This window comes from bacterium, assembly GCA_021372535.1.
Taxonomy (GTDB): Bacteria; Latescibacterota; Latescibacteria; order Latescibacterales; family Latescibacteraceae; genus JAFGMP01.
The window spans coordinates 1-111,037 of the sequence record JAJFUH010000234.1; the positions used below are offsets into that span (position 1 = coordinate 1).

Sequence of the window (111,037 nt, forward strand, 5' to 3'; positions counted from 1 at the left end):
AATACAAAAAGCGCTGGAACAATTATTTGTGAAAATACCGTGAATACAATTTATGTTATCAACATTTCAACACTTTCAACAAAGAAAAAAGTAACAAAAAAGAAACTACAACTACTGTAAACATTTTTTAGGACTTGACAGAATTCCTCGCAGCTTGCTGCGGGGTAAAAAGCCCCCTTCCGTCACTTCGTGACACCTTCCCCCGTATCGGGGGCAGGTAACTACCATAGTCGTATCGGTTTCCCTTGCCCCCTTATAGGGGGACACGAAGCGAAGCGAAGAGCCGCGAAGCGCAAGGGATTAAGGGTTAGGGGGCCTGATCTGATACCTCGCAGTTTACTACGGGGTAATTCATTAGAACGCGGATTTGTTTTTAATATGGTTTATTGTCAATAAATACAGTATTAATAATCCAGTATGTCTCTTTGTGACTTTGTGGTTAAATATTTCCATGTATATTTCGGGATAATTTAAAAATATCGCATTGCCGCAAAGGATTATACCATCGGGGTACTATGAAACATATCGTGACAGCTTTTCTGGTATTCATGAGCCTGACCCTGACGGGCGCATATGCGGCCGATTGGCCGCAGTACCGCGCCGATGCAGGCCGAAGCGGGTATTCGCCCGGAACGCTCCCCGCAAACCTCTCGCTCCGCTGGGTTTACCGGTCACCGCATGCTCCCATGCCTGCATGGAAGGGCAAAGACACCCGCATGCCTTTCGATTTCGCCTTCGAGACGGTCATTGCCGGGGGCATGCTCTATTTCGGCAGTTCCGCCGACTGCAAACTGTATGCGCTCGATGCGGCAACCGGAAAAGTACGGTGGACGTATTTTACCGACGCCCCGGTTCGGTTTGCCCCGGCGGTATGGAAGGATCGTCTGTTCGCGGCGAGCGATGATGGCTTTCTGTACTGTCTCTCGGCAAAAACCGGCAAACTCCTCTGGAAAAAACGCGGCGGCCCTGATGACAGCAAGATTCTCGGTAACGACCGCATGATTTCGCGACGGCCTGCCCGGGGCGGAGTGGTCATTGCCGATGATACCGTGTATTTCGGCGCGGGAATATGGCCTTCCGAAGGGATATACCTTTATGCGCTCGATGCGGCGACGGGGGATGTGCTCTGGGTCAACGACACTTCCGGCGGCATGGAGATGGACAAGCCCCATCCGGGCGCCCGCGCCAGAAGCGGCATATCGGCGCAGGGATACCTCGCTGTCGATGGCGACAGGCTCTTTGTGCCGACCGGGCGGGGTGTTCCCGCCGCGTTCGACCGCGCAACCGGGAAATTCCTCTATTTCCACCACCAGCAGTACCGTGCGGACGGCGGTTCACAGATCATGGCGTTCGGGGGAATCCTGTTCGCCGACAGCGGAAACGACCGTCAGACAGCGGAAAATGCGGGCACCGCAAAAACGCTCTTCAACGCATCTGACGGGGAAATCCTCACCGGTGATGTACTCCCCTCCACCGCGGTGGCGTCATACCCCGGACACATTGTCTACGCCGACAGAGACGCTGTGCACGCGCTCAGCCTTGCCAGCCCGGTCGTTGCGCGCGAAGTCCGCGACAGCCAGGGGAAAACGGGCATCGTCAAAAACCTCTCGCCGCTGTCCTGGTCGATTGACACGCCCGCAAATCCCGGCGGTGCGGGGCTTATCGCTGCCGGAACCATGATCGTATCGGGAACGATTGACGACAAAGTCGCCGTTCTTGACGCTGTATCGAAGACCGTGGTTTGGTCCTCGTCGGTGGAAGGTTCACCGTACGGGCTCGCGGCTGCGGACGGCCGTCTGTATGTCAGCACCGACAGCGGCGTTATCTGCTGTTTCGATGCCTCGGGAACACAAAAACCGGTAATGTATGAACCATCGCCCGACAATTCCCCCTACGGCGCAAATGAACCGTACGGAGCCGCCGCCGGAGAGATTATCCGTCAGACCGGGATAACCGACGGGTACTGTCTCGACCTCGACTGTGGTGACGGGCGTCTGGCGTACGAGCTCGCGAAGCGCACGAACCTGATGATTTATGCTGTCGATCCCGACCCGGGAAATGTGGCAGCCGCTCGGGCGAAACTCGATGCAGCAGGCCTCTACGGCGTCCGCGTGACCGTCCTGCAGGCCGATCCCGCGCGGACGGAGCTGCCGGATTACTATGCAAATCTTGTCGTATCGGGGCGTTCGGTGACCGAAGGCCCGGAGAGCGTGCCGGAGCACGAATTGCGCCGTATCCAGCGGCCAGACGGCGGTGTTGCATGCATCGGAGCGCCGGGCGCACTCAGGAAAACCGTCCGCGGCGCGCTCGACGGCGCCGGAAGCTGGACACACCAGTACCATGACCCGGCGAATACCATTACCTCCGAGGATACGCTCGTACGGGGAAATCTCGGGATGCTGTGGTTCCGTGACGACGATTTCGATGTTCCGTCGCGGCACGGGCGCGGTGTGGCGCCGCTCTACGCCAGCGGTCGTCTCTTTGTCGAGGGTCTCGATGCGGTCCGGGCTGTTGACGCCTACAACGGGCACACGATATGGGAAGTGCCGTTCAGGGATATCCAGCGGGCGTATGACCAGGATCACCTTGTCGGAGTGGCGGTCACCCAGAGCAACATCTGCATCGAGGGTGACAGGCTCTATGTCCGCACAGGCGGCGTTACGGCGGATGGCGACTATGCCGGACGGAGCTGTCTCGTACTCGATACGGCGACCGGAAAGAAAATTGCGGAATACCGAATCCCTCCCGGTCCCGACGGCAGCACGAACATGTACTGGGGGTATATCGCGGTCGAAAACGGCATTCTCTACGGCTCCATAGTCGATACCGCGCATGTGGTCAATTATGCATACCGTGAATCTGACATGAACAGGCTGTTCTCGGAGTCGATTTACTTCTTCGCATTGGATGCGAATACGGGAAAGATGCTGTGGAATTACACCCCCGTGCACTCGATCCGTCACAACGCCATCGCCATAGGGAATGGCCGCGTGTATCTCATCGACCGTCCCCAGGCTGAAACCGACCGTCAGAGGAATCCCCACAAACGTGAGAATCCCGGTATCGAACAGCCGCCCGGCGCGCTCGTGGCGCTCGATTCGAAGACCGGCAGGGTGCTGTGGAAAAACGACCGTGACATTTACGGTACGCTCCTTGCCCTCAGCACGGAGAACGATGTACTCCTCATGACATACCAGTTTACCCGCTTCAGGCAGTTTTCGGAGCTTGGCGGACGGATGACCGCGTTCAGGGCTTCGGACGGCGCGGTGATGTGGGATGATGCAACCGGCGTCGACCCGAGCCAGCAGTACCCGTACAGTTCGCGCCCGATCGTCAACGGCGGCATGGTGTATCTCGAACCCGGGGCATGGGATATCATGACCGGCGCAAAAACCGATTTCAGCCTCACCCGCAGCTATGCGTGCGGGATAATCGCGAGCGCGAAAAACATGATGGTGTTCCGTTCGGCAACGCTCGGTTATGTGGACCTGACGGGCAGTCGTACGACCGAGAACTTCGGCGGCTTCAGGCCCGGCTGCTGGATAAACGCCATACCGGCGGGAGGACTTGTGCTCGTGCCGGACGCCACCGACCGGTGCAACTGCAGCTACCTGAACAAGGCAACTGTTGCGCTGCGGCCGTACTGAAACCGGGGCTTTTATAGAAAGAATTTCTCGCAGCGTACCGGGGGTAAAAAAGCCCCCTTCCGTCACTTCGTGACACCTTCCCCCGTACCGGGAGCGGGTAATTACAGGAGTCACGGTTACTTCCCTTACTTCCTTCGGGAGGACACGAAGCGAAGCGAAGAGCCGCGAAACGGAAGGAATTGAGGGTCAAGAGGCTGTAGTAAAAACCAAATGGTTATCCCGATATAATTTTGACCTCATTTTGAAAATATTGTGCAACTCCAGGTCTCCGTAAACATATAATCATTTACAGAGAAGTATTTAACACGTTCTATTTTCGGAAATGGATACATGCCGTGAAACGGTATATAACGCCTGCTTTTATCGCTCTCGCTCTCGTTCTCGGTTCGTGCGACATCATATCGAGGCATCCATCATTCAAAGGAGGGGACTGGCCCCAGTACCGTGCCAATGCTGGACGGACAGGATATGCTCCCTTCGATCTGCCCGAAAACCTCTCGCTCAGGTGGAAATATGTCCAGTCTGTGCCCGTACCGGCATGGAAAGCGGTTCACACCCGCATGACGTTCGACCATGCTTACGAGCCGGTTATTGCCGGGAACACCCTGTTTTTCGGCAGCTCTGCCGATGGTAAAATCTATGCCATCGATACACTCACCGGCGCGGAAAAGTGGACATTTTATACCGGCGGCCCCGTCCGTTTCGCCCCGGCAGTGTGGAAAAAACGGGTCTACGCGATCAGCGATGACGGGTATATCTACTGCCTTTCGGAGGAGAACGGCTCGCTTGACTGGAAGAAACGCGGCGGCAGCAGCGACGATATGATCCTCGGTAATGACCGCATGATTTCGCGGTGGCCTGCACGGGGTGGTGTTGTCATCAGGGATAATGTTCTCTATTTTGGCGCCGGAATCTGGCCCTCGGAAGGTGTTTTCATCTATGCGCTCAACCCTGATAACGGCAAGGTACTCTGGGTGAACAATGATTCGGGCGGACTTGAAACGGATCAGCCGAACAGTGCGGTGCAGGCGAAAAGCGGCATTTCGGCGCAGGGATATCTTACCATTGCGGGAAGCACCCTTTTCGTCCCCACAGGGCGCGCGGTTCCCGCGGCGTGCGACCTGAAAACGGGGAAGCTGAAGTGCTTTCATATCCGGAAATACCGGAATTACGGCGGCTCGCGAATTATGGCGGACGATCCGTATCTCTTCATTACCGGCGGTAACGCCCGTGATTTCAGAGAGATAACCGGCACCCGGAACGCGCTGTTCAACATGGGGGACGGCGAGCTTGCCACGACGGACGAATTCAATTCCAACGCGATGGTGGTTTCACCCAAATATGTGTTTTACATCGACTCACGTGATGGTGAGCTCAAGGCTATAGAGCGCGGGAAGCTCCTCGTAAGACGTGAACTGTCCGGCGGGAGCGACGAGACGGTCAGCCGGGCTTACCTCAATGAACCGGCATGGTCGCTTAAAATCCACGAACCTGAAGCCGTATCCCTCATCGCCGCGGGCGATAAAATCGTCGCCGGAACGATCAACAACAGGGTGACGGTCATCAATACCGGATCGAAAACAGTGGTGTGGTCAGCCGATGTCGATGGCATTCCCTACGGGCTCGCGGTTGCCCACGGACGGCTCTATGTGAGCACCGACAGGGGTACGATCTACTGTTTCGACGGCAACGCAACGGCAGCACCGTCTGTTGTGCAGCATATCCCGGTAAACTACCCGTATGGCACTGATAAAAAGGTTGCCGCCGCCGCCCGTGAGATAATCGAAAAAACCGGCATAACCGACGGATACTGCCTCGATGTCGGATGCGGTGACGGAAAATTAACATACGAGCTTGCACGGCGGACAAACCTCCGCATCATAGCTGTCGATCAGGATCAGGGTAAAGTCGATGAAGCCCGCACACTGCTCGACAAGGCGGGTCTGTACGGTCCGCGGGTGACCGTGCTCAAATACGATCTTTCCGCTTTACCGCTGCCGGGCTATTTCGCGAACCTGATCGTTTCCGGCAACTCGGTTTCGCATGGAGCCGATGCGGTGAAAATCACCAATGTGTTCCGTATGCTTCATCCTTACGGCGGGAAGGCATGTTTCGGAAAACCGGGATCGATGGAGGTTTCCGAGCGCGAAAGACTCGATGGCGCCGGAGAATGGACCCACCGGTATCACGATCCCGCCAACTCGCTCACTTCGGAAGACGATCTCGTCCAGGGTAACCTCGATGTGCTGTGGTTCAGAGACCCCGACTTCGGGATGCCCTCCCGTCACGGGCGCGGAATCGGGCCGCTTTTCAGCGACGGCCGGCTGTTCGTACAGGGAGTTGACGGCATCAGGGCATACGACGCCTATAACGGCGCCGTGCTCTGGGAACTGTATATCGAGGATATCGGAGAATCCTATGGTAGTGAGAACATGACGGGCGCGGCGCTTGCAAACGGGAACTGGTGTATCGGGGACAAGAGACTCTATGTGCGAACAGGCAATCAGCAGGGAAACCCGTCTGGACGGTCATGTCTCGTTATAGACACCGCCACCGGGAATCCGATAACGACCTGCCCTGCGCCGTCGATCCCCGATACCGGAACTCGTGGGCACTGGGGATACATAGCGTATGCGGGCGGGACAATTTTCGGCTCCATCGCCAATGACGAGCATATCGCAGACTCGGGATACGGCAATCCCGATTCAAGCACCATCAGCGGCGAATCGGCGGCCCTGTTTGCCATGGATGCCGAAACCGGACGGGTAAAATGGACGTACAAGGCGCAGAACTCTGTCAGAAACAACAGCATCGCCATCGGCAACGGTTATGTGTACCTTATCGACCGTCCCCTGGCGCTCATTGACCGTGCAGGATTCCGGCCGGAAAAGGGGAAAATGCCTCCTCAGACAGCGGGAACGCTCGTTGCCCTCGACGCCGAAACCGGCCAGGTCGTCTACAGGAAACGTAATGTCGCCTATGGCACCCTGCTCGCCCTCAGCGTGGAGCACGATATTCTCGTCATGACCGGTGAGTCCACGAGGTCTGGCCTGCCCTCCGGAACCGGCGTCCGTATGTCGGCGTTCCGTGCAGCGGACGGGGCGCTTCTCTGGGAAGTTAAAACCGGCAGCGACGACACCCGGGCATACCCGTACAGCTCCCGCCCGATTATCAACGATACTACGATTTATCTCGAACCGGGCGCATGGGACCTCCTGACCGGCGAGCGGCTCGATTTCGGCGTCAACCGGTCATATGCCTGCGGGATTCTCGCCGGATTGAAAAACATGATGGTGTTCCGTTCGGCAACGCTTGGATATTTCGATTTGACCGAGCAGGAAAATGGGACGCAGAATTACGGTGATATCAGGCCGGGCTGCTGGATAAACGCCATTCCGGCGGGAGGGCTCGTGCTCATGCCCGACATTGCGGCGCGGTGTGAATGCAGCTATTTCATCAAGGCCGATATAGCGTTTATTCCCCGAAAGAATCCTTCTGTGCAGTGACAACGGCTGTGCAAAATAAATCCGACGTATCCGGCCACGTAACGTTCGATCAGGCAACATGTTCAATCGAGCGGCATCGGATTGCAGAGATTGTGTTCGCAGTCGGCGACCCTGCCGCAGTTGAAGCAAATGAACAGAGGGTTTTTGGTGAGTTTTTTTATCTCATCGAACCGCTCCATGCTCGCCAGCACGCACAGATGACCTTTATGATCCCCTTTACAGACTTTTTCACCCATGGCTGTTTTCTCCTTTCGCTGCTGTTTTCTTTCTCTTACAGTATTTGCCGGTAAAACTTACGTTATCATTTTTATAGCTCATTCAGACACAATCCTGCCGGGAAACCGCTCCTCGATCTGTCTGAAGTACATGAGCAGGCTCAGCAGCCGGTACATGTTCTTCAAACCATATCCCTGCCCGATGAAACGGTCGATCCGGTCTCTGCCGATCCAGTTCTTTGCCGGGCCGAGGCTTTGGTAAATCTCCAGAGCACGCGCCGCCGCCTCACGGAAAGCAGGGGTGTTCCGCTCACGGCCTCTCATCCGGAAATAGAGGCTGTTCGTGAGCCGGTTGCCCAGTACGATGTTCCTGAGATGGTATTTTACGCCTGCCTTGAGGTCGAGGAGCCTGAGACCGAAACCGGATTCGAGGTTCACCCGGTCGCGGTGAAGGGCCGCCCGGAGAGCCTTCGGATCGATTGTCCCCATGAATGCGGTGTAAAAGGCAAAATGGGCGTAATCGAGCGGAACCTCGTTCATCTCGTATGCATAAAGGTCTTTTCCCCAGAGCGGCTGGACAGTCCAGAAAAGCCGTCTCGTCCGGTCTTCTCCGGCGTTCACGAGGATGCTGTAGTACTCGTAGTAGAGGTGTTTGAGCTTTCCGGCGATCGTTCGTTCGGTATAACTCCGGAAATACTCTGCGCACTGGTCGACAAAGGTTTCGCCGGAAATCCCGGCGAGAAAACCCGCCCAGTGAGCGTTCATTGGTGCCTTGAGTAAATTCGCCCTCAGCATGGATTCGAGCGAGCGGTGTCCCCATGCCTCGTGGAAGGGGTGACGGATGAATTCGCCGCCGAAACCCATGAAACTGGCCGTTTTTCCCTCGACCATCCGCCGTTTTTCGAACGAATCCCTCCAGCTCGTCTGCGCCGTCCAGCCGTTGACCATGCAGTCGGTCGCGTACACGATCCGCTCCATGTCGTCATAATCGGGGGTATGCGAAGCCGAAACGACACGGACGGGTTTCCCGTACAGCTCTCCGAGCCTGAGCGCGACATGGCTCTCGTCACCGGATACGAGACGGTGGGTGAAATAGGTCACATCGGCGTCGAGCTTTTCGAGGCCCGCCATGACCGTGCGCGTATCGAACCCCCCGCTCACATCGGCGATGCACGAGTACCCGAGCTCACGGCACCGCTCATAGCGGTTTACGAGGGATTCCATGAAAAGTCCGCTCAGGCGTTCGATACACTCGTCTTTTAAAGGAGGGTTTCCGGTCTCGTCGAAGTTGACCGGAAGCAGCGGGGTGTTCGATACCGTAATCTCGTCCTCCGGCAGGGGCCCGGTCACATTCGCCCGAATAAGCCCCGAGGCGGGAAACCGCCGCACACCCCGGAACATCGTCGTGTCGCCGAGGGTATACTCGAACATGAGAAACTGGGCGAGACCGAGACGGTCGATGGCGATTTCGGGGAGACAGTGGAGGAGAACCTTGATTTCACGGGAGACCGCAAGCATACCCGGCCGCTCGTGGCAGAACGAGTGAAGCCGTCCCAGACGGTCGTTGAACACGAGAAGCGACTGCGCTCGTTTCGCATATACGGCGCACAGGAAATCGCCATCCGACCCATCGACAAATCGGCGCACATCGTCTTCGGCGCCGCCGCCATCGGAGAGGATTCGGGCGATTGCCAGGAGCATATCCCCGGTTTCACGGACGGGACGGTTATACACGATACCCTCGAACAGAATGACGGCGGTTTCATCCTCATGAAACCACCGGGGATAGCCGTCGCCGCCCGAAAACACAAGCGTGCAGTTGCCATCCCTGAACATGACCTCTGCCGAGGGCGAGTACTCCGACTTCAGGTCGGCAAGAACGCTGTCACGCAGCCGGTCATCGATATGAGAGCCGAACAGCACACTGATTCCGGGCATAAAATTCCTCTATACAACACCGTATTCACCGCTACCGGGTATACCAGTACCATTATACCAAGTTTCAATCATTGATATAAGATTGGGATTTTTATTGTGTTATGGTATAGACCCTGAAACAAGTTCAGGGTGACGTTTATGCGATCACGTCGTCATGCTGAACCTGTTTCAGCATCTATCATCAATGATCCAAGATATTTACTTTTATAACCGCAGCATAGTATCACCCGCCAGAGCACGCTCTTCACTTCGTGTTCTTCCCCACAAAATCTTTGAGTGCGGCAAGATCGGCGGTTTTATCCGCAGGGTAGTCATAGGGGAACAGCCACCAGTCCTCGGTAAAAGATGCGCTCTGGCCGGGTTTCAGAAATTCGGTCGGCCCGATGGGCTCAAGCTCGCACATTTCCTCTTTATTGTACCAGAGCGAAATGGTATATGCGGCAACCTCGCCGTACGCCCGCTCGGGGTATACGGGGAATTTTTTAACAAACAGGAGATTGCTCCGGGTGATATACCCCAGCCAGCCTTCGTACGAATCGACACCGAATTTAGGCTGCGGCGGCGTGCCGAGCAGTTCGAGAAAGCCATCACGGACCCTGACATTCGGGTGCTCGTCGTGACGGTAGTTGAGCACCGGTCCGGGGCCGTAGATGATGTACCCGAGGGGGAACCTGCTCCGGGTGCCGAGCGGAACGAGACAGATGCCGCCGCCCTCGGCGAAGGTGCGGCTCCAGTGGTTGTATTCCTTTGGAGAATTGCTGATGTTTTTGATGGTCTGGGTGAAACTGAGATGGCACGAGCCTTTTTCGAGCCTGAATTCCCTGACAAGCTGAACGCCCGAAGAGCTGTCCTCGACGCTTGTCATGCGCGCTGCGCGGGGGCCGGTGATCTCGGCTTTCCATGGGCCTGACCAGATCGCCCGGTGTGAAGGCGCTTTCATTTCGGGTCCGAAATCGCAGCGCCCGCCGGTGGGATCGAAGTTCTTTCCGCCCGGAGTCGGTACCCAGCCATCCTGCACGGGATCGACATGAAGAGCGTTTTTCCCGTTGAGGGAATATTCGAGCACCCTTCCGCCGCAGTTCGGTTCGAGGACGACCCTGACCGTGCCGTTCGTAAGCTCCACACACCCGGAATAGCCATGACTGGTAACCCATGCGGTACCCTCGGGGGTTTTTTGTCCGGCAGCCAAATTGCATGTCAGTATTGCCAGTCCCGTAATAAGCCCGGCAGCGATTGTTTTTTTCATATACTCGTCCCTTTCTTTTGATTCGATGTCGCGGTATACAGAAAATGTCTGACCACAAAGACACAAATAGCCATAACAAATTGTATATACTATCATGAGTCCTTATTGATCGTTCACGTCAATAAAAAGTATAATAAAAACAAATCCGCGTATATCCGCACAATCCGCGAAAATCCGTGTTCTATTAATTTTTTATGAACAGGTCGGATTTACAGTTCCAGCTCGAAATGCTGCCCGAAATCGGGGATGACAACATCCCACCCGAACGCTGCCCGTATCTTTTCAGCCAGCGCAGTGCGGGCTTCCGGCTCTCCATGGACGATGAACGTCTTCTCGGGCGGCCTGTTGAAACCCATGAGCCATGCGAGTATCTCGTTGTAGTCACCATGGCCGGAAAACCCTGAGATATTTTCGACCTTTGCCCGCACGGGAACCTGTTCGCCGTGGATTTTGACCTCGGTTTCTCCTTCGAGGATAGACCTGCCGCGTGTGCCTTCGGCCTGATAACCGATAAACAGGAGGGTATTGTCCGGATTCGGCAGCCGCTGTTTCAGATGGTGGAGAATACGGCCTCCCGTGGCCATGCCGCTCGACGAGACGATGATCGCCCGGTCTCGTATGGTGTTGATGGCTTTCGATTCGTTTTTCGACGGACACTCGATGAGCCGCTTCGGATGAAATATGTGTTTACCACGGAGAGTCAGGACTCTGCTGGTCAGGTCCATGTCGGGGATACGGTTCTCGAAAATGGCAGTCGCATGAATGGACATGGGCGAATCGAGGTAGATCGGCAGATCGGGGATTATTCCCTGTTCTTCGAGCTCGCGGATGATATAGAGCAGCGTCTGCGTGCGGCCGACAGCAAACGAGGGAATGATGAGAACTCCGCCGCGTTCGAGGCTCTCGTTGATGATCCGTGCAAGCTCCTCGGCCGGAGGACGGGTGTCGTGGAGACGGTCGCCGTAGGTGGATTCGAGGACGAGATAGTCGACATTGTAAACCTGGACGGGGTCGCTCAGGACCGGCTGCCCGGGCCGTCCATAATCGCCGCTGAACAGGATTTTCCGCGTTTTCCCGCTTACGTTCGTCTTGATGTCGATGAACGCGGAGCCGAGGATATGCCCGGCATCCTTCAGTTTTACCCTGGTTGCGCCGGTCATGGGAAAATCCTCACCGTAATGAAGCGGGGAAAACAGGGCGAGCGCCTTTTCGGCGTCCTTCACGGTGTAGAGGGGCATCGCAGGCGAATGCTTGGAGAATCCCTTCCTGTTGGCCAGCGCGGCGTCTTCTTCCTGGAGGTGCGCGCTGTCACGGAGGAGGATTTCACACAGGTCATGTGTCGTATGGGTACAGTGGATGGAGCCGGAGAAACCATCACGGCAGAAACGGGGAAGATATCCCGTATGATCGATATGGGCATGGGTCACGAACACCGTGTCGATTTCTGAGGGCGAAACGGGAAACGGGTCCCAGTTGCGCAGGCGGTTTTCCTTGGTTCCCTGAAACAGCCCGCAGTCGACGAGCATTTTTTTACCGTCAAGCTCCAGAAGGAACCGTGACCCGGTCACCGTGCCGGTCGCGCCGAAAAATGTAAGTGTCGCCAAAAACACTCTCCTCGTTATATGGTTCGTCGGTTGAACAATAAGTGCGGGCAACCCGCGGTCAGTCGCCGTAATCTTCCCTGATCCAGACGCGCTGCTCTTCGATGTTTTTATGGAGCCGGTATTTCACGATGTGTTTCGTATAATCCGGGCCGAGAATCTTCATCTTCGATATATCGTCGTTGCCCATGCCCGCCGCCGCGCACCACTGGAGATATTTGACCTCCCTGTAATCGATGCCCATGAGCTCGACTCCGAGACGGTCGGCGGCTACAAAATCGGTGCTTGCCACCGCAACGCCGTGCTCGATAGGATCGCCGCTCACCGGGCCGCTACCCTCCATCCCCACCACGCCATCCAGAACGGAGAGATCGGGATGCACACCGTACGTGGCAAGCGTGTACATGTTGTAGCTCAGCCCGCGGTTTCCGCCCGAATGCATTTTGGGCTTTTCGTTTCTCCCCTCGCGCTGCTGCTGTTTGTAGCGGTTGATGGGAGATCCCATGGCGATATTTTTGAGCGAGAGCGTGGCGAAGACATTATCGTGCGTTTTAAAGCGGGTCGGAGAGATGAGAAATACATCGGGATCGAGAAAAGTGTCGACGATGCTGATTGCCAGGGGATGGAACTGTTCCCCGAGGATAAATTTCGTGACTGTCGGACGGTCGTTGAGATCGACGAATTCGACGTTGTATTCCTTGAGGAGCGGCATGTACCCGTAGTTTTCGAATCCGACAAGGGTGCTTACCGCTCCGGCGGCGGTCGCTTCGCCGAGGGTGATTTTTTTAGGGTATATCGGTTTGAGGAAATCGAGAATGCCGCGGACAAAATTGACATCGGTCGCGTTAAGCTGCCACTTTTTGACTACCTGCCCCATGTTGACTTTTATGACAACCCTCTTATCCCCGATGGATTTGACTATCTCGTCTTCGAGGGGCTTCAGGGCATTGTAGGATGCTTCCCGCTGATCCCTGCTCGTCACGAACGATACGGTGCCGGTTCCGGGAACGGCGGATTTTGCGGAAGCTTTCCCCGTCAAGCCGAGTGTACCGAGCGTCAGACCCGCCGCACCGGCCGACATCTGTTTCAAAAAAAGCCTTCGACAGGCTTTTTCCTGTTTTTCGTTCATGGAGAATACTCCTTGCATATAATCATATTCGGTCAGCAATCACTTTTTCACTTTTGACGTGTCGACCGGTTTTGTTCCATATTCGTTCAGAGTTTTAAGGCACAGATCGAGGTTGTCGGTGAGGATATAGTCCGCACCGGCCCCGATAAGCGTTCTCAGCGGTTCAGCTTCACTCGCGCAGCAGTAATTTGCTTTAACGTCATACCGGTGAAGAATACTGACGGACTTTTCAACGACATCTTTGGGAATCGGGGTCACCCAGTAGACAAGCTGAATAATATCGATATGTCCGTTGATTTCCTTCCCGGGATTCAATTTCCGGTACTTTTCCAATACGTCCTTGTCGATACCGGTTATTTTCTCCGTAACAGGTTCTTTGTCGATTACGAAGCCCGTGCAGAGCTTGATACCCGGAACCGAGGCTCTCGCCGCCGCCATGGCTTCCTGTGCTTCCGAACCGCCGATGCTTATAAAACAGTGGTCGAGGCGACCCAGGTCAGAGACGAGCCGTGCGACCGGAACCGTGGTTTCCGAGCCGCCTTTGACATGGATGTTGCACAGTATTTCATGGGGAATCGCTTCGAGGGCTTCCCGCAGTTCGGGAATCTTCGTTCCCTTGAATTCGGGTTTGTACCAGCTTCCAGCATCGAGCGTTCTGAGTTTCTCGAAGGTCAAATCGGAAACTTTCCCCGTGCCGTCGGTCGTACGGTCAACCGTACCATCGTGCATGAGAACGAGTTTACCGTCCAGAGATAATTGCGCATCGATCTCGATCTGGTGTGCCCCTTTACGGACAGCCGACACTATTGCCGGCAGAGTGTTTTCGGGGGCGCTCATCGTGTCACCCCGATGAGCGCACGCACCCGTACAGAACGCTGATGGCGCCGAAATAACAGAAGCGAGCAAAAAGGCGATACTGGCCATTATGCGCATATTTTTATTCCCTTCGAATTGCCGGATCGCGATGAAAAAACCGGTGCTGACCATAAAAGGATGACAAGAGTATCACGGTATATCCCGTCCGTCATTCCTTCTTTTCGTAATCTTCAACGAGCCATTTCCGCTGATCTTCAATATTCTGGTTGAGCTGGTATTTGACGATGTGTTTACGGTAGTCAGGGCCGTTGATTTTTATCGCGGACAGATCGTCCCGCCCCATACCGGCAGCGGCGCACCACTGAAGGTATTTCACCTCGCTGTAATCCATCCCCATGAGCTCGACGCCGAGACGGTCGGCGGCAACCCAGTCGGTGCTTGCAAGAGCCACGCCCTGTTCCACCGGAGTTCCGTTCACCGGGCCGTTACCCTCCATTCCCACGACGCCGTCCAGAACGGCGAGATCGGGCTGGACTCCCATGGTCGCCAGGAGATACAGGTTATAGCTCAGTCCCCTGTTGCCGCCCGAGTGCATTTTCGGCTTTTCATTGCGTCCCTCGCGCTCCCGCTGCTTGTAGTGATTGATGGGGGAACCCATGACGATGTTCTTGAGCGACAGTGTCGCGATTACGCAGTTATGGGATTTGAGCCGTGTCGCCGAGATAACGTAGACGTTCGGATCGAGATAGGAATCGATGATATTGATATCGAGCGGATGGTGTTTGTCGCTCAGGATGAATTTCTGGACAGTCGGGCGGTCGTTGAGATCGACAAATTCGACGTTGTATTCCTTGAGAATCGGCATGTACCCGTAGTTCTCGAAACCGGTCATGGTACTCTCCGCTCCGGCGGCGGTTGATTCGGCGACGATCACTTTGCGGTCGCTGATCGGCTTGAGAAAGTCGAGAATGCCGCGGACCTGGTTCGGATCGGAAGCATTGAGCCACCATTCCTTCTTGACCTGACCCATGTTGACCTTGATGACAACCTGCTTGCCCTGTATGGCTTTTCCAATTTCTTTTTCGAGGGGCTTCAGGGACTGATAGGTCGCCTCGCGGGTGTCCTTTCCCGGCACGAAATACACCGTGCTCTCTTTCGGTCCCTCCGGCCGTGCCGATACCTCCGGAACCCGGGTGAGCGAACCTGCCGCAACCGCTGCGGCTCCGGCTGCTACCTGCCGGAAAAATCCCCGCCTGCTGCCGGTAAACGAATCTGTGAAAACGGTATTACTCATTGAATCCGACTCCTTTTTTTATGAATATTTGATATATGAGATCAGATATACGATAGTTTCCCCGGATTATTCATAAACGCCGGAAAGAGCAGCGGTAACTATGATATAATATCAATAATAACAGAATGCTATAATGTTATTTATGCTTCACATGATCCCCTTCGGCTTCGCCGTTTCCCCCTTATAAAAAAAAGGGGGAGCCAGCCCATCTCCCCTCTTAAAAAGGGGGGATGCCGCAAGGCAGGGGGGATCTCTTATAAGAAAAAAACAAATTTATGAATAATCCGGGTTACATGACAAACTACTAATATAAAAAACAAAATCCCGCTTCGCCACTCTAGAGATGCGGGAAATCGTTATTGGTTCCCGTTCACCGGCGCTGCGCGCGTGGTTACCGCGCTCCTATCCTTTCACCTGCATGCGTATCGAGTACAGCGCTTTTTTAGTCGTGATAAAAAGGGTCTGACGGTCTTTGCCGCCGAAACAGATATTGGTCGGCTGGCCGGGTACCTTGATGGTCTCGATTTTTACCCCCGTCGGGTCGTACACCGACACATTATTGGAATCGGTGATATACACGTTACCCAGAACATCCACCGTCATCCCGTCAATGCCCTCGTCGGCAAACAACTGCCTGTCCGAAAGGGTGCCATCCCCGTTTATGGTATACACATAGGTCTTCTGCGGTTTTGTATCCGTCACATAGAGCAGTTTCCCGTCGGGCGACCCGACCACCCCGTTCGGCATTTCGATATCTTTGGTAACTCCCATGACCTTCGCACGGTCAGGGGTTATATAAAACACATACTGGGCGTCCTGTTCGACATCGCGAAACCGTCCGAAATCGGGGTCGGAGAAGTAGATGCCGCCTTTCGGATCGACCCAGACGTCGTTGGGGCCGTTGAGCTTTTTATTGTCGTATCTTTCGGCTAAAATGACCTTCGATCCGCTGCTGTCGATTTCGACCATTCGTCGGCTGAACGACTCGCAGACAACGAGCTTCCCGTCGCGGTTAAAAAACATGCCGTTGGGTCCGCCGGGGTCTTCAAGGAAAAGCGAAATCGTACCGTCCGGGCGGCGAACAAGTATTTTATTGTCGAAAGGTTCCGTGAAATACAGATTCCCTTCGGGGTCGCACGCCGGTCCCTCGGCAAAAGGGATTTTCTCGGCGCACGGTTCGAGTTTCGCTCCCGGCGCAACAACATGAGCGTCTTCGGGCCAGTAATCCTTCGGGAAATAGACCCGTACATCGGGATGCATGGTGTAGAGACGGTACCGGAAGCCGTCCGAAACGAGGATTCCGCTCGACTTGTCGCCCGTCACAACCGGGTTGCCGGGATACTTTTTCCACGTGATCAGATCGGTCGACATTGCCACACAGGTTGTCCAGTCGCGCCAGGGCCGCTCCGCGCACGCATGGTAGTAGCCGTAATACCTGTCGTTATAACGGATCACCTGGTTGAGCGCCACTGCTTCACGGTCGTACGGTTCGGGGCCCATGGCTATGACCGGTTCGTCGCGCACATTGGTCCAGACTTTACGGTCGGTCGATGTGGCGAGCCATATGCCCTCGTCTTTCCGTTCGTAGAAGAGGTACCATGTCGCGCCCTCGATTATAGCCGAGGGGGTGCCGTACGGCCCGGGGCTGAGCCGCTGACCCGTAGTAAGCCGTATATCGAGGCTGCCCTGATCCTCCCAGTGAATCCGGTCGGTCGATGTGAGCATGTGCGCGATGTCGTCACGGCCTTCCGCGAACATGTAGTATGTATCGCCGTCTTTCACCACCTGCATGTCCTCGACCCATGAGCCGGTGAAAATCGGGTTGCCGGGCCAGCGCGTCCAGGTGAAACCGTCCGGCGATGTCGCATAACCGAGGTACTTCGTGTCCGAACTGCCGTCGTTGTAGCCGGTATACCAGAGATGGTACATGTCTCCCTCATGGAGTATGTATCCCCGTTCACGTATCATGAGGTCCCATGTATCCGCTCCGGTTCCGGTGAAGACGGGATTGCCGCGGTAGGGAACGAAATCGACGATTTCACGGGGGAACTCGCCGGACCCTGCTTTCTGACCGGGCGCCTTCTCCTGAGTGTAGCAGCCGGCGAGAACCATAATCAGCGCCGATAAAAACAGCCGTTTTCCGAAAATCATGAATGTCCGACCCTCCGCAGTGATTGTTATACGGCCTGTTCGACCGCATTCATAATCCCTTAATCCGTGTTCTGATCGAGTAAACCGATGTTCGCGCGGTAATGAAGAGCGTTTGTTTATCCTTTCCCCCGAAACAGACATTGGCCGCCGTCTCTGGAACCGCGATCGTATCGATTTTTTCGCCCGCCGGGTTATATACCGTGACAGCATCGCCCGTCAGGTACACGTTGCCTTCGGTGTCGATTGCCAGACCGTCATCCCCCTCAGGCGCAAAGAGCCGTTTCCCCGAAAGCGAGCCGTCTTTATTGACTGTGTACACATAGGTCTTCTTTTCGTTCCAGTCGCTTACATAGACCAGCTTACCATCCGGTGTGCCGATGATCCCGTTCGGCTTGACCATGTCGCCGGCAGCCGCGATGAGCTTTGTACGGTCGGGTGACAGGTACATGACACGGTCGCGGCCGTTTTCTCTGCCCCAGAAGGGATCGGTGAAGTAGATACCGCCTTTCGGGTCAAGCCACAGGTCGTTCGGGGCGTTGAACGGTTTCCCCTCGAACGAATCGGCGATGACGGTTATGCCGCCCTTCGAGTCGATGGACGCGATCTGTCCCGGGGCGCCGGTACAGGCGATGATTTTCCCGTCCCTGTCGAGATAGAGCCCGTTTGCCCGGTGAGCTTCCTTGAGAAAGACCTCGGCGGCGCCGTCCGGGGGCATTTTGTAGAGGAGGTTGTTACGGTTGTCGGTGAAAAAGAGGTTCCCTTCGCGGTCCTCGACCGGTCCTTCGGCCCAGGTGAAACCGGTCGCGAGTTTTTTGAGCTCGGCGCCCGGTGCGACGACTCCGGTTTTTTTCGGTGTGTTCTGGCCGTTCGCGACATGTATGCAGGCCAGCAGCGCGGCTGAGCACAGGAGAGCTGTCAATACAATCCGGTATCTGATCACCATATGTTTTTGTTTCCTTTCTGTTATAATCGCTCAATATTTTATTACCACAAAGCCACAAAGGCACAAAAGAAAAACCGCAGTGAAATCATGACGATTCACGGTAATCCCGCCATACATTTCGTATACCCGGATACCGTCCCATGCCATAATAGTCAAGACGGCGGTGGTTCGCAAGCACTTATTATACCGTCAGGAGACCGGAAATGACCGCCCGATGACCAAATGAACAATCAGAATTGCGTTGCATCCTGATAGGGTTTGTTCTATTCTATTAACTTGGCAGTTCCCAAGAATTTTTAACCATTTTTTATATCCTGGAGGAGTTATGAAACGGATTTTATTACTGCTGCTTATCCTGTTTTCTCCTGCTGTCTACGCCGGGGAAATCGGCCCGGTGACATACCACCTTGCGTTTGAATCCCTCGATTTCACTGCCGACGACTGGATCGCACAGACCGGCCTGAAAACCATCGGAGACCGGAAATGGGAGCTCATCGGAGGAAAGTTCGGGAAGGCGCTCTTTATCGGCGCGGTTCCCCTCAAGTACGACAACGACAACATGAGCGGCCTCGACCTCGACATGGTGACCGCGGTCATTTTCAACGTGGGCTTTTCCGGAAGCAAGGGCAGGGGTTATGACGAACCCTTTATCTGGGGCGCGGGCAAGCTTCATCCGGCTTCCGGCGCGGTGTCGTTCTGGGTGCAGGGAACATCGAAGCCGGAGAGCGAGGACACCCGCACGGTACTCTTCGAGCAGACCACCTCCGGCTGGGGACGAAAGGAACGTCAGCTCATCGAGGTGGAGCTCTACCGTGACCGCACCATATCGGCATATGTAGAGGATGCACGGTATGTCCAGCATATGGTGAAGACAAAGCCGGTGTGGAACGATAAATCGTGGAACCACGTGGTGTTCATGTGGGACAGGTCATCCGGTGTTTCCCTCTGGGTGAACGGAAAGGAAGCCGCATCGACGATGGGGACAGACGCGTGGTGGGAAAACCAGCGCCCCGGCCTCTTTCACATGCCCATGTCCAGGGCCGCATACGATGAATTCTATATTTTCAACCGTCCCCTCACGGGAAAGGAAATATCGGCGCTCATCAGGAACAACGCCCCTCCGGTGGCATCGTCGGAACAGTCTAAACTGAGTGCCGACAGTGCCCGCCGCCTCAGGAAGGCATTCATCGCCGATTCTTCGATGCTACCCGCGGTGCAGAAATCATCCGGCGACAAAGCGCTCGTTTTCACCGAAATCACCCCGGAACGTATCCACGACGAGGGCATTCAGGGCTGGTGGATTTCCGACGGCCGTTATGAGATGGCGTGGCCGCACGAGTACAGCGTGTTCACCATCATCCCCGGCGATGTGGATTTTCATGCCGAAAAGGCCGATATCCTTCCGCCTCCGTGCGCCGATGTCAATTACATAACGATCGAGGGCAATCTCGACGATTTGACGGTCATCAAAGGCGACCGCAGCGGGAATTTCCCCTCGACACCTCACATCAGGGTGCCGAAAACCGATGCGTTCTTCTTCGGCGCTTTAAGCGACGGGCTCGGGAACTCGGAGCTCCGTATTCCATTCACCAAATCGTACGGCGCTCCGCCGGGGTTCGAGGATGGCGGCGGTGTGCTCAGGCTGCCTGAGTCGGGCGATCTCAGAATTCACGAGGTCGGCCTCTTCAATGTCGCCGAAAAATCCTGTCCCCGCGAAGCCGGCGACCGGATGCTGTATATGAATGCCGCTCCGATAATCCTCAACGACACGAGATATCCCGCAGCCCTTGGTGCGCTCCTTCCGGCTCAGGGCAGGACCGCGCTGGCGCTGACGGTGGTGCCTTCCGATACTGAAAACCCGGCTGTGGAGCTCCAGCCCATGACACGGATCAACTTCATGAGCGAGCCCGCTGTGGGGAAAGCGGCTTACAACACCGTAATCCTCGATATATATGTCACCTCGCCTGTCGAGGATAACGTGCTCGCCGTCCGGCTTCTCGATCCCGCGGTTCCCTCGCACACGTGGACTCATGCGGAGATGAAGCTCCGGGGCTTCACTGGCGCGCCGGGCAGGCTCCGCGTTGCGCTGACGTTCGATCCCATGTTTCTCGTCGAGGGCGACCGGATATGGATCGAGCTGCTCGCGACCGAGGGCCTTTCAATCGAGGTGAGCGCCAAAGACCGGAACTCCGGGGTAATTCTCCGTCCCGTTATCGACTGGGCGGCCGCCGAGCCGGTTTATGCGCTCAAGACCCTGAGGCCGACCATTCTGACTTACGGGCGCAGTTTCGAATATATCCCCTGGCAGTGGGACAAACGTATGCCGGATGTGGACGCCCCCGTGACATTCGGCGGCATGTACGACATGGCATACCCATGGCAGGCGGTGCACAAGGTCAACCGCGGCGACCGTATCGCCAACATCTACCGTGCATACACCATGCTGAGGGCAGACAAAACGCTCGAGTATCCCTTCGGCAGGTATTCCGCCGATATCGACAAAATCCCGGACAAGGCATTCACCGCCCCGGAGAACGCTCCCGACTGGGCGGTGTATTTCCGCGAATATCAGACCTTCCGCAACCGCATCGTCACCTGGTGGCGTCATCACCAGCGGACGGACGGTCAGGCGGGCGGCGGATGGAACGACGACACCCTCATTTTCTCGCGGACGTTCGGGGACATGCAACTCGATTCGAACGAGGACGCGCTCATTCTCTACAACACCGTGTTCGACGGGTTCGACAGGACAAATTACTTCAAGGACGGGTACTGCCGTATCTTTCCCATCGACCGTCTCCACAACGGCGATTTCGTTCGCGAGCGTTACAAATCCCTCATCTACAACCTCGGCGACCCCCGGAGCGCGGTCTGGGCGATGGAAGAGGCATGGCACTGGGGTAAACCGGACAAAACGCCCATGAATTACGGCGACGGCAGGGGATTCCTCTTCGGAAAGGATGTCCTCGAATGGTACTGGGGCAGACGGAGGATCGACACACCGTACAAGCTCGAAAATCCCGAAAAACTCATCGCCGAGCTCCGCAAGGCGGCGGTCGGCAACAACGACACCACGCTCTGGCGTTTCACCGAGTCATGGAACCATACCGACGACCAGTCTTCGTACGGCACGAACATCATGCAGGATGTACTGCTCGGCGGATGGGGCGTGAACGACCGTTCCCGCCGTGAAGAATCCAATATCGACATCACCGTGGGCGTCGGCTGGCTGGAGGGCGGAGGACCCGAAACAGCCCGTCTCGTCGAGTACTCCGGCAATGACGGTCTCAGAGTGAACATGTACTCGTTTGCGGATTTTCCCCACACGGTTGTGGCACGGCTGTTCCGGCTCGATCCGGGAGTCTATGCGCTCTCCCTCAAGGCAGACGAGGACGGCGACGGCACCTATGAAGGAAAGATTTTAGACCGGACAATGGAACTTAAACGTTTCGACAGGCTCGCGTTTACCCTTCCCCCGCAGATTCCGGTAAAGCTCGAAATCACCCAGGTCAAAGCCTCCCCGCTGCCCGGAGACCTGCCCGATCTGGCGGTCAGCAGCTACTTTATCCGTAAAGAAGGCGGCAATCTGACCGTAACCGTTCATAATATCGGCAGCGCGCCTTCCGGATCGTTCACTGTAGCGCTGTTCGGTCAGCAGGGCAGCGAAATCAAGCGTCTCAGCGTGGATTCGCTTCCCGGTTGCGAGGATTTTGTGCCAAAACAGGCGACAGTGACCTTTACCGGCATACCCGAGGGAAATAACTACCTCATCGTCGTAGACCGTGACAATGAAATAAAGGAAATACTGAAAGAGAACAATTCGGTGCTGTTTACGGTACCCGGGAAATAACATAGAGGGGAACGCTCATATGAAATATGCACATATCAGAACAATGACAGCAGCCTTTTTCGCGGGTTTGTACGTTGCGGTGACCTCTGCGGCCGCCGCCGTATCGGTACCTGTCACGGTGACCGAGCCATCGGGTGTGGCGCGCCCGAACGAAGGGATTCATTCCGGCATACCGATCAAAAAGGGCGAGGTGAAATCGACCGGCGAGCTCATACTGGTCGATGAGGCCGGGAAACCAGTCCCGGCGCAGTTCGAGACCCTGTCACGATGGGATGACGGCTCTGTGCGGTGGGTGCTGCTCATTGTTAAAGAATCCATCGGCGCCGGGCAGACGAAATCCTATACGCTCAGAACGCTGAAAAAAAACGAATTGGCGCCTGAACACTCCGACCGTGTCTCGATCTCCGACGAAAACGATATATTCGCCGTGGACACGGGAAAGGTCAGATTCAGGATTCCCATCTATTCGGGCTCGATCCTGTCGAACATCGAGCGCAGGGACGATTCGGGAAAGTGGGTCGTGGTTTCCTCAAAGGGTCTCGAAGCGGTGATCTGGCGGACAGGGATCAAGAAGTTCAAATCCCGCATCGAAAACTGTACGGTCGAAAGCGCAGGACCGCTCAGAGCGGTCATCAGAATCGAGGGGCATCACCTCCTCTGGGATCATACCACGGACAGCTACGACCCCTCCGAACTCGCCACGTTCAAGTTCGTCGTGCGGGTGTTCTGTTACGCCGGATCGGACGAGATCAGGCTCCAGTACACGTTCATCAACGACAACAGGGATAACAGAATCCGCCCGAGCGAGCGCTACCATGTGTATGCCATGGAGGAGCTTGCAGACTACAAGTGGGTGAACGGTCACTGGGATGAACGTCCCCAGGGTATCAAGTTCAGGGAAGAGGAACTTCTCGAGGACGACTACGGGCAGGTGAATGTCAGGGACATCAGGCTCAGGCTTTCGCTCGACGACGAGTACACGGGCTACCGGTTCGGAGTCGCCGGGGGCTCGCCGGTCACGGGCGCAATCGACGGGCCGGTGGCGCTCGAACAGGTCGGGCCGGTGTATTCGTACGATGACTACTTCAAGGATATGCCTTATCCCCATATTCCGTTCAAGGCCATGGTTATCCACGGCAAGGGGCAGCCATCGAACGAATTCGACAGGGCCGAGGGATCGGTGATCATGACCGGGAAGCAGTCGAGCCTCTTTTTTGGGAGCAAGTTCTTCTGGCAGTATCACCCGAAAATCTATGCGCTCGATAAAAACGCACTCGAATTCCATGTCTGGAACAAACTCGAGGACATACCCGATCCCGAAATCGGATTCGCAAAAACCCATGAAATTACCATCCGATTCGGCGGGCCTTCGGCGTCATATGACACCGGAGCGCTCATGGCCGGGCTCAACCGGCCGCTCATGGCGGTTACAACGCCCGCACAGTACATGTCGTCCGGGGTGTTCGGCACATATCTTCCGGCGAATGTCGCCCTGTGGAAGGATACGGAAGAATACCTCCTCGCCTCGAACGGGAATTCCGAAAAAACGCGGGCCGGACAGAACATCTACGGAGTCCGTAACTACGGCGACCAGCCCGGCATACGGTATGTGCCCATCTATTACAACCACGAGTACGACACCCTGCTCGGCGCGACCCTTCAGTTTGCCCGGACGGGGAATCGTTCGTATTTCGACGAATCGGACATACTCGCCTGGCATTTCATGGATGTCGATGTGCTCCATGCCTCGAACAACCCGCTCAACGAGAAGGGCCAGCACATGCATTTCACCGACCACGCGAAAGGCGAGACCCACGCCGGCCACGGGACGGTCGAAGGGCTCTGGTACTACTACATGCTCACCGGGGAGCCTCGGGCGAAGGATGTGGCGGTCGGCATAGCGGATTTCTTCGCCAAGATAGCGGCATGGAAGGATTTCCTCGATTTCCGTGACGACGAGGAGCGAACCATCGGCTGGGCGCTCAAGGCACTCGTTCCGAGCTACCGTGCGACCCTCAACCCGCGGTATAAACTCGCCGCCCAGATGATAGTCGAACAGGCCATCGCCGGACAGAACCCCGATACCGGCAACTGGGATCACCCGCTCTACCCGAACGAGGACAAGCACCGCCCCGTCTGCGTCGGCGGAAAACCGTGGATGGTGGGCATCATCCTCCAGGGCATGAAACACTACGACCGCGAGTTCAACGACCCCCGGGTGAAACAGCTCATCCTCAAAGCCGCCGACTGGATGATCTGGAGCAACTACGTCTACATGACATGCTCGGACATGAAGCCGGGCGAGACCGCTTCGGCGACCCATTTCGACGGCCTCACCTATGCATGGGAGATTTCGGGGAAACGGTACTATCTCGACGAGGCGCTCAAGGGCTTCAACAGGTCGGTCGAGTCATGGAAAAAGGACAGGGCTGCGAGCTCCACGGTCAGCGGGAACAGCCTCGAGGGTGTCGCGAATGTCATGCGCATCATCGAGGAGCAGGGAACGAAGGTCTGGAAGGACGGCCAGCCGGTGCTCGACCCGAAATCGGACGACACGGTGAAAGCAATGAGGGCAAACCCGAAATTCAAGGCAAAACCCCAGAAACGGTACTGAGAAATGTTGCATTCGAAAAGGCGACATAGTGATTATAGAAGATGCTGAAACCAGTTCAGCATGACGGCGCTCATATCGCCCTGAATTTATTTCAGTGTCTATTATAACATTTTATTTCTTCACTGAACGCAACGTGGTATGAGAAAACCAGATATTTCAGGGAACAGCAAACGGAGCCGGTTACTCCGCCGGCTCCGTTTTTGTCAGTATCATGATTGATATGGTAAAAGCATTATATCGTGCCCTCACTTTTCCGGCAGACCGAGTCTTTTCAGCAGAGCCTTGTAGCGGGAGTCGGAGCGGAGCGGCGCAAATTCAGGATAACAATTCATAAAGAGCAATAAGGCATCATGGTTGTCTGCGGCTTCTTCCAGACATTTGAATGCATTGTCATAGTCGTGTAATCCTGAGTAAACCATTGCAAAGGACGATGGGCTCACTTTTTTATTGCTCTTCACCAGTTCTTTCATCTCCCGTATTATCTCCAAAGCCTTGTCAGTCTCGCCGGAAATTGCATATGCATAACCGATAAGCGAATAACTTCGGGAGTATAATTCGGAAGTATCCCTGTATTTATAAAGCATATCAAGAGCTTCTCCATATCTGCCCTGACAATAATAAATTCTCCCCATCATCCAGTAATAAGCTTCAACATCGGGGAATAATTTTTGAAATTTACTGCTGTATTCGAAGGCCTCGTCATATCGTTCAAGAATTATACAGGTACTGATCAATGCACCATATGAAAACGGTGAAATCGGATCCAGTTCGAGAGCGAGCCTGATTTCGGTGAGCGCTTCATCCACTCTGCCGGTTATTATAAGAAGATCACGGTAGTAATGATGAGTCCGGGCAAACCCGGGTTTGATTTCGAGCGCTTTGAGCAGTAACTTCTCGGCTCCGGGCCAGTCCCAGTCATAATAGATTTTCGAAAAAGCCAGCTCCGCGTGCGCTTCGGTAAGTGTGTCGTCAATCGCCAGGGCTTTTTGTGCGGCTTCTTTCGCTCTCGTATATGCCTCATCAGGTGAAATGCCGGTCAGATCTGAAAAATATCCCATCCGGTTATATGAAAGGGCAACACCGGCATAGGCAAGGACAAAATCCGGATCCATGGCAATCGCCTGCTCGAACAACTCGATTTCCTTCATTCCTTTTTCGTTTTCAAAATAGTGCATGCCAAGCAGATAAAGATCGTATGCCTTCAGGTTTTCCGTGTAATGCTTTTGCAGCGCTGTCTTTTCCGCACTGAGCAGTTTTCCCTTAAGCGCCCCTGTTATCGCCAGTGATATCTCATCCTGAATGGCAAAAACATCTTCCATATCACGGTCATACCGCTCGGACCAGAGATGATAACCGTCGGCAACATTGATAAGCTGTGCAGTTATACGCAGCCTGTCTCCCGCTTTACGAACGCTGCCTTCGAGCACCGTTTCAACATTGAGTTTCCTGCCGACCTCACGGATGTCCGGGTGCTGGCCCTTGAAAGCAAACGTCGAGTTTCGTGCCACAACAAGTAAACCCTCAACATGCGCCAGGGCATTGATGATCTCTTCCGCCATACCATCGCAAAAATATTCCTGATCCGGGTCGGCGCTCATATTCGTGAACGGCAGCACAGCGATGGAAGGCCTGATTTTTGGCGCGGTGGATTCCACTGCTGATGAAGGTTTACTCATGGACGAGGTTGAATCGCCTCTGGACAGAGCATAGATTTTAACCGGATAACCCACATTCTTGAGCGTTTTTTCCCCGAGGAACGCAACCTGAAGAACCGGCTTGTTTCGTATGTCATAGTACACACGGTCGGATATGCATATTCCCCCCGGCTCGGCAAGCTGCTCGATGCGCGAAGCCACATTGACCCCGTCGCCGAACACATCGCCTTCCTCGACTACGACATCGCCGATGTGGATACCGATGCGCAGCTTGAAATCCGGCTCATCCCTGAGCGTGTTCTGTATCTCGAGGGCGCAGTTCACCGCATCGACCACACTGCCGAAGCTCGACAGGGTGCCGTCGCCCATCTCCTTGAGCCATTCGCCGTTGAACTGTGAGACGAGGAGCTTGATGACATCACGGTTCTTCTGGAGAATGCGGAGGGCGTTCTCTTCGTCCTTCGACATCAGGGCGGTATACCCCGCGATGTCGGTGAACATGATAGCGGCTAATTTACGGTGCTTTTCCATGGGAGGCTCCATGAGTGACCATTTCATTGCAACGTAGTATGAACAGTATGAAAAATCAAGGCGAAAAATGGAAACAGGTCATGAGAATTGAAGCGAATATCGAAATGAACTACCCCGGAGTAACCTCCGGGTTTCGATGTAAGCTCCTCACTCAGCCGTAGACTTTCACTCCCACCTTTGCCGCCATTTTTCTCAAAAATCCCGCGGCCTCGATCAACTGATCCTCCGGGACATGTTCCGGGTGGATTGTCCGGGGCCATTTCATCCTGCTTAACCGCACCAGATAGGTTTCATAGTCCAGAACGCCTCTGCCGCTGCATACCTCACGTAAAATAACAGTCTGCTCGTCCGGCACGATATAGCTGTCTTTGGAGTGGCTGCCCAGTATCTTTTCACCGAGCAGATCGAAGCATTCATTGAGGAGTTCCGTGGAATGGTAGTACGTATCGAGAGACATCATGTTGACCGGATCGAGATTCACCGCGCAGCGCGGGTCACCCACATCGTCCATGAGCCGTTTATGGTCTTTGGGACGGCCGATGTTCGTTGTAATCTGTGCTTCTATGCCGAGTGCGGCTTTCATGCCGGCGGTATCTTTGAGAACCTGTTTGACACCTTCGACTGTCATTTTCCATGTTGCTGCAGACCAGTTGTCCGGATGAACGTTGATATACGAGTTGGGATCGCAGCACCCCGTACAGGTGCCGACCATCGGGCAGCCGATTTTGTCTGCGGCTTCGATACATCTGGCAAGTACGGCAAGTTCTTTCTGACGTCTCGATGCATCAGGATGAATGATATGTCTGTATCCGGTAACTTCGAAAAAAACCACATCATGTTCCTTGAGCGCCGTGCGGAGCTCTCTCAATTCGGAATCGCTTGCCGAAAGCCAGCGATCACTACTGGTTGCAAAACCGGTATATCCTCTCTTCTTCATTTCAATAACAGATTCCGTCAGGCTTTTATCTTTCAATTCCCTGAAACCACCCCCTATTCTGATGGGAGTATTCCCGGGTTTCAGATCGCGTACCAGATTCAGATCAGGCCCCAGCTCCGGCAGCGCATGAGCCTTTTGTGGCGACAATGAACCCCACAGTGCTGCCGTTGTTGCCACACCTGCGGCCACTGCTTTACGTCGTGTAATTTTTGATGCCATTTCCTGCCTCCCTCATATCATGTTCTTTATTGACTCAAGCTCATGTAGTCTCTGTCTAATTGATTTCGTTAAGGATTCACTTTATGGTACGCAGCCGTTTCACCCACAGCCATCCTGTTCCGCAGCCAATAAAATAGTACGGAAAGTCAGACCACGCAAATGAAGACCCTATTATTGCCTGCCCGATGAAAAAGCTTCTTATCCACTCCAGAACCGGATGATGCCATAACTGCAGAAACTCCAATAAACATGTCATAATCAGTACAATGATAGCTATAATCCACGGCTTGATTGTATCACTGAATAAGGAGATCAGAACACACCAGAATATCTCGTAGAATACACCGTTTATCGAATTATTCACCCAGTCTTCTGCCGGCCCTGAATAGAACTTACAGAATAAACCGATTGCTGCCGTTATCAGTAATGAACCAATTGTCCACTTCTGTCCTGACCGGAGTCTGAAATCCGAACTTAACATATAGAACCACTTCTGATCTTTCTCGGGACTCATATCCATAATCAGCAGCACGGCAATAGAGAACCAGGTTTTCAGGCGCAGGGTATTCCACAATTGCCGAAACTTGACAGGCTGCTGTCGCCCATCTCCCTGAGCCATTCGCCGTTAAACTGCAAGACGAGGAGCCTGATGACATCACGGTTCTTCCGGGAGGATACGGAAGGCGTTTTCCTCATCCTTCGTAATCAGTGTAGAGCAACCTGCGATGTCTGTGAATATGATGACTGCTGATTTGCGGTATTTTGCATGGGAAAGCTTCCCATTATAACCACAATATTTGGAAATTACCGTTACCGGAATTTGAAGTCAAGACAAATAGTTGGGAAAGGTATCATGCTGCCGGAAGGATACCGTAAAGGAAGGGTAATTACAATTAATGTCCGGAAATTATGTAAAAAACATGTTTAGAGCTTCATACACACAAATAAACCATAAATCGTCTATTTCTTCGTCGGGATGTGACCCGTGAATGCACCAGTGTATTACATTATTCTGCCGGTCGAAAGGGGCACACTGTATCAGAATACCCCGCGTATGGCAAGCAGAAACCCGACAACGATAAGCGGAATACCTACCGGCATCGTGAGGACTATTATGGTCAGAAACAGGCCTGAAATCATAAAAACAAGTCCGATAACGATTGCAATGAATCTGCCGGTCAGCATGAGTATGAAGGTCAGCAACCCCCATATTACTTTAAACGGCCACAAAAGAGCTGAAATCATATACCGTACCCTTTCTCAGCATGCATATTAAAAGTGTTGTGATAAACACCATTTACGGGGATATAAGCTGTCAAGGGTTGGCACGAAGTGCCGATTTGCATGCCCTTGACAGCAAGAAAACAACACATTTCGTCCTGGGGCTCGTGAAAAATATACTTTTTCACAGCCCTCTTAAACCTGTTATATCTCTCAAGAGCGAGTAACATGAATTTTCACCTGTTTTCTACCCTCGTCCCCCAATCCTCTTCTCCCTTTCAGCGGGTGAGGAGGAGTCTCAATCCGGGCGTGGGTAATGGCTCCCTATCACATTCATGGGAGAGGGAGCCAAAGGGTGAGGTAACACACTGTGAAGCATTTCGTTTCTTGCATATAGAAAAAGTCTGTGGATAATCCGGGTTAATAAGCCCTCACGAAGTTCACCGTCCACATCGAGACATGCGGCTCGGGCCCCACGGGGATTGCGCAGTTCACCCTGAGCGTGTTCACGTATTCATGGTGACGGGATTCGAGCGGGAAAAAATCGCCGTCGAAAACAAGTCCGACCCCGAGGTCGCGCCTGAGCGTGTCCGCCTTCACTGCCTCATCCTTGTGCCATACGCCTCCCACATCGCCGAATAATACGAGCCGGAACTCGTCGTCATACCCGAAAAAGTAATCGATGTTGGCGAGGAACATCTGGTTTCCGCCGCTCTGGACACCGAAACCGGACGGCTCAGGCAGTGTGCCGAACTCGAATCCGCGGAGCGTATTGAGCCCGCCGAGCCGGAACGACTTCTGATCGGGGAGCTCGTCCTCCGAATACCCTCCGGCTACCCTGATTTTCAGGAGGTTGCGGTCCGGATACCGGGTCGTGGAAACCGCGTTGCAGAAAAACCGGGTATACTCGGGGAGATACTGCCCGCCGCGGTCAATGCTCTTTTCCGCCGAAAGCATGAGTCTGCCGTTTGCGTACCTGTGACGGTACGTGAACTCGGCCGAATAGCGCATGCCGGAGATACGGTCTTCATAGAGCGGGTTGAGGGGCGGATTGTCCTCTTTGGTCGAGCGGTTATTGAACACAGACCAGTTGGTATACTTTTTCAACGAGCTGTAATCCTCGTCAAAATATTCCGCTTTGACTGTCAGAATACTCCCGACAGACTGGGAGATGTATCCGGTTCCGCCTTCGACCTGGTAGTAGTTCATCGTATCGAGTCCGAGAAGGAACGCATTCATGTATGCCTCATCGGGGGGAATAGCCCACTCCATGTTCGACTCGTATTCGAGCCGGTATGAGCCGCCAATCGCCAGATGATTCTTGTCGAAGAACCGTTTTTCCCCGTTCGCCGCATATGTCCACTCTTTATTTGCCCAGTGATACTGGGCGGCACCGGACACTTCCGAAAACGGCCCGTAGATGCTGTTAATCGTCAGCTTCAGCCCCGTTCCCACACCCGCCACACGGCTGAACGACCCCACCCCGTCCCAATCCCGTGAATACCGTTTAACCTCATAGATACGGACCACAAGATTACCGTCGCTGTCAATTGTATGGCTCGAACCCGAGATCAATTTACTTTTTTTGGGGAGCCGCTGAACAGCGTCGGAAATCTCGCTGCGTGTATAGTGCCGCCCTTTTTCAAGAGCGAGGTACTTTTCAACATCGGACGCGGATACCAGGTCCGTTCCGCGGATCGTGATCGACGAAAGTGTACCTTCCTCGAATTGCTTTTCCGGCGGCGTACTTTCCCTCACCGGTTTCAGGACGGTCGTGACCGGCCTCGTCTCACCCGCCAGGTCATACCCGATGAGTGTGAGGGCGCTGCCGAAAGCGGTGAATCCGACACCGGGCAGAAGCTTGAGCTCGTAACCGGGAGAACCGTTCGCTTCCATGGTATAAAGGATTCCGGCCTTTTCCGCTTCCACATCATCATCTTTTTTCCCCTCTTCGATCGCTTTGATCACGGCACCTCCGAGCATCTCGTCGCCTTTTGTCGTTTCCGCCTGGTCACTGTAGGGCAGCCAGAGTCGCGGCGGATCAAACCGTACGCCCGAGAGGTCACGTCCGAAAAAATTCCCGGTTATCTCCGTAACCATGAGACCTTCAGTGGTTTCACACACTTCGATGCTGTCGAAGGGACGGTTTTCCGATTTGTCGAATGACAGCTTTGCAAACGTCTTGCCATTGCCCGGTCTGACCCGCTCGACCCTGAGCGTAAGAGTATCTCCGTCCATGGCATACTTCCACCATGCTCCCCTGTTGAGGGGCATTACCCTGTCCTGAATATAGGTGGTGTTTCCGGTTCTATCGGTATTCCCGCTGATATTGTCTCTGATCGTGATGCTGCCGAAATCGGCGGAGAGATCGATCCGTGGGCCACCGTCGTTCAGTATGCGCCGGTTCTGGTCTCCTCCCCTCATCGTGATATTGCCGTCAACCTTGAAATCCACGCCGCCGAAGGATTTGTTGATAAAAAATTCCGCGCCGCTGTTTCGGGGAAGCCGTATGTCGACACCGCCGAAATTGCACGATGCGCTCGAATAGTCGACAAGGTGGTCAATGGTGAGATCGATATTACCGAACTCGCTGTTCACCTGAAAACTGCCGTCAAGCCCTCTCATCCTGAATTCGCCGAAGTTGTTATCGACCATGAGGGGACCGGTATGGTTGCTTGCCCGGGTTGATGAAAAACTCGTTTCGGCCTTCATATTACCCCGCGTCGCCTCGATACGGACATCGGAAAAGGTGGCTTCCATATCCATGTCAACTACCCGGGGACCGGTCACCTCGATGACCACATGCCATTCCTTTTTAGTGAATATGCGCTTGAAAATGCCGGGGGAATCATTTTTTGGGTGTTCAAGCCGTATGGTAACCACATCGCCGGATTTCGTCATCTCGAGATCGAGATCATCGAGCATCTCACGGCATAACTCATCGTTATCGGCTTTTGCCCTCCGCTTGAAAACCACGTCGAACTGACGGGCATCCGGAGAACTCTTGTACACAAAATCGGCAAACATGATTTCCCTGAACCTGACCTGACTCACCTCTTCCGCAGAGATAGTCTTGTTATCGGTTCTCGTCAGCTCGGAAAGGGCATATGCCGGAGCATTTGTGACAATGAAAATCACCGCGTAAAGCAGAGCGAAAAACAGTAACTTTTGCCTCATCTTCTCCTCCATTTTTACAGGTATGAACGTTTTATACATTCGATTCGGTCATAAACATATTATTCATTCCCGGTACAAGCCGACCGTGTTTCTGGCGGAACAGTATCAGGTCATATCAATTACAGGAATGAACGGTTGGATTGAAATTATCCCAGACAGCAATATCCCCGAATTCGACATTGAGGTCGACGCGCGGCCCGCCCCCGTTCAGAATATGGTGTCCTGCGCAGTTCTCATCGTTACTGGCATCGCCGCCGACATTAAAACTCACTTTCCCGAACGATTTTGTTGCAAAGAAATCGGCGTTGGCGGTGGGAGGCACTCCGATGTCGACTTTTCCGAAATCTATACTTGCCCTCGAGTCTTCAGTCAGCCGTGAGAGTTCGATCATTATTTTACTGAAATCGCTGTTCACCGTAAATCCGCCATCGAGTTCTTTCGCGATGATCTTGCAGAAATCGGCATTTACCGTGAGCCGACCGACATGATTGCGGACTTCTGATTCCGAAAAATCAGTATTGATTGCCAGTTTACCGGAGGTTGAGTCGGTACGTATATGGGAAAAATCGGCATTCATATCCATATCAATGATTTGCGGACCGCTCATGGTGATGGTGATTTCCCATTTTTCAGGGTTGAACAGCCAGTTTTTTATTCCGCGTGATTCAATTTTCGGGTGTTTCAGACGAATGACAGCTTTTTCACCGACAGTCTCGGTTTCAAAAACAATATTCGAAAGAAGATCGCTGCATGTTTCCTCATCCCCGGCGGTTACTTTCAGTTTGATGTTCATATCGAACCGGTCGGCATCGGGGGAACCATTATATGTCAGGGATACAAAGGCCAGATTGTCAAGGTTCAACTGTTTGATTCCCGTTGACGGTATGGTGATCGTGTCGCTCCGGGTCTTTTCAATCTTTGTCGACGAGCATCCGGCATATAACAGGAGGAATACTTCACCGCACAGGACTATACTCAATATCCGACGAACCATGGATAACCTCCGATTTTATATCATTTCTCTTATAATCCGGCTACAGACATATCGGACAGTGTGTCTGGTTTCGTACCGAACTGACTTACAATGACCACACCGAAGGAGAGTATTCCGAACACAATTTTAACGACAAAACCGATAAGCGGCATTAAACCCACAAGACCGAGCACCAGAACTCCGAGAAGGGCATTGTGGACTACCGGTCTCGACGGAGCGTTCGGCAGCATGCTTCCAACCAGAAAGGCAGTTCCGACCGATCCGAACAGATAGGCTATGATGATCGTTATAATGAGCACGGGAACGAGCGGAATACCGATAAGCGTTATGATGAAAAAGAGCACCGTAAAAGGTATGAGGATGATTCCGATGAAACCGATAAACAGAGAAATCCAGAATCGGTTCCGGGCACACTGAGCCATGTTCTGAACCTGCCGGGGAAAAAAAGTTCCGGCAAGTGCGGCGATCATGCATTTGAAGAGCAGTTTGAAGAAGACGATTATTGTCACGATAAATAAGGCAAAAACACCAACCGTTCCACCGAACGGGCCCCAGAAGAAAATCTTCGGCAGCTTCGAAAAGACATGCCGGGGACCATATCCGCAACCGGAAATCCCTGTCTGCCGCGGGAAAAAACTCATGATATTCGGAATATTCACCCCTTCGCCGACATTGGTAATCTCACCGCGCACGACGCCGCCGTCTTCGATCTGCACTTGCCCGCCGACAGCGACACCCTTGCCGTTGACTTCGCCGGAGTTCCTGACCTTGACATTTCCGCCGACCGCAACCGCATCGCCGTTGACTTTACCGCCGTTCTCGACTATGACATTTCCGCCGCCGAGAGCGACCGCGCTTCCGGATACCGTGCCGAACACGCGGACATCCTTGCCGACACTGACCGCATCATCGACCGTCGTGCCCTCCTTGACGACAACGGATTCGCCCATTCTGAACTCGGCGTATCCTGTCCCGGGGCACATTGTCAACACAAACAGCACCGTGAAAAGCATCAGACAAGCATATTTCATGATTAATCCTCCCCATATAAGCCTTTCACCTGAAAACAGGCTGTTCAGTGCTGTCGTTTCCGCAGCCGTAATGCTGGATTTTTCAGGTTTCTGGTAGTTAGACGAAATGTATGGCGGGAAAATTTCATTTATTTTTGATTAAAGTCAATATCGTGTAAGTGCAGAAAAAAACAGGATAAACGAAATAATCGAGGGCTGTTTTTGAGGAATATTACTCTTTCGGTTCCTTTTTTTTCAGCTCTTTCGGGGTGATGTCGCCCACATCGAAATCTGAAAGCTGGGCATCGACATAGGCATCGGTGATATCGAGTATCTTTGCGATGATATAGTACATGACGAATGTATTGCGGTCGGTGCGGTAGGCGTTACGGTCGAATTCGCTGATTCCGGACTGCTTTGCCTGGTGGTTTTCGTAAATGTATCCCCCGATGCAGACGAGCTCGGCGGTGAAAAAGAAGGCGGCCTTGAATTTTCTGCCGTTTGTGAGCTGTCCCCAGCCCGGTATCGCGAGCGAGCGGTACATGATCGACTTCGGATTCACCGGAGGATGCTTGACCTGTTTTGCAGGGCTTGTTTTCTCCGCCGATACTTCCTGCCCGGCCATCCGGAAAACACCACGGGGCACTGTCGCGCCCTGAACTTGAAGTGCCCAGGGAACCCTGACCGGGCCCGGTACCGGCGCCATAACAGCCGCACTGAGGGGCCGGGACATCATAAAAAGTAATACTATCGGCAGAACCAGTCGCTGTACCAGGTCTAACCCTCCTTGTCCATTACCATTCTGACCGCGCCGAGTATCGCGGCGTCTTCGGGTTTTTCCGCGGGGACCACGCTGACCTCGTGCACGAACGACTGAAAGCCATGATCGTACAGGCTGCGCCGTGTCGGCTCAAAGATCAGATCGCCTGCCTTTGCAAGTCCTCCGCCGATTGCGACCCTTTTGAAATTGAGCAGATTGAGGGCATTGACGAGCGCCAGGCCGAGATAATAACCGGCCATGTCGAACATTGTCCGGGCAAATGCATCCCCGGCTTCCGCGGCTTTGAAAATGATGTACGAATTCAGCTCTTTCGGTTTGGCGCGGTATTCGGCAAGAGAGGATTCGATATGCTCGTTGGTCAGCTCCTCGAGCGTTATCCGCACAATCCCGGTCGCCGATGAATAGAGCTCGATGCACCCTTTCTGGCCGCACCAGCACTGTGCGCCGTTACGGTCGATCGATGTGTGGCCGAACTCGCTTGCGTTGTCGTTGTACCCGGTGAGAAGCCTGCCGCCGCACACCGCACCGCCGCCGATTCCGGTTCCGAGGGTCAGGATGAAGAAATCGTCATACCCCCGACCCGCGCCCATCCACCATTCGCCATAGGCGAACAGGTTCGCGTCGTTCTGGATATAGGTGTGTACGCCGACACGGTCGGTGATTATGCCTGCCAGGGGAAAATTAATCCAGTGAGGGAGATTTCCGGCGCGGAGTATTTTCCCCTCCTTTGCGCTGAGGGGGCCGGGGGAGCCGATTCCGACACCCCTGATATCGCTCATGCTCGCCCCGCCGGAGCGGACAGCCTCGGTTATCGAATCTGCTATCTGGTTCACCGGAGCTTCGGCCGACTCGCGGGCGAGCGTCTTGCGCGAGTCTCGGCTTATGACATTTCCATCCTCATCAACAAGACCCGAACGGACGTTCGTGCCGCCGAGATCCACACCAACGTACAATCGTTTCACGGCGCTTCCTTTCTACTTCTTACGAGCGGCCTGGATGTTCGTGATCATCCGGCGTGCAAGATCGGTGATAGTGTCCCAGTTCCCTTCCGCGATGTCCTTTTTGGGCGCGATACAGCTTGCGGCTGTTACCGCAGCGGCGCCGCTTTTGATGAATTCGCCACAGTTCTCAATCGTAACTCCGCCGACCGGCATAAGTTTTATCTGCGGCAGCGGCCCGTGAATATCCTTCAGGTATCCCGGTCCGAGCACATTCGCGGGAAAAACCTTGACCACATCGGCTCCGGCTTCCCAGGCGGTGAGTATCTCGGTGGGCGAAAACGCGCCGGGAGCGATGAGCTTCGAATACCGCTTGGCCATCTCGATGACCCTGAGGTTGAGCGTCGGCGTCACGATGTATTCCGCGCCTGCCAGAATGGCGGCCCTGGCGGTTTCGGGATCGAGCACTGTGCCGACTCCGACTCCGATACGGTCTCCCATGCTGTTTGCCAGCGCCTCTATGATCTTGAGCGCGTTGGGGGTGTTCATGGTCACTTCGATGAACTTTGCGCCGCCCGCTTCGAGAGCTTTCGCCACTTCGATGAGCCGCTCCGAGCTGTCCGCCCGTATCGCCGCGACCACACCGCAAGCTTCGATTCTTTCAAGTAATGTCATACCGGTACTCCCATAATAGTGTGTTTTTTTTATATGTAAACCCAATTAATCAGAGTTTTCAATTTTAAAATAAGTGAAAAATCCCGTCAAAACGGATGTATGTTGTCAAAATTCTTAAGAAGAGTTGATTTCCGAATCCTCTCAAAACGTTATCTGTTCATCGCTCATGGCGCGCTCGTCACGGGTAAGCTTATGCACCCGTTTAATCATTTCGACATCCCGTCTCGACTGTTTCCTGTCACGGCGGGCGAACATACGCTTCTGGGTTGTGATCACCTGCTCGGGATTGATTTCGGTGACCTGCCCGAAAGAGCGGGCGTAATTGGAAAAGCTCGGAACGTTCGTGGTCACCATCCCGTAAATCATGCTGCATACCCCGACAATTTTCCCGGTAAACAGGGTGGTGTTCACCGCCGTTTTCGCAAAATCGCCGATAACCGAGCCTAAGAACTGCATGTTCGTGCCGATTCTCTGATTGCCATACTGAACCCGCACCGCGCCGTACGTGTTTTTGAGATCGCTCGTCGTCGTCCCCGCGCCGAGATTCACCCACCGTCCTACCCACGAATGGCCGAGAAAACCATGGTGCTGCTTGTTCGAGTGTGGCTCGATGATTGACTTTTCCACTTCGCCCCCGATTTTACACCCATGCCCGACCGAGGTCATGTCTTTCACGGAGGAATGTTCGGTCACCACCGAATCGATGCCGATATGGACAGGGCCTTCGAAGCAGGTGAACGGCCTGACCCTGACACCGCTGTCGATAACGACGGGCCCGTTTGCCGTATCGAATTCAGTCGACGATGCCAGATTCACATCCTCTCCTAAAAACACACCCGCTTCGTCCTGACGGTAATTGCCCGAGGAGATGACCTTTTCGAGATTCGTCTCATACAGCCTGAGATGACTTTCCACAATCTCATGCGGCCAGTCGATGGTCCTGAAAAGCTCCCCTTCGAGCGGCAGGTCCATTTCAAGGAGAAGAGCGCTGATATTGTCGGGGATGACAGTTTCCTCGAGTTTCTTTCCCTGAGGTACGACCGCCGCGGTCACACGGTTTCCGCTTGTGGTGATAAAAGGGTCCTTCGCTTTCATGATATCCCGGAGTTTTTCCAGATACCGGACATCGGGTTCGACCGAAGCGTTCAGAAAAAGGTGCGGTTCCCTGAGAGGCGATTCGAGCACAGGGAGGTCTTCGGCCTCGAAAAGAAAATGTTCACGGATAATGGCCTGGACAGGGCAGTCGAGCTGACGTACGAGCCTGAACAGCGTCCATGATCCCGCATGGAGATCGAAGAGCGGCCGGAAAAGACCGATGGGCCTGAGATTACGGCACTGATTGTCCTCGAACAGAACGATTTTCACATGATGCTCCCCGCTGGCGCCGCTGTCGGCATTAACATGTGCGCATGCAGCTACCAGCTACAATATAAAAAAAATCAGACAGCACGCAAGATTTTGCCGCCATCCGAATGAAGAGTAACCGTATCTGGGGCGAATTTCACTCCACGGTGACGCTTTTTGCCAGGTTCCGGGGACGGTCGACATCGCACCCGCGCGCAACAGCCACATGATAGGCAAACAATTGCAGGGGTATGACGCCGATTACCGGAACAAGGGGATCGAGTGTCGCCGGTATGGTGATGACATGCTCCGCGAGCGTGTCGAAACCCTTATCGCCTTCACGGACAACCGCGATGATTCTTCCGCCCCGGGCACGTATCTCGTTCACGTTGGAGATCATTTTGTCGAGAACTTTGCTCTGCGCCGCCAGGACCACCACGGGCATGTTGGTGTCCACAAGCGCGATGGGGCCGTGCTTCAGTTCCGCGGCGGGAATCCCTTCCGCATGAATATACGAGATTTCCTTGAGCTTAAGCGCTCCTTCGAGAGCGAGAGGATATTCATAGAGGCGGCCAACATACAGCACATTCGCATACCCGGCATATTCCCCGGCAATGGAGCGTATTTTCCCATCCAGCCTGAGCGCTTCTTCAACATGTCCGCTCAGGGCGCGGAGCTCGTTCAGATATATGAGGCCGTCCCGCAGCGACATCCCGCGCATCCTGCTTGCCTGAACAGCGAGAAGGCTCAGGACAACGACCTGGCTCGTGAACGCCTTAGTCGAGGCGACACCGATTTCCGGCCCGGCATGGAGGAAGACACCCTGACCGCATTCACGGGCGATCGAACTCCCCACAACGTTCACAATACCCATGACCGGAGCGCCCAGCCGTTTTGCCTCACGGATTCCGGCGAGAGTGTCGGCCGTTTCGCCGGACTGGCTGATTGCCATGACGAGGGTATCAGGTTCGACAGCCGGGTTTGCATAACGGAACTCGGCGGCGTAACAGACCTCGGTCGGCAGCCCGGCAAGGTTCTCGAACAGGTATTTCCCGACAAGCCCGGCATGCCAGCTCGTTCCGCAGGCGATTATCTTGAGCCGTTTTGCCCTCGCCAGAATCGATTCGTCGATTCCCCCCAGCTTGACCGATCCCCTGCTCAGGTCGATACGGCCCCTCATGGCATCGACAATGGTCCGGGGCTGTTCATGAATCTCTTTTTCCATGAAATGCAGGTATCCGCCCGATTCTATAGAGGCAATATCGATGGTCAGCCGCTCGACCGCCTTGACCGTCGGTGTCTCGTCGAGCCGGAAGGTCTCGAATGATTCCGCCTCCAGCACCGCGCAGTCGCCGTCATCGAGGTACATCACATCCCTCGTGTACGGTACGATTGCCGCGGCGTCGCTTGCCGCAACCATGAAGCCGTCCCCGCGGCCTATCACGAGCGGGCTTCCATTCCGTGCAAGGAACACGGTTCCCGGCGCTTCACGGGAAATGAGCGCAATCCCGTACGTACCTTCGATTCGCGCGAGCGCTTCGAGGAATGCCTGACGGAGTTCCAGTCCTTCGGCCCGTAATTGCGCGACGAGATGAACGATAACCTCAGAGTCGGTCTCGCTCACGAACTGGCGCCCTTTTTTCCGGAGCGTCTCCTTGAGCGGCAGGTAGTTTTCGACAATGCCGTTATGGACGAGAGCATGAAGCCCGGCTTCGTCACTGTGAGGGTGGGCATTGACTTCGCTGGGGACACCATGGGTAGCCCACCGTGTGTGTGCTATGCCGCCGCGCCAAGGGATGTCGGGAACATGTTCGGGTCGGATTTCGGTGATTTTTCCGATTTCGCGGTGTATGTGGATACTGTCTTCCGCGCCGAGAGCGATTCCCCAGGAATCATACCCCCGGTATTCAAGCCTCCGAATCCCCTCGACGAGCAGCTCAACGGTAAAACCATGACCCACATACGCAAAAATACCGCACATAAAAAAATCCCGGATTACGATTTTAAAACAGACATATCTTCCTCATCCCCTTTTTCCCGTGAACGGAATCCGAAGGATCATGAACAATTCATGCATGGAAAGAAAATGAAGAGTGTATTTCTCAGTCCCTGCTGGCCCCCCTGATGATAAGAAGCCTGATGAGGGTAAGAACGGCGGTCGCAGCCGCGGCAACATACGTCCATGCAGCCGCATCGAGCACCTTTTTTGCATGAGGCAGCTCTTCCACGGTCAGGTATCCGCCTTTTTCAAGCACCGCAAGCGCCCTCCGCGACGCGTTGAATTCGACGGGGAGCGTGATGAGGGTAAAAAGCACCGCAATGCTGAACAGGATGATTCCGGCATCAAGGAGCCATGTCATCGATGAATGGGTAAACATGGGAATGAACATGCCGATCATGAAAAGAATAATCCCGAGCTGCGAACCGGTGGCCGCCGCCGGCGCCACAGCGGTTCTGAGCACGAGCGCCGAGTAGTTGGACGCATGCTGGAGCGCATGACCGGACTCGTGGGCGGCGATGCCGAGCGCCGCGATGCTCTGAGAATTGTACACACCCTCCGAGAGACGGAGAACCCCCGCCTTCGGATCATAATGATCGGTCAGCTCGCCGCGTATCGGCTCGACAGCCACTCCGGAAAGCCTGCTGCTGTCGAGAATCGACCGCGCCACCTGCGCGCCTGTCACTCCCGACCGTGCGCGAACCTTGCTGTACTTGCTGTAGGTCGATTTGACCTTTGCCTGCGCCCAGAGCGTAAAAATGAGACCGGGGATAGCAATGATCAGTGTGGGATCGAAAAAGAAAAAAGGCATAGTATGTCACCTCCGTTTGTTATCATTTGTTATCAGAGAGGACATGCCCCGTTGCAATTCTGTACCCTCGTACAAAACTGGGGCCGTCCATCACTTTTTTCCCGGGCGGCTGAAGCTCCAGAATCCGGAGCTTCCCTTTCCCGCATGAAACGACAAATCCGTTCTGAGGCGATGCCTCGGTAATCATTCCGGGTGTTCCCGGTGTGTCCTCGTCGACAACCTTTGTGCGGTGAATCTTCAGGGGACCGCGCCGCCATTCGGTGTACGCTCCCGGCGTCGGATTCATACCTCGTACCTGGTTGTGGATGCTCCGGGCATCCCCCGACCAGTCTATACGGCCGTCCTCCTTGAACAGCTTCGGAGCGGGACGTCCACCTTTCATGGGCTGTTTCAGTCCCGGCGCACCGCGTTTCTCGATCATTTCGAGCGTTCTCAGCGTAAGTCCGGCGCCCAGCTCTGACATCCGTGCCGAGAGCTCTCCCGCCGTTTCGTCGGGGTCTATGGCAACCGGCTCGTTGAGGATGATATCTCCCGTATCGATCGTTTCTTCTATGTAGAAGGTCGTGAGACCCGTCTCTCTGTCGCCGTTGATAATCGCCCGGTTTATCGGCGCAGCGCCGCGGTAGTCGGGAAGAAGTGAGCCGTGAAGATTGATCGTGCCGTCCGGCGGGATTGTGAACACCTCGCGTGGAAGTATTTGGAACGCCACCACAAAAAAGAGGTCGGCGCCATAGTCCTTCAGCCGCTCGATAAATACCGGGTCACGGAGGTTTTCAACACCGATGACATCGAGACCCATGTCGAGCGCGGCGATTTTTACCGGCGATGGCTGGAGACGGCAGCCTCTTCCTTTCGGCGTATCGCACTGTGTGACCACTCCCGCGACCCGATGGTGCTCGTGAAGCGCCCGGAGCGAAGGAATACCGAATTCGGCGGTTCCCAGAAAAACGATCCGTTTCAAGCCTTTATACCATCCTCGGCCATGGTCTTGAGCGTTTTCGACAGCAGCGTCCGCTTGACCGTGCTGATTCTGTCCACAAACAGGATGCCCTCAAGATGATCGGCCTCGTGCTGGATAACGCGGGCGAGGAGACCGTCCGCATCGACCAGGTGTTCGGCGCCGTCCGCATCGAGAAACCGTACCCTGATTTTTTCGGGCCGCACCACTTCTTCCCATATTCCGGGAACCGACAGGCAGCCCTCCTCCATGGTGCATTCGCCTTCTTTCCCGACAATCTCGGGATTGATCAGGGCAAGATAGTCGTCAACCTTCTCGCCGAACGACAGGTCGATTACGATCACTTTCCGGGATACCCCCACCTGCGGGGCAGCAAGCCCGACACCGTTATTTCCGAACATCATATCGGCCATATGCTCCACGAAATCCCTGAGGTCGGAATCGAACACGGTTACCGGCTCGGTGCTTTTCCTGAGTACGGGGTCGCCGTAGATACGAACCTTGTCGTTACCATCGCTCATGACTTGCTCACCGCCTCGTTCTGCCTGGAAATCACCCGGGCGATACTCGACCGCACCATCTCTATTTTTGTCGTATCGGAGGTTTTGAGAACGATGATGTCCTCGCTTTCCTTTTCATCCTCTTTTTTCTTGATATTGACAATGGTTCCCACAATGCCGCCGATAGTGACGATTTTATCGCCTTTGCCGAGCTGGCTGAGCATGTTCTGGGTTTCCTTCTGTTTTTTCTGCTGCGGCCGAATCATGAAAAAATAAAACACCGCGAAAAGTGCGAGAAGCATCGGCCATATGGGTGCTCCTCCTTTTCCGAGTGGTCCCGACTGTGCATAAGCTGTACTGATGAGATCAAAATTCATCGGTTTTATCCTTTTGTCTGTAACGGCGGAGAAACATTTCCCGCCACTGTGGAAATCTGTTATCGAGGATGGCTGCTCTCATTTCGCGCATGACCTCGAGGTAAAAGTATATACTGTGCATGGTCGCCAGCCGGGGGCCGAGTATTTCGCCCGCATGGAACAGGTGCCGCAGATAGGCCCGTGTATAGTTGCGGCAGGCCGGGCATCCGCAGTCGGCGTCGATCGGGAAGAAATCACGGGATGTTCCGGCGTTCTTGAGCACGAGTTTCCCGTCCCGGGTGAATACCGTGCCGTTGCGGGCGTTACGGGTGGGCATGACGCAGTCGAACATATCGACCCCCCGCGAAACCGCCTCGACGATATCGTCCGGGAATCCAACTCCCATGAGATAACGCGGTTTATCCTCCGGCAGCACACCTGTTGTGATTCCGATCATCTCTAACATGCTCTTTTTGGGCTCGCCGACCGCAAGTCCTCCGATCGCATAACCCGTAAAGTCCATCTCAACGAGCCGCCGGGCGAAATTTTCCCGCAGCCCGGGATAAACGCTGCCCTGACAGATGGCAAACAGAATGCTGCTGCCGTCATCGAGCTTCTCATGGGCATCCCGGCACCGGGCCGCCCACTTCCCGGTCATATCGCACGACCGTGAGGCATACTCGAGTGTTGAAGGGTACGGTATGCACTCGTCGAGCACCATGATAATGTCCGCGCCGAGATCGTGCTCTATCTCAATGACGCTTTCAGGCGAAAAAAGATGCCTTGAACCGTCAATATGAGAACGGAAAAAGACGCCTTCCTCGGTAATCTTCCTCAAATCGCTGAGGCTGAACACCTGAAAACCGCCCGAATCGGTCAGAATCGAGCCGTTCCATCCCATGAACGAGTGAAGCCCGCCCGCTTCGCGGACAAGCTTCGGGCCCGGACGAAGATAGAGATGATAGGTGTTTCCCAGGATGATACGGGTGTCGAAAGCCTCGAGCTCCTGCTGGGACATGGTCTTTACCGTGGCTTGCGTGCCGACCGGCATAAAGACTGGGGTTTCGATCTCCGAATGGGGTGTCCGCAGAATTCCGGCGCGTGCCCCCGTTTCGGGACAGGTCCTGAGCACCTCGAACGAGAACCCGTGGGCTTTTTGTCCGGCCATGTCCTGCAGTAATAACCTCCCGGTGTAAAGATATCATGACTGGTCGAAAAAAACAGAATAACAATATAAAATAACACTATACGCAGCGAGGGTCAAGGAATTGTGACACTGCCAGCAATTTCCCGGTTTTTCTGAACTTCTCATTGTGATGTTTTTTTCCATAGAGTAACTTTTATACAAGCCTCAATATCTGTATATATACCGGTTCAATTTTAATTATATTCATACCGCACATTACCTGTTGTTCCTCCGATCATAATTGTCCACATTGTACCATGCTGTCTACAAAGGATCAGATGAAAAGCTGGAATCGATTTTTCGCCCAGTTCCGAAAGGATATGACTTTCTGGATATTCTGTGTATTGTTTTTCCAGATAACCAGGGCAATTTTCATTATCCTTCTCAGAGATGAAATAAGCAGTACGAGCGGAGTATCCGATATTGCGATGACAGTGCTTATCGGCCTGCGGTATGACGGCATGGAAGCAAGCTATTTCACCGCCATTCCGTTCATGATGAGCGTTGTCTGCGGATTTGTGGACATTAACAAGGCCTGTGACCGCGTCCGTATCATTACCGGCATCGTACTAGTAACACTCACCACGATTTTAGCCGTCGTGGGATATGGCTATTTCAGGGAATATCACGATGTATTCAACGGTTTTCTGTTCAATCTTCAGTATGATGACAGGCGGGCGATTTTTTCGACGATTGAGGAAGAATACCATCTTGTGCCGAACCTCATCGTCATGGCAATAATCATATTCGCCGGACAGTTCGCCCTGAGATACCTGCTGAGGAGATCGTTTGTCCGGGATGATTTTTTTCTGACCGTGTTTTCCACGCGGCGACGGAAAATATGGGCGACTGTGATTATTGTCGCTTTCTTTTATGTCAGCACCGGTTCTTTTGGCCGTCACCCGCCCAAACGGAGCGATGCCGGAGTCACCACGGACGCATTTCTCAACAAAATGGTTATGAACTCATACATGACCCTCTATACCGCATTCAAGGAATACAATCTCCTCGTGGGCGCGAAAGGCCTTCAGGTTTTTCTTCCCGACGGAGATGTGGCACAGGCGGCCCGGTTCGTGTTTTCGACCTCTGAATCGCGCGACAATCTCGACAGCTATTTCCTGAAACACGCAAAAGGGCCCAGGGGACAGAAGCCCCGTCATATATTTCTCATCATCGAAGAAAGCTATGACTCGTGGCCTCTCATGGATAAATATTCGTCGCTCGGGCTGACAACGAATCTCAGGGCTCTCGCGCAGGAGGGTTTCTACTGGAAATGGTTCCTTCCGGCATCGGACGGTACCATGACCTCCATGGCGGCGATCATTACCGGGCTTGCCGATGCGGGGGTATATGTGAACTACCAGAAGTCGGCCCAGGAGGTTTTCTCCTCATCGCTTGCGGATACATTCCGGCGCCTCGGTTACAGAACACGGCTGTTCTACAGCGGTTATCTGCGATGGCAGAGGATAGACGATTTCTGCAGGGCGCAGGGTTTCGAGGAGATATACGGCGCCCCGAGCATGGCAGGCTGGATATACACCAATCAATGGGGTGTCGATGACGAGCACCTGTTCGGTTTTATCGAAAACAACGTTCCGGACAATATCCCGAGCTTCAACCTTGTCCTGAACACCACATACCATCCTCCCTTCAGCGTCGATGTATACGGGAAAGGCTTTCCCCTGCGGACTGTTCCGGAAGACATGAAACCATACTGGGGAAACACGGTGAGCCTGAATCTTCTCGGCCACCTCTGGTATGAGGACCGGGAGCTCGGCACGTTCGTCCATACCATGGAAACACGGCTGACCGATCCGCTGTTCGCAATCACCGGCGACCACAGTTCCCGGAGATTCATAAACGCCAGGCCCGATATGTATGAACGGTCATCGGTACCCTTTGTCCTGTACGGGAAGGATGTTCTCAGGGGCATTCCATTTCCGTCGAACCCGGCGGGAAGCCATCTCGATATCGGAGCTACCCTTATCGAGCTCGCCGCGCCGGAAAGTTTCCCCTATTATTCGCTCGGGAACGATCTTCTCGCTCCGGCGGACAGTTTTTATGGCATAAGCAAAGGATTGATCATCTCATCGGGCTTTATATTCGATGCGGAAAACGATCAGAAATTCTACCCGCTTCCCGGAAAAGAGCTCCCTGATAATCTCCCCGATGCACAAACTTTGAAAAAACTTCATGATGCTGTCCACGGGATTTCATGGTGGCGGGTCAAACACGGTTCGGGGATTTCCGGCAGCGTACATCAATAACAGTACCCGGTGTTACCGCTTCCCGAATCTTCCTGTGATCTTCGCGAGCACGGTTTTGCCTTTATCGAAAAGATCGAGGGTTTCCGGATAGTCCGCAGCCACGTGATCTCCGGTCACATACCGGTACCAGAGGGCGTTGACACGGGGGCCGAGCCATACGCAGAAAGCCGCATGCGCAAGTCCCGCAATGACATCGATAACATAGTGGTAGCGCAGGTAAATCGTTGCGCACACGATCCCCGTGCACACCGGCGCCATGAACCAGAAAAGCCAGCGGCGGTACCGGTACGCATAGACTGTCACAATGACGGAGATTGCGGTATGAAGGGAGGGGAAACAGTCGCGGCGTGTCGATTCGAGGGCATTGAGCATTTCGTAAACCTTGTCGGACATCATGGTGGTGCCCTTGACGCTCAGAGTGAACAGATCGGCCATATAATACCGCGGGCCGACAGTCGGCAGGAGAATATATCCGATATACCCGAGGTAAAATCCGAAGGTGACGCTCACCATGACATTGCGGAACCGGTGAAAATCCCTGGAAATATAGAGTACGAAGCCGATTATGGGGAGAAACGGATAATAATTCACATAGGCTATGTGCATGATCTCGCTGAGCCACGGGTGGATATGGCCTTCGAGCCAGAGCGTGGGATTGACGCCGCCGAATATGAATTCGTCTATCCGTTTCATCACAGGATCGGCGTCATGAGGATTCACAAAATGAACGAGATTGCCAAGGTTCTCGTACGCCAGAAGAACAATGATAATGGGCGCCCAGTTACGGATGATCTTTACAATCGTTATTCCTGATTTACGCGAGAGAACGGCAAGCCCGATGACGATCAGAAATGCGTTGATCATCGCGCGAACCATTATTGTCGGGCCTTTGATCCGGGTTCCGTACCTGAACGACAGCACGAGCAGAAGCCCGAAAAAGATCAGACAGAGCACCTCCTCGGGATAGAGCCGCACACGGTATTTTTCAAGAAAAGGCTTGTCGATCACTGGTCTTCCTGTATGGAGTGGCTCTCAGCCCGGTCTGTTCATGCATTTCCATCCGTTTTCAACCCTCACGCCCCAATTCCCCTCTTTCGCGTGCGGGAGAGGGGATGTCTCAAAGCGACAGGGGTGAGTGAATAACAGGTGATACCCCGGAGTTCACTTCGGGGCAGGTCATTTTCCCTGATACTCATACGCCCCCAGATCGGGCGAAGCACCCGAGTAGGGAAGACTCACACCCTGGCCCTGAGTCCATGACACCGGTCTGTCAACCGTGATGCGGTTCAGACTGTAATCGACAGCCTTTATGACTGCGGTCGTAGCCTGACCTTCGAGCTGAATAGTGTCTCCCGCCTCTCCGGGAATTCCCCAGCCGTCGTAGAAAAAGCCGGCGTCATTCACCGTGAACGAAGTGCCCGTGGCCGAAGCATCGGTAATGTTCGCCAGAAAAACGCCCCTGTCGACGCACGGGCTTCCGGGCTTCAGCCTGAAATCGGGAAGAGCCGGGTTCCCCGTGTCAGACGGGATCGTACCATCCATGAAGCCGGGATCGCCCTCGTCTTTCCAGTTGTTGAAAATATTCTGCGGCCCGGCGTCACCATAGCCGGTTATCGATTTGCCGTCCAGGTTTGCATGGAGGATGTTGTTCACGATGATGTTTCCCGGCATGGGGCCGTTGCCCCAGTTTCCGAACGCTATTCCCCCTGTCCAGAAATGGTCGATTTCGCCGTTGTAGCCGTTATGATAGATCGTGTTGGAGTACACGTGGTTGTCGGTGGGATTGCTGACCGTCATGCTGGCAAAGGCTATTCCCGCGGCTCCGTTTGCATAGCACATGTTTCTTCTCACGATATTGCGCGGAGACCGCAGCACAAGGCCATTTGCGCCATTGTCGTCAGGAGGCAGACCCGCAAAGGCGAAACGATTGTCTTCAAACAGGTTACGCTCGGCCATGGCGCCGATTGTCATCGCATTGCGGTTTCCACAACCGCCCACTCTGGCGCATTTCATCCATTCCTCATTGTGCAGATAGTTCTTTCTGACCACATTGTTCCTCCCGCAGATATGGAGAATATGGTGACCGCCGTAAAAGAACACATTGTTCTCGACAACGTTGAAGCTCGTGTCATCGGTCGTGCTCGAATCGTATCCGATATCGAGAACAGCGCCCTTGTCGTCGTCATCGCTGACCCAGCCGAACCGTGAGAAGGTGCAGTCGTGTATCCTGTTGAACGTGGAGTTGTCATGAACCCATGAACCCATCCAGGTTGTTTCGAGCTTGTTTTTGTCGAATGTACAGCGGCTGATGTCATTGTGATGGCCGTTCTCAATGATGAGGAACTGCTGGCAGTCATGAAAGTTGATTCCCTGCACCGAAATGAACGACCCGCCAACGATATGAATTGCATATCGAGTGCCCTCGACCGTCACCTGCTCATTATCGAAACAGGCATATGTTATTCTCTCCGTATCCGATTTTCCCGATCGGACCGGGGCAATATGACTTTCATAGACTCCGGCTCTCAAATACACCGTGTCGCCGGCCTGCACATAAGCATTCGCCGTGTCCAGCGCGCAGGGAGTCATGATGTTTGCCGATTGACTCCATGTCGCTGTGCCTGAAGGAGATACATAATGTTCGGCGGCAAAAAGACCGGATACCGTGATACCGAGAAATGCGACCATGCACAGAACTTTTTTCATCATACCAGTCCTCACATTTCCCCGTTCATCATCGACCTTTGGCTTTTTTGAAAAACTTCAGGACAAGACAATAGTATTCACACAATGCGGGAGCGGGATTATCACCATTTCTCGCGGCGTTCATCGACATCGATGATACGGATATACGACTGCTCATATTCGGTGACAAGCTCGAGGATGCCGTCGCTGTCGACATCGATAAGGTAGAGGCGGTCGCCGAGCGGTATGTCGCTTTCCCATTTGACATTCTTGAACTTCGAGCTCAGAATCGTACCGGAATTGAGAATGATTTCAACTTCCGGATCGGTGTCCACATTGCCGATAACCATATCGGTCGCCGTGTAAACCTGCGTTGAGGTCCATTCCTCGAACTGGGATTTGGGATCGAACTGTACGAGCTTGCCGGGGAGACCGGGTTTATTGGCGATGAAGAGTATCTCTTTCTGGGGATCGTCATCGATATTTGCCACGATCATGCAGCTTATCCCGAGGTAGGTCTGCTCGGGCGTTCTGTACTTGAGATCATGGTTCCTGTATCCGTAAATGAAGATATTGCCCTGCGTGGTATAAGCCACAATTTCGGGCTCGCCGTCGCTGTCGATATCATCCACGAAAATACCGCGAACAGGCGCAGTGAGCGGGGGGCTTTTCCATATTTCCTTGAAATTGCCGTCATTATCGGCCTCGAGCTGACGGATGAATCCTTTTTCCTCGCCGTAAACGATACCCCGCAGGTTAAAATCATCGTCAATGATGGTTTTCATAGTCCGGAGATTGGCTATGGGAACATTGTAAATCGACAGCTCCTCCCTGACAAGTTCGGATTTTCTGGTCTGAACGGCCGTTCTTCGTGTTCCGGGAGTTTTTGCCGGGGATTCGGCCGTTTTACCGGAATCGGCCGGAGCCAGTACGGGAGTTGTTTCTGCTTCCTGTGATTCCTCCTCTTTTCCCGGCTCCTTCTGCTGAGGAGTGGTCCCGACAGGCTTTTTTTCCCGTACGATACCATCCGGGGCGCCCTTTATGGGTTTTTCCGGTGTGATGATATTTTTTGGAAGCGGGAACGGCAGCTCACCGGCCTTTTCTTCCTCTTTCGGGGCAGTATCATCCTTTTCCTTTGTGTTTTCCCTGTTTTGGGCGATGTACAAGACGGACGACTGCTGCTCCGGCGAATCGTGAGCGGGTGATATTCCTTTTTCCTGAGCGGGGGTTGACAGCGGGAGCATGAGCCAGGCAAGTACCGCTCCAAACAACATATTCATAACAGACTCCTCCGGTGAATCGTTCAGCTATCGGCAGCGAGCTTCCGGCATTCGGAAAAATACAGCAGACAAAGAATTTCTGCCGGCAGTATCACTGCACCGTATACATGTGGTGTGTGTAAACTCTACCTGTCAATAGCTGTCGTTCGCTGGCATGCTCCTTTTTACGATCAGGAAGGTGTACACTTCCGTATGATGTCATAGACGGTCATGAGCGGAATGTTTCTTTCACGGGCGATGCGTGCGCAGTCGTCATATTCCGGAGCGCACCGTTCCGAGCCGCCGATATATGCTGTTTTTACCCGCACGGGGCCGAATTCGGTCTGGACTGTTCCGGCCTTGCGGTCGAGAACCTTTCTCATGACCCTGCTGATCCGGACGCCGAGGGTAGTCGTTTCGGAAAAAAGCATCGAGACCATGGTGTCTTTGAGGGAATCGTCCGTGAGAATACTGAGCAGTGTCCCGGGACGCCCTTTTTTCATGAATATAGAACACATATACACATCTTTGGCACCCGCGGCAAGCAGTTTTTCGGTAAGATACCCGAAAATCTCGGGATTCATGTTATCGATGTTGGTTTCGATCAGAACTGAATGGTCTTCGTTTGCGGAATGGGTAACGCTGCCGATGGATATCCTGAGCACGTTCGGAAATGCCTGGCTCTCCCTCGTCCCCGCGCCGTATCCGGCCGTTTCAGCCACAAAGTTGTCGAGCGCGCCGTACGAGGATGCAAGCGTCGTTATAATTGCCGCCCCGGTGGGAGTTGTCAGCTCGCCTGTACGGTCGGTACGAACCACGGGGATACCCTTTGTCAGCTCCACGACAGCCGGGACGGGAACCGGCATGACACCGTGCGCGCAGGTAACCGTGCCCGTGCCGAAACTGAGCGGAGTCGAAACAACCGTGCCAACGCCGAAATAGTCGAGACCGATGCAGGCTCCCACGACATCGACGATTGCATCGAGCGCGCCGACCTCGTGAAAATGGATTTTCTCGGGGGTCGTGTCATGCACCTTCGCTTCGGCTTCGGCGAGACGGGTAAATATACTGACCGCCCGTTCCTTGATTCCGCTCGAAAGAGTGCTCGATTCGATGATATTCCTTATATGTGAAAGGTGACGGTGTTCGTGCTGATGACCGGTGATGACATCCACATGGACAGCCGCGATACCGGCGCGCATCACCTGTTCCTGTTTCAGCTCGAAACCGCCGACACCCAATTTTTCCAGTTCCGCCGTGAGCACATCGAGCGGCATGCCGCCCGCAACAAGCGCTCCCAGAATCATATCTCCCGAAATCCCGAACATGCAGTCAAAATAAGCAGTTTTCATTTAACCCCCGGATCAAGTACGTTTACCGGACAGTCCCGTCCGGTTGATGAGGCTTGCGGCATATCCCGCCCCGAAGCCGTTGTCGATATTGACCACTGTAACTCCCGAAGCGCACGAGTTGAGCATGGTGAGGAGCGCAGCGAGGCCGTTAAAGGAGGCGCCGTACCCGACACTGGTCGGACAGGCGACAACCGGTATATCCACAAGCCCGCCGACAACGCTCGCCAGCGCGCCTTCCATACCGGCGACCACAACGATGCAGGACGCCGACATGATGATATTACGCCGCGCGAGCAGGCGATGAATACCCGCTACGCCGACATCATAGAGAGATTTTACATCATTTTTCATGGCGCGGGCTGTAACGACCGCTTCCTCGGCCACGGGGAGGTCGGATGTGCCTGCCGAAATCACGAGTATGGTGCCATGCGTCGATTCGTGGGCCGGTTCGGGCATTCCGACCACGAAGGTACGGGCGAGGTCGTTCCGGTATTCCCCGGGAAACCGCGCGTCAAGGGCATCGAGCGCTTGCCCGGATAATCTTGTGGCAAGGACGACGCTCTCGTGCTTCACGATTTCCTCTGCGATACGGACGATCTGATCGGTGGTTTTGTTCTGACCGAAAATGACTTCAGGGAAACCCTGCCGCCTGCTCCGGTGATGATCGACATTGGCGAAGCCCAGGTCGCCGAAATAATGTGACTCGATGAGCTTCTCCGCTTCTTCGACGGTTAATCCGCCGGAATGGAGCTGCTCCAGGATCGATTGTATCTCGCTCTGTTTCATGATTCCACCACTTCGGTATGTGTGTGATCGATTGTTACCATTTTCTCCAGTGATTCAAGAAATGCCGCGACAGTCCGCCTGACCTCGTCCGCTGTTCCGGCGCGGAAAACCTCCTGACGGAACCGCGCGCCGTCATGAACCCCCCGCGAGTACCACCCGAAAAATTTCCGCATGTTGAGAACGGCGAACCGCTCGCTCACTTCTTCCGAGAGCACATCGAGCTGACGGAGCGCCACGGTGAGCCGTTCCGCGATATCCGGAATACCGGCTGCTTCACCGCCACCAAGCACCGCGGCGACATCGCGGAAAATCCATGGATTCCCGAGCGCAGCCCTTCCGATCATGACCGAATCGGCGCCCGTTTCCCCGAGCATGCGCAGGGCATCGGCCGGTGTCCTGATATCCCCGGAACCGATCACGGGGACGGAGACCTTTTCCTTCACGGCCCTGATGACTCCCCAGTCAGCATCGCCGCCAAATCCCTGGCTTCGGGTCCTCGGATGCACGATAATTCCCTGTGCTCCGGCGTCCTCGCAGACCTGCGCAACTTCCACCGCGTTGATGCTTCCGTTATCCCAGCCCGACCGTATCTTCACCGTTACGGGGACACGCGAAACCGCGGTTACCGCCCCGACGACGGCGCGGAGAAGATCGGGATTCCGCATCAGAGCGGAGCCTGCGCCCCGGGCGATCACTTTTTTCACCGGACATCCGGCGTTTATATCGATAAAATCAGGCCCGAGCTCCTGAGCCCGTCGAACCGCCTCGGCCATATATGACGGATCGGCGCCGAAAAACTGGAATCCGACGGGACGTTCGGATTCATGGAATCTGAGAAACCGCGCGGTCTTGTCCCCCGGCTTGCTGCGAACGTATCCATCGGAGGATATCATCTCGGTCATGACCGGCCGTGCACCGTATTTGGCGCAGATGCGCCGGTACACGGAGTCGGTTACACCGGCGAGCGGGGCGAGCGCGGCATGGGTCCGGGTGAATATGTCATGTATCGATTTCATGAATAAGCCTTATATCGTTTTAACCCGATCTGTTTGCACGATTCAATGGAATACGGACTCACACAGATCGGGATTTCGTATCTTGCCGATGTAACATTGTAGGGGTAATTCATGAATTACCCCTGCTTAATCCTTTACCACCTCACCGGCAAGGTCATACGGCCCCGACCCGGTAATCCGCACACGGCAGAAAACACAATCTTCGGGGACTCCGCTGTCAACCGTGACGGTACAGTCGACATCGGGAGCGTCCATGTACGTCCGGCCTTCCGCCGCACCGGTTTCGGGGTCAACGCTGTCAACGATCATATCGAATTCATGCCCGGCGAGGGATTCATGAAACTGCCCCGATACCATCGACTGAGCTTCCATGAGGATTTCATACCGTTCCGCGGCGATTTCTTCGGTGACACGGTCATCCATCAGCGCTGCTCCGGTTCCCTCCTCGGGGGAATACACGAACGCGCCGAGACGCTCGAAACGGCTTTCACGCACAAAATCGAGAAGCTCGCCGAAATCCTCGCCGGTCTCGCCGGGAAATCCCACGATGAGCGAGGTTCTCAGCACAACTCCATCGATGCGCCCCCTTATTTTTCCGAGGAGTGCACGGATGTGGGCAGGGTCGGTCCGCCTTCCCATGCGTTCGAGCACCCGTCCGGAAATATGCTGAACGGGTATGTCGATATAGGGGAGCACCTTCGGTAAACCGTTCACGGCGTCGATCAATTCATCGGTGAAATGAGCCGGATGGGTGTACATGAGCCGTATCCAGTCGGCGCCTTCGATATCCGAAAGGCGGCGGAGTAAACCGGGCAGCGTTTTTCCGCCGAGGTCGGAACCGTATCGTGTGGTGTCCTGCCCGATCAGGATCAGCTCGCGGGTTCCGAGGGACACGAGCTCCTCCGCATCGCGGATTATATCGTCTTCGGGAACGCTCCTGTAAGGACCTCGTATGAGGGGTATGGTGCAGTACGAACAGCGGTTGTCGCACCCTTCGGAAATTTTGAGATAAGCGGTGTACGGCGGGCCGGTCACCACGCGTGAGTAGACCGATTCACCCTGTTCACCACGGCCGAGAAGCTCGAGACAGAGCGCGGGAATCCGGTCACGGTCTGCCAGCCCGACGATGGCATCAGCCTCGGTGAGCTCACGTTCGAGCTCGTCACGGTGCCTCTCGGCAAGACAGCCTGCCACGACGAGGGCGCGGAGGTTGCCGGTATGCTTGTATCCGGCGACGGACAGGATGGCGTCGATCGATTCCTCGCGGGCGTCGCCGATGAATCCGCAGGTGTTGACCACGATGACCTCGGCCTCTTCTTCGGGAACGATCTCGAATCCCCGTGAGACAAGGCCTCCCATGATACATTCGGAATCGACCTGGTTCATGGGACATCCGAGGGTGACGAGGGCGGCTCTGGGCGGTGTTGCTGGCTGGGTCATCTCCGTCAATTCTTCCTTGTAACTCCGAGAACATCGCCGATTTTACGCATTGCGCAGAATTCGCCGCACATGGTGCAGAGATGCTCGTCATGAGGCGGGTTCGAGGACCGGATGCTCCGGGCATGACCGGGATCGACACTCAGCTCGTACATATGCTCCCAGTCGAGGTTCTTGCGGGCCTCGCTCATACGGTCGTCCCAGTCGCGTGCTCCCGGATATCCCCGGGCAATATCGGCTGCATGGGCGGCGATCCGTGAGGCGATGACACCCTGTTTGACATCCTCCTTTTTCGGGAGACAGAGATGCTCCGACGGTGTCACATAGCAGAGAAAATCGGCGCCGTACATACCTGCGAGCGCTCCGCCGATTGCGGCGGTGATATGGTCGTACCCCGGCGCAACATCGGTCACGAGCGGGCCGAGAACATAAAAGGGAGCGTTGCGGCACAGGTTTTTCATGATCTTAATGTTGGTTTCCACCTGATCGAGCGGGACATGTCCGGGACCCTCGACCATGGCGAGTACTCCGGCGTGTCGGGCACGGTCGACGAGTTCGCCGAGCACGATGAGCTCGCTGATCTGCGAACGGTCGGTGGCATCGGCAAGACAACCCGGCCTGAGCCCGTCTCCGAGGGACAGCACGGCATCGTACCGGCCGGTTATGTCGAGCAGACGGTCGTATTCGGCGTAGAGGGGGTTTTCCTTTTCGTTATAGAGCATCCACTCGACGAGAAATGCCCCGCCGCGGGATACCACATCGGTCAGCCGTCCCTGCTCACGAATGCGCTCGACAACGGCGCGGGTGACTCCGCAGTGAACGGTGATAAAATCGACACCCTGGGCGAGCTGATCCTCGATGATGCCGAAGAAATCGTCCGCGGTCATATGCACCATGCCCTTGCGGTTATGGGCTGCCCAGACCCCGGCCTCGTAAATCGGCACAGTCCCCACGGGAACCCGGACGGTTTCGAGAATCCTCCGCCGCGTTCCGGCAATATCCCCGCCTGTGGACAGGTCCATGATCGTATCGGCGCCATACTCGACAGCGCAGAGAGCCTTTTCCACTTCCTCCTCGATCGAGGAGGCATCGGAGGATGTCCCGATGTTGGCGTTTACCTTGATTCTGAGCCCGGCGCCTATGGCGAGGGGATTCACCTTTCTGACCGCACTCGTGCACAGGGTGATCTCGCCCGCAGCGACACCATCACGGATACAGTCGGGGGTCGTGTGCTCGTCATGGGCAATCCGGACGAACTCGTCGGGAGTCTCGCCTTTCCGCGCCCGTTCCATACGGGTCATAGACATCGATCCGCCTTTCGTTGTATACATAAAATATCCTAAACTAATAAAGTAACAAAAAAATGGTTTTTTTCCAAGGAGAAACAACAGGCAGACGATTTATGGCATCTGAGAGCTTAGACTTCGGGGACGGGAAAAAGATTCATATGAGTAATAAATACTATCAAACAGTAACCTTGCTGAAATAAGAGCATACACATTTTTGTTCTTTCAGTACTATTTCTTCCTTCTGTTATTTTTTTACCAATTCAATACAAATGGTCAATTCATTTTTTGAACGTTTTTACACAGGTATGGGCCGTATTACTTCTTGACATTTTTTATGGAACATGATTATTTATTAAAACATTACATTTAAAATGGGGATTTCACATGCTGACACAGGCGGACATTTTACGGGAAATCGAGAAACACCGTGAAACACTCAAACGGTTCGGGGTCATGAAACTGGGAATATTCGGTTCGGGTGCACGCGGCGAAACCGACAGCGACAGTGATCTCGATTTTATAGTCGAATTGGGGAAAAAAACGTTTGACGATTACATGGACACCAAGGAGTTTCTCGAAGGACTGTTCAACCGGCCGGTCGATCTTGTTTTAAGCGATGCCATCAAACCGGCTCTTCGCAAAAAAATTCTTGAAGAAACTGTTTATGCCAAGGGATTATAAAGTATTCCTCGAAGATATTATCAAAGCCTCTCAAAATATACTGGACGATACCGAGGGGATGACGTATGCCGGTTTTTTCTCGGATAGGAAAACGTGTGATGCTGTTGTCCGAAATCTTGAAATAATCGGCGAAGCAGTAAAAAACATACCTGAATCAGTCCGCATTGAATATCCTGAAATCCCGTGGAAACGAATTGCCGGCCTCCGCGATATTCTCATTCATGAATATTTCGGCGTGGATAAAGAAATCATCTGGGATGTCATTCAAAATAAAGTTCCGATACTGGAAAAAGCCGTCAGGATAATTCTCGATACGTAATTATCTCAAATTTTTCCCTCTTTATGTTTCTTTAGCCGCTGTTTTATACCCAGAATGTCAGAAACTATCAATCCATTCATTTTTCAAGATTATTTTTGATCTTATCAGTGTAATCAGCGGTTCAGATATCCCCCCGTCATATCCTTATCACGATCTTATTCTTATAGAGCCAGTATGCCAGGTACCAGAACACGAGAAGGCCGAGGTTCTGGAGGATAATCTTTCCGGCAACGCCGAGCGGGACGAGAAACGGCGATGTGAAGATATTGATGAAATCCCTTGTCCAGTCACCGAAGAAATTGGCAAACATGTACATGAATATCGGGTTCATGCCGACGACCACCATGAACCATGTCCATTTTTTGTATCCTTTCACATCCACGAGCCAGTAGAACAGGGCGAGCGCAAGGAGCGACCAGCCGCCGCTCTCGATGATGAACGAGCTCGTGCAGATACGTTTGACAATGGGGGTCAGGGGATCGACCGCAAGACCGAGCAGAACCCCGATCACTCCGGCGACAGCCAGCGCCTTGACCTTCCGCATCTCCGGGCGGCTGCTTTTGAGCACTGTGCCGGCAACGACGCCCCACATGGTGTGAGCGGTCGAGCCGATGAAATTGATGGTGACCCAGCCGCCGCCGCGATTGATTTTGCCCATGAGTACCATGTCCATGAACGAGCCGAGGTTGTGATCCTTCAGCCAGGGATCGGTTACACCGGGAACGGGGATAAAACGGTAGGCAAGATAGTTGAACACGAGGATGGCGAACGAGATGATAATCTGCGTTCTGATGGGTTTACGCATGAACAGGAACGCCACCAGATAGGTGACCGAAAGCTGGGTCAGGACATTCCACAGTTCCCACACGAGTTTCCCGCTGTAATAGCAGTGGAGCATCACACCGAGTAACAGGAGGGTCAGCGACCGCCGTAAGACATGGAGCAGCGACCGGTTCCATGTCTCGCCGTGCTCCCGGCGTTTCGCGAACGAGAACGGCATGGCCACACCGACGATGAACATGAAAAAGGGCTGGATAAGGTCCCAGAAATACATGCCATGCCAGGGATGATGAGTAAACTGACGGGCAATAAATCCAAACGAGGGACTGTCGGTCAGGAATGGTATGCCGAAACCTTCCGAAACGAGGAGAATCATGGTGAATCCGCGAAACGCATCGAGCGATACGAGACGGTTCTGCTGTGAGAGGAGTCTGTTCCCGCTGTCCATGCCTCATGCTCCTGAAATAAGGTGAAATTGCGGTATGATTGTCATGCATACAGGCGGCGGATTTCTCCGGGAATGCCGTAACGATACAGATACACAATAATAATGTTTTCTTTTCGGATTTCAACATGAATTATCTTCATTTCTGTGTTTTTCATGCTGCAGGATTTCGTGGTATGAAAAAATATGTACGCATAATCCTTGCTTATAGTGTATATTATGATCTTCAATGGAATTTTTTTCACGATTGCCGACAACAACTGCTTTTTCATACCACATAACCTTCATAAATCCTACAATTTATGAAAAAGTGGCCCGGTCAACTCACTTAAAGGAGCTATCATGCACACAGCGCAGCCGTTGAAAACCACCCTCTTTATGCTTGTAATCGTATCCCTCCTGATGGCGGCATGCGTGAAAAGCGATAAAAAGGCCGGAGGCCCGATCACCCTGACCACTGATATCGACAAGATCAGCTACAGTATCGGGACCCAGATCGGTACCAACTTCAAACAGAACAAAATCGAAATCAACACGGATATTCTCGCCCGCGCCATAAGCGATGTCATGACCGATCAGAAGATGGCGCTTACCGAAGAAGAAATGCAGGCTGTGCTGGATAAATTCCAGACCGACATGCGGGCAAAAATGGAAGCCTCACGGAATGACGAACTTGCGGCGAATCAGGCCAAGGCAAGCGCCTTCCTCGCTCAGAACGCGGCCAAGCCCGGCATTACCACCCTGCCCGACAGTCTCCAGTACGAGGTCATTACCGAGGGTACCGGACCGAAACCGAAGGATACCGACACGGTCAAAGTGCATTATACCGGTTATCTCGAGGACGGGACCGAGTTCGACAGCTCATACAAACGCAACGAGCCTGCCGAATTCCCGCTCAACAGCGTGATTCCCGGCTGGACCGAAGCCCTGAAACTCATGAAAACCGGCGCTAAGTATAAAATCTACCTTCCGCCGCAGCTCGGTTACGGAGCACGGGGCAACCAGGTCATACCTCCCAATTCCCTGCTCATTTTCGAAATCGAGCTCATCGAAATTGTCAAAAAGTAACGGAATAGAACATATCATACGAGGGGCGGGAACCATTTCCGCCCCTTTTTTATTGTTACAAGCTCAGCGGGAATGGGAACATAAATGCGGAGGGATTATTCGACAGGCGCAGCAAACAGATATCAAAAATTATACACGAAATCCACATAGGGAATACCGGGGAAGAGCATGTCTTTGCCGGTGGTATTGAGAAAGGCAAGGTCTACGCTGATTTCCTCGCCGAAAAACCGGATACCGTATGAGATGAGGACGTTATCGATACCCGGACATATCCAGTTTTCGGTGACGAAGGATGTCCGTCGCGAAAGCCGTTGCTCCCCGCCGAGCACCACGAGGGGTTTATCCGTGAATTTCCCGCCCTCGAGCCCATAACCGAAGCCGAGTGTTATACTGTGGTTCGGAGTTCCATACGTGCCAACGCCATAAAGAACGCTGATGAGCGGCACATTTTCGTTATCCATATCGGGAAATTTCATCACGAGCGCCCCGGCGGCAATATTAAACAATTCAGACTGGTGCAATCTGACCTTCGGGGTAAAATAGAAGACCTGTTTTTTCAGGCTCCCGGAGGGCATGACAGACATTCCCCCGCCGAGCGATACACGGTCGCTCACGCCGTAATTGAATGCCGGAAGAAAGACCTCGTACACGCCAAAATACCCGTCGCCCTTTTTTATCATATGGCCTGTGGGAGCAAAATAGAGCCTCGTCCTGTTCGGATTGGGGAACCAGTACTTCCCGCTGCGAACGGAATCTCCGGGGACTTCCTGAATGCGCTGTATGGATTCCAGCGGAATGGTCAGAGTGCCGTAGGCGGTTTCGAACTCCACCGAAGAGACGCTGATGACCGTAATTTTCCCTATATGGGTCGATCCGTCAGCAGTCGTCATAATCTGGACGTGCCCTGGCTGAGGGACACCGATTGCTGATGAGTGTTTCTCCGCTTCGGCAAACGGTGCCTTTGAGATGCAGACTGTTAAGCACGCGAGAACGCAGAGAATTATAATTGTTTTGGATACTACCATAGGTCATCAGGAAATGTTCAGAAGCCCGTTTTACTCAGATCAAGAGTCGGATGGCAGATTACGCAGGTGACCCCGATTCCGACAGTCATTCGCGCAAGTTTTCCCGGAGCGCTTCCCCCATGGGCTGTATGGCATCCGAAACAGGCTTTCCCTGCAGCCAGATAATTCACCGGCTGGAACACTCCCATGGTGATGATGGCTTCCTTATGGCATTTGAAACAGGCGTTCGCCCTCATGGATCGGAGCATGTCGGATTTCCCGCCATGGCCGCGGTGGCACTGGAGGCAGTCGAGCTGAACGGCTTTCGATTCAAATCCGACACTCAGGAACAGCCCATGCCGGTCGCGGGGATTGATGGCCTTTCTCCCGACAATTTCACGATTGAAATGACATTTCCCGCAGATGAGATTCTTGTCGGTTCCGCTCAGTGACGGGATATGAGGAGGTTTGACCGTGTCGGGATTCCCGATATGGCTGGAAACATTCGCATGACAGGCAGCGCATCCCCCCGGCAACTCCGGAATCGCGGCAATCCGGGGAGTGGTCGCGTGCACGGTTTTCCGCCAGGAATTATATTCGGCCTGATGGCAGAGTCCGCACCGGTCCGGGTCGGGGATATTCTTCGGTGGAACGCCCGTGATTTCCGGTGCTACCCATGCACGGGAACATCCCATGACTCCCGCAAGCATGAAGGCATATAAAAGAATCAGTTTTCGCATTGAAACCGGAATTTCCCCTTTCACAATCGTGAGCAGTCAAAATTTTCCATATACTTATAGTACTCCCGATAAAAAGTTCGGTGGCATAGTTTCTTCCGGTAAAAGCAGACTCAAAATTCCCCTGGGGGACTTCAAGAGGGCTGTCAATGAACCGGGTGAGTCCAAAAGAATCCGGCATCGAATCAATGAACATATTTATTCCGCATAGCATATCTTTGTAAAACGATATTTTCTATAATCTTAACCCGCTCTTTCGCTTACTAGGATAATTCATAAAAATATTTATCCATGGAGACACGCGCAGGAGTAATTCATGAATTACCCCTACAATGTTACATCGGTACAATACGAAACTCAAATCCGCGAAAATCAGCGTTCTATAAAATTTAATGAACAGGCAGGGCTCGTTACTTCTTACAAATCCTGTAGTCTTTTCATCAACCCCCCGAACAGTTGAAACGCAATTTCCACGTACTCCGGTGAAATATATTTCGCCACATCGTCGGGACGGTGCCAGCAGAGATTATTCACTTCACCGACAGGTACCGAATCCACGACAATTCCCCGCGCCTGAATCCCGGCATCCCTGAACGGCATCGTTTCTCTTCCGAGACCGTCGCCCTTTCTCCATTCCGGTGTTCCCGGAATGTCGAGGTCGCCGTCGACGGAACGGACGAGTGATACGAGCGCCTCGTCGTTCGTAATGAGGGTCATATCGGGTCCCCATGTGACGCTGTCGAAATCCAGTATATACTTTATCCGGCCGAGAGAGCCGTCCCGTTTCCATTTTTCCGCGAGGTGTTTCGTTCCGAGATAGCCGTACTCCTCGCCGGTCGTGGCGATAAAGGTGAGGGTCTTTTTCGGTTTTGTGCCTGCAAAAGCATGAGCGATCAGGAGCACCATGATCAGCGATGCGGCGTTGTCGTTCGCTCCGGGGCTGTTATAAACCGTATCGAGGTGGGCGTAATACACGATTTCGTCCGTGCTCTCGCCGGGAAGTTTTCCGATGATGCTCGATGTTTTCGCATTGGGTATGAACCGTGTCCGGTAGCTCAGTTTCACACGGGTTTTGTTCCCGACAGCTTCATCGAGCATCGGGATATCCGGCTTGCCGATGTTCACATTCGGCATGCCGCCCGGCTTGTCGTCATAAAACCAGTATGGCCGGGGAGCAGCCTTTATTTTCGGGGAGATCGTTACATACCCGGTTGTTTTCCCGGATGCCGTATCGACAATTTCATAAGCGATCTGGCTCTTTTCGGACTTCTTCAGGACTCCGGCGATACCCCCGGGCGGCGTACCGCTCGTTCCGTGGCTGGGGCATATCTCGATCTGTTTGTCGCCGACTGTGAATTCCGGTGTTCCGATCAGAACCCACCGGTCGAAGGTCACCGTATCGAGCTCCACAGCCGGCAGCGAGCGCTCCATTTCTCTTTTGACAATCGCGGCCGCCTTGTCATATTCCGGCGAACCGACCGTGCGCGGGCCGAGGTCAGTAACGAGCGCTTTGAGCATATGCGCCAGGTATTCCGCCCGTTTTTCGGGGGTCGCTATAAAATCGCCGACCTTTTCAGCAGTAAGCACCGGAGATGATTTTACCATAACCGGCGCGACGAATGCCGTTCCCGCTGCAGCCCGTATGAAATCCCTTCTTTTCATATCCGTTCCCCTTTCGTCTGTTTCAGAAAATGACAGAAAGCCATAAATCGGTTAACCCGGATAACTCTCATGATCTTCTATAGTTATGGGGGTTCATTCCTGAAAAAGGTGGAATCTTAAAACACCACTTTCGCAAGAACGAGCAGCATGGCGGGATTACTGGTGAGCGCCGAAGTGAGCACCCGGACGGGCGTCCGTTTAGAAACGGGGAGTTTGATGATCTCGTGGGCTATTTCATTGAACCTGTTGTCGGGTATAGTGAGAATTGCTTCCTTGATACGGTAGAACCGCCGGTTCATCGAGCCGAAACGGTTTTCGCACCGCTTCTGGTAGACGGCAAGGGCATGTTCTTCCGGCTGAACGTTCCGTTTCAGCAGAACATCCGCGGCGGTCTCGCCAGCATATTTACCCGCAATGAGGGCGTTTATAATCCCGCCGCCGGTTATGGGATTTGCCATGTGAGCCGCATCTCCGCATACCATGACGCCATCTGTGACGATCTTTTTGAGTCCGCCCGTGCAGGATATGCCGCCGACAGTCCGTGAAACCACCGAAGCGTCCGGGAAAAAAGCGGCAAGAAAATCATCGAGGAATTCGACCGGTTTTTTCGAGCCGGCGCAGTCACCCGATATGCCGAGCCCCACATTCGCGGTGCGGCTCCCTTTCGGGAACATCCATGCATACCCGCTCGGAGCATATTTCTGGGTGAAATACAGCGAAAAGCTGTGGGGATCGATGTCGACGCCTGCAAGGGTAACCTGCGCACAGGTTTCCATGTCATGAGGTGCGGCGTTCGTCTTCAGGCCTGCCCACCGTGCGGCGCGTGATTCGGTGCCATCGGCGGCGATAACGATTCTCGCCTTCACCGTCCACTCTTCCGAGGTGCTGCACGTTCTCATGCTCACTGTCCGGAAGCCATGGTCATAGTCCGACATGGCAAAGGCTTCGACGCCGGTTTTCACCGATGCTCCGGCTTCGGCGGCGCGCTCGGCGACCATGCGGTCGAATTTCACGCGCTCGAGTATAAAACCCCGAACATTACCGGTGTCCATGGTGACAACGGTTCCATCCGGGGCGATAAGGTTGTAACCGGTAATGTTCGCCGCGATCCATGAGGGATCGGGTGTAAAGAACTCGCTGAGACCCTTTTCATCGACTCCTTCGGCACAGCGCACGGGATATCCGATAGTTCGGTCGCGCTCGACGAGGAGAACATCGAGCCCCAGACCGGCAGCGGTCAGGGCAGCCATCGAACCTGCCGGTCCGCCGCCGATAACGACTATATCATATGTGTTCATACCCCGCCTATTATCGTTCGAGTCATGAGTTTCCGCCGTTATTCTCCGACCAGCGCACCTACCGGACAGACCTTGACACAATTGAGGCACAGGATGCACCGGTCACGATCTATGCGTAAACCCTCGCCTTCGATAGAAAGCGCATCATGACCGCATACGCCCAGACAGGTGCCGCACAGCTCGCAGCGCTTCAAATCGAGCTCAATCATAGTTGTATCTCAGCGAGTCGGCATCGATTATATGGGAGTTCGATGTTGCCATTTCGAGACAGCTTTTCTTGAGGTCTTCCGGTATTTTTGTCGGGTATTTGCCGGAAAAACATGCAACACAGTACGAATTGTTCCCGTTCGGCACACTGCGCTTGAGACCTTCGAGGGAAAGATAACAGAGGGTATCCACACCTATGAACCGCCTGATCTCCTCCACACTCTTGTTCGACGCCATGAGTTCCTCGCGGGTCGGGAAATCCATGCCGTAGAAGCACGGTGAGATGATCGGCGGAGAGCTCACCCTCAAGTGGATTTCCCTGGCGCCGGCATCCCTGAGAAGACGGGCTATCTTGCGGAATGTCGTTCCGCGGACGATCGAATCCTCGACCACCACCACACGTTTACCATCGAGCACACCTCTTACGGGATTGAACTTGATGCGCACCTTGGCGTCACGGGTAACCTGGCTCGGATGGATAAACGTTCGCCCGATATAGTGGTTGCGGATAAGACCGATCTCGAACCTGATCCCCGTCGTATGGGCATACCCGAGAGCAGCGGTATTCGAGGAGTCCGGCACCGAGATGACGATATCGGCTTCGACCGGGCTCTCCTGTGCGAGAGTCTTTCCGATCTTGCGGCGGGCTTTGTCCACGCAGTCCCCGAATATATAGCTGTCGGGCCGTGAGAAATAGATATACTCGAAAATACAGAAGTATTTTTTCTGCGGTTTGAAGGGTTTGATGGAATGCAGTCCCTCATTGTCGAAGGTGACGATTTCGCCGGGCTCGACATCGCGGACATACCGTGCGCCGATGATATCGAGCGCGCAGGTCTCGGATGCAACCACCCAGGCCGAATCGGTCTTTCCGATGCACAGCGGTCTGAAGCCGTGGGGATCGCGCGCCGCGATAACGCTGTCGTGGGTGATGATAACGAGGCAGTATGCGCCCTCGATTTCCCTGAGCGCTGCGATGAGGCGGTCACGGAATGTTGCTTTCCTCGACATGGCGGCAAGATGAATGATGAGTTCGGAATCGAGCGTAGTCTGGAACAGGGCGCCTTTTTTCATAAGCTTTTCATAGAGCGAGCGGGTATTGGTCAGGTTGCCGTTATGGCCTATCGCCACCTGGCCGTCACGGTCGGCGGCCATGAGCGGCTGGACATTCCGTATACGGTTCGAGCCGGTCGTGGAGTAACGGTTGTGCCCGATGGCCATGGTACCCTTCAGGTACCTGAATATGCCCTGGTCGCCAAAAACCTCGCTGACGAGCCCCATGCCCCGGTGATAGAACATATCTTTTCCATCCGAGGTTACTATCCCCGAGGATTCCTGTCCCCTGTGCTGGAGGGCATAGAGGCCAAGATATGCCATTTCAGCGGCGTTTGGATGGCCGTATATACCGAAAATTCCGCATTCCTCACCGGGTTCGTCATCGAAAAGCCCGTTGCCGCGATTCATGCATTTCGCGCAGTTATCTGAAAATGATCCATCGTTATTCATGGTTCTCTGTACCTCGCAGGCGGATATGGTTGGAATATATCCATGGTCTGTTCATTCGTTTGATCTTGACGCGGTATGCGCCCGGTTCGGAGGTGGTGTACGAGAGCGTCTTCCCGCGGGATTCTGAGACAACGCTGCCGTCTCTCAGGAGGAAAATATCCCCGGCTTGCGGAGATGTTACCATAAATTCCGCGCTCGGGGTTTCAAGCGTGTCGCCCATATGAAATATCCTGCCGCCTTCCGACGCCGTGAATCTGAAGCCGCGGGCATCTCCCCACCGGTAATTGGAGATAAAGCACCGTGCGGATTTAAGAGCTCCGAGCACGGCTTCCTTAGCTTCGGTAACTTCATCGGAAATACGTTCTTCGAGAAGAATATGAGTCCTGATACCCTTGAAAAGCACTTTGTATCTGAAAATATAGATGACGATCGGTCCTACCCGGTATGGGTATGCATGGGCGTCGATTCCGCCGATACCGGGCATCACCCCGTTTTTGTTGAGATCATCCCACCGCTTGAGGGTTTCCGGCTCGGGTCCGTTGAGATATTTGAGGGGATGAAAAACTCTGAAGTACTTATTGGTATGAGTCAGTTTTTCGAGCCATTCGGATGCATGGTTCCATATCTCGATACCGTCATACCCCTCGGAATCCCATGCGGTCCAGGGATAGGGAGGATATTCTTCCATTGCGGTGCGCTTCTCGTCCGGATGGGCAATAAAACCCACACCGCCATGGTTTTTAACCTCTCTTACATATTCATGGGCAGACAAATAGGGGGGAAGTATTTCATCGAGTCCGAACGCGAGATAATGATTATGGTTGTCGGCATCGTTTATTTCGTATCCGATGATGCAGAGCACCGGGCCGAACCACCGTTCCAGTCCTGCCTTGATCGGGTCGAGAGTCATATGATCCGCAAACATGATAAAATCGAGCCTGGACTGCGCAGCGATGTCCACAATCTCGGGTATCGGCCTGAGCCCATCCGAGTAATTCGAATGGATGTGAATCGCGCCGACATATTCGTGCATGGAACCGGCGTTCCCGTTTTCTGTTTTCCGGTCATAGCTCATGTAATTGTCCTCAACCCCGATCTTTCTCTTATGGATGAGAGAAGGGGATTATCATAATCATCGATTCATACCGAATTGTATTCGAACAGCTGTCATAGCTCACTGCAGTAATTCCAAAAGATGCTGAAACCAGTTCAGCATGACGGCGCTTATGCTATATCCTGAATTTATTTCAGGGTCTATTGCGTGCTTTTTTACATCATTGAACGCAATTTTGCATCATACCGAAGCCGGCTTCAATGAAAAAGACCTGTCAAACGTTTAAAGCCTCTGAAAAACACCGTCCGGAGGATATGAGCTGTCAAGGGTCAGCACAAAGTGCTGATTTACATGCCCCTGACAGTAACCAAACTACATATTTCATCATCGGGCGGGTGAAAAGATATTTTTTTAACCGCCATCTTAATATAATATATTCCAATGGTAATTGCTGTGTAAAATACCGGATGTCTGTCCCGCTATGATGTTGCCTGACAGCGCCATTCTCTCAAAACCGTGATTTTACACCCTGCTCTTCATGTCCTGCCCGGACGGCTGTGGCTCCTGCCATTCAGCGTTTTTTTCCTTTTCTTCCGCGGTCCGTTATCGAGGCTCCCGACAATGACAAAATCGACTTCACCGCGTTCCTTGTCGGCCCGGGCGACCGCCACGCGGAGACGGTCTCCCAGCACGAACCGTCTTCCCGTATTCCTTCCGGCCAGAGCGATCCCCGTCTTGTCGAGCATATAGTAGTCGTCATCGAGAGTTGAAACGTGGACAAGCCCCTCGACAAAATACCGGTCGAGCTCGACGAAGAAACCGAACGGCATCATCCCCGATACCGTGCCCTCGAATTCCTCGCCGAGATGATTCCTCATGAATTCAGCGGTTTTCATTTTGATCGATTCGCGCTCGGCGGCATCGGTGGTTATCTCGCGTTCGGTTATCATTGCGCCCATATCCTCGAAGGAGGCCTTGTCATGCCTGACAGGACTGCCGCCGCCGATCACAAACGCTTCGAGCTGACGGTGAACGATGAGATCGGGATACCTCCGTATCGGCGAGGTGAAATGGGTATAGACAGGCAGCCTCAGGCCGTAGTGGCCGATATTGCGGGGACTGTAAACAGCCTTTTTCATGGAACGCAGGAGGAGCATGTTGAGCAGGCGCTCGTGTTTTTTTCCGCGGAGGGATTCGAGAAAGTCCTCGATATACCGGTCATCACGGATGCGGGAGAGATGAAATTCATACCCGAGCATGTCTGCAACCTCGCCGAACGCCGCAAGCTTCATTTCATCGGGCTCGTCATGAACGCGGTAGAGAAAGAGGGCATCCATTCCGCCGAGACGCTCCGCTGTCAGGATGTTGGCGAGAATCATCGCCTCCTCGACAACACGGTGGGATTTGAGCCGCCGCCGTTTCACAATGTCCACGGGCTTTCCGTTATCGTCGAGCACGACGTATGCTTCAGGCAGTTCGAGGTCGAGCGCCCCGCGCTCCGCACGGCGCAGTGCAAGCGCATCGGTAAGTTCCGACAGCATGGCAAGCGCTTCTCCCACTTCTGCGGGTATACCGTCGCCGGAGACCGGCCGACCGTCGAGAAAGTCCTGAACCTCCTCATAGGTAAGCCGTCTGCGGGAGTGGATAACGGTGTCGGCGATTTCGTGGGAGAGAACGTTCCCCTCACGGTCGAGCATGGCGATGACACTCTTGGTGAGACGGTCGATGTCCGGCTTGAGACTGCACAGATCGTTCGAGAGCCGTTCAGGAAGCATGGGTATCACGCGGTCGACGAGGTAGCAGCTCATGCCTCTCGAAAGCGCCTCGCGGTCCATCGCCGAGCCATCGGGGACATAATGCGAAACATCGGCGATATGCACACCGAGCTCATAACCGCCGTCTCCGGTCCGGCTGATCGAAAGGGCGTCGTCGAAATCCTTCGCGTCGACAGGGTCGATGGTGAAGGTTACAAGCCCGCGAAGGTCTCGCCGCCGTTCGAACATCGCCGGGCCGAGGTCTTCCCGAACCTGCTTCGATTCGGCGACAACCTCGTCGGAAAACTTCACCGGAAGTTCGTACCGCCGGGCAAGCGCAAGAACATCCACGCCGGGGGAGTCCGGCTGGCCAAGCACTTCCTCGACAACACAGAGCGGCCGTGAGAAGCCCGTCGATTCGCTCAGCAGCCGCACGACCACGACATCGCCTTCAGCGGCTTCCGACTCTCCGCCTTCCTGCACGATCATCGGTTCCGGGAAGCCGTCCTCGGAGGGGATAACATAGGCGGTTTTCTTCCGTTTTCGGAAGACTCCGACGACCGGTTTTTTTCTCCGTTCGATAATATCGACAACTTCGCCCGTGCGGGTCAGGCCGGGATGCCTTTTTTTGATGATTTTCGCCCGGACACGGTCGCCGGACAGAGCACTGCCGGTATTGATATCCCTGACATAGAGGACTTCGCCGCTGTCGGTATGGACAAATCCTCCTCCGTTCTTCGACGCCGAAAAAATCCCGGTATATATACCGCTGTCCTCGGGAAGCGAGAATCGGCGCCCTTTATTCCTGACAAGATCGCCCGTTTTCTCGATGTCGGTGAGCACACGCTTGAACTCATCATAACCGAGGCCCTTGACACCGATCTTGCCATAGAGCTCGCGGCGGCGGATTTTTTTCTTGTTATAGGATTTAATCGTTTCGAGGATTATTTCCCTGAGCTTTTCTTCATTCATGGGGTATGTGCCCGTTCCGGCATCCGGTTTATGCGGATTCCTGTATATCTGTACGAGGCAGCTGGTTGTTTACAATGCTGAACAGTACTCGAACGCGTTCCTGAAAAATGCGGCGCCGTCCCCTTCCTCCGGCAAATCGCACCGTGTCCAGCGGGGATGGTTGGTCCGGTGAAGGAACCGCTCGGGATGGGGCATGAGACCGAAAATCGTCCCGCGCCTGTTGCATACGCCCGCGACATGGCCCATCGAACCGTTGGGGTCCTCGGGATAGGAGGGAACTCCGCCGGTTTTCGATATGTAGCGGAGCACAATCTGGCCGTTCGTTTCGAGCTCTTTCATGTCATCTGTGCTCCGGACGACAAACTTGCCCTCGCCGTGCGCGACAGGGAGCTCGAATACCGGTTTCATGGCGCGGGTGAAAATGCAGATATTCTTTGGTTCAGCGGCAAGATGCACCCAGCGGTCCTCGTATTTTCCCGAGTCGTTGTTCGTGAGCGTGGCGCGTATTTCGCCTGTTGTCCGGGTCTGGAAAGGCAGGAAGCCGGTTTTGATGAGCACCTGAAAACCGTTGCAGACACCGATCACCGCTTTTCCCTGTTCCTCGAAACGGAAGAGCGCATCGCCGAGCCTTTTGTTGAGTTCGAGCGCCATGATTTTCCCCGCCGCAACATCGTCACCGTACGAAAATCCTCCCGGAATGAACAGAAACGAAAAGTCATCGAGCCTGACCTCTCCGGACGCCAGACGGTTTATATGTACCCGCTCGGCCTCGAACCCCGCGCACTCGGCGGCATAGGCGCTCTCAACGTCGCAGTTCGTTCCGGCGGCTCTCAGTATAAGCGCTTTCGGTTTCGCCATTCGTTCCTCCTTCTATTAAATCAAATTTATCTGAAAATATTCTTTAAAAAATTCTAGTTATTCAATTAGTACATAAACCTTACGAATGAGATATTTTTTACACGGTAACGTGTCATTCCCGTGAAAACGGGAATCCATCATCTCATGCTCATAACTGAGCGATGTTAATACTGGATTCCCAATTCACTTCGTTCTTGGGAATGACAATACTCGTACAATATATCAGTGTTTATGAGTTCATTGAATAATCATATAAAATATTTCACCATGGAGACACGGAGCAGGGGGTAATTCATGAATTACCCCTGCGATGTTACATCGGTCAGGTACGAACCCCCAATCCGCATCAATCCGCCCAACCCTTGTTAATCCGTGGTTAAATAAATTTCTTATATTTGATTTATTACAACATACGGACGACACCGATTCCCCAGAATACGCCATGACGGTCGAGCCGCTTCGTCACATCGAGACGGAAATAGCCGAACAGTGCATTGACCGACAGGCCGATCTCGCTATGGAACCGATCGAGATAGAAGGGCTCATATCCGAGCCCGGACAGCCGCTTTTCGGGTATCCATGTTCTTCCCGCAGCGCCATGGAGAATAATGCCCGTGCCCTTTTTTGCCAGCCGTTTCAACCCGACGAGCTCGAAAGGCACTGTTCTGAAATTGTGCTCCATGAAAAACGCACAGTATTGCTCTCCTTCGAGCGGATGGTTCCTGAGCGCCCTGAACACGCCGAAAGGGCTTAAGCTGCCCATTGAGCCGTCGATGATTCCGAAACGCTGGACGGGAAGATTGCCGGTCGAGGTTCCCCCGATGAGCCGTATATCGAGCGTATTGGGCAGCATGCGCCGCCGCAGGAAGGTATTGATCCTCCAGTCGACCGTAATCCGGTAGCTGGTAAAGGAGAAGTCACTCGAAAGGAAATCCGGGAAACTGTGCTCGATATCGAGTTCCACTCTTTTCTGTCCCATTATGCCGAAGGGAATTCTCTCTCCGCCGTACTCGACCGAAAGATTCACCGACCGCAGGGCACCCTCACTGATCGCGGCATTCGGTCTCTGGTGTTTTGTGCTCCCCCAGATTGTGCGCTCGGTTTCTTTTATTAGCGACGAATGGTCCTCGATGGCGATTCCCGCACCCACTTTTAACTGAGGCTTTACGAAACGTCGTTCGAGCGAAGCGCTCAACGATTTGTTCCGGAAATAGTCGAAATAATCGGTGTGCCCGAATAACGTCTGATAACTGCTCAGGTACATGGGATAGTTGGAGGATTGATACCGCGGTGCAGTGCAGTCCGCATACCCGAGACCGGCAGACCAGTTACCCTTGTCACCCCAGTTATATTTCAACGAGCCTCCGTACGACCACCGGTCGGGCCCTGTCTTGTATGCTCCTGAAAGCTCGTACTTCAGGTCTTTCACGATTTTATTCCCATATTTCAGGCCGAGATGATACGCATCCACCCTGTTATGCCACACCTGCGGACGGAACGGGGAAATAAACCGTCTGACCGGGCCTTCGGGCTTTTTGGGCTTGTTTTCTTTTTTATCGTCGTCGATCACCATGCGGGCGAGCCAGCCGGTCGGTTTAAATGCCTTGTCGAAGGTCATGGTGCTGTCGATGACGTCATACGCTTTATTTTCGCCCTCGGTGAGGGGGATGATATCCTCTTTTTTCGCCGCGAAAAGACTGTCTGACCGCGCCCGGGCCGATTCGTCGGTGATGCTCGAATCGGTTTTTTTCGCGGAGATGGTGATGCTGTCGCTGCTCGCTGTAGCGGATACCTGAATTTCGGTCTTTACCTTTTTGAAGAGCGAATCCGGCAGCGCCACGTTGACATCGTAATCGGCAAATCGTGTCAGCTGCCGGTACTTTAACGGCGGGAAAGCAAGTCCCGGAAGCTTGATCGTTATCTCCCCCTCGTTCTTCACATCGACCGGCAGCCAGTATGACTGGCCGAAATTACTGAACTGCTGCTCGAACGTAAGACGTACATTATCGATCGGCGGGGGGAATAAAATCATTTCCCCGGGCTGTAATTGTACCCTGATGAGCGCAAACTCGCCGTCGAGAACGGAAAGACTCCCCACCAACGTTGGCTGCAGGATGGTTTTCGGCGTGACTGAAATATCGAACACCGTGGTGTCGTCGATTTTACGTTTCCCGGTAAGCTTGAAATCATAGTATTTGAAGGCATCGGGATTTGTCGGGCCGATAATCTTATACCCTGAGATATTGATGTCGTCATCGTAAAAATTGGTAATTACCCGCGCGGATGCAAAGTTGTTCTGTGCTTTTATGTTTTTCGTCTGGCGCTTACCCCCGATCGTTTCCCTGACGCCTTTTTTGTGATCCCACAGGACTTCGGAGATACTCTCCAGAATCGAAACGATGGTCGTGTCGTTTTCGATGACAATCCGTGTGTAGGCTTCTGCACGGTAGGATTCGAGCGTTTTCCGCCATATCTGTTTTCTCCTGATGACCTCCCGCATGATGCCTATGGCTGGGTCCTCGGCAGACACCACGACTTCCTGAAGCTGGATGGGGCTCGGAACAAGCGCTATGTTCTGCTCTTCGGGCGACCGGTCGGTGATCGTCAGTGTCTGCGATTTATACCCGATATAGCTTATGTGAATCACGGTGGGGAGCGAGTCGAGCTCGATGGTGTAGAACCCGGCGGTGTTCGTAATGGTTCCCTTCCGTGTTCCCTCGACCCTGAGGTGAGCAACCGGCAGTGTTTCACCGGTAGCGGAATCGGTCACAACGCCGTGGATAACAGCGCCGTTCTGACCCGCGGATACTGCTGCCAGACTCAAAGCAAAAAGAAAAATGGCTGTAGTTACACAGAATCGGTTTCCGTAATGTCGAATCATCACCTGTCCGTGGGAAAATCCTTTATTTCCTTATATTGAGCGCCACAACCGTATCGATAGGATCCCTGTTCTGCACGGGAAGTTTCAGAATCGTTCCCATGGCCGTCGTCTCGAAGTCGACCTTTCTGCCGTCGAGCATTGCAGCCCCGGCGACAGTTCCGACCGTTGCAGGCAGGGCAACGACACCGGCGTTTTCGTCGAGCACATGCACGTACACCGTGTTCCCCTTGTGCGTCGTCACACCCCAGCTCTGCGGCGGCACCGGACCGCCCCGGGTACCATAGATGCTCTCGCCGTTGACTTTCATCCAGCCGCCGATTTCTTTGAGACGGTCGACCTGACGCTGTTCGATTTTCCCGTTCGGCATCGGGCCCACATTGAGCAGCAGGTTGCCGTCGCCGCCCGCGCACATGACGAGGATATGAATGCAGTCCCGGAGCGATTTTACACGGTCATCCGGTTTCCATGCCCATTGATCGCCGATGGTCATGCACGATTCCCATGCGCGGTCGGTCTGGAACGTCCCGATCTGCTGCTCAGGGGTGCCGAAATCGGCTTCGAGCCCGGCGCGGTTGTTGATGATGATATGAGGCTGGAGCTCGCGGATCATCTTGAACATGGCCTGCGAATCCCAGTCCTGGGCAGTGCCTCCGAGACCGTCAAACCACATGATGTCCACCTGGCCGTAGTTCGTGCAGAGCTCGCGAATCTGACCGTGCAGATATTTGATGTAGTCGGTGTGACGGGCTGTACGATAATCCGGATGATGCCAGTCGGGCGGCGAATAGTAGAATCCGAGCCTGAGCCCGGCATCGTGGCATGCCTTCGCGAGCTCGGCTACGACATCCCGTCTGAACGGGCTATCCGGGCTCGTTATCTTGTAATCGGTGAGCTTGCTGTCGAACTCGCAGAAACCGTCGTGATGTTTCGTGGTGAAAACGAGGTACTTCATCCCCGCGGCCTTTGCAATGGCGACCCATTCCTGTGCGTTGAACTCCACGGGATTGAACTGCTTGTAGAGATTATCGTAGACATCGACCGGAATTTCACCGGTGGTTTTATCGTTACGTCCCCGGCGTTCGCCTCCCCTCGACCAGCCGATCTCGGTTCCTTTCAGGCTCACGGGTCCCCAGTGGATGAAAAACCCGAACCGGGCATCCTTCCACCACTGCATGTCCTCCGGGCTCGCCTTGAGGTATGGCTGGGCATTCACAGAACTGGTGACGGAACAGAACACGAAGACAGATATGACCGCACAGATTACGCACAATTGTACAATCGGTTTCATGGTGTTTGTTCTCCTTTTCCGGCATTTGCACACCGAAAACCATGTGTTATTGTAAAACCTGATCTGATACACTCGCTTCCGGGTCACTTCCCGCGCTATCTCACTTTTTTATTGCGGTCCATGCATCTCCCCTCAGGGGAATCGAGATAAAGTACGGTTTCTCATTGGGAAGGACATCGATACGAATTTTGTTGTCTGCCACCGTAAAGTCTGTTACGCCCTCAATTGCCGGTTCGATATGAACGGTTTCCGCCTGCACCCCATGGTCGAACGTCAATTCCAGTGTCAGCGGCTGGTCATATATCCCGTTATCGAGACCGTCGCAAAACTTCACTTTATAGGTCAGTATCGACTTGCTGACATCGACATCGTCGATATCGACATAAAAGGCATTCCGTTCCTGAATATAGCATGCAACCATATCCGTGTTGCCGCTCCAGAAATCGCTCGCGGCGATCAGGTCGATATCCTTGATAAACTCCTCGCGGGGATAGTATCCCCAGCTGTCCGGAAACCCGAGCGCATGGTACATGATAATGAGCCATGCCTTTTTATCGAGGCAGGTCATCAGAAGCGGCCCCATCTCGTCGTGGTTCTGGACATAATAGCTGTAGTTCTGCCCGACCACGAGCGAAGGGAGATACTGCCAGTTCGTGGGTTCCCTGACATCGTCGGGGCAGATGTATATGAGGTTGCGGTCCAGCTCGGCGCCTCGGGCGCAGATGAATCCCGCCTGTTTATTGGCGAGCTGCGTCGTCACTTTGTACGCCGAGCTTCCGGGATAAGCGTATGCCCTCGGATGTAATCCCCATTCTTTCATGAGATCGTAGCAGGTCTTGAACGAGGTATAACAGAATTCGTAATCGTAATCGTCATGGAGAACATGGGTGTGACCGTGGCCGTAAAAATGGGTACCACGCGGGATAGCCTCGTCACGCATCCGCGCCACGATCTCCGGATACTTTTCATACGAGCTGGTCACAAGCTCGTGATCCATGCGAAGTCCTCTGCTCAACACTTCGTCGTCGATGGAATCGACATCCTTGTTTCTTCCCCATGGCGAATCATAATTGATGGATACAGCCGCCGTTTTTCCCTTGTACCATTTCAGAACGCTCACCTCGAAAACAGGTTTTTCAAAATAATTCTCATGGGTGACAGGATTGTTATTGTCACTGCACCCTGCAATGACCATTATCACGGGAAAAATGGGATATATCCATGGTATCTTCATGCGTGTTCCCCCTGTTACACAACTCTCAGCGGCTCCTGCCATGCTTTTTTCAGGTCGAAAATGTTCTCGTCGACCACGGTGCCGTTCGAGCTCTCGATGATGAGACGATCGTTGCCGGTAGTCTTTCCGATGATGGCAAAAGGTACATCTCTGAGGATATAAGAAACCTCGTTTATGTGATCGGGCCGTATTTCGATAATGAACCGTGAATTCGATTCGCTGAAAAGGATGTGGTCAACGCGCATCGGAGTTTCCGTCGGAACGAGAATAAGGTCCGCTGCGGCGCCGATACCGCCCGCAAACGCCATCTCGGCAAGCGCGACACCGATGCCGCCCTCGGAACAGTCGTGACATGACTCAATGAGACCGTGCCGCATGGCGGTATGGAGCGCGATCATGGTCGCGCGGGCTGTCTGAACATCCACGGTCGGGACGGAATTTCCCACAGCGCCGTGGATATCCCAGTAATGCGAACCTCCCATTTCGGTTCTGGTCAGTCCGACAATCAGAATCATGTTATCGGGACACTTGAAATCCATCGTGACGGCCTTTGTAACATTATCCATGACGCACAGGGCGCTGATGAGGAGAGTCGGGGGTATCCTGATCACCTTGTTGCCATAGATGAATTCGTTCCGGAGGCTGTCCTTGCCGGAAATGAACGGCGTCCCGAAACCGACAGCGCCATCATAACAACCCTGTGATGCCCGCACGAGATCGCCGAGACGGTCGGGAATGGTTGTGTTTCCCCATGCGAAGTTATCAAGCAGCACGGTCTGGAGGATATTGCCGCCGACAGCGGTAATCTGCCTGAGCGCCTCATCGATGACCGACATGGCCATGTGATAGGGATCGATCACGCCGTATTTGGGATTGATGCCGCTCGCCACCGCAATACCGCGGTTGCTGCCAAGCTTCGGACGAAGAACGCAGGCATCCGAGGGGCCGTCGTTCGATTCGCCGGTCAGAGGCTTCACGATGCTTCCGGCCTGAACCTCGTGATCGTACTGGCGGATAATCCACTCTTTGGAGCATACATTCCATGCGCCGAGAATCTTTTTAAGCGGATCGCCGAGATACGCAGGACAGGGGAAATCCGGCTCCGGGTACGAGGGCTGATTCCATGAGGCAGTCCGTTCGAGTCTCGGTACTCCGCCGTGCAGGAAATCGCAATCGAACTCGCCTACGGTGACACCGTGATAACGGAGCGTCATGACGCCGTTTCCGGTAAACGTCCCGATCACGACTGCCTCGACATCCTCGGCCTCGAAGACACCGAGCAGCTCCGTCACCCTGTCGGGCGGTACTGCGAGCACCATGCGCTCCTGAGCTTCCGACACCCAGATTTCCCAGTATTTGAGTCCCTCGTACTTGAGGGGAACCTTTTCAAGGTCGACCACGGCGCCGGTTTCCCTGCCCATTTCGCCGACTGCGCTCGACAGCCCGCCCGCGCCGCAGTCGGTGAGGGCGGAATAGAGGCCACGGTCGCGGGCAATGAGAAGGGTATCGGTCATCTTTTTTTCCTGGATGGCATTCCCGATCTGGACAGCATGCGAGGATGTCGTTTCGCTTTCCTCGGTGACCTCGGTGGAGGAGAGTGTTGCGCCGTGGATGCCGTCACGGCCTGTTCTGCCGCCGATAAGCACGATCACATCGCCGTCGGAAACCTTCTTGAACGAGCATTCCTTCGGCATGATGCCGATGGTGCCGCAGTAGACTATCGGATTGCCCACATAGTGCCGGTCGAAACATACCGCGCCGTTCGGTGTCGGGATTCCCATCCTGTTGCCGTAGTCGCGGACACCCGAGACAACGCCTTTCATGACCCTCCGCGGGTGGAGCGCTCCCGGCGGCACATCCTTTAGCGCCATATCGGGCGGTGCGAAACAGAATACATCGGTGTTCATGATCGGTTTTGCGCCGAGCCCCGTTCCGAGCACGTCGCGGATAACGCCGCCGATGCCGGTGCCGGCCCCGCCGTACGGTTCGAGCGAGGAGGGGAAATTGTGCGTCTCGACCTTGAAATTGATGTTGTCCGCGTCATCGAACCGTATCACGCCGGCGTTGTCCTCGAACACGCTCACGCACATGTCGTGGTCGATCTCCCGTGTTGCCCTGACAATGGTCTGTTTGAGGAGGTTGTCGATGATCTCGCCATTGTAATTGATGATGCCGCGGAAGGTCTTGTGAACGCAGTGCTCGCTCCATGTCTGGGCGAATGTTTCCAGCTCAACATCGGAGGGATTTCTGCCGAGCTTTTTGTAATGATCCCTGAGCGTCCGCATCTCGTCGAGGTTGAGCGACAGAAAACGGTCCCGCGACAGGCTTGTCAATCCCGCGTCATCGAGGCCGAGAAGGTCGATTTCGATGCGGTCGACACCCTCGACCGGTTTCGCATGGAGAAACGCCTCTTCGCCCGGTTCGGCGACATGCTGGATTATCTTGTTCACAAGGAGCTTGTCGGTAAGCAGGCGGATATCGGCCTGTGAAACCGTCCCAGATATCTCATACCGCTTCATGGTCTTCGCCCCTGTCACCGTGGAGACTCCCATATCCCTGAGCGCTTTGTACAGCGAGCCCTCGACCGGGTCCATGACGCCGTGGTTATAGGCGACTTCGATAACCTGTCCCTTACCTTCAGGATTGTCGTCAACAGCGTAATCCTGGGTTATTTTATCGGCAAGAAGCTCCCCGGCAATCCGTGCAATATCTCCGTCGGGGATGTCCCCCTCGAACAGGTAGACATCGCTGACCCTGACATCCGTTATGCCTTTCACGCCGAGATCGAGCGCATCCTTTTTGACACCTTCGCCGCGGCTGTCCGTAAACTCCGGGCGGGTGCTCAGTGTGACTCGTCTGACCACGGTGACCCCCTCTATGGTATATATGACTCCGGTGCGGGATTACTTTTATGTATGAACACGTTTGAATATACCTTATGAAACGGGAGGTGTCAAAAGCTTTGATTGAGAATCTGCACACATATTGAATAACCTCAGGCAGAACCTCGTTTTTTTGTACAAAAAAACACTTGACAAAAATGTTTTACCACGGTAAATTTTACTGTGTAAAGTTTCTGCCGCTGTTATCGACCAGACTCACATGGAGTTTGATCGAATGTTTTAATGTGTTTCCGTGGAAGGAGAAAGTCATGAAAAATGGTATTGTGCTTTTGTTAGCAGCCTGTTTTCTCGTCAGCGCCGCTTCGGTGTTCGGCGATGAGAACGAGGTTTACGGACAGCAGGTGCTCGCACTCGACAGAGAAAGTTTTCAGAATTATCCTGTTCCATGGCCCACACCCGGAACAAAACCGTCCGACGAATGGCTCGAATGGGAAACTCGCAGAACGCTGGCCAGCTATCAGCTTAATCCGGTCTGGCTGCCCGACGGGCAGACGATAGCGTGCTCGAACGGGGCGGGAGCTTATTCGAGCATCTTTCTCGTCCCTGTCGACGGCGGCGATCCCGTCCGTTTCTATACCTGCTTCTGGGTCTACCAGGGATACTATATAGGAAGCACGTATAACCGACCCGCGTGTATGACGCCGGATGGCGAGGAAATCGTTTTCGAGACGCATATCATCGACGAGTCCCGGGGAACCCAGGTGACACTGCATTTCAATTCGGACGGCGCATACAGCGGATGCGGTGTATCGAATCCTGTCCCGGTGATTCAGGCGATCAACATTCATACGAAAGAGGTTCGCACACTTGTCGAAGAAGCGGCGAATTGCAAATTCAGTCATAATGGAAAATATTTTGCATATTTCAATCAGACATACGACGGAGTGAAGAACGACAATTTCGTTGTTCAGGATACGGAAACCGGCTGTGAATGGACTCTTCCCGTTAACTGGGAGTACTGCTTCTCGGCGGATGACGAATATATCATTTATGCGGATTATACAAATGGCGGGCAGCTTTTCAGAATACCTGTGGCGGGAGGCGCGCCCGAACAGATAACGTTCGATACCGGCGATGAGTTGACGACTGTCCACAGCAGTCTCGAATGTTCACCGGACGGCAAATGGATTCTCTTCAGCGGCAACGGCGGGCCTCGGAGCAACACTATAAGCGATTCCACGGGCTCGCACAGCTACAGCATGGGCGCCATTCCCAAACTGTGCGCTTATAATTTCTATACCGGCGAGACGATAGAATTCTTCCCGAGAGCCCCGGCAATCTCGTCACGGTGGGCGATATTTTCACCGGACGGTACCCGGTTCTGCTATGTGTATGAAAACAGCGACCAGCGCCACCAGTCGATAGAGATATACGTCAAAGATTTCGATTGCTCATCGGTGAACATGTCCCTTCAGACAGCCGTCGATGCCTCGCAGCCTTCCGGTTTCGCCCTGCTCGGCAACTATCCCAACCCGTTCAATCCCTCGACGACCATCGAATTCACCCTGCCGGAGGCCGGATTCGCGGATCTCGTCATTTACAGCATCACGGGCCAGAAAGTCAGGGAACTCGTTTCGGATTACATGACGGAGGGCAGGCACAGCTCCGTATGGGACAGCCGTGACGATTTCGGCCAGCCTGTGTCGGCGGGTGTGTATGTTTCGCGGCTCCGTATGAACGGCACGGCGGCGTCAATAAAAATAACGTTGATGAAATGAGATAACCGGCAATCTCCGTTTCACAACAGGATAACCAAAAGGCATCCCTGAAAACGGGATGCCTTTTTTTGCCCGGATTTATCTGAAAATGCATCTACGGTTCCCGGCGCTGAAGCCCCGTCCTGGTGTCATAAGTCCCTGTAACGCCGTTATTCCCGAATCGTTAATCGGGAATCCATATGCAGCCTGCATACATTTTTCATCCTTCGTTGTGACCTGCCCTGGTCATGGAGGTTATTCATGAAAATAGTTTACCATACTCGCCGCGCTGCGCTGCATCGCAGCAGGAAGGCACAAAAAATCATAACGGATTATTATACCTGACGAAATAATTGTTCGTGTTTTTTTATTGTAGGGGCAACCCCCCGTGGTTGCCAACTGTAGAACAAATCCGTGTTTCATTAAATTTTTGTAAATAGATCGGGTTATGCGTTTATATATTATTCCGATTCAGTGCATGACATTTAACGCCATGATACATATATTGTAATTCACACGAATTACTTATCTTTTTCTAACAAATGGCTAACATTCGGCGTTTATTTTTTCATCCATACCTGATGTATCACCAAAAACCGATGCAGAGGCGAAACGGATGGCGAAAGAAAAAATACTCGTGATCGATGACGAAGAAGACCTGCTGAAACTGGTCCGCTACAACCTTGAGAATTATGGTTACACGGTCGATTGTTTCGGAACCGGGGAAGATGGTCTCGATGGGATACGGTCGGCGGCGCCTGACTTGGTTCTGCTCGATCTCATGCTTCCCGGTATCGACGGGCTCGATATATGCCGAATACTGAAAAACGATTCCAGGACATCACACATTCCGGTCATCATGCTTACCGCAAAAGGCGAGGAAGCGGATATCGTGACCGGTCTCGAACTGGGCGCTGATGACTATATCACGAAACCCTTCAGCCCGAGAGTTCTGGTGGCGCGGATCAAATCGGTTCTTCGGAGGAACCGTAATGTGGATACGAATGGCGTGTATGCGAACCATGGGATCATTCTCAATACGAAAAAACGCGAAACCCTTGTCGATGGGAACCCGGTCGATCTCACCGCAACAGAGTTTGAAATCCTGCTGATGGTCATGCGCAAGCCCGGCTGGGTTTTTACCCGAAGCCAGATCATCAATGCGATAAAAGGGAACGATTACCCTGTGACCGACCGTTCTATCGATGTCCAGATAGTCGGATTGAGAAAAAAACTCGGCGATTCCGGGAAATACGTCGAAACGGTCCGCGGAGTGGGATACCGGCTGAAGGATAAGCCATGACCCCTTCCAAAAAACTCCTCTGGAAACTTTTTCAGTCATATCTGATCATCACATTTCTTTCGCTCTTTATGGTGGCGCTGTTTACCTTCCGTTCGCTCAGGGATTTCTACAGTGAGCATACCCGGGAAATTCTCAAAATCAGAGCCGTGCTCGTCAGAACAATGATCGACGGGGATATATCTTTCCCGAACGCGGGGAAGATCGATGCTGTCTGCCGTACTGTGGGATCGGAAATCGGGACACGTGTAACAGTGATAACAGCCGGGGGTGTGGTTGTCGGGGATTCCGAGGAAGATTATCGGAAAATGGATAACCACGGGGACAGACCGGAGGTAAAAACAGCCCTATCCGGTACTGTCGGGATGGCGACCCGTTACAGTTACACGCTTAAAAAGGATTTGATGTATGTGGCGGTTCCCGTTGAGCAGAACGGTTCGATTATCGGCATAGTGAGAACTTCGATGCCGGTTACCGCGGTCAGTTTTTCATTAAAGATCATCTATATGAAAATTGCATTGACCGCACTGGTGATAATTGTCATTGCATCCATAGTAACCTTTTATGTGTCGCGGTGGATAAACAGACCCATCAGGGAGATGATTCAGGGAATCAACCGCTTTGCCGGCGGCGACCTGGATTTCCGTATTTCGATGAGCGGTATTTACGAGCTGGAAACGCTTTCCGAAGGAATGAATACCATGGCGGCGCAGCTTTCCGAACGCATCAGTACCATCACCGAACAGCGAAACGAGATCGAGGCTGTTTTTTCGGGAATGCTCGAAGCGGTTTTCGCTGTCGACATGGAAGAAAGAATTATCGAATACAACCGGGCAGCCGAGAAGCTGTTCAGTATTAATCCTGAAAACTGTAAAGGGAAGCAAATCCAGGAAGTCATACGGAATACTCATCTCCAGAATTTTGTAAACACCACGCTGACTGTCGGAGAGACAGTCGAGGAAGAGATCGTCATCCATAACGGGAGCGATCGCGTTCTTCATGCGCACGGAACTCCGCTTCTCGATGCTCAGCGGGGACAGACAGGCGCGGTTATAGTCCTCAACGATATCACCCAGCTCAAACGGCTCGAGAATGTCCGGCGGGATTTTGTTGCGAATGTTTCCCACGAGCTCAAGACGCCCATTACTTCCATTATCGGATTTGTCGAAACCCTGCGTGACGGCGCCATTGAGGACATCGAAAACAGGAATCAGTTTCTCGATATCATACTGAAACATTCGAACCGGCTCAACAGTATTGTTGAAGACCTGCTCAGTCTTTCGCGAATCGAACAGGACATCGAGAACGGCAGGATTATCTTCGAACCTCACAACATCTGTGAAATCCTCAATAATGTCCGTCTTCTCTGCGAGCCGAAAGCCCGCCGGAAAGGGATAACCGTAAGTATGTCCTGTTCCGATACCATGATCAACTGTAATGTCCTGCTCCTCGAACAGGCGGTGATCAATCTCGTCGATAACGCGATCAAGTACAGCGGAAATGACAGCACCGTTTACATTCGTTCTTTCCAGGATGCGCAGACCCTCACGATCGAGGTTTCGGACAGCGGCTGTGGTATTCCGCAGGAGCATCAGACCAGAATTTTCGAGCGTTTCTACCGTGTCGACAAAGGCAGGAGCCGCGAACTCGGCGGAACCGGTCTTGGTCTTGCAATCGCCAAACACAGCGTACTCGCCCACAAGGGCCGCATCTACGTGGAAAGCACCCCGGGGCAGGGAAGTACCTTCACCATTACCCTGCCCGTCGCATAATCCTTCATTTGTTTACACTCTCCCCCGGGCTAACCGAATTCTCACACTCCCTTTACAGTCAATTAACATGATAATTTTATATTAGTTTCCTGTTAAAAAACACTTAGTGTCCGGTTACGTGCTGTTCGGGACAGGTATGAATCCCCGGTGAATTGTTCGGGGACTAATAGTTTGAAAACAGAAAACTAACGAGATATTTCATCACCGGTTGATGATTGGGGACCGGGGATGGAAAATAATTTTACACTGTCTTCAATATATGGCGCAGGGAATGGTAACGGCCGGCCAGGCTCTGTTTTCATGCAGGAAAACCGTCATTCAGAAAAGGGGAATACCGTGAAATCGAAATGGTTATGGCTGATTATTGCAGGATTGTCATGTGTACCGGTGAAAGCCGCGTTTTCTGAAGAAAATCTTACCATAGGCGCCGATCTCCGGTACCGTCACGAACTCATCGACGCTGAAGGAAACGATATGAGAAACCGTCACAGGATAAGGGCTCGTATCAACCTCAATGCCCGGGTTCATGAAGATGTGGCCATAGGTATCCGGCTTTCTTCCGGGAGCGATGACCCGATTTCGAGAAATCAGACTCTTACGGGAGGATTTTCAAGCAAGCAGATCAATATCGAAGAGGCTTTTTTCGAGTGGAATCCCCGGACAGTTCAGGGATTGACCGTGCACGGCGGAAAGATGCAGAATCCCCTGTTTGTTCCGGGCGATACGGAGCTTTTGTGGGACAGCGATCTGAAACCGGAAGGTCTCGCGCTCGGATACTCGAAAAGTGGGGGGCCGGTGACTCTATTCGCTCATGCCGCCTATTTCTGGGTCGATGAGCGCAAGGCGGATAACGATGCCATCCTTCTCGGCAGCCAGGCGGGGATAACGTATCGGTCGGCGGCGGCGGAGATAACCTTCGGCGCGGGATACTTCGACTATCGGAATGCCCGGAAACACCCGTCCTTTTACGATACGGCGGACAGTTTCGGGAATTCGGTCGACGGTAACGGCAATTACCGCTATGGTTACAGGGATATCGAGCTCTTCGGTGAAATAAAACCCGCAGGTCTTGGCGGCAATGTGACCGTGTTTGGTGATTATGTCGACAATATCGCGCAGCACGTCGATGATGATCGGGGCTGGCTTGCAGGCTTTACACTCGGAAAATGCAAAAAACCCGGCTCTTTCGATTTCAGATACAGCTACCGTCATCTCGAAAAGGATGCCGTTGTCGGGGCATTCACCGATTCCGACTTCATCGGCGGCGGAACGGACGGAGAGGGGCATGAGATTAATGTCAATTACCAGGTGGCGCCCAAAATAAAAGCCGGCGTGACCTGTTTTTTCAATCGGCAGGGCATCGACAAGGGCAGAGATTACCGCCGGTTCCAGGCCGATATGAATTTCAAGCTGTAAAATGACGAAGATGAGCGGGCAGTTTAAAAGTCTTGTGATAAACATGATGTACGTGAATATATGCTGTCAAGGGTCGGCACGAAGTGCCGATTTACATGCCCTTGACAGCAACAAAACAACACATTTCGTCATGGGGCTCGTGAAAAATATACTTTTTCACAGCCCTCTTAAGAAAAATCACACATATTCCTCATATAATTCTAACATTTAAATGGTACTTTATTGAATCTCAAGGAGGAAGATATGAAAATGGTTAAACCGGTTTGTTTATTGTTGTTCGGTTCGGTCATCATGGTTTCGCTCGTCCAGGCGGAACCGCTGACACTCAACGGCGCCGGAGCCTCGTTCCCGTATCCCGTGTACTCGCAGTGGGCATACAAGTACAACAAGCTGACGGGAACAAAGATCAACTATCAGTCCATCGGTTCGGGCGGAGGTATAGCCCAGATCGAGGCAAAAACGGTAGATTTCGGCGCTTCGGACGCGCCGCTCGAAAAAGAAGAGCTCGACCGTGAAGGATTGATCCAGTTTCCGCTGGTCATGGGTGGTGTTACACCTGTGGTCAACATCACGGGGATCAAGGGCGACACGCTGAAACTGTCTCCCGAAATACTCGCCGGGATTTTTCTCGGAGAAATTGTAAAATGGAATGATGCGAAGATAAAAACGCTCAATTCCGGCCTGTCGCTGCCGGATCGCGCCATTACGGTTGTCCACCGTGCGGACGGTTCCGGGACCACATGGATTTTTACCAATTACCTTGACAAAATATCCGGCGCGTGGCATGAAAAAGTCGGAACGGGGAAAGCGGTTCAGTGGCCCATCGGCATAGGAGGCAAGGGCAACGAAGGTGTCGCGACCAATGTACAGCGGATCAACGGGGCGATCGGGTATGTCGAATATGCCTATGCCCTTCAGAATAAGATGACGACGGTGCTTCTCCAGAACAGGGAGAAGGTGTTTGTTGCCCCGACAATCGAATCGTTCCAGTCGGCGGCGGCACACGCGGACTGGGTCAACGCTCCGGGATTTTATATGGTACTGACCGATCAGCCCGGCAAAGCAAGCTGGCCGATTACGGGCGCATCGTTTATTCTGATACACAAAAGTCAGTTGGATATCGCCAAAGCCCGCGAAATGCTGACATTCTTCGACTGGGGCTTTAGACACGGCGCCGAGATCGCAGAGAGCCTCCACTATGTTCCCATGCCTTCCAATGTCATCGATCTTGTGGAAAAAGTATGGAAAAACGAGGTGAAAGCGGGCGTAAATCCCGTCTGGAAATAGGCTGCTGACTTCACCTATATCAAGGATTACGGGCATTTCTTGAGAGGGCGGTTTAAAAGTTTCTTTTTCACCGCCCTCTTATAAGGAAAACCCGTAACCACCATAAAGGCTTATGATCAGGGATCGAAATTCGAAATATCATTATTACACCGATATGGTTTTCCGGTTTATAAGCGCCCTGTGCGCCGCCGTAGCGTTTTTGATCATTATCGGTATATCCGTCGAGCTGGTTACCAATTCACGGCTCTCGCTGAAAACCTTCGGGCTTTCGTTTCTGTTTTCCCAGGAATGGAATCCCGTTACCCAGCAATTCGGAGCATTGAGCAGTATATACGGGACTGTCGTATCCACCGTGATAGCCATGCTGATAGCGGTTCCCATGAGCCTGGTGATCGCGCTGTTCCTTGTCGAGCTCGCACATCCTGCTCTCAGTCGGGTTGTCGGGTATGGCATCGAACTGCTTGCCGCGATCCCCAGCATCATATACGGCATGTGGGGGCTTTTTGTTTTTTCACGGTTCATGTCCGATCACGTTCAGCCGATGCTCGGCGATACGCTCGGTTTTCTGCCGTTGTTCAAGGGGCCGCCCATGGGAATCGGCATGCTGACAGCGGGTATCATTCTCGCGTTCATGATACTGCCGTTTATCAGCGCGGTCATGCGGGATGTGTTTCAGATGGTGCCCCCCGTGGTCAAGGAAGCGGGTTTCGGAATGGGAGCGACAACGTGGGAAGTCACCTATAATGTCATCGTCCGGTATGGAATCCGCGGGCTTGTGGGAGCATCTTTCCTCGGCCTGGGGCGCGCCCTCGGCGAGACAATGGCGATAACCTTCGTGATCGGGAACGATCATTCGATATCATCCTCTCTTTTCTCGCCGGGAAACAGCATCGCGTCGACGCTTGCCAACGAATTTACCGAAGCCTCCGAACCGCTGTACATGCATGCGCTGGTCGAGCTGGGGCTCATGCTGTTTGCCATTACGTTCGTTATCCAGCTTTTAGCGCAGCTCTGGCTGAAAAAGCTCCATAAGAGCATGGGGGGCGGTTTATGATCCTGCGTTCGACCGTCTATCGTAAAAGCGTGGATATACTGGTCAAGGGATTTTCAGGTCTCTCGGCGTCGATCGGGCTCGTGTTCCTTGCATGGATCATATGGGAGGTTGTCAAACGAGGTTTTGCGGCGCTGAACTGGGAATTCTTCACCGCGCTGCCCGCTCCTCCCGGCATGGAGGGCGGTGGTATAGCCAACGCGATTCTGGGGACGCTAATCATTACAGCTCTGGCCGGAGTCATAGGTGTGCCTGTCGGTATCATGAGCGGGGTATACCTGTCGGAATTTGGGAAAAATGGTATTTTTGGCAAAGCGATCCGTTTTACGCTCAATGTGATCATGGGAGTGCCCTCGATTATTGTCGGTCTGTTCGTCTATACCATCCTCGTGATCCCGATCGGTCATTTTTCCGGATATGCGGGCGCTGTTGCTCTCGCGGTAATCATAATCCCCGTGGTGGCGCGGACAACCGAGGATATGATGAATCTGGTGCCGAATGCCCTGCGGGAATCGGCTCTCGCGGTAGGCGCATCACGAACGAGCGTAACCATCAGGATTGTTTTCCGGGCGGCAAAATCGGGAATGATAACCGGTATTCTCCTGGCGATAGCCCGGATAAGCGGAGAGACCGCGCCGCTGCTTTTCACCGCGCTCAACAGCCCTTTCTGGCCCGGATCGTTCAACCAGCCCGTTGCTAATCTTACGGTAACCATATTCAACTATGCCATGTCTCCATACCCGGACTGGCAGCAGACAGCATGGGGCGCATCGTTCATAATCATGGCGGCAGTGCTGGCCACTACCGTGCTGGCCCGTTTTATTACGAAGGAGGTAAAAACGTGAACAACTCCCCGGACGGAATTGCCGGTATCACGGATATCAAAAGCAGTAAAATTCCCTCCATGACTGTCAGGCACTCCGGCGATGCTGTATTCAAATCCAAAATATCGGTCAAGAACCTGTCTTTTTACTACAGCAAGAACCAGGCGCTTTTTGACAACACGATAGAGATTGCCCAGAACAAGGTGACCGCAATCATCGGCCCTTCAGGATGCGGAAAATCGACGCACATCCGTGTCTACAACCGTATCTATGAACTGTACAGGGAACAGAAGGCAACGGGCACGGTGATGCTCGACGGTAAAAACATTCTGGACCCGTCTGTCGATTGTATCGAGCTGCGGCGGAAAGTCGGCATGATTTTCCAGAAACCGACGCCGTTCCCGATGAGTATATTCGATAATATCGGGTACGGTATCAGGATGCATTACCGGGTGTCGAAGAGCGAGCTCGCCGAACGGGTTAAAAAGGCCCTCGAAGCCGCGGCTTTGTGGAAAGAGGTGAAAGATACCCTTCACAGTCCCGGAACGGCGCTTTCCGGAGGTCAGCAGCAGCGTCTCTGTATCGCCCGTGCAATCGCGGTGGAACCCGAAGTCCTGCTCATGGACGAGCCGACATCGGCCATAGACCCGCTTGCCACGGCAAAAATCGAGGAGCTCATCGAAACGCTCAAAAAAAAGTATACTATTGTAATCGTCACTCATAATATGCAGCAGGCGGCCCGTGTTTCCGATTATACCGCTTTCTTTTATAAAGGATATATCGTGGAATTCGGACCGACCACTCAGATTTTTACCAATCCAGCAGAAAAACAGACCGAGGATTATATTACCGGCCGTTTCGGATGATTCCGGAGGAACACCATGACCAACCGTCTCCATAAAGAAGTAGAATCCCTGAAAAAACACCTTCTTTCGCTTGTTGCCGAAGTCGAGGAAAATGTCAGGATGTCGGTTGAAGCTCTTGAAAAACTGAACTCTACGCTCGCCGAAAAGGTTATCGCCGCCGATCTGAATGTCGACCGCCGTGAGGTGGATATCGAGGAGGAATGCCTGAAAATCCTTGCGCTCTATCAGCCGGTGGCGAATGATCTGCGCTTTATCATAGCGGTGCTGAAAATCAACACCGATCTGGAGCGAATCAGCGATCTCGCGGTCAATATTGCCGAGCGGGCGGCGTTTCTGGTAACTGCAAAGCGGATACAGATGCCCTTCGATTTCACCCTCATGTCCGACCAGGTTCAGGATATGCTCAGGAAGAGCATCAATGCCCTTATCACGCTCAACGCCCAGGATGCTTATGAGATTTGCGCCGATGATGACATAGTCGATGCATATCATCGTGAGATGTATGTGATTGTCCAGGATGCGATCCGGAAAAATCCCGACGATCTCGACGAGTTGATACATTATCTGGGAGTGTCACGGCATCTGGAACGTATCGCCGACCAGACCACCAATATAGCCGAAAATATTATCTATCTCATTAACGGCGATATTGTCCGTCACCATGTCGAGGATTTCAAAAAATCCGATTGTCAGCAGCCTTGAACAGGAATTTATTAACTGCTTTACCAATGAAGTAAAACAAGTGCCTGTTTTACTCTCCCCCCATCTCCTCTCCCATGACCCGTGGCCGTGGGAGAGGAGAGTCCTCTTTTTACTGTTCTTCACCGTTTTTTCCGGTGAATTCAAGCATAACATCTTATTATTCAATATCTTAAATCATAAAGACATTATCGGAAACACATGTTCAACTTGATTTTTTACGTTCTACAGTCGTAACTTGGAACAGTGTGACCGCATATGGAGTAAAACGCGCAGGCCCGCAGTTAAAACCACATGGTTTACACGGCCGATGGAGAATGACTGCTGATCCGGCCGATTCATACCATATACGAAGTACAGTGCCGATAATGGTGGAAAGGAGATTGAATGAGCTCAGAGCTTCGCTTAAAAAAAACTTCTTTGGTCAGTAAAATTTTTATTCGAAAAAGAACGGCTGTATTCCCCAATACCCTTTTTCTTTTTATCACTTTTATTTTTTGTTGTCTTATATATAATCCCGTTTCATATGCTCAGAAATCTGAGAATAACCTGACAGACCTTCAGAGTGAAGCGACAAAAGTATTCCTCGATATAAGCGACTATCAGGAGTATATCAAAAAAGAAATTCCTTTCATCAATTATGTGCGGGACAGAAAAGAAGCGCAGGTTCATATATTGCTCACAGAACAGGAGACCGGCAGCGGTGGTAAAGAATACACGCTGACGTTTATCGGACAACTGAATTATACCGGCATGGATGACACCCTGAAATGTGTATCTCAAAAGATGGATACTGAAGAAATAATTCGGCGGAATATTGTTCGAACCATGAAAATGGGTTTAATCCGTTATGTGTCGAAAACCCCGCTCGCCAACGATATTTCGATCAATTACAACCAGCGAACCGATCCGTCAGCCGTTGTGGACAAGTGGAATTACTGGGTGTTCAATATTGATACCGGCGGCACGCTGAATGAAGAGGAGTCAAGCAAGGAGCTTTCGCTCGACAGTTCTTTTTCTGCCGACCGTGTAACTCCCGACTGGAAAATCAGTCTGAATGTTGATCTTGATTACAATAAAGAAAAATATAAAACTGATGATCGTACTATTTCCAGTTACACGCGGTCTCAGGAGTTCGAGGGACTGGTAGTTAAAAGCCGCGGGGAACACTGGTCGTCAGGATTCTACGGCTCGGCGCTTTCTTCGATCTTTTCAAATACGAGATTCTCATACGAATTAGCTCCCGCGGTTGAATACAATGTCTTTCCGTATTCGGAATCAACGCGGCGGGAATTCCGTATTCTGTACAGGGCGGGTTATACGAACATTCGGTACGAAGAGGAAACCATTTATGGTAAAATCCACGAAAATTTATTCAAAGAAAATCTTTCCGGCACGTTTGAGCTCAAGGAAAAATGGGGTTCGGTGAGCGCAACACTGGAAGGGTCGCATTATTTTCACGATTTCAGCAAAAACAACTCGAGAATACACTGCAACATAAACCTTCGTCTTCTCGAGGGATTCTCCCTGAATATACACGGAAACATTTCGAGGATTCATGACCAGTTGTCATTGCCCAGGGAAGGCGCGACCGAAGAGGAGATCCTGCTGCATCAGAAGCAGCTTGCCACTCAGTATGACTATTTTGCAGAAATAGGGATTCGATATACCTTCGGATCGATATTCAGTAACGTTGTCAACCCGCGTTTCGGAAATGACTGATCCGGGGATTAATAATAGGGATTACCAACTTCAGACATACTGAAGGTATGCGGTAAATAGTCTTCGGTTCACCTGCGTGATTCAACTATTGCCCTACCCATCCTTGCCTGAACTCACCCCTCAGGCTCCCTTTCTTTCAGAGAGAGGGAGCCGTGAAAAGGCGTGGATGAAATGATCATCCCATATATCGTGCAATCACGCTGCGGGAAGTTCTGTTCGGGTTATGGATACAGCGGTGAAATTTTTGTCCAGTCGTCGATATTATAACCGCCTTTGAGTTCCGTGTCGTTTACGTTGACACGCCTGTACATCATCACCGTCCCGTCATCTGTCGTGTAGTCGTATCCCCCCATATGAATGACGTAATGCTTGTCATTCACTTTTCCCAGGTACATGAGTATGTGTCCGTCGCTCCCGACCAGGGTCACCCCGGGGTCGCATTTTTCGAGATACTGATATTTTGTTTCACGCGGGGTATCCGACGGGAATGTGGTAACATGGTCGTTCCAGTGCAGCTCGAACGCCGGCCAGCTCCCGGTGAAGATGCCGAATGTCCTGAGCACCACGCGGATATAGCCGCAGCAGTTCCATTCGTTCCGGCCGTCATTCCATGCGTAGGGGCGATAGAGAAGACTGAACAGCGTGTTGATGACATTCCGCTGGGTAAACGGTTGATATCCAACGCTGACTTTCGCGTCGGGCTTCACCCAGCCATCGACGGTTTCCAGAGAGCCATCCGGCTTCCTGAACGGCACGAGCACGTGATATCCCTTATCGGTTTTTTCCACGAGCTTGAATCGCGATCCCATGTAAAGGTCGGTTATGAATGAGCTGAAATTCTTGTTGCTGTAAACCGGAACCGTGTATGTGAGAGCAACGATGAAGTCTTTTGCATCGATATATTTACGTATCACTTCCGGTGAACCGAGCGCTATATTGACCGCTCTGACCCAACCGAACGCGGTTTCGCTTCTTACAAAATACCAGTCCTTGTTCTTCGATTCGTGGAGAATCGCCACCGGCATGGCTACATCGGCGGATGCCGCCTGAAGCCCCTTTATGTACCATTCATCGGGTTTACCGTACGCGACCTCATCGGTCGGAAGCACGCGGACTGTCGCATGAACGGTTATAATGCCGTAGCGGGGCTTGATGACATCGGGAATGGAACCGGCGTCTGTCATGTCATAAAGCTGGTTTTTCTTGTCGTTGTCAAATGTCATTCTCCGGTCATCATAGTATGTCCGCGAATCGAAGAACGTGCGATTTGTCCTGAGCCGCGCTCTGAGACTGTCACCGGGAAAAGACACGAGAGAAAGCGGATCCTCGATTTTGAACTGGGCGCCGGTAGTATCGTTGTACTTGATAATCCTGTCTATTGAAACGGGTTTGCCGTTGATATCGTTCAATTTTGCGACTTTTTCCCGTATGATGGCGGTTTCCTTGTTCAATGCGTCTATATGGGCCGGGCTCAATAAAACAGCATCGGGATTGCCTTTGAGCCGTGATATCCAGAATTCCGGAGTCTGCATTTCTGCGGTCGCGTTCAGCACAACCTTTGGCGCGTCTTCGTATTTAATCTCCTTTTTAGTCTCCTGGCTAATTGCGGTATGAATCTGAAATGCAACCAACAAAGCACAGACAACCGGGGTTTTGACAAACGTTTTCATATGGGTGTGTCTCCTTGGAGAGGTGAAACCTGATATTCCCCATATCAGATTTTTTATTGTATTCCGACTCGACCATACGGGTGAATAAATAATAGTTTTTAAATGAATTTTAAGCAAATGTTTTTCTGTAGAGATTTATGAGGGCTATGAAAAAGTGTCTTTTAACGCGCCCTTTTAAAATAATCCTGTTATCCAGTTTAGTAAGTAAAAAAACTTTTAATTAGAAGAGCTAATTTCTTCCGATAGTATGTGATCCCCCCTGCCTGCGGCATCCCCCCTTTTTAAGGGGGGAGCGGCTTTTGGGGCACTTTCATCCCCCTTTTTTTTATAAGGAGGACACGGCGAAGCCGAGGGGGATCAATCATGTTAGCTGAATTTACTGGATAACCGGATACAATAATTGTTTGAACCACTGATAATCATGATTGACCGATTGCCATGATACATGCTGAGTTATTGGTTTTTTTTACATTATGATCATTATCGGGGTTGTCCGTATTTTAACTCCACACCGGACAATCAGACTGAACGCTTCCGCAAATCTCGCCTCATCTCATCTTTCATTCTTGCCTCCCTGTTATCTTTTCTATAAACTTATTTCAGGAAAAAACAGTCAAAGATGTAATATACCGTTATTATATATCGTGATTGAAGGGATTACCCGGATCGTTATGGTCATCCTGATAACCCCGGATATCATGGTTCATGGTTTTTTGGGGATGTGAGTGTCAGAGAATTCATTTCCATAAAGCGAGATTTATACCATGAAAATAACTATCAAAAACCTGAGTAAAGTGTTCGAAGACGGCACGCGCGCCCTCAACGATGTGAATCTGGTCATCGACAACGGCATGTTCGGCCTGCTCGGACCGAATGCCTCCGGCAAATCCACGCTCATACGCATTCTGGCGACACTCATGAAACCGACCGGTGGAACGGTGATGTTCGACGATCTTGACCTGCAGAAAAACCGCGCCGCCATCCGTTCCATGACAGGGTATCTTCCGCAGAGATTCAGCTCGTTCAGAAACATGACCGCAGGGGAATTTCTCGATTATACGGCAAGGCTTTCGGGATTACGTGACACACGGGCGCGGAAAACAGCTGTCGACGAACTGCTTGAATCGCTTGGCCTTTCCGGTGTAAAAGACACGAACGCCAACGAGCTTTCGACCGTCATGAAACGTCACCTTGAAATCGCGCAGGCGGTCATCGGCAACCCCAGAATCCTCATAGTGGACGAACCGACAGTCGGCCTCTCCCCCGAAGAGCGGATACGGTTCAGAAATCTCCTGACAGACCGGTGCGGCGCAATCAGCATTATCATATTCTCGACCCATATCCTCAGCGATATATCGAGTACATGCACCGATATCGCCGTACTCGACAAGGGCGAGGTTGTTTATCACGGCGCTCCCGAAAATCTGCCTGAACTGGTAAAAGGCCATGAAGGCTGATTAGCAGTAAAGCAGGCATAAGGCAGAAGTGAATGATGAAAAAACCGTAGGCAGAATTTCACTGTAATCGAACAAATTCTCAGCAGTTTCCTGATAAACTCACAAGCCATAATTACCCTTTGTGCTTTTTTCTTTTTCTTTTCCCCTTCTGCCTTGTGCCTTCTGCCTCGTCTTTAATGCCTGTCTTTTTTCACGGTGTCACCGTATAGAGGATAAGGGCATTGGCGATGGAACGGACGATTCCGTCCGAAGGCCGGTTGCGCACCTGACCGTCCACCCACATGGTCGTCGAGCCGCCGCCGTCCAGGTTGATCGCCTCGGTTGCGCCGAGCTCTTTGAGGAACGACGCGAGTTCATGAAGATTCATCCCTTCGCTATAGCCTTTCTGACGGCCGTCCACGGTGACGAGAAAAATATGGTCGCCGTTGAATCCGACAGCGGTTCGCGGGTGACGGGTATCGACGAAGGTCTGGCTGATTCCCTCTGTTTCGGCTTCGATGGATACTTCGCCGTTTCTCAGCAGGCGCGGGCCGCCGCCGACAGCATGCCTGATGGTTCCTGCCGAAGGTTCGATACCGATCGTGCACACGAGCGAATCACCGGCTGTGACACTCCCGAGAAAAGCCGCTCCTTTACCCCGTCCCATGAGTACGATACGGTCGGGCGGGATTGCAAGCTCGGTATCGCCGGGATGCTGTTCGAGTACGGCGACCGTGTATGTCCCCTCGGGGCGAATCGGCTCTGAGAGAGGCCCGGCAAGCAGCACCACGGCATTTTCCTGCGGCCGGGTGCTCGTGTTGAATCGAGGGGTGAGCAGGACGATCCCGTTGCCCGGACAGCGCTGGTTGACTCCCGACAGCCTGAACGAGGAACCGTCCGTCCGTTTCACGCGCGAGGATAAGCGGAAACGGTCAATCGAAAGCGTCCCGTCCTCGAGAATGACAAGCGCCGACCGGCTGATCGGGCTGCTCACAAGCTCGCCGTTCACCACGCAGAAGCCGACAGGGTCTCCCTGGAACGGCCCGGACTGGAGGATATAGAAGTCGCCGTTGATGCCCGCGACAATATGGTGGCCGGACGAGATAATGCGCCCGGCAAGACGGGTGAGCGGCTCTATTTCGAGTATATGCTCTCCGCCGAGTTCGACACCGAGATCGAGAGTCGGAACCCCCTTCTGCATATCGAGAACCTGGATCGCCCACGGGCCTTCCGCGCGTGACAGCTCATAATATGACGCACCCGGAGCGATCTGTTCCTGCGCCGGAACGGGCATCGACCAGGCAATGACGAGCAGAACCGGCAAAAGCCGTCCGAGCCGTCTGAAAATACCCTGTGCCTTGACATCTTTCATCTGAGATTCTCTGTTCACTGCAACAGTCATACCGGATTCCTTCTGCTGGTCATCATATATAGAATTATACGTTCAGGGATCAAAAGAGACTGCTCTTTTCCCATACATGCAGTCTCGTATGTGATTCGGTCTTCATATGAGACAAGTCGTTTTACCCTGTAAAGCGGTATTGTATCCTGTTTTTTACGGTTCGAGCTCGCTCGTCGGCGCTTCGGGGAGTGTAAGGGGAAACGCCGGGGGAATCATCTCGATGACCCGCATGGATTTCCACCTGCCTCCCAGGAACCGCACCAGAAATGAAACTCCGAGAATAATCACATAGAGCGTTACAATAGTCCAGCCGACATAGAGCGATGCATGAAACACCTCGAGAGCGATATAGGACGGAATAACCATCAGGAACAGGGAAAGGATAACGATCATGTACATGACGAAACGGGTGTCTCCGGCTCCCTTGATCGCGGAAGCGAACATGATGGTGAGGGAATCGAACAGGGAATAAAGCGCCACAAACCGGAGCAGGACAACGGTCATTCCGCTGATGGCGGCAAAACGCACGGGGTCGGCCTGCGATGCGAAAGGCAGGATAAACAGCCCGGGCGCGAACACATAGAGCGCGGCAATCGAGGTCATGTAGACGAATGTCAGATGAAAACCCGACCAGACGCTCCGTTCGGCGAGGTCCGGCCTGTCTTTCCCCAGGTTCTGCCCGACGAGCACATTGATCGCCATGCCGAGGCCGATCATGGGCATGAATGCGATGGCGTTTATGTTGAACGCGATGTTCGTCGCCGCCAGCGAGTCGGTCCCGAGCCGCCCGATAAGCAGGAGGAAGGTGGTAAACCCGGCGACATCGAGGAAAAACTGTATCCCGTTCGGCAGTCCGAACCGTATGAGACGACGGAAGAGCTCGAGTTCGGGCCGCCATCCTCTCATCGTATGAAACGCTTCCGCATACCGCCGCCGTGCTATGAGAACCATGTAGATGCTGAACGAGACGCACGCCGAAGCCACGGTGGCGTATGCCGCGCCCCTGATTCCCATCTCCGGGAATCCGAATTTCCCGAAGATGAGGAGGTAGTCGAGGACGATGTTGACCATGGTTGCCAGCACATTGACCCACATGATGGGTCTTGTTTCGCTCCTGCCGGAGAAAAAGCCCGACATGGCGGACGATGCGATTGCCGGCGCCGCGCCGAGACACAGGATGCTGAAGTACTCCGTCTCGTACTGCCGGACGATTTCCTCGTGGCCGACGAACCTGAAAAACGCACCCGCGAACGGAATGAGCGCAAGGAGAACGGCTCCTCCGATTACCGCAACATAAATGCCCTGCCAGAGGGACGGCCCGATGCGGGTGAACCTCCCGGCGCCGTAATACTGCGCCACGAACGTGTTCACATACTGTGCGGTGCCGATGAACAGGCTCATGATGGCGAAATTGACTATGCCTGCGGGCATTGCCGCCGCTATCGCCTCGGGCGAATACCAGGTGAGGAACATGCGGTCGACGAAGTGCTGGAGCGACCACGACCCCGTACTGATAATGAGCGGTATCGCCACAGTGAGCACCTCGCGGTAACCGCTCTCGCGATGCCAGCGGTTCAGCGGCGGATTTATGTATCCGGTCGATGCCATGATTATCGGAATAGCTTCCTTTTTAAAAAAATGAAAAGCCCTGAAAAGGGGACAGGTAAGATACGAAATGAGCCATATTTTTGAAAGAATTTAACCCGATCTATTCACAAAATTTAATGGAACGCGGATTCGCGCGGATCAGGCGGATTTTCGCGGATTTGTTTTTACTATCTTTTAAATTAAATTATTTATGGTCAATAAATATAGTATAAATAATCTGTTATATCTATTTGAATTATTGGTATTAACTCTTTTTTTGCATAATTCGGTTAAAACGTGTTGAAAAGCCTTTTTCATGAAGCCCCTTCCAATATCAATCTACCTTACATCTTCGCAACTGCGCGGCGAGTCGGACATTCTTTTTCCCTGTATGGCAGGAAGTCCACGATGGTTGCCCCCATCGGGGGAAAGTTGGCCGACATGCCTGATAGGGGGCTGTTTTAATGATAAATAAACATACAATTTTACCGGGGGAGTGCCGCAGGCACTTTTCGACAATAGCCCGGGGATTCATCCCCGGGCGGGGGGAATTCGGGAGAAATATGGGATTTGGCTGTCTGATGATTTAACAATAACTCACATTTGCCCCTCCCTTTCAAAGAGAGGGGCAGCGCCCGGACGCATAATTTTTACTTAACGTACACCGCGGGGTGAGTTCTTTCAATCCTTCCAGATATCCTTCACCCGCGCCTCGACCCCCGGCATATCGGGCAGCGGGGCGCTCGGAACAGGCTCGTACCAGAAGGTCGCCCCCGACCAGTCGTCCTGACGTTCGTAGAGGCCGCTCCCCTTTTCCTTGCGGACTGCATCGCTCCAGCCGATCTGCTGGATGGTCATGCGGCATTCCTTTTCCCAGAAGATCGGGTCGGGCAGGTGCCAGCGGTACATCGAGACAAATCCCTTGTCATGATCGAGTAAACTGCACCCGTTGTACAGAAACGGCGTCTGCTGCACCCCGTACGACAGGCAGACATAATCCTCGCTCCCTGTCCCGCAGATGGTCGGGAATTCGGTGTCGCCGTCCATGTAAATCTTGATCTCGCCTTCGCCCCACCAGTTCCTGTCCTCATAACGGATGCCGAGCACCGTACCGATGAAACGGCCTTTTCCGGTGCGCTTGGGCAGGATGGTGAAATCCTCGGTGAGCTTCGTTGGATTCTCACGTCTGAAGAGGCAGTGGAGACGGCCGACATCGGCGGGATGAGTGTCGCCGGTGGTGTAATCGATCTGGTAGAAAAGAGGGATGTCCTTTTTCCCTTCGTTGGTGAAGGTGATATACGCCCGTGTGGTGAACGGCATCGGCAGCCAGATATTCATGCCGGCGTTCTGCCCGCAGGAATGGACGGCGGACTGGTACGGCATCACCTTGCCATGGGCGAACCCCATGAAATCCCCGACCGGGCACTCGATGCTCGGATGCTGCTGGCCGTCCCAGTACACGCGGATGACAATGCTCCGCAGGTTTTCCGGGTCACGCGAGGTTGTTATCCAGATGTGACGGATTGTGCCGGGTCCCGTGATGTCGCAGAGAACGAACATGGAATCCGGCTTGACTTCCCGCATGGGCGATCCCTTACGGCCCACGCCGAGATGACTTGCCGGTTTTCCGCCTTCTCCGGGCGCTCCGGTCGGGTTCTCGAACGAAATAGACCGTGACACGAGACCGGTTGCAAGATCGTACGGTTTCCCGGTGAGATCGAAGACCGGCAAAGGTTTCTGCTGACCGGTATCCTTGCCCCGTCCGCACGAGACCGCAAGACATACTGCCGACAGCATGACCACGATTACAAGCGCTTCCATTTTCATGACTGTTCCTCCCTTTTGTTACGATTGATCGTCGTTTTCATCCGTTCATGTATTCAATAAATTATGTCGTGTTTCATATGTCAAATGAAATAAAGGCAGGCATAAGGCATAAGGCATAAGTGGAAAGGCATAAGGGGGAAAATTGATATAACGATAGGTGTTTTCTCCAGAATTGATAATATTGAGTATAATCAAAAGTAACCCGAGAGTTCATATTCCCGTTGAAAAGCCCCGAATGAACGAGCGGTTTTCGGAAACAGAAGCGCAACTGCCTGAGCACATCGGAGATGTGTGAGTTTTGCGCTTCCCGAAAATCGCGAAGCGAATGAGGAGACAGGCTTTTCACGGGCGCCTTTTCCTTTGGATACTTTCCTTTGGGCGCGCAAAGGAAAGTATCATAGTAATATTTGAAAAAATAGTGATTTCCAACTGTGTCATTCACGTTGACCTGCATCGGTCAATCAATTATTATTCATACAATACCACATTACGATCATTGATGTAATACAGTGTGCGATAGACCCTGAAATAAATTCAGGGTGACATGAACGCTGTCATGCTGAACTGGTTTAAGCATCTTTTAGAATAATTATAGTAAACTGTGTTGCCCGCGCGAAGGCAATGTGGTATAAGATATAACAGGGGAATGATGAGGTCGCCGTTATCCGGATGGATGTGTAAAACCGCGATGACGGGACTGTTTCGGAGATTATCTGTCAACGGAGACAAGAAATCATGAAACGACGTGACTTTGTAACGACCGCGGCTCTCGGCGCCGCCGGTGCGGCAGCTGCAGTGACCGGCTGTTCGGGAGGCGGCGGAAAAACAGGCGGTTCGATGTCATACGCCATTCTCGGAAAAACCGGGATGCGGGTTTCACGGCTCAGTTTCGGCTCCCACCTCTCGAAAGAGAACATAGCCGACCCGGAAGGCCGTGACCGTCAGATTCAGCTCGGCATCAGGATGGGGATCAACCTGTTCGATATCTACAATAACCTCTATTTCCAGTACGAACCGATGGCAAAGAGCCTCGCGGGGCATCCGGAGACGTTCGTTTCACTCTACCTTGAAACCGAAAAGGTCGAGGAGGAAGTGGACAGGGTGCTGCGCCTGTTTAACCGTGAGGCCATCGATCTCTACCGGGCCATGGCCGAACCGGCGAAACTCGAAGGGCTCATGAAGCTCCGTGAAAAGGGCAAAGTGCGCGCTGTCGGCATGGCGCACCACTGGGAAGAGGAATTCGTCCGGGCGATCAGACAGTACGGCGACGATCTCGATTATTTCATGTTTCCCTACAATTTCGTCCACAACAAGGCGACCCCGAACGACAAGCAGAACTCATACGCCTCGTTCCTCAAACTGGCTAAAGACCACAATTACGGCCTCATCGGAATGAAGCCGTTCTGCAACGAAATGCTCGTCAGTTTTGCAAAAGAGCAGGGCTTCATCGGGGGTCAGAAGGACAGGGGAGTGAGCGTTCCCGCCGCCGCTATCCGTCACGCGCTCTCAACCGGGGCTATTCACACATCGCTCCCGGCGATGAACAGCGAAAGAGAGGTGACTGAGAATCTCCAGGGCGTTTTTCAGCCAAAACTGACCGACCGGGAAAAAGAGGTGCTCGAAGAGATCGATCTTCTCGCCATGGAACACAAGTGGGCGTACCTCGACCGTAAGCCGCAGTACCGCTGGCTCGCCGACTGGGTCCGGCCCGGAGTGTTTACGGCGTGATTGTGAATGTTGATAGTGAATTTGGATGACATATCAATGGCCTTGCCTCCCGGCAGGGATTACTGCACCGGATGCAGGCATATGATCCGGATCGTTGCGGGAGACAGGGCCATGACTGTGACAGCGAAAAAACTGTGTTCGTAAATGATGTCGATAACTCTCAGCGGTTGAACATGTCGTCCATGATTTCGTTCTGTTTCTCGGTGAAAACCTCACGCATTTTCTCGAAGCCTTCTCTTCCGGGCGGAATCTCTTTGATCTTCGCTATCTGCGCATCGGTAAACGGGCAATCCGAATTCTCGAATATCACCGTAAAAAACAGATTTCTCGGTCTTTCCGGTCCGCCGTCTCTTCCCGGCTGAGCCCCGAGAACTTCCTTGAGCGCCGCGGTCTGTTTTTCATCGAAAAGTTCATATACTGCCCGGAATCCGCTCCGGTCGCCTCCCGGCTTGAATTCTTTCAGTTTCTTTGCCTGATCCTCGGTGAGCGGGCACTTCGCTTTTTCCAGAATACCCGCGATGGTAACCGGCTTGGCTTCCTGAGCCGATACGGTTACGGCGAACACAAGAATAAAAGAAACCATCAACACGAAAACGACAGCGAGTCTTGAACCGTTCATCTGCACCCTCCTTCAGGGTAGAAGTGTAAGTCCGCTGCGGCCAGATATGGTTCGTGCATTTTGGACACCGTTGTAATATCTGTGGTTTAAAAATAAATTGCAACACCAATACTCTGAAATAAAGCAATAAAAAATGGTTCGGTATGTTTTAATCAAAGAATTCCACGGAGTTCACTCCGGGGTAGTTCATCGATTATCATGAGAAAATACCGGTAGCTCTGCAATTATCAGGGTAATCGGTTAATCATATCAATCAGCGGTTCGGACAATCACTATAAATCCATATTTTCGTTTATCCGTTTAAATCAGCAAACATGATTTCGCCGCTCCCCATAAAAAGGGGGGATGCCGCAGGCAGGGGGGATAACATATCCTGTATTGCCGCCTCCTCTCCCATTGCCGGCGGTCATATGAGAGTGTAGAAATCAATTCTTCGGATGTTCACTTTTTAAACATCACTGCCCCTTTTTTTACCACGATCCACAGGTTTACTCGCAGTTGTCATTTTGTATAAGCGGTATAATAACAATGATTAGCAGCAAGCTGAAATCTGCTGGCACCATTATTGCTCAATTTAAAAAAGTAAAAAACTATTATAAAACGGAGCGGTTTTATGAATTCATCTGGATTAATGCGATGCGGTAAAATATTTTTTGTCGGAATCATGGCGATGGCGGCTTCCGCGGCTGCCGAAACGGTTCAGCCTGATCCGTCGTACATCGACCTCAAGTTCATGATCGACAATCTGTGGATACTGATATCGACCATCCTGGTGTTTATCATGCACCTGGGATTTGCGACACTGGAATCCGGCCTGACGAGAGCGAAAAATACGGTCAATATTCTGTTCAAGAATGTCTCGATTGTGGCGATCGGGCTTCTGACCTATTCATGTGTCGGATTCAGCCTCATGTATCCCGGCGAATCGTTTGCGGGGGGATGGTTCGGGTTCTCCGGTTTCGGCATACGGCCTCCAGAGGGAGGGATGACGCTGGCGTACGGTAACTATACGTACTGGACCTATTTCATCTTTCAGGGGATGTTCGCGGCGACAGCGGCAACGATTGTATCGGGAGCGGTCGCGGAGCGGATAAAACTCTCCAGTTTTCTTATCTTCGCGGCGGTCTTTGTGGCTTTCGTATATCCGATCGTCGGTATGTGGGGGTGGGGCGGCGGCTGGCTTGGCAGGCTCGGCTTTCATGATTTCGCCGGTTCGACCTTTGTCCATTCAGTCGGCGGCTGGGCCGCGCTCGCGGGTATCATCGTGCTCGGTCCCAGAAACGGAAAATATGTGAACGGCCATGTGCGTCCTATCCCGGGACACAATATACCGCTTGCCGCAATCGGAGCATTCATTCTGTGGTTCGGATGGTACGGTTTCAACGGCGGATCGGTGTTGAAGGCCGACCCGGCTGCGGTTTCTCTGGTGTTTGTCACGACTTCTCTCGGTGCGGCCGCAGGTATCCTCGGCGCCGCCGCGACATCGTGGTTCATCCAGAAAAAGCCGGATATTTCGATGGTTTTGAACGGTTCCCTCGCCGGTCTTGTCAGTATAACCGCAGGCGCCGACTGTATTACTCCGCTCGAATCGGTCATCATCGGAATCATCGCCGGAATAGTGGTAGTCCTCGCGGTCCTGTTCTTTGAAAACGTTGTGAAGCTGGACGATCCGGTCGGAGCGACCTCGGTTCACCTCGTCAGCGGCATCTGGGGCACGCTTGCAGCCGGAATATTCGGTGAAGGTACGAGTGTCGTCGTGCAGCTCATCGGTATTGCGGCAATCGGAGCCGCGTGTCTTGTCACGGCGTTCACGATTCTGTTCGCGGTGAAATCACTGGTGGGAATCCGTGTCTCCGCGGAAGAGGAAATGCGCGGTCTCGATATCGGCGAACATGGCATGGAAGCGTATCCCGGTTTCCAGATTTTCGTGACCCAGTAACGGCCGACCCGGAAATACCGGGAATATTTATCTGAAAATGCATCTATGGTTCTTGGTGCCGAAGCCCCGGCCCGGTGTCGGGAATCTGTGTAAAGCAGTCTTTCCCGAATCTTTAATCGGGAATCCATATGAAGCCTGCTTACATTTTTCATCCTTCGTTGTGACCATCTACGGTCATGAGGGTTATTCGTATACAGTGAAACCGGTAATCGAGGAAACCGCCATGAAACTGATAATCGCCTATATACAGCCCCATGAGCTCAATAATGTCAAGCGGGAGCTCTACAGCAGGGAAATATTCAAGATATCCGTCACCAACGCTCTCGGCTGCGGTCAGCAGAGGGGGTATCACGAATCCTATCGCGGAGTCGACAGCGAAGTCAACCTCCTGAAAAAAATACGTCTCGAAATCGCGGTGAACGATACCTTTGTCGAGCCGTGCATCGAAGCGATCATCAAAGGCGCGAGAACGGGGCAGATCGGCGATGGCAAGATATTCATTCTCGATCTTCCCGAATGCATCCGGATACGGACCGGCGAAACCGGGAACGAAGCGATAGGATAAGCTCTCTTTGTGTTCCGTACACACACTTATCGGGACTGCACGGCAGAATCGGGATCGGCATGTGCTTTTTGAGCTTACCCTGAAGTGTGTGTTCTCCGCCGGATCATGAACCATATCCAGACACCCGTACACGCCATGAACAGCATTCCGACACCGGCAAGCACACGGTTCACTTCACCGGCGCCCTCGATTTGGGTATGGATTGTATTAAAGACATCGTCCCCGCTGGCTCCGAGAATATCCTTGAGGGTGATAATCAGCCCGGTAAGCGCCTGCACGACGATAAAGAAGGCAAACAGAATCCCCCCGGTGCGGTGCCACTTTCGGAGATGTGCTTCTTTCATGGAGTCCTCCTTCCGGTAAAAACCTCGGTTCGCGGCAGAAATCTTAAATATGCTCTGTTTCCGAATACATCGCCTCATGAACTTCCGGGGTAAAATCATGCTTCCGTTTTCTGAAGCGTGAAATCACCATGAGAGCGACAAAGACTGTTACCGCGGTCGGAATACCGACATGGATTCCGTACGGGCTCCCGGCCATCGACCATCCGGCGAACGCGGCGACTCCGGCGATCAGCCCCCAGAAAGCGCCGTCCTCCGAAACATTCCGGGCGCCGAGGTAGGTGACGCTGAGCAGGATGACCGCTATGCCGACACGGAATGCGAATCCCCAGTAGGTGATCTTGAGCACCTCGGTGAAGGTTACCGCAAGAATCCCGCCGCCGACAAGCAGTGCCAGGGCGAGTGTCCTGCTCAGGAAGAGTCTCGTCCTGTCGGAAGCTTCCGGATTGATATACACCGAATATATATCACGGATGAGAATCTGTGTCGGAGCGAGAAAACAGAGCGGCCCGGTGGAGACAATCGCCGCAAACAGCCCGCACAGGGCAATTCCCGCCATCACGGGGTTGAGTGCAAGCATCATGGCCGGTCCGGCCGAAAGACCGAAGGGCAATGCATCCCCGAAATGGAGCCGCGCGCACATGCCGAGGAGGGCATACGCGATCCCGATGGGTATCAGCAGGGCGCCGGCGATCCATGCACCCTGTACCGCCGCTTTCGTGTCCTTCGCCGCGAAAATTCCGGTTATCGCCGCCTGCCCGGCAAAGCAGGTCAATACCGTCGCAAGCACCTCCCCCGTGAGAGTCAGGGGATTGCGGGCGGTGAGGCTCCAGAAGGACGGCGGCAGATCGTTCCACAGCCGGGCGAATCCCCCCGTCACCGAATCGCCGACGAGGGAAAGCGAAAACACGAGGCTTACAAGCAGCCCCGCAAAGATAACGACGATCTGGATGATGTTGACGAGCGCTATCGACCTCAGGCCGCCGGCAGTGATTATCGCCATGAAAATGACAGCCGCACCGAGATCGGCGATCCATTTATCAACGCCGAGCAGGGGCGCGAGGAGCGCTCCGCCCGCGATTATCTGGGTGATTCCCGCGATGAAATACGCCACACCGATCACGATGGCGGACATGAGCCTTGTTTTCGGATCGAACAGACGGCCGACCACTTCCGGTATGGTTATCGCCTGAAGACGTCTGAATCGCGCCGACATGGTGGAAGCGAACACGAACATCGCGATACCGAGCGCGATCGAGTACGATGACCCGAGTATCCCCTCGGTGTAACCGCGCTGGCTCACCCCGACAGTGGCATTCCCGCCGACCCAGTCGCCGAGCACCACCGCTACGACAAGCCCGAGGGGAAGCGCCCGGCCCGCAACAAGAAAATGATCCGACCCTAATTTCTTCTTCAGAAAAATATTGGCGATACCGATGGTGATGATGGTATAGGCGATGAGCATGATGAGGGGAACGAGATGGAGTGTCATGATTCGACTGTTGTCTGGTTTATGGTTTTTGGTTATGGTGAATAAAAGTGGCAGCGGATAACGCCATGCGGAACTCGTTCCGGCTTTTGTCCCTGATATCGGCCCGAATATTCCCGAAAAATACTCCTGTATCCTTCGTTATGACCTCACGTGGTTATGAGGGTTATTCATAAACTATCTAACCACTAAGATACAAAGACATAAACCGAAAGAATAGAAATTTATACTAACGATCCTTATGCAAAAGGCTCAGAGAAACCCACATGCCGGAAATATCCTTCCATTCGTTCAGTCTACTACGAGAATCCGTTTCGCCAGAAGGCCGACATTGATTGGTTTGTCGAATACAGGCTTGTAGTCTTTTTTCGAGTCGAATACCCATACGCCCGGGTTATTCTCGTCCTGACTTCCCGTGAGCACGAGCCCGTCGCTCGAGAAATCCAGCGCCCAGCACAGGGTGGATTTCTGGAAAGAACTGACCGCTGTGAATGTACGGGCTGTAAGGTCGAACCGTTTTAATCCCCATCCGTCACCGCCGCTCGTGGTGGAAAGACCGACCATTGCCCACCCCGTTGTCGATGTTTCGAAAACCCAGTAGAGAATGCTTCCTCCGATCTCCGTTTCGGAAAGCAGAACCTCCGTTGACATCGTGTCGCCGTTGACAACCTCGACAGCGCCGTCCGTTCCGCTCGTTACGGTGCCGATGCAGGCGGCGTAAACGTTTCCCTGAAGAATGCTCGCGCCGTTCACTCCGCCGCCGAGCGGATGCTTTGCCGATCCCCCGACGCCGTTGGTTTTAAGCACAATCTCTCCTATGACTGTGTCTTTTACGATGTCGATGACCGCAACGCTCGAATGGTCTGTCATCGCCCGTCCGTTATTGCGCCGCAGAGAAACGTACAGCTTCCCGTTCTTGATCACCGCGTTTCCCTGATCGGGATTACCATCGTTGTCAGCCATTGAGGAGAGGTCTATCGAACCGGTGACTGTCATTCCGGATGGGTCGATAATGAGCACATGGGGGTCTTCGGTGAGTGTCACATAGGCTTTCTTTGCGGAAAGAAAGGCGATGTCTTCCGGAGCGCTCTTTGCGCCGGTGCTCATCTCGCTCACCGCGGTGCGGTTTGCGGGATCGAATTTGATGATCCTGTCGCCATTTGTGTCGATGATATAAACATCGCCGTTGTATTGTGTGAGTTCCGATATTCCGTTTACCGGCAGGAGATCGATGTATGCCTTGTTATTGACATAGTCCACCACGGAAATATTCGATTCGTCCGTTCCGCTGGTGCATACTACCGCAAGGCTGGACGATTCGGTCGGCCCCAGGGGATTTGAGTTGTCGTTCTTGTCCGAACATCCCGTAATTATTGCTGCGAGAAGGACGACGAAAAAAAATTGTGCACGAACCACGGTTCCTCCCTTGAAGTAAGGGTGTGAAAGAATTATAATACTTAAGAAAAAGTATCGTGCGGATTTGTATAAAAACCCGAACCGGTTTTCTCTGACACTGTATATGTGGATTACCGATTTATGTCTGTACTGATTAAAGAATATACATTAAAAAATAATTTGTGTCACAATTTATTTTATGGTATTTTATTTGTGTCACATATTTTATAATAATAACACGTTTTAATTATCCGGTTTGAAAATTATAAATATATGCAGAATTATTCTGATGATTCTAATTTCAGGTAAAATATAGTATCGTAAAGTTGATTGGCAAATAAACATTCAATATGAAGAGGAGTGATATGTTTTACAAGCATTTTCTTTATAGAACGCCTATTTTTCTGCTCATTATTTTTACCGGGTGTATAGGATTTGCAGGGCTAAGCCAGAGGAGGAGCGAACTGCGGGCCGGCATGCGTCTGAGCGAGATACACCCGGACTGGGAAAAAAATGACAGATGCACGAAGTGCCATATGGCATGGAGCTGGGAATATGGGTATTACCGTGGCTGGGATCGTCACGGTCTTATCAGCGATTATTCAAAAGTTTCACCCGCTGGTTACAAGGACCCCTATGGACTCGATGTCCCGATCAATTCGTTCGCGGAGTATTATTATACCACCTGGTGGAAAGATGCCCTGATGGAACGGAAGGATAGTACCGAGCCGTCAATGCATCTTTCCGGGTACGGCCGTATCAACGACGGCACCGCTGTTCCGGAAGATTTTCACGGCAGAGTGATTGTGGTTGATCCTTCGGGGCAGGGCGATGAAAAAACCGTCCAGGAAGGTGTGGACAAAGCTCAGCCAGGCGATACGGTGTTTGTCCGTCCCGGAACCTACAAGGAAACGGTACGGCTCAGGGAAGGAATTCGGCTCTGGGGTCAGGATCCCTATAAAACCATCATCGACAGCGAAAACAAGGGCTCCACGATTATCGCCGCAAACAAGTGCGACATTTCCGGCTTTACCTTGACCGGAACCGGATTCGATTATTCCAGCGACCGTTTCCGCGCCGCCATCCATGCGGTCGACTGCGATTCGACGCTCGTGATAAGGGGTAACATCTTTTTCAGTAATTCGGTGTTCGGTGTTCTCGTGGAGAGCTCCCGTTCCGATGGATACAACACCACATCCGCCGACCGTTACATCGCCCCGGAAAATGCCCTCGACAACATCTCGTACAAAGGTTACTCCAATCCCCTTATCATCGGCAATACGTTTTACAATATCGGCGAACGGGCGGTATACTGCATTCATGCCGCGCCGGAAATCGCCAACAATATCTTTGTCGGCAACCTCAAAACTCTCGGGATGACCCAGCTTTCAAAACCATTCATTCATCACAACGTTTTCTATCGCAACAATGTCTCCATCAACATCAACCGCTCCACTCCTGTCATCTGCCGCAATATCATGATCGGGAATTACTGGGGCCAGCGGATCATGGAAGGCTCGATGCCGGTCATTCATGACAATATCATCTGGAATTCCCCCTATTACAAGGAGTTCGCGGAAGACGGGAACTATATACCGTATCCTCCCTCGCCCGGCACCGGGGAAATCGAGGCCGATCCCCGGTTTGTCGATATGAATGGAGGCGATTACCGGTTCGCTCCCGATTCGCCGTTCCTGGGCAAGAATAAAAAACCGGAACATTACGGTATTATCGAGGGACCGGGAATTCAGGTTCCCCCAACCGTAGCGTGTGAATACTCCTGGGCCGAGGAATTCCTTCACCGTACCGATGAAACACGGGCCGTCATCGCGGCAATCGACTCGGTGAACAGCAGGATAAAGACCATAAATCTTGCCTATACGCTCATCTACAGGAGCTTCATGTATTCGGAGTACGATTCCTCGGGCAACCAGACCGCTTTTGAACTGAAGGATAAACCGGTGAGCGGCTTTGATTATGCGGCGCAATCGTGGAACTGGGATAACGGGAAGCGCAAAAAGATGTATACCTGTTATCTCTTCGGCGGAGGTAAAACGCTCTCCGATTCGGGGACGGTCATTTTCGATGGCCGAAGGGTACATGCCCTTTCCGGCCGATTCGCGTACCCGGGGCCTTCCGATCCCGATGCTCCCGCGGTTGGTGAGCCGCCCTGCCGTGAGAACATCGGCGGCCTGTACCTTGACTACGACCAGTACATAAACGGTTCCATCGGCCCCGCGGGTACTTTTTACTATGGGTATCTCCGCATTCTCGGCGGAGAAGTCCTGGGTGAACGCGAGATGGTCGACGGCCGCGAATGCGTTGTCGTACGGTATCCGCACCTCGGGCAGGATCAGGTATACAAGTTCTATCTCGATCCCGGACTCGGTTACAGACCGCTCAAGCTCGAACAGTATTTCGACCGGCAACTGTACCGCCGTATCGACGACTACCGGTATGTTCCGACGGATGGCATGTGGCTGCCGGTTTCTGTCAGAATTACCGATTACGCGGTGAAGAAGCCGGAGGAAGGCAGAGTCATTGGAGTTACTGTCCTGCGGGTAACGCCGGAAACGCTTGTGGTCAACGGTCGGCCGGTAGATGTGGCACAGTATCTTCCCCCGGAATTGAATTTAGAGGAATACGCCAAGAACGGAACGTATGTTCCTCCGGTGAAAAAAACCCACAAGAAAAAAGAAGACAAGTGATGGATTGGGGGTCTATTGCCCTGTGCTCCCGGTGCAGGGGACGATGATGGGAAGATTTTCAGTGAAAAATATCACGTGCTGTTTTCTTTTTTCCGCGTTGACCGTTGCGCCCTTGTGGGCCGCCGGGCAATCGTTGAGTGGCAGGGTAGTTGACGCAAACACAAAAAAACCCTTGCCCGGCGTTTCGGTATACCTTGTGAAAAACGGAGTGAGCGGTATGACCGGCGATGACGGGAAATTTCTGCTCAAAGCCGCGAATACGGGGCCGGATACCCTTGTCTGCCGGAGCATCGATAATTTCGTAGAGAAGATCGTGGTTTCAATCCCCGGAACGATCGAGGTCAGCCTTGAAACGAACGTTCATGTTCTCGAAACGGTTGAGGTCCGCGCGGCAAGGCCGGACGAACTCCCTCTGTATGCTCGTACCTCCGCAAGCGTGAATGTCATCGACAGGGAAAACATCCCCGAACGCTCGGCAACGGTCGACGAGGTGCTGGACAGCGAGGTCGGCATCGATACCCGTTCTCTCGGCGGCATAGGGGGAAGAACCAGTGTCAGTATTCGCGGTTCGACATCCGAACAGATAGAGGTATACATCGACGGTATTCCTCTGTCAGCGGGAGGAAGCGGCCTGACCGGCTTTGCCTTTGTCCCGATGAGCCAGGTCGACCGTATCGAAATATATCGCGGAACATCGCCGGGAACGTTCGGTT

81 protein-coding genes are annotated in these 111,037 nt (G+C 53.2%); 24 read left to right on the forward strand and 57 right to left on the reverse strand.

Features of this window, described 5'->3' with window-relative positions:
• The first annotated feature begins 527 nt into the window (after positions 1 to 527).
• A complete protein-coding gene (locus LLG96_20045; protein ID MCE5252500.1) occupies positions 528 to 3,647 on the forward strand; it encodes a PQQ-binding-like beta-propeller repeat protein in 3,120 nt (1,039 codons plus the stop codon).
• 335 nt (positions 3,648 to 3,982) lie between these two features.
• Positions 3,983 to 7,153 carry a PQQ-binding-like beta-propeller repeat protein gene (locus LLG96_20050; GenBank protein MCE5252501.1) on the forward strand — a complete coding sequence of 1,057 codons (3,171 nt, stop codon included), beginning with the start codon at positions 3,983 to 3,985 and terminating at the stop codon, positions 7,151 to 7,153.
• Positions 7,154 to 7,215: 62 nt separating this feature from the next.
• Here the strand turns inward: LLG96_20050 and LLG96_20055 are convergent, their stop codons facing one another.
• The 9 genes from LLG96_20055 to LLG96_20095 form a co-directional block, all read right to left on the reverse strand.
• Entirely contained in the window at positions 7,216 to 7,389 is a 174-nt protein-coding gene (locus LLG96_20055; GenBank protein ID MCE5252502.1) for a hypothetical protein, read from the reverse strand.
• Between the two features lie 78 nt (positions 7,390 to 7,467).
• Positions 7,468 to 9,306: a hypothetical protein gene (locus tag LLG96_20060; GenBank protein MCE5252503.1), complete on the reverse strand. Its 1,839-nt coding sequence runs from the start codon at positions 9,304 to 9,306 to the stop codon at positions 7,468 to 7,470.
• A gap of 244 nt (positions 9,307 to 9,550) precedes the next feature.
• Positions 9,551 to 10,552 carry a hypothetical protein gene (locus tag LLG96_20065; GenBank protein MCE5252504.1) on the reverse strand — a complete coding sequence of 334 codons (1,002 nt, stop codon included), beginning with the start codon at positions 10,550 to 10,552 and terminating at the stop codon, positions 9,551 to 9,553.
• 209 nt (positions 10,553 to 10,761) lie between these two features.
• Positions 10,762 to 12,156, reverse strand: a complete 1,395-nt coding sequence (locus tag LLG96_20070) for an MBL fold metallo-hydrolase (protein MCE5252505.1) — start codon at positions 12,154 to 12,156, stop codon at positions 10,762 to 10,764.
• A 58-nt stretch (positions 12,157 to 12,214) separates the two neighbouring features.
• Positions 12,215 to 13,282 carry a DUF362 domain-containing protein gene (locus LLG96_20075; protein MCE5252506.1) on the reverse strand — a complete coding sequence of 356 codons (1,068 nt, stop codon included), beginning with the start codon at positions 13,280 to 13,282 and terminating at the stop codon, positions 12,215 to 12,217.
• A gap of 39 nt (positions 13,283 to 13,321) precedes the next feature.
• Complete coding sequence (locus LLG96_20080; protein ID MCE5252507.1) at positions 13,322 to 14,215, reverse strand: glycerophosphodiester phosphodiesterase family protein; 894 nt, start codon at positions 14,213 to 14,215, stop codon at positions 13,322 to 13,324.
• Positions 14,216 to 14,306: 91 nt separating this feature from the next.
• Positions 14,307 to 15,392: a DUF362 domain-containing protein gene (locus tag LLG96_20085; protein ID MCE5252508.1), complete on the reverse strand. Its 1,086-nt coding sequence runs from the start codon at positions 15,390 to 15,392 to the stop codon at positions 14,307 to 14,309.
• 402 nt (positions 15,393 to 15,794) lie between these two features.
• Positions 15,795 to 17,543, reverse strand: a complete 1,749-nt coding sequence (locus LLG96_20090) for an SMP-30/gluconolactonase/LRE family protein (GenBank protein MCE5252509.1) — start codon at positions 17,541 to 17,543, stop codon at positions 15,795 to 15,797.
• Between the two features lie 49 nt (positions 17,544 to 17,592).
• Positions 17,593 to 18,486: an SMP-30/gluconolactonase/LRE family protein gene (locus LLG96_20095; GenBank protein MCE5252510.1), complete on the reverse strand. Its 894-nt coding sequence runs from the start codon at positions 18,484 to 18,486 to the stop codon at positions 17,593 to 17,595.
• Between the two features lie 325 nt (positions 18,487 to 18,811).
• Here LLG96_20095 and LLG96_20100 point away from each other — a divergent pair, with 325 nt between their 5' ends.
• Together LLG96_20100 and LLG96_20105 are read left to right on the forward strand one after the other, a co-directional pair.
• Positions 18,812 to 22,336 carry a hypothetical protein gene (locus LLG96_20100; GenBank protein MCE5252511.1) on the forward strand — a complete coding sequence of 1,175 codons (3,525 nt, stop codon included), beginning with the start codon at positions 18,812 to 18,814 and terminating at the stop codon, positions 22,334 to 22,336.
• Between the two features lie 19 nt (positions 22,337 to 22,355).
• Complete coding sequence (locus LLG96_20105) at positions 22,356 to 24,950, forward strand: hypothetical protein (protein MCE5252512.1); 2,595 nt, start codon at positions 22,356 to 22,358, stop codon at positions 24,948 to 24,950.
• A 245-nt stretch (positions 24,951 to 25,195) separates the two neighbouring features.
• Here the strand turns inward: LLG96_20105 and LLG96_20110 are convergent, their stop codons facing one another.
• From LLG96_20110 to tgt, 18 genes are all read right to left on the reverse strand, one after another.
• Positions 25,196 to 27,136 carry an adenylate/guanylate cyclase domain-containing protein gene (locus tag LLG96_20110; protein ID MCE5252513.1) on the reverse strand — a complete coding sequence of 647 codons (1,941 nt, stop codon included), beginning with the start codon at positions 27,134 to 27,136 and terminating at the stop codon, positions 25,196 to 25,198.
• A gap of 151 nt (positions 27,137 to 27,287) precedes the next feature.
• On the reverse strand, positions 27,288 to 28,292 hold the full coding sequence (locus LLG96_20115) for a sugar phosphate isomerase/epimerase (GenBank protein MCE5252514.1): 1,005 nt from the start codon (positions 28,290 to 28,292) through the stop codon (positions 27,288 to 27,290).
• A gap of 76 nt (positions 28,293 to 28,368) precedes the next feature.
• Positions 28,369 to 28,773, reverse strand: a complete 405-nt coding sequence (locus LLG96_20120; GenBank protein MCE5252515.1) for a DUF2809 domain-containing protein — start codon at positions 28,771 to 28,773, stop codon at positions 28,369 to 28,371.
• Between the two features lie 71 nt (positions 28,774 to 28,844).
• Positions 28,845 to 28,988, reverse strand: a complete 144-nt coding sequence (locus LLG96_20125) for a hypothetical protein (GenBank protein MCE5252516.1) — start codon at positions 28,986 to 28,988, stop codon at positions 28,845 to 28,847.
• Positions 28,989 to 29,330: 342 nt separating this feature from the next.
• On the reverse strand, positions 29,331 to 29,537 hold the full coding sequence (locus tag LLG96_20130) for a hypothetical protein (protein MCE5252517.1): 207 nt from the start codon (positions 29,535 to 29,537) through the stop codon (positions 29,331 to 29,333).
• Positions 29,538 to 29,933: 396 nt separating this feature from the next.
• Entirely contained in the window at positions 29,934 to 32,690 is a 2,757-nt protein-coding gene (locus tag LLG96_20135; GenBank protein ID MCE5252518.1) for an outer membrane protein assembly factor, read from the reverse strand.
• A 115-nt stretch (positions 32,691 to 32,805) separates the two neighbouring features.
• Positions 32,806 to 33,684, reverse strand: a complete 879-nt coding sequence (locus LLG96_20140) for a hypothetical protein (GenBank protein MCE5252519.1) — start codon at positions 33,682 to 33,684, stop codon at positions 32,806 to 32,808.
• Between the two features lie 29 nt (positions 33,685 to 33,713).
• Entirely contained in the window at positions 33,714 to 34,715 is a 1,002-nt protein-coding gene (locus tag LLG96_20145; protein MCE5252520.1) for a polymer-forming cytoskeletal protein, read from the reverse strand.
• 211 nt (positions 34,716 to 34,926) lie between these two features.
• Positions 34,927 to 35,400 carry a DUF5683 domain-containing protein gene (locus LLG96_20150; protein MCE5252521.1) on the reverse strand — a complete coding sequence of 158 codons (474 nt, stop codon included), beginning with the start codon at positions 35,398 to 35,400 and terminating at the stop codon, positions 34,927 to 34,929.
• A gap of 71 nt (positions 35,401 to 35,471) precedes the next feature.
• Entirely contained in the window at positions 35,472 to 36,437 is a 966-nt protein-coding gene (locus LLG96_20155) for an ROK family protein (protein ID MCE5252522.1), read from the reverse strand.
• A 12-nt stretch (positions 36,438 to 36,449) separates the two neighbouring features.
• Positions 36,450 to 37,088 (reverse strand): bifunctional 4-hydroxy-2-oxoglutarate aldolase/2-dehydro-3-deoxy-phosphogluconate aldolase, encoded by a 639-nt coding sequence (locus LLG96_20160; protein ID MCE5252523.1) that lies wholly within the window; start codon positions 37,086 to 37,088, stop codon positions 36,450 to 36,452.
• A 141-nt stretch (positions 37,089 to 37,229) separates the two neighbouring features.
• Positions 37,230 to 38,453, reverse strand: a complete 1,224-nt coding sequence (locus LLG96_20165) for a glucose-1-phosphate thymidylyltransferase (protein ID MCE5252524.1) — start codon at positions 38,451 to 38,453, stop codon at positions 37,230 to 37,232.
• Positions 38,454 to 38,589: 136 nt separating this feature from the next.
• The gene (gene glmS / locus LLG96_20170) at positions 38,590 to 40,413 is read right to left on the reverse strand and encodes a glutamine--fructose-6-phosphate transaminase (isomerizing) (protein ID MCE5252525.1); all 1,824 of its coding nucleotides are present in this window, start codon (positions 40,411 to 40,413) and stop codon (positions 38,590 to 38,592) included.
• Between the two features lie 121 nt (positions 40,414 to 40,534).
• Positions 40,535 to 41,242: a zinc metallopeptidase gene (locus LLG96_20175; protein ID MCE5252526.1), complete on the reverse strand. Its 708-nt coding sequence runs from the start codon at positions 41,240 to 41,242 to the stop codon at positions 40,535 to 40,537.
• 22 nt (positions 41,243 to 41,264) lie between these two features.
• Entirely contained in the window at positions 41,265 to 42,203 is a 939-nt protein-coding gene (gene fmt, locus LLG96_20180) for a methionyl-tRNA formyltransferase (GenBank protein ID MCE5252527.1), read from the reverse strand.
• Complete coding sequence (gene def, locus LLG96_20185) at positions 42,200 to 42,721, reverse strand: peptide deformylase (protein ID MCE5252528.1); 522 nt, start codon at positions 42,719 to 42,721, stop codon at positions 42,200 to 42,202. The genes fmt and def overlap by 4 nt, the downstream gene beginning before the upstream one ends.
• The gene (yajC, locus tag LLG96_20190) at positions 42,718 to 43,002 is read right to left on the reverse strand and encodes a preprotein translocase subunit YajC (protein MCE5252529.1); all 285 of its coding nucleotides are present in this window, start codon (positions 43,000 to 43,002) and stop codon (positions 42,718 to 42,720) included. The genes def and yajC overlap by 4 nt, the downstream gene beginning before the upstream one ends.
• Positions 43,003 to 43,066: 64 nt before the next feature.
• Positions 43,067 to 44,224, reverse strand: a complete 1,158-nt coding sequence (gene tgt, locus LLG96_20195) for a tRNA guanosine(34) transglycosylase Tgt (protein MCE5252530.1) — start codon at positions 44,222 to 44,224, stop codon at positions 43,067 to 43,069.
• Between the two features lie 296 nt (positions 44,225 to 44,520).
• On the opposite strand from tgt, the gene LLG96_20200 reads away from it, so the two are divergent.
• Positions 44,521 to 46,509, forward strand: a complete 1,989-nt coding sequence (locus LLG96_20200; GenBank protein ID MCE5252531.1) for an LTA synthase family protein — start codon at positions 44,521 to 44,523, stop codon at positions 46,507 to 46,509.
• Between the two features lie 12 nt (positions 46,510 to 46,521).
• On the opposite strand, the gene LLG96_20205 is transcribed toward LLG96_20200, so the two are convergent.
• The 8 genes from LLG96_20205 to thiC form a co-directional block, all read right to left on the reverse strand.
• Positions 46,522 to 47,517, reverse strand: a complete 996-nt coding sequence (locus tag LLG96_20205) for a phosphatase PAP2 family protein (protein ID MCE5252532.1) — start codon at positions 47,515 to 47,517, stop codon at positions 46,522 to 46,524.
• Positions 47,518 to 47,685: 168 nt separating this feature from the next.
• Positions 47,686 to 49,218, reverse strand: coding sequence for a hypothetical protein (locus LLG96_20210; GenBank protein MCE5252533.1), 1,533 nt, complete (start codon positions 49,216 to 49,218; stop codon positions 47,686 to 47,688).
• Positions 49,219 to 49,316: 98 nt separating this feature from the next.
• Complete coding sequence (locus tag LLG96_20215) at positions 49,317 to 50,474, reverse strand: hypothetical protein (GenBank protein MCE5252534.1); 1,158 nt, start codon at positions 50,472 to 50,474, stop codon at positions 49,317 to 49,319.
• Positions 50,475 to 50,644: 170 nt separating this feature from the next.
• Positions 50,645 to 51,805, reverse strand: a complete 1,161-nt coding sequence (larC, locus tag LLG96_20220; protein MCE5252535.1) for a nickel pincer cofactor biosynthesis protein LarC — start codon at positions 51,803 to 51,805, stop codon at positions 50,645 to 50,647.
• Positions 51,806 to 51,817: 12 nt separating this feature from the next.
• On the reverse strand, positions 51,818 to 52,591 hold the full coding sequence (gene larB, locus LLG96_20225) for a nickel pincer cofactor biosynthesis protein LarB (GenBank protein ID MCE5252536.1): 774 nt from the start codon (positions 52,589 to 52,591) through the stop codon (positions 51,818 to 51,820).
• Entirely contained in the window at positions 52,588 to 53,607 is a 1,020-nt protein-coding gene (dusB, locus tag LLG96_20230) for a tRNA dihydrouridine synthase DusB (protein ID MCE5252537.1), read from the reverse strand. The genes larB and dusB overlap by 4 nt, the downstream gene beginning before the upstream one ends.
• Positions 53,608 to 53,733: 126 nt before the next feature.
• Positions 53,734 to 55,047 carry a 30S ribosomal protein S12 methylthiotransferase RimO gene (rimO, locus tag LLG96_20235; GenBank protein ID MCE5252538.1) on the reverse strand — a complete coding sequence of 438 codons (1,314 nt, stop codon included), beginning with the start codon at positions 55,045 to 55,047 and terminating at the stop codon, positions 53,734 to 53,736.
• A gap of 5 nt (positions 55,048 to 55,052) precedes the next feature.
• Positions 55,053 to 56,345, reverse strand: a complete 1,293-nt coding sequence (gene thiC, locus LLG96_20240) for a phosphomethylpyrimidine synthase ThiC (GenBank protein ID MCE5252539.1) — start codon at positions 56,343 to 56,345, stop codon at positions 55,053 to 55,055.
• Positions 56,346 to 56,717: 372 nt separating this feature from the next.
• Here thiC and LLG96_20245 point away from each other — a divergent pair, with 372 nt between their 5' ends.
• Both LLG96_20245 and LLG96_20250 read left to right on the forward strand, forming a co-directional pair.
• Entirely contained in the window at positions 56,718 to 57,014 is a 297-nt protein-coding gene (locus tag LLG96_20245; protein MCE5252540.1) for a nucleotidyltransferase family protein, read from the forward strand.
• Positions 56,998 to 57,333: a DUF86 domain-containing protein gene (locus LLG96_20250; protein ID MCE5252541.1), complete on the forward strand. Its 336-nt coding sequence runs from the start codon at positions 56,998 to 57,000 to the stop codon at positions 57,331 to 57,333. The genes LLG96_20245 and LLG96_20250 overlap by 17 nt, the downstream gene beginning before the upstream one ends.
• A gap of 136 nt (positions 57,334 to 57,469) precedes the next feature.
• Here the strand turns inward: LLG96_20250 and LLG96_20255 are convergent, their stop codons facing one another.
• Positions 57,470 to 58,561 carry a DUF5009 domain-containing protein gene (locus tag LLG96_20255; GenBank protein ID MCE5252542.1) on the reverse strand — a complete coding sequence of 364 codons (1,092 nt, stop codon included), beginning with the start codon at positions 58,559 to 58,561 and terminating at the stop codon, positions 57,470 to 57,472.
• Between the two features lie 339 nt (positions 58,562 to 58,900).
• Between LLG96_20255 and LLG96_20260 the strand changes: the two genes are divergently transcribed.
• Positions 58,901 to 59,626, forward strand: a complete 726-nt coding sequence (locus LLG96_20260) for an FKBP-type peptidyl-prolyl cis-trans isomerase (GenBank protein MCE5252543.1) — start codon at positions 58,901 to 58,903, stop codon at positions 59,624 to 59,626.
• 122 nt (positions 59,627 to 59,748) lie between these two features.
• Here LLG96_20260 and LLG96_20265 read toward each other — a convergent pair whose 3' ends face one another.
• From LLG96_20265 to purL, 13 genes are all read right to left on the reverse strand, one after another.
• Positions 59,749 to 60,516, reverse strand: a complete 768-nt coding sequence (locus tag LLG96_20265; GenBank protein MCE5252544.1) for a hypothetical protein — start codon at positions 60,514 to 60,516, stop codon at positions 59,749 to 59,751.
• Between the two features lie 152 nt (positions 60,517 to 60,668).
• The gene (locus LLG96_20270) at positions 60,669 to 61,370 is read right to left on the reverse strand and encodes a cytochrome c3 family protein (protein MCE5252545.1); all 702 of its coding nucleotides are present in this window, start codon (positions 61,368 to 61,370) and stop codon (positions 60,669 to 60,671) included.
• 414 nt (positions 61,371 to 61,784) lie between these two features.
• Positions 61,785 to 63,029, reverse strand: coding sequence for a M20/M25/M40 family metallo-hydrolase (locus LLG96_20275; protein MCE5252546.1), 1,245 nt, complete (start codon positions 63,027 to 63,029; stop codon positions 61,785 to 61,787).
• 116 nt (positions 63,030 to 63,145) lie between these two features.
• Entirely contained in the window at positions 63,146 to 64,327 is a 1,182-nt protein-coding gene (locus LLG96_20280; protein ID MCE5252547.1) for an NAD(P)/FAD-dependent oxidoreductase, read from the reverse strand.
• 38 nt (positions 64,328 to 64,365) lie between these two features.
• Entirely contained in the window at positions 64,366 to 64,536 is a 171-nt protein-coding gene (locus tag LLG96_20285) for a 4Fe-4S binding protein (protein MCE5252548.1), read from the reverse strand.
• Positions 64,529 to 65,998, reverse strand: coding sequence for an amidophosphoribosyltransferase (gene purF, locus LLG96_20290; GenBank protein MCE5252549.1), 1,470 nt, complete (start codon positions 65,996 to 65,998; stop codon positions 64,529 to 64,531). Before purF ends, LLG96_20285 begins: the two co-directional genes overlap by 8 nt.
• A 34-nt stretch (positions 65,999 to 66,032) precedes the next feature.
• Complete coding sequence (locus LLG96_20295) at positions 66,033 to 67,115, reverse strand: histidinol-phosphatase (protein ID MCE5252550.1); 1,083 nt, start codon at positions 67,113 to 67,115, stop codon at positions 66,033 to 66,035.
• 515 nt (positions 67,116 to 67,630) lie between these two features.
• The gene (gene rnr, locus LLG96_20300) at positions 67,631 to 69,820 is read right to left on the reverse strand and encodes a ribonuclease R (protein ID MCE5252551.1); all 2,190 of its coding nucleotides are present in this window, start codon (positions 69,818 to 69,820) and stop codon (positions 67,631 to 67,633) included.
• Between the two features lie 69 nt (positions 69,821 to 69,889).
• Positions 69,890 to 70,678: a phosphoribosylformylglycinamidine synthase I gene (gene purQ, locus LLG96_20305; GenBank protein ID MCE5252552.1), complete on the reverse strand. Its 789-nt coding sequence runs from the start codon at positions 70,676 to 70,678 to the stop codon at positions 69,890 to 69,892.
• Positions 70,679 to 71,081: 403 nt separating this feature from the next.
• Positions 71,082 to 73,559: a DUF5686 and carboxypeptidase regulatory-like domain-containing protein gene (locus tag LLG96_20310; GenBank protein ID MCE5252553.1), complete on the reverse strand. Its 2,478-nt coding sequence runs from the start codon at positions 73,557 to 73,559 to the stop codon at positions 71,082 to 71,084.
• A 22-nt stretch (positions 73,560 to 73,581) separates the two neighbouring features.
• Positions 73,582 to 74,847: an alpha-L-fucosidase gene (locus LLG96_20315; protein MCE5252554.1), complete on the reverse strand. Its 1,266-nt coding sequence runs from the start codon at positions 74,845 to 74,847 to the stop codon at positions 73,582 to 73,584.
• Positions 74,848 to 74,947: 100 nt separating this feature from the next.
• Entirely contained in the window at positions 74,948 to 76,081 is a 1,134-nt protein-coding gene (locus LLG96_20320; protein MCE5252555.1) for a polysaccharide deacetylase family protein, read from the reverse strand.
• Between the two features lie 14 nt (positions 76,082 to 76,095).
• Complete coding sequence (purL, locus tag LLG96_20325) at positions 76,096 to 78,945, reverse strand: phosphoribosylformylglycinamidine synthase subunit PurL (protein ID MCE5252556.1); 2,850 nt, start codon at positions 78,943 to 78,945, stop codon at positions 76,096 to 76,098.
• A gap of 287 nt (positions 78,946 to 79,232) precedes the next feature.
• On the opposite strand from purL, the gene LLG96_20330 reads away from it, so the two are divergent.
• From LLG96_20330 to LLG96_20375, 10 genes are all read left to right on the forward strand, one after another.
• A complete protein-coding gene (locus LLG96_20330; GenBank protein ID MCE5252557.1) occupies positions 79,233 to 80,702 on the forward strand; it encodes a T9SS type A sorting domain-containing protein in 1,470 nt (489 codons plus the stop codon).
• A 595-nt stretch (positions 80,703 to 81,297) separates the two neighbouring features.
• Positions 81,298 to 81,984, forward strand: a complete 687-nt coding sequence (locus LLG96_20335) for a response regulator transcription factor (GenBank protein ID MCE5252558.1) — start codon at positions 81,298 to 81,300, stop codon at positions 81,982 to 81,984.
• Complete coding sequence (locus LLG96_20340) at positions 81,981 to 83,753, forward strand: PAS domain S-box protein (GenBank protein ID MCE5252559.1); 1,773 nt, start codon at positions 81,981 to 81,983, stop codon at positions 83,751 to 83,753. The genes LLG96_20335 and LLG96_20340 overlap by 4 nt, the downstream gene beginning before the upstream one ends.
• A 336-nt stretch (positions 83,754 to 84,089) precedes the next feature.
• Positions 84,090 to 85,169, forward strand: coding sequence for a putative porin (locus LLG96_20345; GenBank protein ID MCE5252560.1), 1,080 nt, complete (start codon positions 84,090 to 84,092; stop codon positions 85,167 to 85,169).
• Positions 85,170 to 85,412: 243 nt separating this feature from the next.
• The gene (pstS, locus tag LLG96_20350) at positions 85,413 to 86,456 is read left to right on the forward strand and encodes a phosphate ABC transporter substrate-binding protein PstS (GenBank protein MCE5252561.1); all 1,044 of its coding nucleotides are present in this window, start codon (positions 85,413 to 85,415) and stop codon (positions 86,454 to 86,456) included.
• 112 nt (positions 86,457 to 86,568) lie between these two features.
• Positions 86,569 to 87,510, forward strand: coding sequence for a phosphate ABC transporter permease subunit PstC (pstC, locus tag LLG96_20355; GenBank protein ID MCE5252562.1), 942 nt, complete (start codon positions 86,569 to 86,571; stop codon positions 87,508 to 87,510).
• Positions 87,507 to 88,352: a phosphate ABC transporter permease PstA gene (gene pstA, locus LLG96_20360; protein MCE5252563.1), complete on the forward strand. Its 846-nt coding sequence runs from the start codon at positions 87,507 to 87,509 to the stop codon at positions 88,350 to 88,352. Before pstC ends, pstA begins: the two co-directional genes overlap by 4 nt.
• 59 nt (positions 88,353 to 88,411) lie before the next feature.
• Positions 88,412 to 89,197 carry a phosphate ABC transporter ATP-binding protein PstB gene (gene pstB / locus LLG96_20365; protein ID MCE5252564.1) on the forward strand — a complete coding sequence of 262 codons (786 nt, stop codon included), beginning with the start codon at positions 88,412 to 88,414 and terminating at the stop codon, positions 89,195 to 89,197.
• A 15-nt stretch (positions 89,198 to 89,212) separates the two neighbouring features.
• Positions 89,213 to 89,899: a phosphate signaling complex protein PhoU gene (gene phoU / locus LLG96_20370; GenBank protein ID MCE5252565.1), complete on the forward strand. Its 687-nt coding sequence runs from the start codon at positions 89,213 to 89,215 to the stop codon at positions 89,897 to 89,899.
• 672 nt (positions 89,900 to 90,571) lie between these two features.
• Complete coding sequence (locus LLG96_20375) at positions 90,572 to 91,618, forward strand: hypothetical protein (GenBank protein ID MCE5252566.1); 1,047 nt, start codon at positions 90,572 to 90,574, stop codon at positions 91,616 to 91,618.
• A 221-nt stretch (positions 91,619 to 91,839) separates the two neighbouring features.
• Here the strand turns inward: LLG96_20375 and LLG96_20380 are convergent, their stop codons facing one another.
• Positions 91,840 to 93,288, reverse strand: coding sequence for an SH3 domain-containing protein (locus tag LLG96_20380; protein ID MCE5252567.1), 1,449 nt, complete (start codon positions 93,286 to 93,288; stop codon positions 91,840 to 91,842).
• A 764-nt stretch (positions 93,289 to 94,052) separates the two neighbouring features.
• Here LLG96_20380 and LLG96_20385 point away from each other — a divergent pair.
• Positions 94,053 to 94,745, forward strand: a complete 693-nt coding sequence (locus LLG96_20385; protein ID MCE5252568.1) for an ATP-binding cassette domain-containing protein — start codon at positions 94,053 to 94,055, stop codon at positions 94,743 to 94,745.
• A 190-nt stretch (positions 94,746 to 94,935) separates the two neighbouring features.
• Here LLG96_20385 and LLG96_20390 read toward each other — a convergent pair whose 3' ends face one another.
• The 3 genes from LLG96_20390 to LLG96_20400 form a co-directional block, all read right to left on the reverse strand.
• On the reverse strand, positions 94,936 to 96,126 hold the full coding sequence (locus LLG96_20390; protein MCE5252569.1) for a phosphodiester glycosidase family protein: 1,191 nt from the start codon (positions 96,124 to 96,126) through the stop codon (positions 94,936 to 94,938).
• 153 nt (positions 96,127 to 96,279) lie between these two features.
• Positions 96,280 to 97,734, reverse strand: coding sequence for an MATE family efflux transporter (locus LLG96_20395; GenBank protein ID MCE5252570.1), 1,455 nt, complete (start codon positions 97,732 to 97,734; stop codon positions 96,280 to 96,282).
• Positions 97,735 to 98,394: 660 nt separating this feature from the next.
• Positions 98,395 to 99,540 (reverse strand): DUF2961 domain-containing protein, encoded by a 1,146-nt coding sequence (locus LLG96_20400; GenBank protein ID MCE5252571.1) that lies wholly within the window; start codon positions 99,538 to 99,540, stop codon positions 98,395 to 98,397.
• A 735-nt stretch (positions 99,541 to 100,275) separates the two neighbouring features.
• Between LLG96_20400 and LLG96_20405 the strand changes: the two genes are divergently transcribed.
• Positions 100,276 to 101,268: an aldo/keto reductase gene (locus tag LLG96_20405; protein ID MCE5252572.1), complete on the forward strand. Its 993-nt coding sequence runs from the start codon at positions 100,276 to 100,278 to the stop codon at positions 101,266 to 101,268.
• 160 nt (positions 101,269 to 101,428) lie between these two features.
• On the opposite strand, the gene LLG96_20410 is transcribed toward LLG96_20405, so the two are convergent.
• Positions 101,429 to 101,887 carry a hypothetical protein gene (locus LLG96_20410; protein ID MCE5252573.1) on the reverse strand — a complete coding sequence of 153 codons (459 nt, stop codon included), beginning with the start codon at positions 101,885 to 101,887 and terminating at the stop codon, positions 101,429 to 101,431.
• A gap of 733 nt (positions 101,888 to 102,620) precedes the next feature.
• Between LLG96_20410 and LLG96_20415 the strand changes: the two genes are divergently transcribed.
• On the forward strand, positions 102,621 to 103,826 hold the full coding sequence (locus LLG96_20415; GenBank protein ID MCE5252574.1) for an ammonium transporter: 1,206 nt from the start codon (positions 102,621 to 102,623) through the stop codon (positions 103,824 to 103,826).
• 223 nt (positions 103,827 to 104,049) lie between these two features.
• Entirely contained in the window at positions 104,050 to 104,391 is a 342-nt protein-coding gene (locus LLG96_20420) for a P-II family nitrogen regulator (protein ID MCE5252575.1), read from the forward strand.
• 74 nt (positions 104,392 to 104,465) lie between these two features.
• Here the strand turns inward: LLG96_20420 and LLG96_20425 are convergent, their stop codons facing one another.
• The 3 genes from LLG96_20425 to LLG96_20435 all read right to left on the reverse strand — a co-directional run bounded on the left by LLG96_20425 (position 104,466) and on the right by LLG96_20435 (position 107,637).
• Positions 104,466 to 104,735, reverse strand: a complete 270-nt coding sequence (locus tag LLG96_20425; GenBank protein MCE5252576.1) for a hypothetical protein — start codon at positions 104,733 to 104,735, stop codon at positions 104,466 to 104,468.
• A gap of 43 nt (positions 104,736 to 104,778) precedes the next feature.
• On the reverse strand, positions 104,779 to 106,224 hold the full coding sequence (locus LLG96_20430; GenBank protein ID MCE5252577.1) for a sodium:solute symporter family protein: 1,446 nt from the start codon (positions 106,222 to 106,224) through the stop codon (positions 104,779 to 104,781).
• Between the two features lie 288 nt (positions 106,225 to 106,512).
• On the reverse strand, positions 106,513 to 107,637 hold the full coding sequence (locus tag LLG96_20435) for a hypothetical protein (protein MCE5252578.1): 1,125 nt from the start codon (positions 107,635 to 107,637) through the stop codon (positions 106,513 to 106,515).
• 344 nt (positions 107,638 to 107,981) lie between these two features.
• Here LLG96_20435 and LLG96_20440 point away from each other — a divergent pair, with 344 nt between their 5' ends.
• Entirely contained in the window at positions 107,982 to 110,324 is a 2,343-nt protein-coding gene (locus tag LLG96_20440; protein ID MCE5252579.1) for a hypothetical protein, read from the forward strand.
• Positions 110,325 to 110,385: 61 nt separating this feature from the next.
• Positions 110,386 to 111,037 (forward strand): TonB-dependent receptor (locus LLG96_20445; GenBank protein MCE5252580.1); only part of this gene is annotated, 652 nt, incomplete at its 3' end.

Coding starts and splice junctions, on each gene's coding strand:
- LLG96_20055 (MCE5252502.1), bottom strand. CDS start 7,389: ATGGGTGAAAAAGTCTGTAAAGGGGATCATAAAGGTCATCTGTGCGTG.
- LLG96_20060 (MCE5252503.1), bottom strand. CDS start 9,306: ATGCCCGGAATCAGTGTGCTGTTCGGCTCTCATATCGATGACCGGCTG.
- LLG96_20065 (MCE5252504.1), bottom strand. CDS start 10,552: ATGAAAAAAACAATCGCTGCCGGGCTTATTACGGGACTGGCAATACTG.
- LLG96_20075 (MCE5252506.1), bottom strand. CDS start 13,282: ATGAACGAAAAACAGGAAAAAGCCTGTCGAAGGCTTTTTTTGAAACAG.
- LLG96_20080 (MCE5252507.1), bottom strand. CDS start 14,215: ATGCGCATAATGGCCAGTATCGCCTTTTTGCTCGCTTCTGTTATTTCG.
- LLG96_20085 (MCE5252508.1), bottom strand. CDS start 15,392: ATGAGTAATACCGTTTTCACAGATTCGTTTACCGGCAGCAGGCGGGGA.
- LLG96_20090 (MCE5252509.1), bottom strand. CDS start 17,543: ATGATTTTCGGAAAACGGCTGTTTTTATCGGCGCTGATTATGGTTCTC.
- LLG96_20095 (MCE5252510.1), bottom strand. CDS start 18,486: ATGGTGATCAGATACCGGATTGTATTGACAGCTCTCCTGTGCTCAGCC.
- LLG96_20100 (MCE5252511.1), top strand. CDS start 18,812: ATGAAACGGATTTTATTACTGCTGCTTATCCTGTTTTCTCCTGCTGTC.
- LLG96_20105 (MCE5252512.1), top strand. CDS start 22,356: ATGAAATATGCACATATCAGAACAATGACAGCAGCCTTTTTCGCGGGT.
- LLG96_20110 (MCE5252513.1), bottom strand. CDS start 27,136: ATGGAAAAGCACCGTAAATTAGCCGCTATCATGTTCACCGACATCGCG.
- LLG96_20115 (MCE5252514.1), bottom strand. CDS start 28,292: ATGGCATCAAAAATTACACGACGTAAAGCAGTGGCCGCAGGTGTGGCA.
- LLG96_20120 (MCE5252515.1), bottom strand. CDS start 28,773: ATGTTAAGTTCGGATTTCAGACTCCGGTCAGGACAGAAGTGGACAATT.
- LLG96_20125 (MCE5252516.1), bottom strand. CDS start 28,988: ATGAGGAAAACGCCTTCCGTATCCTCCCGGAAGAACCGTGATGTCATC.
- LLG96_20130 (MCE5252517.1), bottom strand. CDS start 29,537: ATGATTTCAGCTCTTTTGTGGCCGTTTAAAGTAATATGGGGGTTGCTG.
- LLG96_20135 (MCE5252518.1), bottom strand. CDS start 32,690: ATGAGGCAAAAGTTACTGTTTTTCGCTCTGCTTTACGCGGTGATTTTC.
- LLG96_20140 (MCE5252519.1), bottom strand. CDS start 33,684: ATGGTTCGTCGGATATTGAGTATAGTCCTGTGCGGTGAAGTATTCCTC.
- LLG96_20145 (MCE5252520.1), bottom strand. CDS start 34,715: ATGAAATATGCTTGTCTGATGCTTTTCACGGTGCTGTTTGTGTTGACA.
- LLG96_20150 (MCE5252521.1), bottom strand. CDS start 35,400: ATGGCGCCGGTACCGGGCCCGGTCAGGGTTCCCTGGGCACTTCAAGTT.
- LLG96_20160 (MCE5252523.1), bottom strand. CDS start 37,088: ATGACATTACTTGAAAGAATCGAAGCTTGCGGTGTGGTCGCGGCGATA.
- glmS (MCE5252525.1), bottom strand. CDS start 40,413: ATGTGCGGTATTTTTGCGTATGTGGGTCATGGTTTTACCGTTGAGCTG.
- LLG96_20175 (MCE5252526.1), bottom strand. CDS start 41,242: ATGCCTTTTTTCTTTTTCGATCCCACACTGATCATTGCTATCCCCGGT.
- def (MCE5252528.1), bottom strand. CDS start 42,721: ATGAGCGATGGTAACGACAAGGTTCGTATCTACGGCGACCCCGTACTC.
- yajC (MCE5252529.1), bottom strand. CDS start 43,002: ATGCTTCTCGCACTTTTCGCGGTGTTTTATTTTTTCATGATTCGGCCG.
- tgt (MCE5252530.1), bottom strand. CDS start 44,224: ATGGCCGGACAAAAAGCCCACGGGTTCTCGTTCGAGGTGCTCAGGACC.
- LLG96_20200 (MCE5252531.1), top strand. CDS start 44,521: ATGAAAAGCTGGAATCGATTTTTCGCCCAGTTCCGAAAGGATATGACT.
- LLG96_20210 (MCE5252533.1), bottom strand. CDS start 49,218: ATGATGAAAAAAGTTCTGTGCATGGTCGCATTTCTCGGTATCACGGTA.
- LLG96_20215 (MCE5252534.1), bottom strand. CDS start 50,474: ATGAATATGTTGTTTGGAGCGGTACTTGCCTGGCTCATGCTCCCGCTG.
- larC (MCE5252535.1), bottom strand. CDS start 51,805: ATGAAAACTGCTTATTTTGACTGCATGTTCGGGATTTCGGGAGATATG.
- larB (MCE5252536.1), bottom strand. CDS start 52,591: ATGAAACAGAGCGAGATACAATCGATCCTGGAGCAGCTCCATTCCGGC.
- dusB (MCE5252537.1), bottom strand. CDS start 53,607: ATGAAATCGATACATGACATATTCACCCGGACCCATGCCGCGCTCGCC.
- rimO (MCE5252538.1), bottom strand. CDS start 55,047: ATGACCCAGCCAGCAACACCGCCCAGAGCCGCCCTCGTCACCCTCGGA.
- thiC (MCE5252539.1), bottom strand. CDS start 56,345: ATGACCCGTATGGAACGGGCGCGGAAAGGCGAGACTCCCGACGAGTTC.
- LLG96_20245 (MCE5252540.1), top strand. CDS start 56,718: ATGCTGACACAGGCGGACATTTTACGGGAAATCGAGAAACACCGTGAA.
- LLG96_20250 (MCE5252541.1), top strand. CDS start 56,998: ATGCCAAGGGATTATAAAGTATTCCTCGAAGATATTATCAAAGCCTCT.
- LLG96_20255 (MCE5252542.1), bottom strand. CDS start 58,561: ATGGACAGCGGGAACAGACTCCTCTCACAGCAGAACCGTCTCGTATCG.
- LLG96_20260 (MCE5252543.1), top strand. CDS start 58,901: ATGCACACAGCGCAGCCGTTGAAAACCACCCTCTTTATGCTTGTAATC.
- LLG96_20265 (MCE5252544.1), bottom strand. CDS start 60,516: ATGACGACTGCTGACGGATCGACCCATATAGGGAAAATTACGGTCATC.
- LLG96_20270 (MCE5252545.1), bottom strand. CDS start 61,370: ATGCGAAAACTGATTCTTTTATATGCCTTCATGCTTGCGGGAGTCATG.
- LLG96_20275 (MCE5252546.1), bottom strand. CDS start 63,029: ATGAAAAGAAGGGATTTCATACGGGCTGCAGCGGGAACGGCATTCGTC.
- LLG96_20280 (MCE5252547.1), bottom strand. CDS start 64,327: ATGAACACATATGATATAGTCGTTATCGGCGGCGGACCGGCAGGTTCG.
- LLG96_20285 (MCE5252548.1), bottom strand. CDS start 64,536: ATGATTGAGCTCGATTTGAAGCGCTGCGAGCTGTGCGGCACCTGTCTG.
- purF (MCE5252549.1), bottom strand. CDS start 65,998: ATGAATCGCGGCAACGGGCTTTTCGATGACGAACCCGGTGAGGAATGC.
- LLG96_20295 (MCE5252550.1), bottom strand. CDS start 67,115: ATGAGCTATGACCGGAAAACAGAAAACGGGAACGCCGGTTCCATGCAC.
- rnr (MCE5252551.1), bottom strand. CDS start 69,820: ATGAATGAAGAAAAGCTCAGGGAAATAATCCTCGAAACGATTAAATCC.
- purQ (MCE5252552.1), bottom strand. CDS start 70,678: ATGGCGAAACCGAAAGCGCTTATACTGAGAGCCGCCGGAACGAACTGC.
- LLG96_20310 (MCE5252553.1), bottom strand. CDS start 73,559: ATGATTCGACATTACGGAAACCGATTCTGTGTAACTACAGCCATTTTT.
- LLG96_20315 (MCE5252554.1), bottom strand. CDS start 74,847: ATGAAACCGATTGTACAATTGTGCGTAATCTGTGCGGTCATATCTGTC.
- LLG96_20320 (MCE5252555.1), bottom strand. CDS start 76,081: ATGAAGATACCATGGATATATCCCATTTTTCCCGTGATAATGGTCATT.
- LLG96_20330 (MCE5252557.1), top strand. CDS start 79,233: ATGAAAAATGGTATTGTGCTTTTGTTAGCAGCCTGTTTTCTCGTCAGC.
- LLG96_20335 (MCE5252558.1), top strand. CDS start 81,298: ATGGCGAAAGAAAAAATACTCGTGATCGATGACGAAGAAGACCTGCTG.
- LLG96_20340 (MCE5252559.1), top strand. CDS start 81,981: ATGACCCCTTCCAAAAAACTCCTCTGGAAACTTTTTCAGTCATATCTG.
- pstS (MCE5252561.1), top strand. CDS start 85,413: ATGAAAATGGTTAAACCGGTTTGTTTATTGTTGTTCGGTTCGGTCATC.
- pstC (MCE5252562.1), top strand. CDS start 86,569: ATGATCAGGGATCGAAATTCGAAATATCATTATTACACCGATATGGTT.
- pstA (MCE5252563.1), top strand. CDS start 87,507: ATGATCCTGCGTTCGACCGTCTATCGTAAAAGCGTGGATATACTGGTC.
- pstB (MCE5252564.1), top strand. CDS start 88,412: ATGACTGTCAGGCACTCCGGCGATGCTGTATTCAAATCCAAAATATCG.
- phoU (MCE5252565.1), top strand. CDS start 89,213: ATGACCAACCGTCTCCATAAAGAAGTAGAATCCCTGAAAAAACACCTT.
- LLG96_20380 (MCE5252567.1), bottom strand. CDS start 93,288: ATGAAAACGTTTGTCAAAACCCCGGTTGTCTGTGCTTTGTTGGTTGCA.
- LLG96_20385 (MCE5252568.1), top strand. CDS start 94,053: ATGAAAATAACTATCAAAAACCTGAGTAAAGTGTTCGAAGACGGCACG.
- LLG96_20390 (MCE5252569.1), bottom strand. CDS start 96,126: ATGACTGTTGCAGTGAACAGAGAATCTCAGATGAAAGATGTCAAGGCA.
- LLG96_20395 (MCE5252570.1), bottom strand. CDS start 97,734: ATGGCATCGACCGGATACATAAATCCGCCGCTGAACCGCTGGCATCGC.
- LLG96_20400 (MCE5252571.1), bottom strand. CDS start 99,540: ATGAAAATGGAAGCGCTTGTAATCGTGGTCATGCTGTCGGCAGTATGT.
- LLG96_20405 (MCE5252572.1), top strand. CDS start 100,276: ATGAAACGACGTGACTTTGTAACGACCGCGGCTCTCGGCGCCGCCGGT.
- LLG96_20410 (MCE5252573.1), bottom strand. CDS start 101,887: ATGAACGGTTCAAGACTCGCTGTCGTTTTCGTGTTGATGGTTTCTTTT.
- LLG96_20415 (MCE5252574.1), top strand. CDS start 102,621: ATGATCGACAATCTGTGGATACTGATATCGACCATCCTGGTGTTTATC.
- LLG96_20420 (MCE5252575.1), top strand. CDS start 104,050: ATGAAACTGATAATCGCCTATATACAGCCCCATGAGCTCAATAATGTC.
- LLG96_20425 (MCE5252576.1), bottom strand. CDS start 104,735: ATGAAAGAAGCACATCTCCGAAAGTGGCACCGCACCGGGGGGATTCTG.
- LLG96_20430 (MCE5252577.1), bottom strand. CDS start 106,224: ATGACACTCCATCTCGTTCCCCTCATCATGCTCATCGCCTATACCATC.
- LLG96_20440 (MCE5252579.1), top strand. CDS start 107,982: ATGTTTTACAAGCATTTTCTTTATAGAACGCCTATTTTTCTGCTCATT.